The 115343-nt window shown below is 71.5% G+C and carries 95 protein-coding genes, 1 pseudogene and 3 riboswitches (1 of these 99 running past the window's edge); of the genes and pseudogenes, 55 read left to right on the top strand and 41 right to left on the bottom strand.

The features are described 5' to 3' along the window. Window positions 1–1458, bottom strand: the start of a protein-coding gene (locus tag ABH925_RS26200) for a CHAT domain-containing protein (protein WP_370151391.1). It extends 1896 nt beyond the left edge of the window; the window shows 1458 of its 3354 coding nt (coding positions 1–1458); its start codon is at window positions 1456–1458; its stop codon lies off the left edge, out of view. Between the two features lie 101 nt (window positions 1459–1559). On the opposite strand from ABH925_RS26200, the gene ABH925_RS26195 reads away from it, so the two are divergent. Together ABH925_RS26195 and ABH925_RS26190 are read left to right on the top strand one after the other, a co-directional pair. After that, entirely contained in the window at window positions 1560–2294 is a 735-nt protein-coding gene (locus ABH925_RS26195) for a hypothetical protein (protein WP_370151389.1), read from the top strand. A gap of 54 nt (window positions 2295–2348) precedes the next feature. Beyond that, a complete protein-coding gene (locus ABH925_RS26190) occupies window positions 2349–3104 on the top strand; it encodes a Crp/Fnr family transcriptional regulator (RefSeq protein WP_370151387.1) in 756 nt (251 codons plus the stop codon). Between the two features lie 6 nt (window positions 3105–3110). Here the strand turns inward: ABH925_RS26190 and ABH925_RS26185 are convergent, their stop codons facing one another. Further along, window positions 3111–3929, bottom strand: a complete 819-nt coding sequence (locus tag ABH925_RS26185; protein WP_370151386.1) for a hypothetical protein — start codon at window positions 3927–3929, stop codon at window positions 3111–3113. Window positions 3930–4041: 112 nt separating this feature from the next. After that, window positions 4042–4578, bottom strand: coding sequence for a hypothetical protein (locus ABH925_RS26180; protein WP_370151384.1), 537 nt, complete (start codon window positions 4576–4578; stop codon window positions 4042–4044). Between the two features lie 173 nt (window positions 4579–4751). Between ABH925_RS26180 and ABH925_RS26175 the strand changes: the two genes are divergently transcribed. The 7 genes from ABH925_RS26175 to ABH925_RS26145 all read left to right on the top strand — a co-directional run bounded on the left by ABH925_RS26175 (window position 4752) and on the right by ABH925_RS26145 (window position 13437). Further along, a complete protein-coding gene (locus tag ABH925_RS26175; protein WP_370151382.1) occupies window positions 4752–5222 on the top strand; it encodes a hypothetical protein in 471 nt (156 codons plus the stop codon). A 51-nt stretch (window positions 5223–5273) separates the two neighbouring features. After that, a complete protein-coding gene (locus ABH925_RS26170; protein ID WP_370151380.1) occupies window positions 5274–5588 on the top strand; it encodes a hypothetical protein in 315 nt (104 codons plus the stop codon). A 5-nt stretch (window positions 5589–5593) separates the two neighbouring features. Beyond that, window positions 5594–5869 carry a hypothetical protein gene (locus tag ABH925_RS26165; protein ID WP_370151378.1) on the top strand — a complete coding sequence of 92 codons (276 nt, stop codon included), beginning with the start codon at window positions 5594–5596 and terminating at the stop codon, window positions 5867–5869. 13 nt (window positions 5870–5882) lie between these two features. Continuing rightward, window positions 5883–7115 (top strand): ATP-binding protein, encoded by a 1233-nt coding sequence (locus tag ABH925_RS26160; protein ID WP_370151377.1) that lies wholly within the window; start codon window positions 5883–5885, stop codon window positions 7113–7115. 253 nt (window positions 7116–7368) lie between these two features. Continuing rightward, window positions 7369–9867, top strand: coding sequence for an Hsp70 family protein (locus ABH925_RS26155; RefSeq protein ID WP_370151375.1), 2499 nt, complete (start codon window positions 7369–7371; stop codon window positions 9865–9867). Beyond that, entirely contained in the window at window positions 9860–11851 is a 1992-nt protein-coding gene (locus tag ABH925_RS26150; RefSeq protein ID WP_370151374.1) for a dynamin family protein, read from the top strand. The genes ABH925_RS26155 and ABH925_RS26150 overlap by 8 nt, the downstream gene beginning before the upstream one ends. 41 nt (window positions 11852–11892) lie before the next feature. After that, on the top strand, window positions 11893–13437 hold the full coding sequence (locus ABH925_RS26145) for a dynamin family protein (protein ID WP_370151372.1): 1545 nt from the start codon (window positions 11893–11895) through the stop codon (window positions 13435–13437). Window positions 13438–13483: 46 nt separating this feature from the next. On the opposite strand, the gene ABH925_RS26140 is transcribed toward ABH925_RS26145, so the two are convergent. Next, window positions 13484–14485 carry a sigma-70 family RNA polymerase sigma factor gene (locus ABH925_RS26140; RefSeq protein ID WP_370151371.1) on the bottom strand — a complete coding sequence of 334 codons (1002 nt, stop codon included), beginning with the start codon at window positions 14483–14485 and terminating at the stop codon, window positions 13484–13486. A gap of 153 nt (window positions 14486–14638) precedes the next feature. After that, window positions 14639–15400, bottom strand: a complete 762-nt coding sequence (locus ABH925_RS26135) for a hypothetical protein (protein ID WP_370151369.1) — start codon at window positions 15398–15400, stop codon at window positions 14639–14641. Between the two features lie 208 nt (window positions 15401–15608). Here ABH925_RS26135 and ABH925_RS26130 point away from each other — a divergent pair, with 208 nt between their 5' ends. From ABH925_RS26130 to ABH925_RS26120, 3 genes are all read left to right on the top strand, one after another. Next, window positions 15609–18440, top strand: coding sequence for a CocE/NonD family hydrolase (locus ABH925_RS26130; protein WP_370151368.1), 2832 nt, complete (start codon window positions 15609–15611; stop codon window positions 18438–18440). Then, window positions 18437–19336, top strand: a complete 900-nt coding sequence (locus ABH925_RS26125) for an ABC transporter permease (RefSeq protein ID WP_370151367.1) — start codon at window positions 18437–18439, stop codon at window positions 19334–19336. The genes ABH925_RS26130 and ABH925_RS26125 overlap by 4 nt, the downstream gene beginning before the upstream one ends. A 90-nt stretch (window positions 19337–19426) precedes the next feature. Next, the gene (locus ABH925_RS26120; protein WP_370151365.1) at window positions 19427–19909 is read left to right on the top strand and encodes a peroxiredoxin; all 483 of its coding nucleotides are present in this window, start codon (window positions 19427–19429) and stop codon (window positions 19907–19909) included. 117 nt (window positions 19910–20026) lie between these two features. Here the strand turns inward: ABH925_RS26120 and ABH925_RS26115 are convergent, their stop codons facing one another. Beyond that, window positions 20027–20281, bottom strand: coding sequence for a hypothetical protein (locus tag ABH925_RS26115; RefSeq protein ID WP_370151364.1), 255 nt, complete (start codon window positions 20279–20281; stop codon window positions 20027–20029). Between the two features lie 18 nt (window positions 20282–20299). Beyond that, a riboswitch (guanidine-III (ykkC-III) riboswitch) is annotated at window positions 20300–20365 on the bottom strand. A gap of 92 nt (window positions 20366–20457) precedes the next feature. Between ABH925_RS26115 and ABH925_RS26110 the strand changes: the two genes are divergently transcribed. The 4 genes from ABH925_RS26110 (at window position 20458) to ABH925_RS26095 (ending at window position 26341) form a co-directional block, all read left to right on the top strand. Then, window positions 20458–22188 (top strand): SpoIIE family protein phosphatase, encoded by a 1731-nt coding sequence (locus ABH925_RS26110; RefSeq protein WP_370151362.1) that lies wholly within the window; start codon window positions 20458–20460, stop codon window positions 22186–22188. Between the two features lie 18 nt (window positions 22189–22206). Continuing rightward, entirely contained in the window at window positions 22207–22860 is a 654-nt protein-coding gene (locus ABH925_RS26105; RefSeq protein ID WP_370151360.1) for a MarC family protein, read from the top strand. Window positions 22861–23058: 198 nt separating this feature from the next. Continuing rightward, a complete protein-coding gene (locus ABH925_RS26100; protein ID WP_370151359.1) occupies window positions 23059–25437 on the top strand; it encodes a germacradienol/geosmin synthase in 2379 nt (792 codons plus the stop codon). 121 nt (window positions 25438–25558) lie between these two features. After that, window positions 25559–26341 carry an MBL fold metallo-hydrolase gene (locus ABH925_RS26095; protein WP_370151357.1) on the top strand — a complete coding sequence of 261 codons (783 nt, stop codon included), beginning with the start codon at window positions 25559–25561 and terminating at the stop codon, window positions 26339–26341. Here the strand turns inward: ABH925_RS26095 and ABH925_RS26090 are convergent, their stop codons facing one another. From ABH925_RS26090 to ABH925_RS26075, 4 genes are all read right to left on the bottom strand, one after another. After that, a complete protein-coding gene (locus ABH925_RS26090) occupies window positions 26342–27154 on the bottom strand; it encodes an SAM-dependent methyltransferase (protein ID WP_370151356.1) in 813 nt (270 codons plus the stop codon). Window positions 27155–27420: 266 nt separating this feature from the next. Then, a complete protein-coding gene (locus ABH925_RS26085; protein WP_370151405.1) occupies window positions 27421–28089 on the bottom strand; it encodes a response regulator in 669 nt (222 codons plus the stop codon). Between the two features lie 145 nt (window positions 28090–28234). Next, on the bottom strand, window positions 28235–29542 hold the full coding sequence (locus tag ABH925_RS26080) for a sensor histidine kinase (RefSeq protein WP_370151355.1): 1308 nt from the start codon (window positions 29540–29542) through the stop codon (window positions 28235–28237). 26 nt (window positions 29543–29568) lie between these two features. Then, window positions 29569–30591 (bottom strand): hypothetical protein, encoded by a 1023-nt coding sequence (locus ABH925_RS26075; RefSeq protein ID WP_370151354.1) that lies wholly within the window; start codon window positions 30589–30591, stop codon window positions 29569–29571. A 168-nt stretch (window positions 30592–30759) separates the two neighbouring features. On the opposite strand from ABH925_RS26075, the gene ABH925_RS26070 reads away from it, so the two are divergent. From ABH925_RS26070 to ABH925_RS26055, 4 genes are all read left to right on the top strand, one after another. After that, entirely contained in the window at window positions 30760–31713 is a 954-nt protein-coding gene (locus tag ABH925_RS26070; RefSeq protein ID WP_370151353.1) for an ADP-ribosylglycohydrolase family protein, read from the top strand. Window positions 31714–31953: 240 nt separating this feature from the next. Beyond that, the gene (locus tag ABH925_RS26065; protein WP_370151352.1) at window positions 31954–32358 is read left to right on the top strand and encodes a GntR family transcriptional regulator; all 405 of its coding nucleotides are present in this window, start codon (window positions 31954–31956) and stop codon (window positions 32356–32358) included. After that, entirely contained in the window at window positions 32355–33254 is a 900-nt protein-coding gene (locus ABH925_RS26060; protein WP_370151351.1) for an ABC transporter ATP-binding protein, read from the top strand. The genes ABH925_RS26065 and ABH925_RS26060 overlap by 4 nt, the downstream gene beginning before the upstream one ends. Next, on the top strand, window positions 33251–34246 hold the full coding sequence (locus ABH925_RS26055) for an ABC transporter permease subunit (RefSeq protein WP_370151350.1): 996 nt from the start codon (window positions 33251–33253) through the stop codon (window positions 34244–34246). Before ABH925_RS26060 ends, ABH925_RS26055 begins: the two co-directional genes overlap by 4 nt. An 89-nt stretch (window positions 34247–34335) precedes the next feature. On the opposite strand, the gene ABH925_RS26050 is transcribed toward ABH925_RS26055, so the two are convergent. The 3 genes from ABH925_RS26050 to ABH925_RS26040 are packed head-to-tail and all read right to left on the bottom strand — an operon-like array spanning window position 34336 to window position 36546. After that, window positions 34336–35199, bottom strand: a complete 864-nt coding sequence (locus tag ABH925_RS26050) for an ABC transporter permease (protein ID WP_370151349.1) — start codon at window positions 35197–35199, stop codon at window positions 34336–34338. Then, window positions 35159–36043 (bottom strand): ATP-binding cassette domain-containing protein, encoded by an 885-nt coding sequence (locus tag ABH925_RS26045; RefSeq protein WP_370151404.1) that lies wholly within the window; start codon window positions 36041–36043, stop codon window positions 35159–35161. Before ABH925_RS26045 ends, ABH925_RS26050 begins: the two co-directional genes overlap by 41 nt. Window positions 36044–36090: 47 nt before the next feature. After that, on the bottom strand, window positions 36091–36546 hold the full coding sequence (locus tag ABH925_RS26040) for a MarR family winged helix-turn-helix transcriptional regulator (protein ID WP_370151348.1): 456 nt from the start codon (window positions 36544–36546) through the stop codon (window positions 36091–36093). A 187-nt stretch (window positions 36547–36733) separates the two neighbouring features. Between ABH925_RS26040 and ABH925_RS26035 the strand changes: the two genes are divergently transcribed. Together ABH925_RS26035 and ABH925_RS26030 are read left to right on the top strand one after the other, a co-directional pair. Next, window positions 36734–37801 carry a serine protease gene (locus ABH925_RS26035; protein ID WP_370151347.1) on the top strand — a complete coding sequence of 356 codons (1068 nt, stop codon included), beginning with the start codon at window positions 36734–36736 and terminating at the stop codon, window positions 37799–37801. A gap of 131 nt (window positions 37802–37932) precedes the next feature. Beyond that, entirely contained in the window at window positions 37933–39294 is a 1362-nt protein-coding gene (locus ABH925_RS26030) for an FAD-dependent oxidoreductase (protein WP_370151346.1), read from the top strand. A gap of 183 nt (window positions 39295–39477) precedes the next feature. Here ABH925_RS26030 and ppk2 read toward each other — a convergent pair whose 3' ends face one another. Further along, entirely contained in the window at window positions 39478–40353 is an 876-nt protein-coding gene (ppk2, locus tag ABH925_RS26025) for a polyphosphate kinase 2 (protein WP_370151345.1), read from the bottom strand. 118 nt (window positions 40354–40471) lie between these two features. Between ppk2 and ABH925_RS26020 the strand changes: the two genes are divergently transcribed. From ABH925_RS26020 to ABH925_RS26000, 5 genes are all read left to right on the top strand, one after another. Continuing rightward, complete coding sequence (locus tag ABH925_RS26020) at window positions 40472–41251, top strand: peptidyl-tRNA hydrolase (protein WP_370151344.1); 780 nt, start codon at window positions 40472–40474, stop codon at window positions 41249–41251. Window positions 41252–41322: 71 nt separating this feature from the next. Next, complete coding sequence (locus ABH925_RS26015) at window positions 41323–41898, top strand: transglycosylase family protein (protein WP_370151343.1); 576 nt, start codon at window positions 41323–41325, stop codon at window positions 41896–41898. A 701-nt stretch (window positions 41899–42599) separates the two neighbouring features. Further along, window positions 42600–43616, top strand: coding sequence for a hypothetical protein (locus tag ABH925_RS26010; RefSeq protein ID WP_370151342.1), 1017 nt, complete (start codon window positions 42600–42602; stop codon window positions 43614–43616). A 96-nt stretch (window positions 43617–43712) separates the two neighbouring features. Continuing rightward, complete coding sequence (locus tag ABH925_RS26005) at window positions 43713–44246, top strand: hypothetical protein (protein ID WP_370151341.1); 534 nt, start codon at window positions 43713–43715, stop codon at window positions 44244–44246. 72 nt (window positions 44247–44318) lie between these two features. Further along, the gene (locus ABH925_RS26000; protein WP_370151340.1) at window positions 44319–45170 is read left to right on the top strand and encodes a TIGR02452 family protein; all 852 of its coding nucleotides are present in this window, start codon (window positions 44319–44321) and stop codon (window positions 45168–45170) included. Window positions 45171–45197: 27 nt separating this feature from the next. Here ABH925_RS26000 and ABH925_RS25995 read toward each other — a convergent pair whose 3' ends face one another. After that, the gene (locus ABH925_RS25995; RefSeq protein ID WP_370151339.1) at window positions 45198–47015 is read right to left on the bottom strand and encodes an ABC transporter ATP-binding protein; all 1818 of its coding nucleotides are present in this window, start codon (window positions 47013–47015) and stop codon (window positions 45198–45200) included. Window positions 47016–47206: 191 nt separating this feature from the next. Here ABH925_RS25995 and ABH925_RS25990 point away from each other — a divergent pair, with 191 nt between their 5' ends. The 3 genes from ABH925_RS25990 (at window position 47207) to ABH925_RS25980 (ending at window position 51425) form a co-directional block, all read left to right on the top strand. After that, on the top strand, window positions 47207–48532 hold the full coding sequence (locus ABH925_RS25990) for a glutamine synthetase (RefSeq protein ID WP_370151337.1): 1326 nt from the start codon (window positions 47207–47209) through the stop codon (window positions 48530–48532). A 19-nt stretch (window positions 48533–48551) separates the two neighbouring features. Continuing rightward, window positions 48552–49661, top strand: a complete 1110-nt coding sequence (locus ABH925_RS25985; protein WP_370151336.1) for an amidohydrolase family protein — start codon at window positions 48552–48554, stop codon at window positions 49659–49661. Window positions 49662–49796: 135 nt separating this feature from the next. Further along, a complete protein-coding gene (locus ABH925_RS25980; RefSeq protein WP_370151335.1) occupies window positions 49797–51425 on the top strand; it encodes an APC family permease in 1629 nt (542 codons plus the stop codon). Window positions 51426–51468: 43 nt separating this feature from the next. Here ABH925_RS25980 and ABH925_RS25975 read toward each other — a convergent pair whose 3' ends face one another. The 3 genes from ABH925_RS25975 to ABH925_RS25965 form a co-directional block, all read right to left on the bottom strand. After that, entirely contained in the window at window positions 51469–52047 is a 579-nt protein-coding gene (locus tag ABH925_RS25975) for a TetR/AcrR family transcriptional regulator (protein WP_370151334.1), read from the bottom strand. Between the two features lie 212 nt (window positions 52048–52259). Further along, window positions 52260–52898: a VOC family protein gene (locus tag ABH925_RS25970; RefSeq protein WP_370151333.1), complete on the bottom strand. Its 639-nt coding sequence runs from the start codon at window positions 52896–52898 to the stop codon at window positions 52260–52262. A gap of 10 nt (window positions 52899–52908) precedes the next feature. Next, window positions 52909–53091: a hypothetical protein gene (locus ABH925_RS25965; protein ID WP_370151332.1), complete on the bottom strand. Its 183-nt coding sequence runs from the start codon at window positions 53089–53091 to the stop codon at window positions 52909–52911. Between the two features lie 177 nt (window positions 53092–53268). Between ABH925_RS25965 and ABH925_RS25960 the strand changes: the two genes are divergently transcribed. From ABH925_RS25960 to ABH925_RS25940, 5 genes are all read left to right on the top strand, one after another. Beyond that, the gene (locus ABH925_RS25960) at window positions 53269–54060 is read left to right on the top strand and encodes a VOC family protein (RefSeq protein WP_370151331.1); all 792 of its coding nucleotides are present in this window, start codon (window positions 53269–53271) and stop codon (window positions 54058–54060) included. Between the two features lie 283 nt (window positions 54061–54343). Continuing rightward, a complete protein-coding gene (locus tag ABH925_RS25955) occupies window positions 54344–55234 on the top strand; it encodes a helix-turn-helix domain-containing protein (protein ID WP_370151330.1) in 891 nt (296 codons plus the stop codon). A 74-nt stretch (window positions 55235–55308) separates the two neighbouring features. After that, window positions 55309–56775, top strand: coding sequence for an aldehyde dehydrogenase family protein (locus tag ABH925_RS25950; protein ID WP_370151329.1), 1467 nt, complete (start codon window positions 55309–55311; stop codon window positions 56773–56775). A 339-nt stretch (window positions 56776–57114) separates the two neighbouring features. Next, window positions 57115–58677, top strand: a complete 1563-nt coding sequence (locus ABH925_RS25945; RefSeq protein WP_370151328.1) for a Na+/H+ antiporter — start codon at window positions 57115–57117, stop codon at window positions 58675–58677. Between the two features lie 198 nt (window positions 58678–58875). Beyond that, window positions 58876–60114 (top strand): styrene monooxygenase/indole monooxygenase family protein, encoded by a 1239-nt coding sequence (locus ABH925_RS25940; protein WP_370151327.1) that lies wholly within the window; start codon window positions 58876–58878, stop codon window positions 60112–60114. Between the two features lie 124 nt (window positions 60115–60238). Here ABH925_RS25940 and ABH925_RS25935 read toward each other — a convergent pair whose 3' ends face one another. Beyond that, window positions 60239–61501 carry a toll/interleukin-1 receptor domain-containing protein gene (locus tag ABH925_RS25935; protein ID WP_370151325.1) on the bottom strand — a complete coding sequence of 421 codons (1263 nt, stop codon included), beginning with the start codon at window positions 61499–61501 and terminating at the stop codon, window positions 60239–60241. A gap of 271 nt (window positions 61502–61772) precedes the next feature. On the opposite strand from ABH925_RS25935, the gene ABH925_RS25930 reads away from it, so the two are divergent. From ABH925_RS25930 to ABH925_RS25920, 3 genes are read left to right on the top strand one after another with little or no spacing between them, the layout of a single operon-like run. Beyond that, on the top strand, window positions 61773–62090 hold the full coding sequence (locus tag ABH925_RS25930; protein ID WP_370151324.1) for a hypothetical protein: 318 nt from the start codon (window positions 61773–61775) through the stop codon (window positions 62088–62090). A gap of 34 nt (window positions 62091–62124) precedes the next feature. Further along, a complete protein-coding gene (locus ABH925_RS25925) occupies window positions 62125–63633 on the top strand; it encodes a WXG100 family type VII secretion target (protein WP_370151323.1) in 1509 nt (502 codons plus the stop codon). A 53-nt stretch (window positions 63634–63686) separates the two neighbouring features. Then, window positions 63687–64799 (top strand): S8 family serine peptidase, encoded by a 1113-nt coding sequence (locus tag ABH925_RS25920; protein WP_370151322.1) that lies wholly within the window; start codon window positions 63687–63689, stop codon window positions 64797–64799. A gap of 110 nt (window positions 64800–64909) precedes the next feature. Here the strand turns inward: ABH925_RS25920 and fusA are convergent, their stop codons facing one another. Next, entirely contained in the window at window positions 64910–67051 is a 2142-nt protein-coding gene (gene fusA, locus ABH925_RS25915; RefSeq protein ID WP_370151321.1) for an elongation factor G, read from the bottom strand. Window positions 67052–67244: 193 nt separating this feature from the next. Between fusA and ABH925_RS25910 the strand changes: the two genes are divergently transcribed. The 4 genes from ABH925_RS25910 to ABH925_RS25895 all read left to right on the top strand — a co-directional run bounded on the left by ABH925_RS25910 (window position 67245) and on the right by ABH925_RS25895 (window position 71312). Beyond that, entirely contained in the window at window positions 67245–67655 is a 411-nt protein-coding gene (locus ABH925_RS25910) for a hypothetical protein (protein ID WP_370151320.1), read from the top strand. Continuing rightward, complete coding sequence (locus ABH925_RS25905; RefSeq protein ID WP_370151319.1) at window positions 67652–69784, top strand: tetratricopeptide repeat protein; 2133 nt, start codon at window positions 67652–67654, stop codon at window positions 69782–69784. Before ABH925_RS25910 ends, ABH925_RS25905 begins: the two co-directional genes overlap by 4 nt. Before the next feature lie 260 nt (window positions 69785–70044). Further along, on the top strand, window positions 70045–70515 hold the full coding sequence (locus tag ABH925_RS25900; protein WP_370151317.1) for a hypothetical protein: 471 nt from the start codon (window positions 70045–70047) through the stop codon (window positions 70513–70515). Window positions 70516–70622: 107 nt separating this feature from the next. Next, window positions 70623–71312: a hypothetical protein gene (locus tag ABH925_RS25895; RefSeq protein ID WP_370151316.1), complete on the top strand. Its 690-nt coding sequence runs from the start codon at window positions 70623–70625 to the stop codon at window positions 71310–71312. Between the two features lie 12 nt (window positions 71313–71324). Here the strand turns inward: ABH925_RS25895 and ABH925_RS25890 are convergent, their stop codons facing one another. Further along, on the bottom strand, window positions 71325–74030 hold the full coding sequence (locus ABH925_RS25890; RefSeq protein WP_370151315.1) for a LuxR C-terminal-related transcriptional regulator: 2706 nt from the start codon (window positions 74028–74030) through the stop codon (window positions 71325–71327). Between the two features lie 357 nt (window positions 74031–74387). Then, the gene (locus tag ABH925_RS25885) at window positions 74388–75035 is read right to left on the bottom strand and encodes a helix-turn-helix domain-containing protein (protein WP_370151314.1); all 648 of its coding nucleotides are present in this window, start codon (window positions 75033–75035) and stop codon (window positions 74388–74390) included. Between the two features lie 118 nt (window positions 75036–75153). On the opposite strand from ABH925_RS25885, the gene ABH925_RS25880 reads away from it, so the two are divergent. Beyond that, the gene (locus ABH925_RS25880; protein WP_370151313.1) at window positions 75154–76623 is read left to right on the top strand and encodes an aminopeptidase P family protein; all 1470 of its coding nucleotides are present in this window, start codon (window positions 75154–75156) and stop codon (window positions 76621–76623) included. A gap of 343 nt (window positions 76624–76966) precedes the next feature. After that, window positions 76967–78538 (top strand): helix-turn-helix domain-containing protein, encoded by a 1572-nt coding sequence (locus tag ABH925_RS25875; protein ID WP_370151312.1) that lies wholly within the window; start codon window positions 76967–76969, stop codon window positions 78536–78538. Window positions 78539–78574: 36 nt separating this feature from the next. Here the strand turns inward: ABH925_RS25875 and ABH925_RS25870 are convergent, their stop codons facing one another. Then, complete coding sequence (locus ABH925_RS25870) at window positions 78575–79831, bottom strand: ROK family protein (protein WP_370151311.1); 1257 nt, start codon at window positions 79829–79831, stop codon at window positions 78575–78577. A 243-nt stretch (window positions 79832–80074) separates the two neighbouring features. On the opposite strand from ABH925_RS25870, the gene ABH925_RS25865 reads away from it, so the two are divergent. From ABH925_RS25865 to ABH925_RS25855, 3 genes are all read left to right on the top strand, one after another. Continuing rightward, complete coding sequence (locus ABH925_RS25865) at window positions 80075–81961, top strand: ricin-type beta-trefoil lectin domain protein (RefSeq protein WP_370151309.1); 1887 nt, start codon at window positions 80075–80077, stop codon at window positions 81959–81961. 81 nt (window positions 81962–82042) lie between these two features. Further along, complete coding sequence (locus ABH925_RS25860) at window positions 82043–83473, top strand: ricin-type beta-trefoil lectin domain protein (protein WP_370151308.1); 1431 nt, start codon at window positions 82043–82045, stop codon at window positions 83471–83473. Window positions 83474–83514: 41 nt separating this feature from the next. After that, entirely contained in the window at window positions 83515–85752 is a 2238-nt protein-coding gene (locus ABH925_RS25855) for an RICIN domain-containing protein (RefSeq protein WP_370151307.1), read from the top strand. A gap of 120 nt (window positions 85753–85872) precedes the next feature. Here ABH925_RS25855 and ABH925_RS25850 read toward each other — a convergent pair whose 3' ends face one another. The 4 genes from ABH925_RS25850 to ABH925_RS25835 form a co-directional block, all read right to left on the bottom strand. Further along, complete coding sequence (locus ABH925_RS25850; protein ID WP_370151306.1) at window positions 85873–86112, bottom strand: hypothetical protein; 240 nt, start codon at window positions 86110–86112, stop codon at window positions 85873–85875. Between the two features lie 101 nt (window positions 86113–86213). Then, window positions 86214–86654 (bottom strand): SRPBCC domain-containing protein, encoded by a 441-nt coding sequence (locus tag ABH925_RS25845; protein ID WP_370151305.1) that lies wholly within the window; start codon window positions 86652–86654, stop codon window positions 86214–86216. An 89-nt stretch (window positions 86655–86743) separates the two neighbouring features. After that, window positions 86744–87082, bottom strand: a complete 339-nt coding sequence (locus ABH925_RS25840) for an ArsR/SmtB family transcription factor (protein ID WP_370151304.1) — start codon at window positions 87080–87082, stop codon at window positions 86744–86746. Next, complete coding sequence (locus ABH925_RS25835; protein WP_370151303.1) at window positions 87079–87543, bottom strand: SRPBCC family protein; 465 nt, start codon at window positions 87541–87543, stop codon at window positions 87079–87081. The genes ABH925_RS25840 and ABH925_RS25835 overlap by 4 nt, the downstream gene beginning before the upstream one ends. A 92-nt stretch (window positions 87544–87635) precedes the next feature. Between ABH925_RS25835 and ABH925_RS25830 the strand changes: the two genes are divergently transcribed. Further along, on the top strand, window positions 87636–88487 hold the full coding sequence (locus ABH925_RS25830) for a DUF72 domain-containing protein (protein ID WP_370151302.1): 852 nt from the start codon (window positions 87636–87638) through the stop codon (window positions 88485–88487). Between the two features lie 67 nt (window positions 88488–88554). On the opposite strand, the gene ABH925_RS25825 is transcribed toward ABH925_RS25830, so the two are convergent. Beyond that, complete coding sequence (locus tag ABH925_RS25825; RefSeq protein WP_370151301.1) at window positions 88555–89334, bottom strand: (2Fe-2S)-binding protein; 780 nt, start codon at window positions 89332–89334, stop codon at window positions 88555–88557. A gap of 189 nt (window positions 89335–89523) precedes the next feature. Beyond that, a riboswitch (adenosylcobalamin (AdoCbl) riboswitch) is annotated at window positions 89524–89670 on the top strand. Between the two features lie 137 nt (window positions 89671–89807). Here ABH925_RS25825 and ABH925_RS25820 point away from each other — a divergent pair. Continuing rightward, window positions 89808–90866: a HoxN/HupN/NixA family nickel/cobalt transporter gene (locus tag ABH925_RS25820; RefSeq protein ID WP_370151300.1), complete on the top strand. Its 1059-nt coding sequence runs from the start codon at window positions 89808–89810 to the stop codon at window positions 90864–90866. A gap of 85 nt (window positions 90867–90951) precedes the next feature. Here the strand turns inward: ABH925_RS25820 and ABH925_RS25815 are convergent, their stop codons facing one another. The 6 genes from ABH925_RS25815 to ABH925_RS25790 all read right to left on the bottom strand — a co-directional run bounded on the left by ABH925_RS25815 (window position 90952) and on the right by ABH925_RS25790 (window position 99270). Next, on the bottom strand, window positions 90952–91749 hold the full coding sequence (locus tag ABH925_RS25815) for an ABC transporter ATP-binding protein (RefSeq protein WP_370151299.1): 798 nt from the start codon (window positions 91747–91749) through the stop codon (window positions 90952–90954). Continuing rightward, complete coding sequence (locus tag ABH925_RS25810) at window positions 91746–92768, bottom strand: FecCD family ABC transporter permease (RefSeq protein ID WP_370151298.1); 1023 nt, start codon at window positions 92766–92768, stop codon at window positions 91746–91748. Before ABH925_RS25810 ends, ABH925_RS25815 begins: the two co-directional genes overlap by 4 nt. Window positions 92769–92793: 25 nt before the next feature. Further along, a complete protein-coding gene (locus ABH925_RS25805; RefSeq protein ID WP_370151297.1) occupies window positions 92794–93621 on the bottom strand; it encodes an ABC transporter substrate-binding protein in 828 nt (275 codons plus the stop codon). 286 nt (window positions 93622–93907) lie between these two features. After that, window positions 93908–94064: riboswitch (cobalamin riboswitch) on the bottom strand. 98 nt (window positions 94065–94162) lie between these two features. Beyond that, the gene (gene meaB / locus ABH925_RS25800) at window positions 94163–95149 is read right to left on the bottom strand and encodes a methylmalonyl Co-A mutase-associated GTPase MeaB (RefSeq protein WP_370151296.1); all 987 of its coding nucleotides are present in this window, start codon (window positions 95147–95149) and stop codon (window positions 94163–94165) included. A gap of 6 nt (window positions 95150–95155) precedes the next feature. Beyond that, window positions 95156–97378 (bottom strand): methylmalonyl-CoA mutase, encoded by a 2223-nt coding sequence (scpA, locus tag ABH925_RS25795; protein ID WP_370151402.1) that lies wholly within the window; start codon window positions 97376–97378, stop codon window positions 95156–95158. Beyond that, window positions 97378–99270: a methylmalonyl-CoA mutase family protein gene (locus ABH925_RS25790; RefSeq protein WP_370151295.1), complete on the bottom strand. Its 1893-nt coding sequence runs from the start codon at window positions 99268–99270 to the stop codon at window positions 97378–97380. The genes scpA and ABH925_RS25790 overlap by 1 nt, the downstream gene beginning before the upstream one ends. A 170-nt stretch (window positions 99271–99440) precedes the next feature. Between ABH925_RS25790 and ABH925_RS25785 the strand changes: the two genes are divergently transcribed. Further along, window positions 99441–100553 carry an NADH:flavin oxidoreductase gene (locus tag ABH925_RS25785; protein WP_370151294.1) on the top strand — a complete coding sequence of 371 codons (1113 nt, stop codon included), beginning with the start codon at window positions 99441–99443 and terminating at the stop codon, window positions 100551–100553. 56 nt (window positions 100554–100609) lie between these two features. On the opposite strand, the gene ABH925_RS25780 is transcribed toward ABH925_RS25785, so the two are convergent. From ABH925_RS25780 to ABH925_RS25755, 6 genes are all read right to left on the bottom strand, one after another. After that, window positions 100610–102403, bottom strand: coding sequence for an Ig-like domain-containing protein (locus ABH925_RS25780; RefSeq protein ID WP_370151293.1), 1794 nt, complete (start codon window positions 102401–102403; stop codon window positions 100610–100612). Between the two features lie 149 nt (window positions 102404–102552). Then, a complete protein-coding gene (locus tag ABH925_RS25775) occupies window positions 102553–103629 on the bottom strand; it encodes a hypothetical protein (protein ID WP_370151292.1) in 1077 nt (358 codons plus the stop codon). Window positions 103630–104143: 514 nt separating this feature from the next. Beyond that, complete coding sequence (locus tag ABH925_RS25770) at window positions 104144–105202, bottom strand: VWA domain-containing protein (RefSeq protein WP_370151291.1); 1059 nt, start codon at window positions 105200–105202, stop codon at window positions 104144–104146. Between the two features lie 571 nt (window positions 105203–105773). Beyond that, a complete protein-coding gene (locus ABH925_RS25765) occupies window positions 105774–107174 on the bottom strand; it encodes a glycosyltransferase family 39 protein (protein ID WP_370151290.1) in 1401 nt (466 codons plus the stop codon). Window positions 107175–107417: 243 nt separating this feature from the next. Continuing rightward, window positions 107418–108644, bottom strand: a complete 1227-nt coding sequence (locus ABH925_RS25760; protein WP_370151289.1) for a glycoside hydrolase family 26 protein — start codon at window positions 108642–108644, stop codon at window positions 107418–107420. Then, window positions 108637–109956: a glycosyltransferase family 2 protein gene (locus ABH925_RS25755; protein WP_370151288.1), complete on the bottom strand. Its 1320-nt coding sequence runs from the start codon at window positions 109954–109956 to the stop codon at window positions 108637–108639. Before ABH925_RS25755 ends, ABH925_RS25760 begins: the two co-directional genes overlap by 8 nt. 551 nt (window positions 109957–110507) lie before the next feature. On the opposite strand from ABH925_RS25755, the gene ABH925_RS25750 reads away from it, so the two are divergent. Then, window positions 110508–111827, top strand: a complete 1320-nt coding sequence (locus tag ABH925_RS25750) for a UDP-glucose/GDP-mannose dehydrogenase family protein (RefSeq protein ID WP_370151287.1) — start codon at window positions 110508–110510, stop codon at window positions 111825–111827. Window positions 111828–112312: 485 nt separating this feature from the next. Here ABH925_RS25750 and ABH925_RS25745 read toward each other — a convergent pair whose 3' ends face one another. After that, entirely contained in the window at window positions 112313–112642 is a 330-nt protein-coding gene (locus ABH925_RS25745) for a DUF4190 domain-containing protein (RefSeq protein ID WP_370151286.1), read from the bottom strand. 379 nt (window positions 112643–113021) lie between these two features. On the opposite strand from ABH925_RS25745, the pseudogene ABH925_RS25740 reads away from it, so the two are divergent. The 4 genes and pseudogenes from ABH925_RS25740 to ABH925_RS25725 all read left to right on the top strand — a co-directional run. Beyond that, window positions 113022–113831, top strand: a pseudogene (locus tag ABH925_RS25740) (integrase core domain-containing protein); the annotation flags it as partial. Further along, window positions 113828–114493, top strand: coding sequence for a hypothetical protein (locus ABH925_RS25735; protein WP_370151285.1), 666 nt, complete (start codon window positions 113828–113830; stop codon window positions 114491–114493). The pseudogene ABH925_RS25740 and the gene ABH925_RS25735, both read left to right, overlap by 4 nt. Beyond that, window positions 114406–114987, top strand: a complete 582-nt coding sequence (locus ABH925_RS25730; protein ID WP_370151284.1) for a transposase — start codon at window positions 114406–114408, stop codon at window positions 114985–114987. Before ABH925_RS25735 ends, ABH925_RS25730 begins: the two co-directional genes overlap by 88 nt. 108 nt (window positions 114988–115095) lie before the next feature. Further along, the coding region (locus ABH925_RS25725) for a transposase domain-containing protein (RefSeq protein ID WP_370151283.1) at window positions 115096–115343 on the top strand (248 nt) is incomplete at its 3' end.

The following is a 115343-nucleotide window of genomic DNA, read 5'->3' as shown; positions in this document are numbered from 1 at the left end:
CTCCGGATCGCCGGTGCGCTCCGCGACGTCGATCAGGATCGCGGCCAGGTTGCTGCGGTGACCGGCCGTCAGGGGGTCGTCGACCTGGCCCAGCGACACCGCGTCGCGGGCCTGCGCGAGCGCCCCCCGCAGGATCGCCACGCCCTCCGGGCCGTCCGTCCGCCCGGCGAGGTCCTTGCGTACCGTGGCCAGATTGCCCAGGTAGCGTGCGCGTTCCGGATGCCCGGGGGGCGTCGCGTCGACGGCCCGCGAAGCGTGCGAGACCGCCTCTGTCAGCAGCTCCACGGCGCCGGTGTGCTCCGCCTGGGCGCGCAACGCGCAGGCGAGGTTGTCCAGCCGCACCGCCAGGCCGACGTGGTCCGGCGGAGTCGCGTCCACCGCGCGTCGCCCTGCCTCGACCGCCATGGCCAGCGGTTCCGGGCGGCCGGAGCGCGCGGCGAGATCTCCCAGCAGCAGGCAGAAATTGGACAGATAGCCCCCGTACCGGAAGTCCTTCGGCCCGACCGCGGTCGCCGCCTCCCCCATCACCGCGCAGGCGTCCTGCAGCAGCACCAGCTCCCCGGAGCGCAGCCATGCCTCCCGCAGTGCCAGGGCCAGGTTCGACAGTGCCGGGGGCCGGTTCGCATGCGGCGGCGGCAGCAGGGCGACGGCCTCGCGCAGCCGGTCGACCGCCTCGCCGAGCAGCGCGCCGTCACCGGTGCGCGCGCTCAGCAGCCGGAGCAGCGCCGCACTGTTGAGCAGGGCTTCGGCCCGCTGCCAGCTCTTCGGCGGGGTGGCGTCCACGGCGGCACGGCCCAGGTCGACCGCCTCCCAGAGCTGGGCGAGGTTGCCGGTGCGGCCGTACTGCCCGCGCAGCGCGGTGGCGAGGACAGACATCGCTCCGCCGCGTTCCCCCGGCGGCAGCGCGGCCACCGCCTCGCGGGCCCGGAGCACCGCCTCGTCCAGCAGCGTCGGCGCATCGCGCAGCTCCGAGGCCACCCGGAGCGCCGTGGCCAGGTTGGACAGCATGCCCCCTCGGCGCGGGTCGTCGCGTCCGGCGATCCCGACCGCCCCGCGCAGCAGCGCCGTCTCCTCGTCGAGCAGCGCGGGATCCGCTTCGCGCTCGTAGAGCATGTGCAGGGCGACCGCCAGATTGGACATCGCGACAGCCGGCTCCGGGTGGCCCGGGAGTCCGCTGGCCACCAACTCCCGGCCGGTGCCGACGGCTTCGCGCAGCGGCTCGATCGCCCGGGTCACCGCGTGCAGGGTCATCAGTGCGCCGACCAGATTGGTGAGCGGGACGGCCCGGTCGGGGTCGTCCTCGGGGAGGGCCCGGGCAGCGGCCTGGAACAGGTCGACGGCCCGCCGTAGCGCCTTCTGGTCCCGGGTCCCGGCGAACCGTCCCATCAGATCGACGCCCTCGTCGATCCACGCGGCGACCGCGTCCCCGTGGTTCTCGTGTCCGTTCCCGTCAGACATTGCAATTCCCCCAGTGCTCCAGGAATATGACTGTGCATCTGTGACATCTCGGACAGTCGGTAGGTTGTCCGACATGCAGCGCGCGAAGGGATACGGCGACCGTGGCAGACCCTTTGGCGGAGCCCGACGAGGACGACGACCTCCCGGACGGACTGATCCGGCTGGACCTGATGGACGAGGTGGAGGCGGAGGACCGGTCCGACGGCGACTCGCGCTTCGTCCGCGCCGCGGGGATCGGCTACCTGACGCCGGTGCTGTCGACGGTCCCGCCGGACGACTTCCCGCCGCTCACCCGACGGCGTCCCGGATTCGACCGGCTGCGGCACGTCATCGTGCGGTTCGCGTTCATGGTCGAGGACCTGGCGCCCCGCTACGGCTACGACTGGGCCCGCCTGGTGGTGCTGCTGGACACCCCGGACGCGGTCGTCAGGGCGCAGCGTCCGATGTGGACCACGGTCGACTCCGAGTCCGAGCAGACCAGGACGACGGAGTTCTCCTCCACCCTGGACGGCCTGCTCGCGGTCCGTGCCGCACAGACCCGGTCGGTCAGCACGAAGCGGCCGGAGCAGCGCCCGATCGTCACCGCGGAGAACCGGGGTGCCGACGGCTTCGGCTGGAAGTACCTGGCACAGCCGGGCGCGCCGCTCCGGCCGCGCCTGGAGCACACCGACGCGCTGATCGAACTCCCGTGCAGTGCCAGCGAGTTGCTGCTGCGGCTGGACTCGGAGGCGCAGCTCAGGGTGCGCCGCTACGGGGTGTTCGAGACCACACGGGCGGCTGCGCAGCAGCCCCAGCGGCGGTTCGTGCTGCCGCTCGGGTCGCCGCCCGCCCCCTAGGCCGGTCGACCTGAGAGCCGCCTGGCCGCACCCGTTCGGCGAAGGGCCACACACGTGAAGAGCGACGACGGAACGCCACAGCACCACGGCTCCTCCCAGCCGTGGGGCGCGCACCGCTGGAACCACCAGCAGTGGCCGCGTGCCACCCTGCTGGGCGGACTCGGTGACAGCGGACGCCGGACCCTGCTGTCGCTGGGGACCCTGGTGCAGTACGCCGACGCCGGCGAGGTGCTGGTGCGCGAGGGCGAGCAGGCCGCCGTCGTCTACCTGCTCATCGACGGGGTGGTGAAGGCCACCGGGCTCACCGAGTCCGGACGTGAGGCGCTGCTGGCGATCCGGATGGGCGGGGACCTGGTGGGCGAGCTGGCCGCGATCGACGGCGGGACCCGCTCGGCGACCGTCACCACCTGCGGCGCCGTGGTCGCCCGGTCGATCAGGATCGCCGACTTCCTGGACTGCCTGCGGCGCGGTCCCGACATCGCGCACGCGGTGAACCGCGCGGTCGTGGGGAAGCTGCGGCACGCCAACACCCGCCGGGTCGACTTCTACGGCTACGACGTGGCCACCAGGGTCGCCCGGGTGCTCTTCCACGTCGCCGCGACCTACGGGGACCGGGACGGCAACCGGGCACTGATCCGCTGGTCGCTGACCCAGCCCGAACTCGCCAGCCTGGCCGGGGCGGCGGAGCCCTCGGTGCAGAAGGTGCTGCGCCAGCTGCGCTCGCTGGACGTGGTGTCGACCGGCTACCGCTCGCTGACCGTGCTGGACCTGGACCACCTGGAGGCCATCGCCTTCTCCCAGGAGCGGTGACCGCGCCTAGAGTTCGTATCCGCCGGCGCCGAAGAGCTCCTCAAGGACGGACCCGGGCTGCGGCCCCGACTGCGGCCCCCCTTCCGGCTCCGGCTGCGGCCCGGACGCCGACGGCGCGGGCACGCCCGGCGACCCGGCGGGGGTCGACGTCGGTGCGGGCGGGACCGCCCGGGACGCCTCCGGCTCCGGAGACGACGGCGCACCGGCGGACGCCGTGGCACCCGAGGCCGCCGGGGGCACCACGCGGCCGGGGACGTGGATCCAGCCGACCCCCGCGTAGTCCTTCACCCGGAGCTCATGGCGCTCGAACGCGTCGCCGGGCAGCGTGTGGTGACCATGCATCAGCACATCGCGGTACACGCCGTCGGCCGCGACCAGGACCAGATCGGCGCGCGGGTTGTCGATGAGCGCGGACCTGGTCGGCGCGGCGTCGCACATCCGGAACACGTCGACCACCGCACCGCCCACGTACCCGTGCGCCGCCGTGAAGACGACCCCCTCGTGGACGGCCACCCGAAGCCGGATCCGGGCCTCGGCGGACCGGAGCCGGTTGACCGTGGCCAGGCCGGTGATCAGGGACCGGACGAAGGCGTCGATCAGCCGCGGGTCGTCGACGCTTCCGCCGGTCGGCAGCAGGGCCAGGCCGCCGTCGCCCTGTTGCTGGAACCGGCAGTCCCCGACGGCGAGTCCGGCCGCCGCGCAGGCGGAGTCCAGCAGTTCGGTCAGCCGGCTCTGCGCGTCGAACTGCGAGAACTGGTCCCGCCGACTGTAGCTCTCGATGTCGTAGGCGACGCACAGTCGGCGGTTCCCCGCGGGTACGGACATCGTCAGGCACCTTCCCTGGTTCCCGCATTTCGGCACAAAGGTGCTGCTGCGTACGAGGGTTCTGCTGCGTGCGAGGGGTGCTGCGGCCACCGTAGCGGGACGGTGGCCGCACTCACCACCATCGCTGCAAGCCACTGCCGCCACCCACCCCAGGGGCGGCGACGGTGCGCAGCCAGCCGGCCGCCGAGGCGACCGGCCGCCACCCGTCCCCCGGCAGGCCCTCGGCGCGCAGGTCCGCGAACAGGCTGTCCGAGACCACCACCGAGACCGTCGCCTCCCGTTCGGCCTGGCAGACCATCGCCGTGACGGCCGGGGCCAGGACCAGTTCCCTGGTCCTGGCCACGCCCGTACCCCCGAACCCGTCCCCGACCACCCGGATGATGCCCACGTGCACGGCCATCAGCACGGGTCCCCCCGGTCCGGACGGCCGGGCCCTGATCCGGCCGTGGAGCTCCTCCAACAGGTCCCGGATGAGCGCGATCTCGTCGACCCCCGGCGGCGCGACCGCGACCTCGATCCCCCGGCCCGGTTCCCCCAGCAACTGCAACCGGTCGAAGCCGCCCATCCGGCAGGCGGAGGCCAGCAGGTCCGAGGCTCCGGACGACACGGCCAGGCACAGCCGCCGCACCCCGGCATGACGCTCGATCATGGTGCCCCCTCTCCTCCGGCCCCCTGACTCCACCGTGGCCCGCTCCAGCCGACCGCATCCCGTCGCAGTACGGGGTCGCGAAAGAAGAATCTCTCCCGGATCCCGTACGGAGACGAGGTCTCAGGACGGCGACGGGACCAGGGTGGAGTGGAGATCAGGAAGCGAGGTGCCTCATGACCGAGTACGACAGGACTGCGCACAACAGGAACGAGCCCGACAGGGACGTGCCCGAGCAGCGGCCAACTCCGGGACATGCCATAGCCGTCGGCGTCGGCGCCGCGGTGCTGCGGGGTCTGGCGCAGGGCGTGAGCCGGCTGCGCGAGAAGAACCAGGAGCTGACCGACGTCTGGTCCGCACTGCGCGAACGGCGGCCCCCGACCATCGACACGCTCACCTACGAGCAGGTCGTCGCCTTCTTCGTCAGCGAGCGGCCGCCGACGCCCGACGTCCGGGCCGGTGCGGCGGTGCGCCGGGTCGAGGACGGGCAGCAGGTGGTGCACCTGGTGTTCCTGGACACCAGGGGCCGGCCGATGCTGGGCGGGCTGCACGGCCCCGCCGCGCCGTCCCGGTCCTACCAGGTGATCCGGATGGACGACGAGCTGGCCGACGCGTTCGGCGACAAGGACGTCCTGCTGTTCGGCTGAGCGCAGCCCGCAGCCCCGGAGAAGCTCAAGCCCGCAGAGAGGAGTACCACCGTGTTCGACCCCATCTCCATCGCCATCATGATCGCCATCGGGGCGCTGGCCACCGGCGCGGTCTATGTCGCGCTGCTCACCCTGGACTACCTGATCGACTGGTTCCGCGACCGCGCCGCCTCGGTCCAGTCCAACCCCGAGGCGCTGGCGGTGACCGTCGCCCAGGAGCTCAGCAGCGGCCGCGTCAACTACGTGCAGGGCATCTTCGACCAGGAGAACGGCTCCTTCATCGAGGCCCGCCGGATCAGGACCGACGCGGTCGACGACCAGGTCCGCCAGGCCCACACCGGCAACCGCGTCACCGTCTGGAGCTGAGCGCCGTGGAACCCGTCACCCTCGCCCTGCTCCTGCTCGCCGGACTCGGCACGGTCAGCCTGCTGACCTGGACCGCCGTGCGCTCCTGGCTGACCCGCAAGCGGGCGGTCCAGGCCGACCTGATCCGTACCGCGCTGGAAGACGGCAGCGTCAACGTCGTGGTGATCGGGCTCCGCGACGACGGAGCCGAGGCCGCCCGCCGTACCTGGCACACCAAGCAGCTCGACCCGGACCTGGCGGCGACCTTCGGCTACCGCGACCAGGTCCGGGTGACCGTCTGAGGAGGATTTCCCCATGACCACGGACCGGCACCGCGCACTCGACACCCCGCCGCCCGAGCTGCTGCGCTCGCTGGGGCCCGGCTTCTCGGTGCAGGGCATACCCGCCGACGCCCCACCGGTGGACGCCGCCATGCTGCGCTCCCGGCTGATCTCGGCGGCGGACCACTTCAGCCGCCGCCATCCGACCGAGCGGCTGACGCTCACCGTCAGCGACCGGCCGCTGCCGCCGCAGACTCCGCCTCCGGCCGCGGCGCCGGGCTCGGCCACCGCGCCGGGCGGCAGGCCGCTGGACGCGGACGGAATGTCGGTCGAGGAGCGCGCGGCCTGCTTCACCGCCGTCGAGCCCCGCTACGGCTTCGACTTCCTGGTCCTGCCGGAGGAGGTGATGGACCGTCTGCTGCTCGCGGTGGAGACGGTGACGCTGCGTCCGCTGCTGTTCGACACCTGGAACCTGCGCAGCATCGAGCCCTGCCCCGGTTCCGCGGTGAACCTGCACGGCGACCCCGGCACGGGCAAGACCCTGGCCGCCCACGCGGTGGCGCAGCGGCTGGGACAGCGCATCATCCACACCAAGTTCTCTCAGTTGGAGAGCAAGTACTACGGCGAGGGCCCGAAGAACCTGGACGCGCTGTTCCACGCCGCCCGCGCCCAGAACGCGGTGCTGTTCGTGGACGAGGCCGACTCGCTGATGTCGCAGCGCTTCGAGACCACCAGCCAGGGTTCGGAGCACGCCGCCAACGCCATGCGCAGCGAGCTGGTCATGTCGCTGGACGCGCACGAGGGCCTGGTGATCTTCGCGACCAACCTGGTGCGCAGCTACGACCGGGCCTTCGACAGCCGGGTGCGGCACATCCGCTTCCCGCTCCCGGACCTCGCCGCGCGCACCGCCATCTGGCAGCGGCACCTGCCGCGCGAACTACCGCTGGCCGACGACGTCGTGGTGGCCGAGCTGGCCACGGTGGAGGGGCTCTGCGGCCGGGAGATCCGGCAGGCGGTGATCGACGCCGCGACCGCGACCGCCCGCGAGGGGCGGGACCGGGTCCGTCAGGCGGACCTGCTGACGGCGACCGAGTGGATCAGGAAATCCCGGATCCGCGGCGTCGCCTCCGAAGGCCCGAGCGCCGCGGAACCCGCCAGAGCGGAGCCCGCCGGGGACGGCGTCGTCGGCTCCCCCGCTCCGGCGGACAGTGCGACGGCGGCGCGGGTGGCCCTGGCCCTGGAGTCGCCCGGGCCCGACCGCGAGTGACCCGGCCGGTCGCCCGCCGGTCCCCAACTCCCGCTGCCACACTCTGGATTCATCGTGACGAACCACCCCACAACCGACCCGCCCGCCACTATCCTGTTGCCCCGGAAGCCCCCGGCCCGCCCACCGTTCCGGCACGGCAGCGTCCGTGTCCGGCCGTCGATCAGCGCAGTGGATCCAGCGCACCGGTCCGGCTGCGCCCGACCGGCCCCATACCAGCGCGCAAGCACCCCAACGGTGGAGCGGGAGCACACGCATGAGTGACGCGGTCCTGGCAATCGACTTCGGCACCTCGGCCTCGTCGGCCGCCGTCGTGGCGGACGGCACGGTCCAGCCGATCCTGGAGCCCACCGGCCGCACCTGGTCCTGGCCCTCGGCCGTCTACCTCGACGGCGAGACCCTGCTGGTGGGCACACCGGCCGAGCGCCACAAGCGGGTCCATCCGGGCAACTACCGCAGCGAGTTCAAGCGCGATCTGGGCCAGGAGACGCCGATCCGGCTCGGTGACCGCGCCTTCACCCCGACCGAGCTGGCGACCGGCGTGCTGCGGGCCCTGAAACTCGAAGCCGAGAAGGTGCACGGACGCGGACCGATCACCCGTACCGTGCTGACGGTGCCGACCAGTTACGGCGGTCCGCACGATCCCCGCTGGCAGCGGATGATCGAGGCCGGCGAGGCGGCCGGGTTCCGCTCGGTGGAGCTGATCTTCGAGCCGGTGGCGGCGGCGCTGGAGGCCCCGGCCGGCAACCCGTTCCAGCGCGGGGACCTGGTCCTGGTCTACGACTTCGGCGGCGGCACCTTCGATGCCGCGCTGGTGCGCATCGGCGCGCACGGTCAGTACGAGGAGGTGCTGGGGCACCGCACTCTGGACGACTGCGGCGGCACGGACATCGACGCCGCGGTACTCCAGTGGCTGATCCAGAACGGATCCGACGAGCTGTCGGCCCTGCTCGACGCCCGCGGCCCGGACGGCACCCAGGACAGGCTGGCGGCCCTACGCGCCCGCATCGAACTGTCCACCCTCGGAACCCAGTTGAAGCATCAGCTGAGCGAACGCCCCTCCGCCGTGGAGCTGTTCGACCGGATGCTCGAACTCACCCTGGACCGGGGCACCTTCAACAAGCTCGCCGAGCCCTTCGTGGCCCGCACGGTGCGCTGCTGCGCCGAGCTGCTCGCCGAGGCGGAGGTACCGAGCGAGAGTCTGGCCGCCGTGCTGCTGGTCGGCGGCAGCAGCCGGATGCCGCTGGTCGGATCCGCGCTGACGGCCGAGTTCGACCGGCCGGTCCGCAGCGCCGGCGAACGCGAGTACGCGGTGCTGCGCGGCGCCGCCCGCTTCGCCGGCACCGCGCCGGACCGCTACCTCACCCAGGATCCGGACGACCCCGGCGAGCAGGCGGTTCGCTGGACCGTCCCCGGCGGCACCGCCGACCTGCTGGTCTGGCACGTCCCGGTCGGCCGGGAGTACCCGGCCGGCGCGGACCTCGCCGAGGTCCGACTGACCTCCGGCGCGATCCTGGGGCTGCGGGCCAGGGTGTCCGGCACCGTGCGCGCCCAGCACGTCCGTCCGGGAGACCGGGTCCACAGCGGCGACTGGCTGCTCACCGCCGCCCGCGGTTTCCAGCCCTGGCGCACCGGGCTGAACCAGCTGCTCGGGCCCCCGGCCGTGCTGGACGAGGCCGGGAGCGGGACGGCCACCGGAAGCGTCTACGTGTGCGGCCGCTCCGGGCGGGTGGACGCGCGGGTGGCGGCAACGGGCGCCCCGCGCTGGCGCCGTGACCTCGGCGTCGAGCTCACCGTCGCCCCCGCCGCCGCCGACGGACGGGTGTACGCAGGCCGCCGGGACGGTCGGCTGTTCGCGCTGGACGCCGCGACCGGCGCACCCCGCTGGCGCCGCCCCTACCAGGCCGGAGACGAGGTCGCCACCACTCCCGTGCTCGCGGACGGCCTGCTCTGCTTCGGCTCCAAGGACCGGAACCTGCACGTCCTGGACTGCGCCACCGGCGAGCTGCGGAAGCGGCTCCCGCTGCACTCGCCGGTCCGGTCGGTCGCCTGGGCCGCCGGCACTGCCCTGGTCACGGTGACCACGGACGGCCGGCTGACCACGGTGGACGCCCTGTCGGGACGCGTGCTCTGGTCCACGCCGGTGACGGTGCTGGGCACCCCCCTGGTCGTCGACGGCATGGTGATCGGGTGCTTCACCGACGGCACGCTCCGGGCCCTGGACTGCGCCGCCGAAGGCCGTCAGCTGTGGTCGGTCGCCTTCGGCGGCGCCGAGCGGGCCAGGGAGCCGAGGTTCAGCGTCGGCGTCCTCGCCCGGGACATCGCAGCCCGAGCCTTCGGGACGCCGCCGCTGCTGGCCTGCGACAGCATCGCCACCGGCTCGGCCCTGGTCCATCTCGCGGCCACCGACGGCTCGTTGACCTCGTTCGACCTCCGCGACGGCGCCGAGAGCCGGCGGCTGAGGGTCGCCGGGTCCGCCGGGCGGGGCCTGGCGGCCAGGGGCGGCGTGGTCTATCTCGGGTCGACCGACCAGCACCTCTACGCCGTCGATCCCTGGAGCGAGAACGGCCCGGCCGAAGCGCCCACCGTCCGGTCGTACCGGACCGGGGGCGAGATCCACTCCGCTCCGGTGCCGGTCGGTCCGGCGGTCCACGTGATCTCCGCCGACGGCTTCCTCCACGCGCTCGACGCGTACACCCTGCAGGGTCCGGGACCGAGCCATCCCGGCGACAACGGCGGTGGCAGTGATGCCTAGACCGGGCTACGACGCGCTCCGGGACGAGGCACTCGCGCTCTTCACCGAGCTGGTCGCGACCGCCGACCGGGCCGGGGCCGACGAGGCCGAGCAGCGCCTGGTCGCGGCGCGGCGTCGGCTGAGCGAGGGCAGGCTGACGGCCGTGGTCTGCGGGGAGTTCAAGCGCGGCAAGTCCAGCCTGCTCAACGCGCTGCTGGAGGAGCCGGGGCTGTTCCCGGTGGACGACTACTACGCCACCAGCCTGGTCACCACGGTGGAGTACGGGCCGGAGGAGGAGATCACGGTCCTGCTCGCCCGCGTACCCACCGACGACGGCGGCAGCAACAAGGACGGCGACGCGGACGTCGGCGGCGACGACGACGTGGACGGCGGCTTCGAGCAGCGGACGGTCACCCGCGCCGAGCTCGCCGACTACGTCACCGAGGCCGGCAATCCCGGCAACGGCAAGGGCGTGCAGGGCGTCGCGATCAGGATCCCCAACCCCCGGCTCGCCTCCGGCCTGGTGCTGGTGGACACCCCGGGGGTGGGCGGCGTCCACGGCGCCCACACCACCGCCACCCACGCGGCACTGCCGGGGGCGCATGCGATCCTCTTTGTCGTCGACGTGGATCCGATGAGCGAGAGCGAGCTGCAGTTCCTGCGCCGCGCCGCCGACGCGGCCAAGGTGACCGAGGAGCGGGACGCGCTGTTCTTCGCGCTCACCAAGATCGACCTGGTCGACGACTACGACGAGCTGCTGGCCGACACCCGGCGCAAGCTCGCGGACAGCACGGGCAGGACCGAGCAGCAGGTGCGGCTGATCCCGGTCTCCAGCCACCTCAAACTCGACTCGGTGGCCAGTGGCGACCCGGACGAACTCGCCATGAGCAACTTCGGCGAGCTGGAGGCGGTGCTGTGGAGCGCACTGACCCGGCGTCAGGCCAAGGTGCTGCTCAGCGACGCGCTCACCACCCTGGACGACTCCGCGCTGGCTCTGCTCCGGCCGATCGACGCGGAGATCGACGCGCTGCACACCCGCCAGGCCGACGCCACCCAGACCCTGGACCAGGTGCTCGACGCCCTGGAGAGCCGGCTGGCCACCCTGGATGCCGGCGACGCGACCTGGTACGACGATCTGTCCGGCGAGGTGAAGGAGCTGGCCGGCACGGTCAAGTCCACGACGCTGAAGGGCGTCGACGCGATCTGGCGGCGGCTGGAGACCCGCTATCTGAGCGACGACGAACTGCTGGAGAACACCGACCGGTTGGTGGACCGGCTGGTCGACGACGTCTCGACCGAGATGGCCAACGCCAAGCTGCACCTGGACGAGGGCAGTGCGGCCCTGCTGCGCGCCTTCGCCCGGAAGAGCGAGCTGGACATCGGCCGCTCCGGAATCGACGCCCTGCCCGACCCGCCGGTCCCGGACCTGCCCGACGACTCCTGGCCGCAGTCCGCGCAAGGACACAGGCCACTGCTGCGGACCTACAACAGCAGCACCAAGAGGGCGACCCAGACCGGGATCGGCATCGGCATGGGCCTGGGGCGCGTCGTCTTCCCCTTCCTGATCCCCATCCCGGGCATCGGCGCGCTGGTCGGCACCGGCATCGGCCTCGCCGTCGGCGGCCTGGTCGGCAGCGCCATCGACCTGCGCAGCGCGCTGAGGGCGGAGCAGGCCAAGAACCAGGACGCCCGGCGGCGGATCCTGACGAAGGAGCTGACGCCCTGGTACGAGAAGCAGCGACGGCACATCGAGAGGTCCATCGACGCGGTCGCGGAGAGCTTCACCCACGCCATCGCGGCCGAACTGCGGAGCCGCATCGTCCAGGCCCGGCACAGCGCGGAGGACGCGGTGCGGCGGGCCCGCGAATCGAGCCGGAGCGACGTGACCCAGGCGCGGGCCAGGGAGCCGGTCCTCGCGGCCGAGCGCGCCCCGATCGCCGCGCTGCGCGACCGCGTCGCCGAGCTGAGGCAGGCCACCGTCGCACTCACCGGCGGCGCACCGTGACCGGCCGGCCGAACGGGGACGGGGGCAACCTGCGGCGCAGGGTGGATGCCGCCCTGGGACGGGCCGTCGGACTGCTCCCGGAGGACGTGGCCCTGGCCGAGGCCCGTGCCGCGCTGGCGGAGCAGCGGCGCCGCTTCTCCGAGCCGATCCGGGTCGCGCTGGTGGGCAGGGTCAGCGCGGGCAAGTCGACGCTGGCCAACGCGCTGCTCGGCGGCCGCTACGCCGCCACCGGTGCGACCGAGCTCACCTACAACGTCAACTGGTTCCGCAACGCTCCCGGGGCGGGGCTGACCATCCATCACCTCGGCGGCCCGGTCGAGCGCGTGGACCCGCCGACCGTCGCGGCCCTGGTGGCGCTCACCGCCCGCCGCCGCGAGGCGGACCAGGGCTTCCTGGCCGGTATCGACTACCTGGAGTTCGCCCACCCCAATCCCAACCTGGCGATGTTCGACCTGATCGACACCCCTGGACTTGACTCGGTCTTCGCCACCGACTCGGCCACCACCCTCCGCGTCCTGGGCCTGTCCGAGGACGGGGTGCGCGCCACCAGCCTCAGGCACGCCGCCGAGGCCAACGCCCTGGTGCATGTGCTCTCCTCGCGCGGTCAGGCGGCCCGCGAGGAGGAGCTGCTGGGCGACTTCCACCGGGCCGGGCCCGCGCTGACCAGCCCGGTCACCGCCATCGGCGCGCTGACCAAGGTCGAGCGCTTCTGGAGTCCGGACCGGGAGGACGTGCTGGCCGTGGGGCGCCGGGTCGCCGGACGGCTGATGCGTGAGGGCCGCGCGGACCGGTCGCTGTACGAACTGCACCCGCTGGCGAGCCTCGTCGGTGCGGCGGCGGCCACCCTCGGCCCCGAGGACTTCGACGACCTCGGCGCCCTCGCCCACCGGCTGAGCCGGGAGACGCTGGTGCGGCGGGTGAAGTTCGGGCCCGGCTTCGCCGGCGGCGGCCACCAGGACCTGCCGGTCCCCCCGGAGCGACGCAGGTCGCTGTTCCAGCGGCTCAACGCCTACGGCATCGTCCTCGCCTGCGACCTGATCCGCGACGACGTCCCCGATCTGGACGCGCTGCGCCGGGAGCTGTACCACAGCAGCGGCCTCTCCGCCTTCCGTACGCTCCTGGTCGACCACTTCGGCCGCCGGGCGGACCTGATCAAACTCGATCGCCTGATCGCCGAGATCAACGCCCAGGTGGCCGCCGCGAAACGCGGAGCGCGGGCTCCCGGCACCGACTGGGTACGCTCCGTCCTCGACCGCGCGGCCGTCGAGGTCACCCGGATGGCGTTCCAGGAGCGCGCCTTCGACGAACTCACCGTGGTCCACGACTACTACGCGGACGCCCTGACCTTCAGCGACCAGGACGCCCTGGAGGCGCTGCGGATCGTCGGCGAGCGGGGCACCTCCGCTGCGGAGCGCCTCGGCCTGCCCGTCACCGCGTCCCGGGCCGAGCTCGCCGCCCACGCGCACGCCTCGCACCAGCGCTGGGCCGCCCTCGCCAACGACCCCGGCTACGGCGGGGCGACCCGGCGCGCCTGCCGGGTGGTCCAGCGCAGCGTCGACGCCCTGATCGAGGAGCTCGACCGCTGACGGCCGGCGACCGCTGCCGGCCGGGACCGCTCGGCCGCCCCTGGCCCTAGAGCCGGGGCGGCAGCCCGAACCGGGGGAAGAGCCGGTCGGTGTCGAGGAAGGCGTGCACGCCGGTGATCCGGCCCTCGGCTATCTCCAGCACCGTCAGTGACCACGGGGTGTGGCCGTCGCCGTCCTCCGCCCTGCGGTACTGGCCGAAGGCCGGCATGCCGTTGGCGACCACCGGCAGCAGCCGCGAACCCCGGCAGCCGCTGCCGGTGCCCAGCATCCAGCCGCGGATCTCGTCGTGCCCCTGGAACCACATCGGGTACGGCGGCATCGTCAGCATGGCGTCCTCGCGCAGCAGCGAGGTGAGCGAGTCCAGGTCGTAGCTCTCGAAGGCGGCCAGGTAACGGGCCAGCAGCTGCCGCTGGGACTCGTCCATGGGCCGCACCGGGTCGGCCGCGCTGACGTCGCGGTCGGCCAGCGTCGAGCGGGCCCGCTGCAGCGCACTGTTCACCGAGGCGACGCTGGTGTCCAGCAGCTCGGCGACCTCTGCGGCCTGCCAGGCCAGCACCTCGCGCAGGATCAGCACCGAACGCTGGCGCGGGGCGAGGTGCTGCAGCGCGGCGACGAAGGCCAGCCGCACGGTGTCGCGCAGCGCGGCGACCTCCGCCGGGTCGCCGGTCTCCGGCACGACCCGCTCGTCCGGGGCCGGGCCGAGCCAGGCCGTCTCCGCCAGCGGCTCGGCCAGCGGCGCGGAGGCGGAGTGCGGCGAGCTGAGGTCCATCGGCCGGGCCCGGCGCTCGCGGCCGCGCAGCTGGTCCAGGCAGGCGTTGGTGGCGATCCGGTACAGCCAGGTACGCAGCGAGGCGCGGTTCTCGAACCGGTCGTACGCCCCCCAGGCCCGGACCATGGTGTCCTGGACCGCGTCCTCGGCCTCGAAGAGCGAGCCCATCATCCGGTAGCAGTAGCCGGTGAGCTCCACCCGGTACCGCTCCAGCTGCGTGTCCACCGGCTCGGCTCCGGCCGGTGTGGCGGCCTTGGTCCTGACTGTGCCCTCGCCCATGTCCGGGCCCCCTCTCGACCTCGCTGTGCCTGCCACGCCAGCCTAGGACGAGGCACTGACAGTGGCACGGCAGCGACGACGGCGCGGCGCGCCTTGGATGGCGCGATCCGGCGCGGTTGGCGCGGTCGGGGGAGGGGCCCGGGGTGCGGACGGTCAGGCCTCGGCGGCCGCCACGTCCCCGGTTGCGGCGCTGGTCACGTCCTTGCGGGTGACCGCCAGGAAGCCGACGCAGCCGATGATCAGGACCAGCAGCACCAGGCTGACCGGCCCGGTGCCCCAGTTCAGACCGCCACGGGCGTGCGAGACCCCCATCCAGTCGGCGAACGACGCGCCGAACGGGCGGGTGATGATGTAGGCACACCAGAAGGCGAAGATCGCGTTCAGGCCCAGCTTCCAGTGCGCCAGTCCCGGCAGCGCGAAGAGCACCGCGAACACCACGCCCGAGGTGAAGTAGCCCAGGTGGAGGGTGGTCGCCGTCATGTCACCGGTGGCCGTGCCGAGGGCGAAGGTGGCGATGATCGTGGCCCAGTAGAAGGCCTCCCGGCGCGGGGTGTGGATGCTGTGGATCGACAGCGTCCCCTCCGAGCGGTACCAGAGCAGGAAGATCACTGCCAGGACCACCGCGAAGCCACCGCTGGACACCACGTACGGCACGCCGAACTGGACGTGCAGCACGTCCGCGCACATCGTGCCGAACACGCTGACCATCACCACGGCCGCCCAGTACACCCAGGGCTGGTAGCGGCTGACGAAGAACTGCAGCCCCAGCACCCCGGCCAGCACCAGGCCGGCCAGCGCGACCACGATCACCGGGTCGTAGGTCTTGACCAGGAAGTCCGAGGTGGTCTCGCCCATGCCGGTGGTCAGCACCTTGGCGATCCAGAAGTAGACCGTCACCTCCGGCACCTTGCTCATGGCGTGCCGGGCATGCCGTCCAGGAACCGCCGGCCGGTCCTGACGGAGTTGATCTGTCGTCATGGCGGCTAAGAATGGCACATCATCCTTAACCGTCCCCTCTTACCTTCGCGCCGCCGTCCGGGCTCCGGCGCCCGGCGTACGGGCGGCGCGGGGCGATCAGACATACTGCGCATGATCTCCATCCTCAGCGACGAAGGGACCGCGCATGCCTCTGCGACCGCTGCGCCTGCTGCGCGCCGCACGGCCACGCGGGAGGCGCGCGCTGGTGCTCGCCGTGGTGCTGGCGCTGCTGGTGGGGATCGGCGCCTGGACGGCGGTGGCCTCCGGCGGACCGGTGGCGGTGCACCAGGAGAACCGGTTCCTCTCCTTCCCCGAGGCGCCCGGCAGCAGCGCCACGGTGCAGATCGACACCTCCTTCTTCACCACCGGCAACCCCACGGTGCGGCGTCCCGCCGTCCTGCTGGCGCACGGCTTCGGCGGCAGCAAGGACGACATGCGGTCCGAGGCGCAGGACCTGGCCCGGGACGGCTACGCGGTGCTCACCTGGTCCGCCCGTGGATTCGGCCGATCCACCGGCCGGATCGGGCTGAACGACCCCACGGCGGAGGTGGCCGACGTCAGCGGCCTGATCGACTGGCTGGCCACCCGCCCGGAGGTGCGGCTGGACGCGCCGGGCGACCCGCGCGTCGGCATCGCCGGCGCCTCCTACGGCGGCGCGGTCGCACTGCTGGCGGCGGCGTACGACAAGCGCGTGGACGCCATCGCGCCGGAGATCACGTACTGGGACCTGGCCGACGCGCTGTTCCCGAACGGCGTCTTCAAGAAGCTCTGGTCCGGGATCTTCTTCAGCACCGGCTCGACCAGCGGCACCACCGGCCCGGCCGGCACCACCACCGGCAGCACGGCAGCGGGTACGGGTACGGCGGCCACGGACGGCACCGGCGCGGCCGGGGGCTGCGGCCGGTTCACCCCCGAGCTGTGCGCGATGTACCAGCGGGTCGCCGTCGCCGGGAAGCCGGACCCGGCGGCACGCGCCTTGCTGGAGGCCCGCAGCCCGTCGGCCGTGGGCAACCGGATCAGGATCCCCACCCTGCTGCTGCAGGGCCAGACCGACTCGCTCTTCCCGCTCGACCAGGCCGACCGGGCGGCGCAGACCGTCAGGGCCAACGGCGCCCCGGTCTCGGTCGACTGGATCGCCGGCGGCCACGACGGCGGCAACCCGGAGACCGCACGGGTCGAGGCGCGTACCGAGGCCTGGTTCGGGCACTACCTCAAGGGCGACAGCGGCGTGGACACCGGACCGGCCTTCCGGGTGTCCCGTACCGGCGGGATCGACACCACCACCGCCACGGTCACCCTCACCGGGGCCACCAGCTCCCGCTATCCGGGCCTGGACGGGACGGCGTCCCGGGAGGTCCCACTCACCGGCGCGGCGCAGACCTTCGCCAACCCGGCCGGCGCCGGGCCGCCCGCGATCTCCGCGCTGCCCGGCCTGGGCGCGCTCGGGCAGTTGTCCGGCCTCGGCGGCGGCCTGTCACCGGCGCTGGACTTCCCCGGCCAGAACGCCCGCTTCGACTCCGCGCCGCTCAGCTCCGATCTGCGCGTCACCGGGTCCGCGAGCGTCCGGATCCGGGTGAGCGCGGACACCGACGAGGCGGTGCTGTTCGCCAAGCTCTACGACGTCAGCCCCAACGGACAGCAGACGCTGCCCGCGCAGCTGGTCACCCCGTTCCGGGTGACCGGCGCCCGGGCCGGCGCCGAGGTCGAGGTACGGCTGCCCGCGATCGACGCGGACATCCAGGCGGGGCACCGGCTGCGGCTGGTACTGGCCTCCACCGACCTCGGCTACGCCTCGCCGACCGCGCCCGCCGAGTACACCGTGGCGCTGGCCGGTCCCCCGCTGAGCGTGCCGGTCGACCCGCAACTGAGCACCGTCCCGGCCCCGTTGCCGTGGTGGGTGTGGGGACTGCCGCTGCTGGCGGCGCTGCTGGCCGCCGCCCTGCTGCTGACCGGCCGCCGCCGCGTCCCCACCCTCCCCACCGGCCCGGCCGCCCGCACCGACCAGGCCGACCGGCAGCCGACTCCGGACCCGATCGGCCCGATGAGCCCGCAGGACCAGCTGATCCCGCTGCGGATCAGTGGGCTGACGAAGCGTTACCACGGTGCGGCCGACCGGTACGCGGTCCGCGACCTCTCGTTCCGCGTCGAGGCAGGTCAGGTGCTGGGGCTGCTCGGCCCCAACGGCGCCGGCAAGACCACGACGCTGCGGATGCTGATGGGCCTGATCCGGCCGGACAGCGGCGAGATCCAGGTCTTCGGACAGGTCGTCCGGCCCGGATCCGACGTGCTGGCGCGGGTCGGCGCCTTCGTGGAGGGCCCGGGTTTCCTGCCGCACCTGTCCGGCCGGGCCAACCTCGACCTGTACTGGCGGGCCACCGGGCGTCGCGCCGAGCAGGCACACACCGCCGAGGCGCTGGCCATCGCCGATCTGGGTGAGGCGGTGGAACGCCCGGTCCGCACGTACTCGCAGGGCATGCGGCAACGTCTGGCCATCGCTCAGGCGATGCTGGGCCTGCCCGATCTGCTGATCCTGGACGAGCCGCTGAACGGCCTGGACCCGCCGCAGATCCGGGAGATGCGCGAGGTCATCGTCGGCTACGCGGCTACCGGGCGCACCGTCATCGTCTCCAGCCACCTGCTGGCCGAGGTCGAGCAGACCTGTACGCACCTGGTGGTCATGGACCACGGCCGGCTGGCTCAGGCCGGTCCGGTGGCCGAGATCACCGGCTCCGGCGACACGCTCGTGGTCGGTACGGCGGATCCGGTGTCGGACACCCTGCTCGACAAGGTCGCGGCCCTGCCCGGCGTCGAGGCCGCCGAGCGCACCGACTCCGGGCTGCTGATCCGGCTTGACGGGACGTCAGCCGACCGGCTGCTGGTCGAGCTGGTCCGGCTCGACATCCCGGTGACCAGCCTCGGACCGCACCGCCGCCTGGAGGACGCCTTCCTCACCCTGATCGGAGGAACCGCCCGATGAGCGCCGAGCAGCCCGTCACCACCGAACCCGCCGCCGCCCAGCCCGCGCCCGCCCAACCGGGGCCCACGCGGACCGCCGCCTGCCGCGCGCTGCCGCTGCGGGTCGAGGCGGTACGGCAGTTGCGCCGGCGGCGCACCATGGCGATGGCCGCGCTCGTGGTCGCGCTGCCGCTGATCATCCTGCTGGCCTTCCAGGTCGGCGGCAGCCCGGGCGGCGAGCGCAACCAGGTGACCTTCCTCAGTGTGACCACCGGCTCGGGCCTCAACTTCGCCGCCACCTGCCTGTTCCTGTCCGCCGGGTTCTTCCTGCTGGTGCCGGTGGCGCTGTTCTTCGGTGACACGGTCGCCTCCGAGGCGAGCTGGTCCTCGCTGCGCTACCTGCTCGCCGCCCCGGTGCCCAGGAGCCGGCTGCTGGTCAGCAAGCTGGGGGTGGCGGCGCTGTTCAGCACCGTGGCGACGGTGGTGGTCCCGGTGGTGGCGCTGGCCGCCGGCACCGCCGTCTACGGGTGGGGCCCGCTGCAGCTGCCCACCGGCGGCTCGATCCCGGCCGGGACCGCGGTGCAGCGGCTGCTGATCGCCGTCGGCTTCGTGCTGGTGTCGCAACTGGTCACCGCCGCGCTGGCGTTCTGGCTCTCCACGGTCACCGACGCGCCGCTGGGAGCCGTCGGCGGGGCGCTGGGGCTCACCATTCTGGGCAACATCCTGGGGCAGATCAGCGCCCTCGGCAGCATCCGGGACTTCCTGCCCAGCTACTGGGCCTACTCCTGGGTGGACGCGCTGCAGCCGCAGCCACAGTGGGATGGCATGCTCAAGGGGACCTCGCTGTCCCTCAGCGGCGCGCTGGTGCTGACCGCGCTGGCGTTCCGTCACTTCCGCGCGAAGGACGTGGTGTCCTGACGCCACCGTGGTCCGGTGACGACAGCGTGTCCTGCTCTGCCCGCACCCCCCGCTCCAGCCCCGCCGCAGACCCCCACCTGGAGGCACCAGATGTCGAAAGCGCCCGAAATCGGCAGCGCCGCGCCCGATTTCACCCTGCCGTCGCTGCAACTCGTCGACGGTGAGCCGGTCCGCCGGGAGCGGACCCTGTCCGAGGAGCGGGGCCACCCCGTGGTCCTCGCCTTCTACCCGGGCGACGACACCGCCGTCTGCACCAAGCAGCTGTGCTCCTACTCCTCCGGCCTGGAGGCCTTCACCGACCTGGGCGCGACGGTCTGGGGCATCAGCACCCAGGACCTGGACAGCCACGAGGCCTTCGCCCGCAAGTACCAGCTGCGGATGCCGCTGCTCGCCGACACCGCCAAGGAGACCGTCGCCGCGTACGGGATCGGCCTGGGCAGCATGACCCGACGGGCGGTGTTCATCGTGGACGCCGAGGGCGTGCTGCGCTGGCGCCATGTCGCCGCCCTCGGCCTGACCTACCGCGACATCCCGACCCTCACCGAACAGCTGGCCAAGCTCGGCGCCCGCTGACCTCCCGCGCCACCGGCACCACCAAAGGAACACCCCTGGTCGGCATCGTCCTGGCCGGCCTGACTTTCACCTTCTGCCGCTGAGCCCCGGCGCCGCGCGTCGGCGCCGGGGCGCGCTTCAGAGCTGCTCGGGGGCGCGGCGGGCGCGGAGCACCCCCAGCAGGCCGACCAGGGTCACGATCGCCCAGGTGCCCTCCAGCAGCAGGAAGCCCCACTGCAGGGTCAGCGCCGCGTCGGCGGCCAGGACCGAGGAACCCGCCAGGTTGAGGGCCAGGTAACTGAGCGACTTGGCGTCGACCCGTCCGGCCTGCGCGAGCGCGAAGGGGATCAGGACCAGGACCGAACCGATGATCTGAACGAGCTGCTCACCCATGACGACAACGCCTCCGTTCGCGCGTCGTCTTGTCGGACCGGGTACGGCGCATCTCGTCCGGAAGCGGGCGTTCGCGCCCGTCAATGCTTCATATGATCGCACAATACGATCAGACTCGCCGTGATTCCCGCGGCAGGCAGCCCACCCGGGGTGCACCGAGCGAGGAAGCGCGGATCATGGAACTCGACCCATGGCACGGCATCGACGAGGAGGGACCGGTGTTCGGTGACGCCTTCCCGCCGAGAGCCGGGGAGATCCTTCGCCAGGTGCTGGACGGAACCAGCGCGGGGGTCGGCGTGCTCGATCCGCAGCTGCGCTACGCCTACGTCAACCCCACCCTCGCCCGGATGAACGGTGTCCCCGCCGAGGAGCACGTCGGCCGTACCATCGCCGAGCTGCTGCCCGGCATCGACGCCCGCGAGGACGTGCTGTGGCAGGTGCTCGCCGACGGGATCCCGCGCGAGGTCACCTCCAGCGGCCACACCCGGGCCGGCTCGGACCGCGAACGACGCTACTGGCACGGCGCCTACCACCGGCTGGAGGACAACGGGAAGACCATCGGCCTGGTCGGCATCGTGCTGGAGGTCACCGACTCCCGCGAGCAGCAGCGCGACCTGGAGCGGGCCCGGGCCCGGCTGGCGATGATGGACCGCGCCGCCACCATGATCGGCACCACCCTGGACATGGCCACCACCTGCGAGGAGCTGGTGCAGTTCCTGGTGCCCGACCTGGCCGACATCGCCACCGTGGAGATCATCCCCAGCGACCTGGACACCGACGTCCGCCCCGCCCCGCGCGGGGTGCTGCGGATGCGCCGCGCCGCGATGGCCGCGCCGGACGGGCTGATGGACCGGGTACGCGCCTTCGGCGCCCCCGGCGAGCACGTGGACTACCAGCCCGGTTCGGCCATCCCCCGCTGCCTGGCCAGCGGCCGGCCGATCCGGGAGAACCTGGCCACCGACGCCGCGATCAGCCGCTCCGCGCCCAACCCGGAGCGCATCGACGCCTACCGGGCGCTGGGCTACCACTCCGCCCTGGTGGTGCCGCTCTCGGCGCGCGGCGAGCCGGTCGGCACGGTCAGCATGATCCGCACCGGTGACTCCCCCGCCTTCTCCGACGAGGACGTCGTCGCCGCCCAGGACCTGGCCGGCCGCGCGGCCATCAGCCTGGACAACGCCCGCCGCTACACCCGCGAGCACCACATCGCGCTGGAGCTGCAGCGCGCCCTGCTGTCCGGGCCCAGCCTGCCGCACTCCGGCATGGAGATCGCCTCGCGGTACCGCCCTTCCGGCAGCAGCGCCCTGGTCGGCGGCGACTGGTTCGACAGCATGCGGCTGCCGGGCGGACGCACCCTGCTGGTGATCGGCGACGTGATGGGCCACGGGGTGGCGGCGGCGGTCGACATGAGCCACTACAGCGCGATGCTGCGGGTGGTCGCCGCCGAGGGGCTGCCGCCGCACCTGATCCTGGAGCGGATGGATCTGCTGATGGCCCGGGTGGCCAGCGAGCGCCCGGCCTCCTGCCTGCTCGCACTGGCCGACCCGGACCAGGGCGTGTGCACCTACTCCAGCGCCGGCCACCTGCCGCCGGCGGTCCTCGGCGCGGACGGCGCGATCCGGCTGCTGCAGGTCCCGGCGGGCCCGCCGCTGGGCACCGGCTTCGGCGGCTACACCTCGGTCACCGGCCCGTGCGGCCCCGGCCGCACCCTGCTGCTCTACACCGACGGCCTGGTGGAGCGGCGCGGCGAGGACATCGACGACTCACTGACCCGCTTCTCCGGCCTCCGCCTGCCCGGCGGCGCACCCCTCGACGACGTGCTCGACCTGCTGCTGGCCCAGCTGGTCGACGAGGACGTGGAGGACGACGTCGCCGTCCTGGCCGCGCGCTTCCTGCCCCGCAGGCCCTGATGGACCATGATGCGACGTATGTACGCCTTGAACCTCAACGGTGCATTCATCACCTTCTTCGCCGTCGTCGGACCGCCGAAGGTCCTGCTGTCCTTCGCCCACCTGAGCCGGACCAGCACCCCGCGCGAATACACGAGGATCGCTCTCACCGGGTCGGGAATCGCGGCCATTGTGGGCATTTTTGTCGCCTATTCGGCCAAACTGCTGACCAAGTTCTTCCATATCAGCTACCAGTCGCTGCAACTGGCGGGCGGCACGGTCTTCTTCATCTACGCGGTGGCACTGGTGATGGGCATTCACCTCGGCGGCGGCGAGGCCGAGGTGGAGGCCGAGGGGGACGAGCCCCTCCGCCCGGTGACGGAGGGGATCCGCGAACTGATGCTGCCGTTCGTGGTCAGCCCGCTGGCGATGACCGCGGTTCTGGTGGAGTCACTGAACAAGGACAGCTGGACCTGGTGGACCACCGTGGCCGGGGCCTACCTGGCCGTCATCGCCATCGACTGCGTGTGCGTGCTGGTGCTGGCCCGGCTGATGAAGCACACCCACGCCACCACGCTGGAGGTGCTGTCCCGGCTGCTGGGGCTGCTGCTGGCGGCCGTCGGGGTCGAACTGGTGCTGCAGGGACTGGGCGATCTGGGCCTGCTCCCGCTCCAGGCCCTGAACCGGGAATGAGCGTCCCAACCCTCTCCGGGCGGTAGTTCACCGGAACGGGCGATGCGGGCTGATCGTCGTTGTGCGGCCGAATCGGGCGACCCTATGGTGAGGCACGAAGCCATGGCCCGACGTTCCGTCACTCTTCTTGTTTCGCAACAGGATTTGTGTCGCAGCCCAGATCCCGCAACAGGACGCACGGAAAGGCCCGGTGCCGTAATGCCACAGCCCTTTGAACTCCCCACCTTCTACACGCCCTATCCGGCGCGCCTGAATCCCCACCTGGAGAGCGCCCGGGAGCACACCAAGGCCTGGGCCCGGGAGATGGTGATGATCGAGGGATCGGGGATCTGGGACGAGGCGACCTTCGACGCCCACGACTACGCCCTGCTCTGCTCCTACACCCATCCCGACGCCTCCGCCGAGCAGCTGGCGCTGGTGACGGACTGGTACGTGTGGGTCTTCTTCTTCGACGACCACTTCCTCGACATCTTCAAACGCACCCAGGACACCGCCGGGGCCAAGGCCTACCTGGACCGGCTGCGCGCGTTCATGCCGGTGGACCCGGGCGCGGCGATGCCGGAGCCGACCAACCAGGTCGAGGCGGGACTGGCCGACCTCTGGAGCCGTACCGTGCCGGCCATGTCGGCGGAATGGCGGGCCCGGTTCGCCGAGAGCACCCGGGCACTGCTGGAGGAGTCACTCTGGGAGCTCTCCAACATCAGTGAGAGCCGGATCTCCAACCCGGTCGAGTACATCGAGATGCGCCGCAAGGTCGGCGGCGCCCCCTGGTCGGCCAACCTGGTCGAGTACGCGGTGGGCGCCGAGGTCCCGGCCGCCATCGCGGACAGCCGACCGATGCGGGTGCTGCGCGACACCTTCGCGGACGGGGTGCACCTGCGCAACGACCTCTTCTCCTACCAGCGCGAGGTGGAGATCGAGGGCGAACTCGCCAACGGCGTCCTGGTGCTGGAGGAGTTCCTGGGCTGCGGCACGCAGGAGGCCGCCGAGGCGGTGAACGACCTGCTGACCTCACGGCTCCAGCAGTTCGAGCACACCGCGCTGACGGAGGTGCCGCCGCTGCTCGTGGAGCACGGCCTGGACCCGGCCGCGGCCCTGGAGGTCTTCGCGTATGTGAAGGGCCTGCAGGACTGGCAGGCCGGCGGCCACGAGTGGCACATGCGGTCCAGCCGCTACATGAACGAGCACGCGAACGCGGACGGTCCGCCGGTTCCGGGCGGCCTGGCCGCCCTCGGCGGCCCGAAGGGCCTCGGCACCTCGGCCGCGCTGATGCCCCAGTCACTGGTGGTGGCCTCGCTGCTGGCCTCGATCCCGACGCGGCTGCAGCGGCACGGCCACATCCCCTTCCAGGCCGTCGGCCCGACCGAGCTGCCCGAGTTCACCATGCCCTACCCGCTGCGGATGAGCCCCTACCTGGACGGCGCCCGCGAGCACGTGATCACCTGGGCGCGCCGGCACGGCCTGCTGGACCCGCTGCCCGCGCATGTCGTCGTCCCCGGGCTGCCCGCACCGCCGGGGCCGACCGGCACGGACCCGCTGCCGCCGGTCCGGATCTGGGACGAGGGGATGCTGCGCGGCTTCGACTTCGCGCTGTGCGCCTCGGCGCTGCACCCGGACGGCACCGAGCAGCAGGTCGACCTCGGCAGCCAGTGGCTGACCTGGGGCACCTACGCCGACGACTACTACCCCAAGGTCTACGGCCGGGCCAAGGATCTGGCCGGCGCGACGGCCATGAACGCGCGGCTGTCCCGGTTCATGCCACTGGACCTGGCCGCCATGCCCGCCCCCGAGCACCCGATGGAGCGTGCCCTGGCGGACCTCTGGATGCGCACGGCGGGTCCGATGGCCGAGGAGCCCCGGCGACGGTTCCGGCACACGGTCGACGACATGATGGAGAGCTGGCTGTGGGAGCTCACCAACCAGATCCAGAACCGCATCCCCGACCCGGTCGACTACATCGAGATGCGCCGCCGCACCTTCGGCTCCGACCTGACCATGAGCCTGGCCCGGATCGGCCGGGGCGACGCGGTACCCGACGAGGTCTACCGCTCGCGCCCGGTACAGGCGATGGAGAAGGCGGCGGCGGACTACGCCTGCCTGCTCAACGACGTCTACTCGTACCAGAAGGAGCTGGAGTACGAGGGCGAGCTGCACAACGCGGTGCTGGTCGTGCAGAACTTCTTCAACTGCGACAAGGACCAGGCGCTGCGAATCGTCAACGACCTGATGACGGCCCGGATCCAGGAGTTCGACCACACCGTGACCGTGGAACTCCCGGCGCTCTACCAGGACTTCGACCTGCCGCAGGAGACCCGCGAGGCCCTGGACGGCTATGCCGAGGAGCTGAAGAACTGGATGTCCGGCATCCTCAACTGGCACCGCGGCGTCCACCGTTACGACGAGGAGGTGCTGCGCTCCCAGGCAGCGGACGAGCCCCCCGCCGCGGCGAAGGCCGCGCCGCCCAAGGCCGCCGTGCCCGAGCCCGCCGTGCCCGAGCCCGCTGCTGTGGCGCCGTACGCCCCCACCGGCCTGGGCACTTCGGCCGCCAGGATCGCCGCGCTGCTCCCGCGGCGGTGAGGTCGGCACCGGACGTCGACCAGGACCCGCACCGCCCGGCTTCGGCGCCCTCGGTGGGAACACCGGTGATCAACCGCGAGTTCGGGTAGTCGACGGGCATCGCACTGAGGGAGCAGAGACCATGCCGTACGACACACAGCTGCACTACATCGGCGGGCCGACGTCCGTGATCGAGATCGGCGGGCTGCGGTTGCTGACCGACCCGACCTTCGACCCGCCCGGCGACTATCCGATCGGCAGCCGGGTGCTGACCAAGACCGCCGGACCCGCCGTCACCGCAGCGTCCGTGGGGGCGGTGGACGCGGTGCTGCTCTCGCACGACCAGCACCCGGACAACCTCGACACCTCCGGGCGGGCCATCCTGGAGGGCGTCCCCCTGGTGTTCTCCACGTCGGCGGCCGGGCAGCGCCTGGGCGGCACCGTGCGGGCGCTGGCGGACGGCGAGCACGTCGAACTGCCGCGCCCGGACGGCGGCGTGCTGCGGATCACCGGGGTCCCCGCCCAGCACGGCCCGGACGGCTCGCTCGACCTGGTGGGCGAGGTCACCGGGTTCGTGCTGTCCGGGGAGGGACTTCCGACGGTCTACGTCAGCGGCGACAACGCGTCGCTGCGGGTGGTGGCGGACATCGCCGAGCGCTTCGGCCCGTTCGACCTCGCGGTCCTGTTCGCCGGAGCGGCCCGCACGCCGCTGATCCCCGACGCTCCGCTGACGCTCACCAGTGAGGACGCCGCGCGCGCCGCCGCCGTCCTCGGGGCCCGCCAGGTCGTGCCGCTGCACTTCGAACACTGGGGGCACTTCACCGAGGACGGCGACTCGCTCGTCACCGCGTTCGACCGGGCCGGTCTCGCCGACCGGCTGCATCTGCTGAAGCCGGGTCAGAGCTTCCGGGCGACGCCCGCGTAGTCAGAGCTTCCGGGCGACGCCCGCGTAGTCGGGGGACCAGCCGACGCTGCCGGGCTCCTGGTCACGCCACTCCGGCGGGATCACGAGCCCGGGGCGCAGCAGCTCCAGTCCGTCGAAGAACCGCAGCACCTCCGCCTGGGTGCGCGGGGTGAGCGAGCTGCCGGTTCTCCCGTACACCGTTCTGCCGCGCCGCGCCCGGGCCGGCGGGTCGAAGTCGTCGGTGGCGTGCGACAGCACCAGATAGCTGCCCGGCGCCAGCGCGTCCAGCAGGGTGCGGACTATGCCGTACGGGTCCTGGTCGTCGTCCACGAACTGCAGCACACCGGCGAGCAGCACCGCGACCGGCCGGTCGAAGTCCAGCGCCTGGCGTATCAGGGGATCCGTCAGCAGTTGCTTGGGGTCGCGCAGGTCCCCCCGCACCGCGTAGGTGGCCCCGTGGCCTGCCCCGGACCGCAGGGCGCGGACATGCGCCATCACGATCGGGTCGCTGTCGACGTAGACGACCCGCGCGCCGGTGTCGACCTGCTGGGCGATCTCGTGGGTGGCCGCGCCCGTGGGGATGCCCGGGCCGATGTCCAGGAACCGGGTGACCCCCTCCGCCGCGACGTACCGTACCGCCCGTTCCAGGAACGCCCGGTGCGCCTGCGCGGCGGCGGGAGTGCCCGGGTGGATCGCGATGAGACGTTCGGCGGCCTCCCGGTCGGCCGGAAAGTGGTCCTTGCCTCCGAGCAGGTAGTTGTCGATCCGGGCCGAGTGCGGGATCTCCGGGTGCAGATCCGTGGGCGGCGGAAACTCCTGCGTCGATGGCCTCATCCAGTCGGTGTCCTCCTGCACGGCAACCTCCCCCGTTGCGATCCCCCCGACGAGGATCAGCCGATGCGTACGTCCACGGTACCTATGGAACGTCAGTTCTCGCCCGGTTGCAGCGAATCCCCGTCAGAGCAGTAAATCCCGTGATTACCGACTACGGACGCACACGGCCGACCGCGCAGTTCCGTCCCCGGCTCCCGCGCGGCCTGGACCGCCGCCCTGGTACGGACCTGGATCCGGCCACCACCCCCGATCCTGACGCGTCCCGGTCAGTGTGGCCGGACAAAGCCGGACTCGTAGGCGATGACCACCGCCTGGGTGCGGTCACGGGCTCCGAGCTTGGCGAGGACCTTCCCCACGTGCGTCTTCACCGTCTCCGCACCGAGGTGGAGCCGGGCAGCCATCTCGGCGTTGGAGAGTCCTGCCGCCATCAACCGCAGCACCTCCGCCTCACGCTCGGTGAGCGCGGCCACCGGCGAGGGCGCCGCGGGTGACCGGTGACGGTTCGCCAGTTCCCGGATGGCGGCCGGGAAGAGCAGCGAGTCGCCGCGTGCGAGCAGCCGCACGGTCTGCACCATCTCCTCCGCCCGGGCGCGCTTGAGCAGGAACCCGGAGGCACCCGCCCGGAGCGCCTCGTAGACGTACTCGTCGTTCTCGAAGGTGGTGACCACGACGATGCGCGGCGCCGGATCCATCGTCTCCAGGATCCGGCGGGTGGCCGCGATGCCGTCCAGGGCCGGCATCCGGACGTCCATCAGCACCAGGTCCGGCCGGCAGCTGCGGGCCAGCGACACCGCCTCCGCGCCGCTGGCGGCCTCCCCGACCACGGCGAAGTCCGGCTCGGCGTCGAGGATGGCCCGCAGACCGCTGCGCACCAGCGCCTCGTCGTCGGCGAGCAGAATCCGCACGACGTTCTCGTCCACACCGTCCCCGGTCATCCGCTCCCCGTCCACGCTCTCCGGCACCACGTTCTTCCGCACCATGCTCTCCCGGGCCACACTCTCGCCGTTCGCAGGTTCCCCTCGCTACCTTCCGCCGCGCGGCGCGCACCGTGCACCGCCGTCCCGGGTACGGGTCTCCGGTTCACGGCGCCCGCCCCGTTCCCGGCGGGAGCGGCAGACGGACGGCGAGCAGCCAGCGGCCCTCGCCGTCCGGGCCGGCGCCGGCGGTGCCACCCAGCGCGGCGGCGCGCTCGCTCATCCCGGGCAGACCGTTCCCGCCGGAGCTTCGCCCCGGCCTGCGCACCGCAGCCAGGGTGTTGCTCATCCACAGCTCCAACCCGCCTTCCCCGTCCGCGAGTCGCAGCCGCAGTTCGACCGGGCCCGGCCCGCCGTGGCGCAGCGCGTTGGTGAGCCCCTCCTGCAGGATCCGGTAGGCCGCGCGCGATACGGCGCCCGGCAGGGCGGCCACCCGGTCGGCGTCCGGCAACGGTTCCGCCCGGACGTCGGTGCCGGCGGCCCGTGCGGCGGCCAGCAGTTCCGGCAGCCTGGTCAGATCGGGCAGCGGGGCCCGCGAGGCGCCGCCGATCCCCTCCCGCAGCACGCCGAGGACCTGGTCCAGCTCCTCCAGGGCGCCGCGCGCGGACTGCTCCATGGCCTCAAGGGCGCGTCGGACGAACTCCGGATCCCGGTCCAGCACCCGGGCGGCCGCCCCGGCCTGGAGCGTGACCACGCTCAACGCGTGCCCGACCGAGTCGTGCAGCTCGCGGGCGATCCGGTTGCGTTCGCCGAGCCGCGCGGCCTCGTCCTCGGCCGCCGCGAGTCGTTCGGCGAGCTCGTCCGCCTGCGTCTCGGCCGGGCTGGGACCGAGCAGTCGGGGCGCGCAGCGGGCGAGCAGGCCTCCGGACCCGGCGCCGCCCAGCAGCACCGCGGCGACCAGGGCCAGGGCGGTCACCGGCCCGAGTCCGGCCGGGATGTCCCGTACGAAGTCCAGCGTGGAGCGGCTCGCCGGGGTGAGCAGCGGCGCCGCCAGCTCCACCGCCGCGAAGGGGATTCCGGCCAGGGTCAGTCCGGAGAGCAGGCCGCCGATTCCCAGGTGCAGGGCGAACCAGGCGGCGGAGCGGGCCCGGGCGCCGGGCGCGGTGGCGCGTCCGGTACGGAGCCGGGCGAACGGGCCGCCGAGCAGCACCCGGGCCGCGTTGCCCTCGATCACCCGTACGGCGGGGACCGCGGCGGCCACGGCAGCGGCGATCGGCAGGGCGGCCAGGAACGACAGCAGTGCCACGGGCAGCGTGGCGGTGGCCCGGCCACGCGTGGCGATCCCGGCGACGACCAGGGTCAGCATCAGGAACGGCATCGCCAGCGCACCGCCGAGGATCAGGTGGACCCAGCGCAGGCGGACCTGCCGCCCCCAGAGGGAGGCGGCAAGGCGGCGGAGTGCGGTGGCGGCCATTGCTTGATCCTCTCAGCCCGGCGCGGCTACGCCGAGGTCCTCGCCCGGTTCGCAGCGAGTCCTTCGAGCAGCACCACCAGGGTGAGCAGGGCGAGCAGTGCCCCGTCCAGGGTCTGGAAGACGACGGTCAGCGAGACCAGCGGGGTGGGCCGGTTGGACTGGGACGGGTGCTGGAAGGGCGACAGGGCCAGCGCCAGGCTGCCCCACAGCCCCCAGGCGAAGAGCGAGCCGCTGCCCAGCCAGGCGGCGGCCAGCGGCACCCACAGCCGGACCCTGCCGCGGCGGCGGACCAGTACCAGCGTGCCGGCCGCGGCGGTGAGCGCCAGCAGCCCGAAGACGAGTTCCTCGGTCTGCCCGGTGACGGTGCGCCCGGCGACGGCGTCGGCGTTCAGTCCCGCCGTGCCGCCCCCGGCCCAGTACAGGTCCACGGCACCGATCAGCACCGCGATCGCGGCCAGGCCGTTGCCGAGCACCCGCTGCACCGGTGCCAGCGCGCCGGCCCCGAGGCCGCGAACCCGCTCGCTGAACAGCCGCGGCCACCGCGCCCGCAGATGCAGCACGAACGCGGTGACCAGGCCCAGCCCCTGCCCGGTGAACCCGGCGTAGACCACGCCGTACACCCACGGCTGCAGGAAGCTGTCGGAACTCGCGCTGACCGGGGAGCCGCTGACCGCGGTGGCCAGGAAGCCGAGCGGCGCGGCGAGGGCGATGGTGCCGAGGAGTCCGGTGGCCACCCACATCGGGAACACCAGCAGCCAGACCGGGGTGCGCAGGCCCCAGCGGTAGGTGAGGGTGAGCGCGACGGCCATCGCGAGTGCGTCCATGCCGACGGTGAGCAGGTTGAGTGCGTAGAGGGTGCTGCTCCCGGCGATGCTCGCGTCCGTGATGCCGATGCCGCTGCCGCAGAGCCAGGCGGCCTTGAGACCGAGGTACGGCAGCATGCAGGCGACGGTCGCCCAGCAGACCATCACCCGGGCCCGTCGATTCTCTCCTGCGGGAATCGCCGCCGTGGGAATCTCCGCCGTGGGAATTTCTGTCCGTTGCGTCATGCCTTCCACCATCGCGACCGTGCTGCCCCGGCACCTCCCCCACAGCGGGCCCGTCCCTCCCCCGCACGGGGGATCCGCAGGCTGCCGCGCGAGTGTCCGGGATTCCGGTTTGACGCGTCGCGGCCGCTGTGGAGAGGCTGAGCGCGGTCTACGACGGAGGAATTGAGAGTGACTCAGGCACAGCAGCGGGAAACGCGGGCGGCGGGCGCCCTGGTCGGTTCGGCGGTCGGCGACGCCCTGGGCGCGCCGTTCGAGTTCGGCCCGGCCGGCGACTTCAGCCAGCGGTTCCCGCGCGGGGGCGGCGCGCAGGAGATGTGCGGGGGCCGGGGCTGGGCCCCCGGCGAGGGCACTGACGACACCCAGATGGCACTGATGGTGGCCGACTCCCTGCTGGCGCAGGGCGGCCTGGACGAGTCGGACGTCTTCGAGCGCTTCAAGCGCTGGGCGCATGCCGGCCCCAAGGACATCGGCCTGCAGACCCGGGCCGTGCTCGATTCCGGCCTGCCCTGGGACAGGTCGGCCACCGATTTCAGCGCGCGCAACCGGCACTCGGCCGGCAACGGTTCGCTGATGCGCTGCGCCACCAGTGCCGTCTACTTCGCCCCGCTCGGACGCGCCGCCACCATGGACGCGGCTCGCCGCCTCTCCGCGCTGACCCACGGCGACCACGCCGCCGGCGAGGGCTGCGCGGTGCTGCACGAGCTGGTGCGGGTCGCGCTGGACGGCCGGGATCCGCTGGCCGCGCTGGACGACACGCTGGCCCTGGTCCACGCCGAGCACCGGGACCGCTGGGCCGTCGTGCTGGCCCCGGACTGGCATCCCGGCCTCGCCACCGAGCCCAACGGCGCGGTGTGGCCGACCCTCGGCAGCGCGGTGTGGGCGCTGCGCACCACCGGCTCGTTCGAGGACGGGCTGCGCGCCGCCGTCGACCAGGGCTGGGACACCGACACCGTGGCCTGCGTGACCGGCATCCTGCTGGGCGCGGTGCACGGCCTGGACGCGGTGCCGGCCCGCTGGCGCGAGCCGTTGCACGTGCCGCTCCCCGGCTGGCCCGACGCCCCGCGCCGTGACGCCGACCTGGTCGCCCTCGCCGCCACCCTCCTCACCTCCGCCACCCCGTAGTCCATGGCGTAGCCGAGGACGGACAGGCCAGGCCGCACCGCAGTCCAACTGCGGTGCGGCCTGGCCTGTTTTGCGCTGTCCGCCCGCTTTCCGTGCCAGTGCCAGCAGTTGCCGCACTTCTCCGGTCACACCGGTGCCGACCTGTGGGTTCTTCCGGAGTTGTCGGTCCGTCAACCAGGCTTTTGCTGCTGCTGGTTGACAGCATCGCAGTGCCAGAGTTCTATAGTGCTAGGAAGCTAGATGAATGAGGTCACGGTGATCGAGTTTCACGTCGAGGCCAGATCCGGCGTCTCGCCCTACCTGCAGTTGGTCCACCAGGTACGGCAGGCCCTGCGACTCGGCCTGCTGTCCGAGGGGGACCGCCTGCCGACGGTCAAGGACGTCGCGGCCAAGGTCGCGATCAACCCCAACACCGTGCTCAAGGCCTACCGGCAGTTGGAGAACGAGGGCCTGGTCTCGCCCAAGCCCGGGGTCGGCACGTTCGTGACCGGCACGCTCGGTGACACCGCCGTGTCGGAGCACGAGCCACTGCGCCAGGAGCTTCGGCAGTGGCTGGCCAGGGCCCGGGGCGTCGGCCTGGACGAGGAGAGCATCGAGGCCCTGTTCCTGACGACCTTTCGCAGCGCCACCGAAGAGGAGAGATGACCGCGATTCTGGAAGCCCGAGGTCTGGGCAAACGCTACGGCCGCCGACAGGCGCTGTCCGACTGCACCGTGAGCGTGCCGACCGGCCGGGTCGTCGGGCTGGTCGGTCCCAACGGGGCCGGCAAGTCGACCCTGTTGCAACTCGCCTGCGGCATGCTCACCCCCACCTCCGGGACCATCGAAGTCCTCGGCGAACGTCCCGGATCCAGCCCGGCCCTGATGGCCAGGGTCGGATTCGTCGCCCAGGACACCCCCACCTACGCCGCGCTGACGATCGCCGACCACCTGCGGCTGGGGGCCAGGCTCAACCCCAGCTGGGACCGGCAGTTCGCCGAGCGCCGGATCAACGATCTGGGCCTCGAGCCCGCCCAGCGCGCCGGCAAGCTCTCCGGCGGGCAGCGCGCCCAGCTGGCGCTGACCCTCGCCGTGGCCAAGCGGCCCAACCTGCTGATCCTCGACGAGCCGGTCGCCGCCCTGGACCCGCTGGCCCGGCGCGGCTTCCTGCAGAGCCTGATGGAGTTCGTGGCCGAGGACGGCGCCACCGTCGTCCTCTCCTCGCACCTGGTCACCGACCTGGAACGGGTCTGCGACCACCTGATCGTGCTCGTCGGCTCCCGGGTGCAGGCCGTCGGTGACATCGACGACCTGCTGGCCACCCACTTCCGGCTGACCTCGGCCCGCCGCTCCGCCGAGTCCCTGCCCGAGGGGATGGAGGTCATCCAGGCCGACCACACCGACCGCCAGAGCACCTTCGTCGTCCGTTCCGCCACCGCGATCCACGATCCCTCCTGGACCCTGGAGCCGCTCAACCTGGAGGACCTGGTCCTCACCTACATGACCCAGGCAGCTGCCGGCTCCCGGACCGACACCCGCCCCGCACTGGAGACACAGCGATGATCTGGCTGACCTGGCGTCAATCCCGCGCCCAGATAACGGCGGTACTCGCCGCCCTGGCCGTGGTCGCGATCTACCTCGCGACCACCGGCACGCAGTTGCACAACGCCTACCACAACGCCCTCACCGCCTGCGGGAACGGCGGCTGCGGCTCCTCCATCTCGCAGCTGACCGACCAGTACAAGCTCCCCTACTACCTCGCCGGCGGCCTGCTGCTGCTCCTGCCCGGCGTGATCGGGGCCTTCTGGGGCGCACCGCTGATCGCCCGCGAACTGGAGACCGGCACCCACCGGCTGGTCTGGAACCAGAGCATCACCCGCGCCCGCTGGCTCACCGTCAAGCTGCTGTTCGTCGGCCTGGCCACGGTCGCCGCCAACGGTCTGCTCAGCCTGCTGGTGTCCTGGTGGTCCGTCCCGCTCGACCAGATCAACCAGAACCGGTTCACCCCCCTGCTGTTCGACGTCCGGGGTGTCGTCCCGCTCGGCTACGCCGCGTTCGCGTTCACCCTCGGCGCCTGCGCGGGGCTGTTCATCCGCCGCAGCCTGCCCGCGGTGGCCGCCACGCTGCTGGTGTTCGCCGCCGTCCAGTTCCTCATGCCGCTGGCCGTCCGGCCGCACCTGGAGGCACCGGTCCGCACCGACATCGCGCTCAACGCCGAGGCCGTCAACTCCGCCAACCTCCTGGGAACCACCGGCAAGGGACCCGACGCCCCGCTGGTGGCGAACCTGACCGTGCCCAACGCCTGGGTCGTGTCCGGCACCACCCCCGTGCTCAACTCCGCCGGACACCAGGTCAACAACAAGGACATCTGCGCGTCGGGATCCCAGTCCAGGTGGTCCAGTTGCGTCGCGTCGGCCGGTCTGAAGGTACCGGTGTCCTACCAGCCCGGCGACCGCTACTGGACCTTCCAGTGGTACGAGACGGCGATCTACCTCGCCCTGTCCGCGGGCCTGGCCTGGCTCTGCTCCTGGCGCCTGCTCCGCCGCCTGGCCTGACCGGCGAGCATCGTCCCGACGAGGGGTGTGGCCGAAGCCAACGCAACTGGCTTCGGCCACACCCCGACTCTACGGCCACCCGCCGGGCGTTACTTCGCCAGCCGGCCCAGCAGGGAGGAGGCGGCGGCGATGCCCAGCGCGGCCGCCACGACCAGGACGGTCATGTCGGTCAGCAGATGCGCCGGGCTGCCGAGCAGCAGTCCGCGCAGTGCGTCGACCTGGTAGCTCAGCGGGTTGGCCTTGCTGACGGCCTGCAGCCAGCCGGGCATGATCGAGACCGGGTAGAGCGCACTGGAGCTGAAGAACAACGGCATGGTGATGGCCTGGCCGATGCCCATCAGCCGGTCGCGGGTCAGCACGATCCCGGCGATGGTCATCGACAGGCAGGAGAAGAACGCCCCGCCGAGCACCACCACCGCGGCCACGGCGATCAGCTTCAGCGGGTTCCAGGTCATGCCCACGCCGAGGACCGCGGCGAAGACCACCACCACCAGGGCCTGGATCACCGCCTTCACCCCGGCCGCGAAGGCCTTGCCGGTGACCAGGGCGGCCCGCGGCGTCGGGGTGACCAGCAGTTTGGTGAGGACGCCGGAGTCCCGCTCCCAGATGATCATGATGCCGTAGAAGATGGCGATGAACATCGCGGACTGGGCGATGATGCCGGGCGCCAGGAAGTCCAGGTACGGGGTTCCGCCGGTGGGGATGGCGTGGATCCGGTTGAAGGTCTCGCCGAAGATCAGCAGCCACAGCGCCGGCTGCACCGCGCGGGTGTAGAGCTCGGTGCGGTCGTGGCGCAGCTTCTGCAGCTCCACCGCGCACATCGCGCCGACCCGGGCCGGCAGCACCCGCCACCGGCTGCGCGGCTGCGGCGGGACCAGCAGCAGCTTCAGCACCGGCGGTGGACCGGCGGCCTCAGCCGACGCGACTGGCGGTGTTGCGGGTACGACGGACATCGCGGAAGCTCTCCCCTTCATCCTGGCCGTTGGCGGCAGTGCCCTGCAGGCCACTGCCGGCGTGGTGGCGGAACACGTCCTCCAGCGTCGGGGCGGCCGGCTCGCCGGCGCCCTGCGGCTGCTGCGCCCTGAGCTGTTCCATCAGGTCGGCCTTCAGGCGCTCGGGGGTACCGACGGCGCGGATCCGGCCTCGGTGCATCAGCGCGACCCGGTCGCAGTAGTGCTCCGCCTCGTCCATGTAGTGGGTGGTGACCAGCACGGTCATCCCGGTGGCCCGGCGGATCTCGCCGATCCGGTCCCAGACGCTGGTGCGCGCGATCGGGTCCAGGCCGATCGTCGGCTCGTCCAGGATCAGCAGCCGGGGCGCGCTGACCAGTGCCTGGGCCAGCTCCAGCCGGCGGATCATGCCGCCGGAGAAGGTCCCGGCGAGCCGGTCCGCGGCCTCGGTGAGCGACACCGCCGCCAGCGCCTCGGCGACCCGCTCGGCCCGCTCCCGGCGCGGGACGTCGAAGACCCGCGCGAACAGGGCGACGTTCTCCCGTCCGGTCAGCCCGGCGTCGGCGGACAGCTGCTGCGGCACGTAGCCCAGCAGCCGGCGCACGGCCATCTTCTCGACGGCGGTGTCATGGCCGAAGACGTGGATCATCCCGGCCGGCACCGGCAGCAGCGTGGTGACGGCGCGGATCGCCGTGGTCTTGCCCGCCCCGTTCGGTCCGAGCAGGCCGAAGACCTCCCCGGCCCGGACGGTCAGGTCCATGCCGTCCACAGCCCTGGTCGCGCCGAAGGAGTAGCTGAGTCCGGTGCACCGGACCGCCGCCGTCCCGTCCTGATCGCCGCTGCTCATACCGTCCCCAATCACGACGTCGACCCCGCTCACGACGTGGTCCCCGCTCATGGCGCCTCCAGGTCCGCGTGCAGGCCGGCGGCGAGCCTGCGCAACGAGGGCAGCGCGGCGGCGATGGCCGCCTGGTCCTCCGGGGCGAGTCCGGCGACCTGCTCACGGACCAGGGCGCTGCGCCGGGCGTCCCAGTCGCCGAGCCGGGTGACCGCCTCCCGGGTGACGGTGAGCCGGACCGCCCGACGGTCCTGCGGATCCGGCTCGCGGGTCAGCAGGCCGACCGAGACCAGCTGGTTGACCAGTGTGGAGACGGAGTTCCCGGCGAGGTGCAGTTCCCTGGCCGCGCCGGAGACCCCGATCCCGGGCTGCGCCAGGACCAGCCGCAACAGCTCCACCTGCGCCCCACGCAGGCGGGGCCCGGCCAGATCCCGGCGCAGTCGGCGGCGGATCAACCGTTGCACGCCGACCAGGACTTCGGCCACATCCTCGACCGGCTCCTGATTACCCATACGGTCATTTTAGCTCTCAGTAAGAGGTATCTGTCGAGGGTGCACAGAACACATTCCCGGGACTCATGAAGCTCTCAGGAACCTCCCACAGCTCCTTCACGGCCCGCTCGCATCATCGCTAGCAGGCAATCGGCACCGCTCATCCCTCGGAGCGTGCCTTTTCTGCCTTTGGGGTAAGGAGCGCTACATGCCAGACGCCGAATCAGGGACGGAAGTTGAGCCAGGGGCCCGTACGGCCCGCCTCGCCACGCGGCGTCGGATCGCGGCCGGCGTGTCCCTGGCGGTGCTGCTGGGCACCGGCAGCTTCGTCGCGGCGACCACCGCGGGCGGGGTGAGCGCGAGCCGGCTGCTGCGGGCGGTGGACGCCTCCTCCAGCGAGCCGATCCCCTCCGCGACCGCGAAGCCGACCGCCTCGGCGCGGAGCAGCAGGAGCCCGTCCGCCGCGAAGGGCTCCAGCGGCACCGGCGCCATGGTCAGGCCGTCCGCGACGGCCCCGGCGGCGGTGCCCTCCGGCCCGGTCGCCGGCACCGGCACCGGCCCGGCCCCCGCCTCGGCCGCACCGGCCGCGAAGGTCGACGCGCCGCCGACCACCCCCGACGGGCAGACCCTCACCCTGGCGCAGGACCAGCAGCCCAGCCAGGTCGGCGCGGTGTTCCAGGGCAGTCTCGCGTCCGGCCACAACTGCACCGCCAGCGTGGTGGACAGCCCGGCCGGCGACATGATCGTGACCGCCGCGCACTGCCTGGCCGGCGGCTCGGGCAGCGCCACGTTCGTCCCCGCCTACCGGGACGGCAGCGCCCCGTACGGCGAGTGGCAGATCTCACAAGTGCTGGAGGACTCCGCCTGGACCGGCAGCCAGAACCCGGACGACGACGTGGCCTTCGCCCTGGTGAAGCCGCTGAACGGACGGACTCTGGAGTCCGTCGTCGGCGCGTACAGCCTGGACACCGCGGGGACCAGCAGCGCCCAGGTCCAGATCACCGGCTACCCGGGCACCACGAACGAGCCGATCAGCTGCACCGGGGCGAGCTCGGCGTTCAGCGCCACCCAGCTCACCGTCTACTGCACCGGCTACACCGACGGCACCAGCGGCAGCGGCTGGATATCGGACTACAACCCGACCACCGGGTCCGGGGCCGTGATGGGCGTGATCGGCGGCTACCAGACCGGCGGCGACACCCCGGACGTCTCCTACACCGCGCTCTTCGGCTCCGGCGTCCAGGCCCTCTACGACCAGGCCGTGGCCGTGGGCTGAGCGGCTCCGCAGCCGCATTCTGTGATGATCGCCACACTCTCCGCCGCAGCTCAGGCGGGCAACGGCGGCAGGCCGCCGACCTGCGTCGGTTACTGTCGATCATTCCAGGTGTTGCTGAAAGGAAGCCCTTCATGCCTCGACAGCTGCGGGTCGCGATCGTGGGAGCCGGCCCCGCCGGGATCTACGCCGCCGACGCTCTGATGAAGTCCGACGCCGCCCAGGACCCCGGCGTCTCCATCGACCTGTTCGAGCGCATGCCGGCCCCCTTCGGTCTGATCCGCTACGGCGTGGCCCCGGACCACCCCCGGATCAAGGGCATCGTCACCGCCCTGCACCAGGTCCTGGACAAGCCGCAGATCCGCCTGTTCGGCAACGTCGACTACCCGGGCGACATCAGCCTGGACGACCTGCACCAGTTCTACGACGCCGTAATCTTCTCCACCGGCGCCAGCGCCGACCGCGCGCTCGACATACCCGGGATCGAGTTCGACGGCTCCTACGGCGCCGCCGACTTCGTCTCCTGGTTCGACGGCCACCCCGACGTGCCGCGCGAGTGGCCGCTGGACGCGGAGAAGGTCGCCGTCCTGGGCGTCGGCAACGTCGCCCTCGACGTGGCCCGGATCCTCGCCAAGACCGCGGACGAGCTGCTGCCCACCGAGATCCCGCCGAACGTCTACGACGGGCTGGCCGCGAACAAGGTCGTCGAGGTGCACGTCTTCGGACGGCGCGGCCCGGCCCAGGCGAAGTTCAGCCCGATGGAGCTGCGCGAGCTGGACCACTCGCCCACCATCGAGGTCATCGTCAACCCCGAGGACATCGACTACGACGACGGCAGCATCGCCACCCGGCGCGCCAGCAAGCAGGCCGACATGGTCGCCTCGACCCTGGAGAACTGGGCGATCCGCGATGTCGGCGACCGCCCGCACAAGCTGTTCCTGCACTTCTTCGAGTCCCCCACCGAGGTCCTCGGCGAGGACGGCCGAGTGGTCGGCCTGCGCACCGAGCGCACCCGGCTGGACGGGACCGGCAATGTCGTCGGCACCGGCGAGTTCCACGACTGGGACGTGCAGTCGGTCTACCGCGCGGTCGGCTACCTGTCCGAGGAACTGCCGAAGCTGCCGTTCGACACCCTGGCCGGAACCGTCCCGCACCAGGCCGGGCGGGTCGTCGAGGGCGACGAGCAGCTGCCCTCGACCTACGTCACCGGCTGGATCAAGCGCGGTCCGGTGGGCCTGATCGGACACACCAAGGGCGACGCCAACGAGACGGTCGCCAACCTGCTCGCCGACCACCGGGCCGGCCTGCTGCGCACCCCGTCCGCGCCCGAGGAGGACGCGGTGACCGCGTTCCTCGCGGAGCACGGCGTCCGCTACACCACCTGGGACGGCTGGTACGCGCTGGACGCGGCCGAGCGCGCGCGGGGCGAGGCCGAGGGCCGCGAGCGGGTGAAGATCGTGCCGCGCGAGGAGATGCTTCGCGCGAGCGGCGTCTGAGCGGCACACGCCAACAGCGCGGGGCCCGGCCGCATCGGCCGGGCCCCGTGACGTGCGACGGGTGCGCCGCCCGTCAGAACAGCGAGTGCTGCTCCTCCCGCGCCGGACGGCGACGACCCGCGAGCCGGCACTGGCAGCGGGCCGCGCCGCCGACGGAACGCCCCGTCCGCGCGGACGCCGCAGCTACCCGTCGATGATCTGTGCGGCGTGATCGGGGACGTAGAGCTGCTCGTCGCGCGGGGGCCGCTGGTAGCCGCGTGGGGCCGGACGCTTCGGGAAGGACAGCGGCTCGCTCGGGACCGCGTGGTAGGGGACGGCGGAGAGCAGGTGCGCGATCATGTTGATCCGGGCCCGCCGCTTGTCCTCGCTCTCGACCACGTGCCAGCGTGCCTCCGGGATGTCGGTGTGCACGAACATCTCGTCCTTGGCCCGGGAGTAGTCCTCCCAACGGGTGATGGACTCCAGGTCCATGGTGGAGAGCTTCCAGCGGCGCATCGGATCGTCGCGCCGGGCCCGGAACCGCCGCTCCTGCTCGGTGTCGCTCACCGAGAACCAGTACTTGAGCAGATGCACGCCGTCCTCGACCAGCATCCGCTCGAAGATGGGGCACTGGTGCAGGAAACGGTGGTACTCGTCCTGGGTGCAGAAGCCCATGACCCGCTCGACTCCGGCCCGGTTGTACCAGCTGCGGTCGAACAGCACGATCTCACCTGCGGCGGGCAACTGCTCCACGTAGCGCTGGAAGTACCACTGACCGCGCTGCCGTTCGGTCGGCGCGGGCAGGGCGGCGATCCGGGCGACGCGCGGGCTGAGGTACTCGGAGACCCGCTTGATCGCACCGCCCTTGCCCGCCGCGTCCCGGCCCTCGAAGACCACCACGACCCGGGCGCCGGTGCTGCGGACCCACTCCTGCAGCACCACCAACTCCCCCTGCAGCCGTTCGAGTTCCTGCTCGTAGGGCTTGCGTGGAAGCTTGGCGGGGGCCTGCTCGGCCGCGTCGCCGGCGGGCTTCTTCGACGTACCACCGTGTTGCTTGCCGGTTTTGTGCTTGTCCGTCACCTGTCGCGACCCCTCGTTCTCCCGACGCTGTCCCGTCACGGTACGGCCTGGCGGCCCGCGACGCCTCCGGGCCCCGACTCCGGGCCCCGCCGACCGTGTCCGAGGGGGCTGGCAGACTGTGACGGTGACCAGCAGCAATCCTTTCGTCGACCGCGCGGACGACCGCGACGCCGCGCCCCAGTTCGTGCTCCCGCTCCTGGTGCGGATCGAACGCAACGACCCGCCCGCCCACACCGACGCCCTGGAGACGGCGGCCCGCGCGGTGCTGGCGCTGCTCTCCGACGAACGCTCCGGCTCGCGCCCCGCCACCGGCACGGACGGCGCGGACGCGGACGGCGGGGAGGTCGACGGCGGTGAGGTCGACGGCGAGTGGGCCCAGGCCGTCCGGGACTGGCAGGACGCCCGGATCCGAAAGGTCGTCCGGCGTGCGCGCGGCTCGGAGTGGCTGCGGGCCGCCGAACTCCCGGGGATCACCCTCACCGGCAAGTCCGCCGAAGTACGGGTGTTCCCGCCGGTGCCGCTGGACGGCTGGCCGCGCGAGCTGGTGAAGCTGCAGGTGTCCGGCACCGAGCTGACCGATCCTGAGCCGCCCGCCGAGCCCGACCCCGGCGTCCCGGTGCTATGGCTGAATCCCGACCCCGCCGTCGCGATGTCGACCGGCAAGGCCATGGCGCAGGCCGGGCACGGCGCGCAGCTGGCCTGGTGGGCGCTGTCCGACGCGGACCGCGCGGCCTGGCGCGACGCCGGCTTCCCGCTCGCGGTACGGACCGCGCCTGTCGAGCGCTGGGCCGAACTCACCGCCTCGGGGCTGCCGCTGGTCCGCGACGCGGGCTTCACCGAGATCGCGCCGGGCTCGTGCACGGTCGTCGCCGAACACCCCGCCCTGCGCGGCCGGTGACCGCTGCGGAAACCTCGCGGAGGACCTCACCGGCCGCCGGGCGCAGACCTCGGCGGGACTTTGGCAGGACTTTGGCAGGGCCCCGGTGGGGACCTTGGTCCCCACCGGGGCTCAGACCACCGCAGAGCGGCGGCGACTGGGCGGCGAACACCGGCAACGGCTTCTCCGGCGGCCTGCAGTTCACCCCGTCCACCTGGGCGGCCTTCGGCGGCACCCAGTACGCCGCCAGCGCGGACCAGGCCAGCCAGGGCCGGCAGATCGCCGTCACCGAGAACGTCCTGGCCGCCCAGGGCCCCGGCGCCCGGCCGACCTGCGGCGCCACGGCCGGCCTGACCGCCGGCGGCAGCCCCGCCACCGTCGACACCACCAGCACAGCCGGCACCACCCCGAGCAGCAACACCACCAGCGGCGGCGCCGCCGACGCCCCGGCCGCGCCTGCCACCACCTCCCCGGTCACCACCGCGGCGGCTGCCGCCCCCGCCACCGCGAAGGCCTCCGCCGGCAGCTACACCGTCCGGGCCGGCGACACCCTCAGTGCCATCGCCGCGGCCCACGGCACCAGCGTGGACGCCCTGTTCACGGCCAACCACGCCACCATCGGCGGCAACCCGAACCTGATCCTGCCCGGCCAGACCCTCAGCATCTGACCGGTACCACCGCCCGGCCGGACCACCGTCCGACCAGCACCGGCACCTGACGCTCAGTCAGTATTTCGCCCCACCCGACCGGCCGGCTCCTCAGGAGCCGGCCGGTCGTCGTGCGTGTGGCGACACCGGTCCATGGCGGACCGCGGCAGGTCGAACGCGAAACAATCCCCAGCGGAATCCCACCGTTCGCACGGCGCCCACCCGCCCGCCTTTCGGTGTACATGCCGATGTTTCCCGGCGCGCCACCCCCGCGACCTCGGGGTCTACCCCTCCTCGGCCCGCAGGAATTCCGGAAATCTCCCGGGGAAATAGCACGAGCTACGCGCGTAGGAATGCCCGGGCAAATGCCGGCAGATGCGGAACGGAGCCATCCAGTCCTGTCGAGGGAATTCCAGTAATAATCGGGAATTATTGGAGCCCGGACTGCCACAGCAGCCCCCAGCAGGGAACACGATGGCCGAGAACCACCCTCTTGACCCCGATCTGAGCCCTGGCTACGTTCTCATCCAGCAGAAACCACTTGGTGTGGTGGCACATAGTGCCGCCAATGCCGTGAAGGTCCTGTGAACCATTCCCGCTCAGGTTCAGCGCTATCCGGAAATACCGGGCACGGCACCCCCACCCGCCCAGCACACCCCGCCGGGCTCCGCCGGGCCCCACCGCACCGCCCCGTCGACAGACCCCACTCGAAGGGCACTACGTTGCTGCGTTCCGTCACCGCCGGCCGTTCCTCCCGCTACCGCAAGGCGGCTCTCGTCGCCGCCTCCGCCGCCGCGCTCGCCACGTCCGGCCTGCTGGCCGCCGCCCCGGCCAACGCGACCACCCCGCTCAGCCACCACATGCGCACCCACGGTGCGCACGCCAACGCCGCGGCCGCCGCGTCCGGCAACAACCTGGCGTACGGCGGCGGGAACGTCGTCACCCACCCGACGGTCTACATCGTCTACTGGGGCAACCAGTGGGGCACCGGCTCCACGGTGACGAACGACGCCTCCGGCGAGGCGAAGCTGCAACTGTCCTTCTTCCAGCACGCCTACGGCAGTGGCGACAGCTTCACCAACTCGCAGACGCAGTACTGCGAGGGCGTCGCGGTCGGCACCACGCAGTGCAACGGCGCCGGCACGGCGGTCGGCCACCCGGCCGCGAACCCCGTCGGCGGCACCTGGCTCGACAGCTCCGCCAAGACCTCGCGCACCCCCTCCGACGCCGCCATCGCGGCCGAAGCCGTCAAGGCCGCCGCGCACTTCGGCGTCTCCGGCGACAACGTCCAGATCATCGTCGACGTCCCGCACGGCTCCGTGCCCAGCGGCTTCAAGACCCAGTACTGCGCCTGGCACGACCACACCACCACCGCGTCCGGCGCCGACCTGCCCTACACCAACTTCCCCTACATCACCGACGCCGGGTCCGGCTGCGGCGCCAACTTCGTCGCCACCGGCAGCAGCGGCGTGAGCGGCGCGACCGAGGGCGTCACCATCGTCGGCGGTCACGAGTACGCCGAGACCCTGACCGACCCGGCGCCCAGCAGCGGCTGGGTCGACTCGACCGGTGCCGAGACCGGCGACAAGTGCGCCTGGATCTCCAGCGGCCAGGGTGCCTCCTCGATCACCTCGCTGAACGGCACCAACTACGCCGTCCAGTCGCTGTGGAGCAACAACTTCAGCGGTGGCGCCGGAGGGTGCGTCACCTCCTACACCAGTGCGAGCAACCAGCACTGACCGAAAGTCCGGTCACACCGAACCGCTGCCGCGGTCCCCGGGTCGTCCCCAGGGGTCGCGGCAGCACCCGCTCCAGCCCCGCGCGAAGGGTCCCCCGTGACGCCGTCCACCCCCGCCGCAGCCGCCGCCCGCCGCCCGCGTCCCTTCTTGGGACATCGCAGCCCGACACCTCGCAGCCGGACGCATCGCAGCCGGTCCCGCCGCTCGGCGTCGGTCCTGGTCCTGCTCGCGGTCGCGGCCCTGACCGCGGGCTGTTCGGGCGGTGGGTCCGACGTCACCGCGGCGGCCGCCACGACGCCGCCACCGGCCTGCAAGCCGCCGGCGCCGGCCGTACTCCCGCACTCCGCCGGGACCCTGGACCAGACCTCCACCGGAGCGTTCTGCCTGCCCGTGGGCCAGAGCATCGACGTCTTCCTCACCGCGCCGAACACCACCGCCCCGCAGAGCGACCGGTGGGCCGAGGTCGCCAGTTCGGACTCCGCCGTGCTCAGCCCCGGCAACACCGGCGTGCTGACCGCGCCGCTCGGGGTCACCCCGGGCGTCTTCGTCGGCGCCGTGCCCGGCACCTCGGTCCTCAGTAGCCACTCCCCGGACGGCAGGGCCTGGCAGGTGACCGTGGTGGTGCGCTGAGCACGGAACTCGCCCGCCCGGCGCCGGAATTGCGCTCGACCGAGCCGCCGCGACGTTCTAGCCTGCGGGCCTATGAGTACCAGGATGCGTGATATCGCGACCCTCAACGAGCAGATCGCCGCCGAGGGGCACTACCGGACCGAGGACGGCACCGAGGTCTCGATCCGGACCGCGCTGGACGCCGCGGCGGCCGGGACCCGCTGCCACCAGCCGGACGACCGGCTCGACCCGCCCGCGGCGGCGATCACGACGGGCACGACCGGCGCGGCGGACGGGGCGGCGACAAGCTTCGAGGTGACGGCGGAGTCCAGTCTGCAGGCGGCGCGGCGGATGTGCGGGGGCGGTCCCGGCGAGGTCGCGGTGCTGAACTTCGCCTCCGCGCGCAACCCCGGCGGCGGCTACCTGGGCGGCGCGAAGGCCCAGGAGGAGGACCTGTGCCGGCAGGCGCTGCTGTACTCCTGCCTGATCCAGGCGCCCGAGTACTACGAGGCGCACCGGGCCAGCACCAACCTCCTCTACAGCGACCGGGTGATCTGGTCTCCTCGGGTGCCGGTGCACCGGGGCGACGACGGACGGCTGCTGGCGGAGCCCTGCCCGGTCTCCTTCCTGACCTCGCCCGCCCCCAACGCCGGCCAGGTGCTCCGCCGCGACCCGGATGCGGGCGACCGGATCCGCGCGGCGCTGCGCCGCAGGGCCGGCCGGGTGCTGGCCGTCGCGGCGCACCACGGCGTCCGGCGGCTGGTGCTCGGCGCCTGGGGATGCGGGGTGTTCCGCAACGATCCGACGGAGGTGGCGGCGGCCTTCCGGCAGCAGTTGCGGCCCGGCGGCCGGTACGGCACCGCCTTCGACGAGGTGGTCTTCGCCGTCTGGGACCGCGCCACCCCGTCCGCGAACCGGGCCGCCTTCGCCGACGCTTTCGGCTGACCGGTGCGCCCGCCGCGGCCCGGGCGGTCAGGGCGCGGCGGTGACCAGCGTGCCGTCGCGGGAGACCAGTGCGGCGTAGTGGCCGCCGAGGGCCAGCAGCTCGTCGTGCGTGCCGCGTTCGGCGACCCGGCCCCGCTCCAGGACGACGATCTGGTCGGCGTCGCGGACGGTGGAGAGCCGGTGCGCGATGGTGATCGTGGTACGTCCGGCGGAGAGGTGGTCCAGGGCCTGCTGGACGGCCTGTTCGGTCTGGGTGTCCAGGGCGCTGGTCGCCTCGTCCAGGACCAGTACCGGCGGGTCGCGCAGGATGGTGCGGGCGATGGCCAGGCGCTGCTTCTCGCCGCCGGAGAACCGGTAGCCGCGCTCGCCGACCATGGTGTCGTAGCCGTCCGGGAGGGCGGCGATGTGATCGTGGATCTGCGCCGCCCGCGCGGCGGCGTACAACTCCTCGTCGGTCGCGTCCGGCTTGGCGAAGCGCAGGTTGTCGGCGACGGAGGCGTGGAACAGGTAGGTCTCCTGGGAGACCACGCCGACCGCGTCGGCCAGCGCCTCGAAGGCGAGGTCGCGCACGTCGACCCCGTCGATGCTGACCTGACCGTGCGTCACGTCGTAGAGCCGGGGCACCAGGTAGCTGAGGGTGGTCTTGCCGGAGCCGGTCTCGCCGACCACGGCCAGGCTGCTGCCGGCCGGCACGGTCAGGTCGATGCCCTCCAGCGTGGGGCGGGCCTGGGCCGGGTCGTAGCGGAAGCCGACGTCGTGGAAGCGGACCTCGCCGCGCCGCTCCCGTACCGGCAGTGCCCGGGCGTCGGGGCGTTCGGTGATGTCCGGGACCAGGTCGAGGTACTCGAAGATGCGCTGGAACAGCGCCAGCGAGACCTGGACCGACACGCCCACCTGGAGCAGTTGCACGGTGGGCCGGAACAGGTTCTGCTGCAGCGTGGTGAAGGCCACCAGAGTGCCGATGGACACCGTGGCGCCGCCGCTGCCGGCCAGTCCGGCGGCCCAGTAGATCACCGCGGGCATGGCCGCCATCACGATCTGGATGGTCGACTGGCGCCAGCGGCCGGCCATGTCCGCCCGGACCTCCAGCTCCGCCAGCGCGTCGGACTCGCCCGCGAAGTCGGCGCTGAGCGCGCGCGAGCGGCCCATGGTGCGGCCGAGCAGGATGCCGCTGACCGAGAGCGACTCCTGCATGATCGAGGAGATGGCCGCCAGCTGCTTCTGCCGTTCCGTGGCGATCTTGCGGCGCTCGTTGCCGACCCGGCGGCTGATCCAGACGAACAGCGGGAGCAGCAGCAGCGAGACCACGGTCAGCCGCCAGTCCAGCGCGACCATGGCGATCACGGTGGCGATGACGGTGGTGAGGTTGGAGACCAGCGAGGTGGCGGTGCTGGTGACGGTGGACTGCATGCCGCCGATGTCGTTGGCGATCCGGGACTGCACCTCGCCGGTGCGGGTGCGGGTGAAGAAGGCCAGCGGCATCCGCTGCAGATGGGCGTACACGCCGGTGCGCAGGTCGTGCATGACCCGCTGCCCGACGCTGGTGCTCAGGTAGGTCTGCAGGACGTTGAACACCGAGTTGGCGACGGCGATCGCGATCATGCCGAGCGCGAGCAGGCTGAGCAGCCCGGTACGGCGCTGCGGGATCGCGTCGTCCAGGATCGCCCGCAGCAGGAACGGCGAGGCGACCGAGACCAGCGAGGACAGGCCGACGAACACCCCGACGGCGAGCAGCTTGCCGCGGTACGGGTGGAACAGGCGCAGGATGCGGCGCCACTGGGCGGGCCGGCGGGGTGTGCCGGCGTCGCGGGTGGGGGGTGTCCAGTCAGGTCCTGGCGCTCTCATGGGCGACTCCGGAAGGCAGGCGACGGATGGTCGGTGGCAGGCCGACACGAGCAGAACACTCGCACGGCGCACCTTTATTCCAGCTAATAATGAGCTTAGCTCCCTAATCAACGCAAGTCCTTTCCCGCGCACTCGGAACCACCCGCGCGGGGTCTTACGCCCCACGCGCCCGCCGGGAGACGATGGCGGGCATGGATGACGAGGAGGCCGCGCAGGCCCGGCTGACGGCCGCGCGGCTGAGCGCCGAGGGCGTCGTCGGACTGGCGCTGAGCTGGGTGGACAACGCCGGCATCGCCCGGATGAAGGCGGTGCCGCTGCGGCGGCTGACCGAGGCGGTACGGCTCGGCGTGGGCATGTCGCCGGTCTTCGACGTCTTCCTGGTCGACGACTCCGTCACCACCAGCAGGCTGCTCGGCGGACCGGGCGGTGATCTTCGGCTCTTCCCCGACCTCGACCGCGCCGTGCCCCTGGCCGCCCAGCCCGGCTGGGCCTGGGCCCCGGCCGACCGCTACCGGCAGGACGGCACCCCACACCCGGCCTGCCAGCGCCGGTTCGCCAAGCGGATGGCCGACCGGGCCCTGTCGCGCGGGCTGACCTTCCAGGCCGCCTACGAGGTGGAGTGGGTGGTGCAGACGCCGGACGGCAGCAGCCCCACCGACGGCCCCGCCTACGGGCTGCACCGGTTCACCGACCTGTCCGACTACCTGCGCGACGTCCTGCAGGCCCTGGAGGAGCAGCAGTTGGACGTCCAGCAGATCCATCCGGAGTATGCCGCAGGGCAGTTCGAGGTGTCCATCGCGGCCGAGGACCCGGTCGGCGCGGCGGACAGCACGGTCCTGGTCCGGCAGACGATCCGCGCGGTCTCGGCGCGGCACGGCCTGCGGGCCTCGTTCGCCCCCTCGGTCCAGGCCGGAAGCGTGGGCAACGGCGCCCATCTGCACCTCAGCGCCTGGCGCGACGACGTCAACCTGATGTCCGGCGGCGACGGCCGGCACGGGCTCGGCAAGGAGGGCGAGGCCTTCCTCGGCGGTGTGCTGGCGGCCCTGCCCGCGCTGCTCGCACTGGGCGCGCCGGGCGTGGCCAGCTACCTGCGGCTGGTGCCCTCGCACTGGGCCGGGGCGTACCAGTGCTGGGGCCTGGAGAACCGGGAGGCGGCACTGCGGCTGATCGCCGGATCACGGCCGGCCGCCAACGCCGAGGTGAAGTGCTTCGACGGCGCGGCCAACCCCTACCTGGCCGTCGGCGGAGTGATCGCGGCCGGACTCGCGGGCGTCGACTCCGGTGCGACGCTGCCGCCGGAGGTCGAGGGCGACCCCGCACTGCTGGACTCCCCGCCACCGCGCCTGCCGCAGTCGCTGGCTGACGCACTGTCAGCCTATGAGCGGTCCGAGCTGCTGGCCGACGCGCTCGGCGAGACGCTCTTCGAGGCGGTGCGCGCGGTCCGGCAGGCCGAGGTCGAACTGTTCGCGGGCCAGAGCGCGGAGCAGATCAGCGCCGCCACCCGCTGGCGCTACTGAGCAGCGGAGGCCAGGACCCATGCGGCTGATCGACCAGCACTGCCACAGTGTCGTCCACGACGACCTCCCGGACCCGGCCTTCGCCTCGCTGCTCACCGAGTCGGACCGGCCCCCCGCGGACGGCACCAGCCCCTGGGACAGCTCCCTCGGCCTCGCCGTCCGCCGCTGGTGCCCACCGCTGCTGGACCTGGACCCCTACCCCTCCCCGGGCGACTACCTGGACCGGCGACGGGAGTTGGGGCCGGCCGAGAGCACCCGCCGGCTGCTGCGCGGCGCGGGTCTGGAGACCTGCTGCATCGACACCGGCCTCGACACGGCGGCCGGTGCGGCCCTGCTGTCGCTGGACGGCTTCGCGACCGCCTCCGGATCGGCGGTGCGCGAGGTGGTCCGGCTGGAGCAGATCGCCGAGCAGGCCTCGCCCGGAAGCAGCGCCGCGACCTGGGCCGGCCAGGTCGACGCCGCGCTCGCGGCGGCGGTTCGGGACCGCCGGGCCGTCGCGGTCAAGTCCGTCCTCGCCTACCGGCACGGCCTGGACATCACCGCCACCCGCCCGGCCCCGGCCGAGGTCGCCAATGCCGCGAGCGAGTACCTGAGCGCAGCGGAACGGCACGGTTCGCTGCGCCTCGACCATCCGGTACTGCTGCGCCACCTGCTCTGGACGGCGGTCGACCTCGGCCTGCCGATCCAGCTGCACACCGGCTTCGGCGACCCTGACCTCACCCTGCACCGGGCCGACCCCTCGCTGCTGACCGACTTCGTCCGCGCGGTCGAACCCCACGGTGTCCCGCTGGTGCTGCTGCACTGCTACCCCTACCACCGCCAGGCGGCGTGGCTGGCGCAGTCCTTTCCGCACGTGTACTGCGACCTCGGGCTGACCCTCGGTCATACCGGGCTCGGAGCCAGGCCGGTGCTGGCCGAGACCCTCGAACTGGCCCCCTACGGCAAGGTGCTGTTCTCCACGGACGCCTTCGGCCTGCCCGAGCTGTACGTGGTCGGCGTGGCCGCCTTCCGTGACGCCGTCGCCGCCTGGACCGCCGCCCTGCACGCGACCGGCTGCCCGGCCCCCGACAGCGACCGCCTGGCCGCACTCATCGGCGCCGACAACTCCAGGCGACTGTACGGACTCTGAGATCACGTCATCAGCAGCCGTCAGCCACGGCGCCCGTGCCGTACGGATGTTCGGGCACCGCGGTCGCGCCCCTTACGCCGGTGCGCCACCGCGGGGACACTCGAAACGCGTGCACCGACGGAAGGGACCCCTGGCATGGCCGACTCCACCCTGACCGCACCCACCGACCGCTCACCGGAGACCGGCCTGCGCCGGACCCTCAACGTCTGGCAGGCGGTGGGCCTGTCGATGGCCCTGATGGCGCCCAGCATGGCGGTCAACATCAACCCGCAGGCGGCGGCGCCGAGCGTGGGCAGAGCAGTCCCGCTGGCGTTCCTGATCGCCGCCGTCGGCGTGCTGCTGGTGGCGTACGTCTTCGTCCGGCTGTGCCAGTACTACCACCATGCGGGCTCCGTGTACGCGTTCGTCGGCGCGACCCTCGGGCCGCGTACCGGCGTGGTGGCCGGCTGGGGGCTGGTCGGCACGTACCTCTTCTACGGCGTCACCACCTCCTCCGTGGTGGGCATCTTCGGCATGTCCTTCCTGCAGCGCACCGGCCTGTGGTCGAACCCGCCCACGGACGCGCCCTTCATCCTCACCGGCGTGGTGCTGGTGCTCGCCTGCTGGCTGACCGTGGCATCAGTCAGGCGCGGCACCAACGTGCTGCTGACGGTGGAGGGCGCGACCGTCGCACTGATCCTGACCGTCAGCGCGGTGGTACTGGTACGGCTGCTGCTGGGCAACGCACCGGCCGGGCACCGGTTCACCCTGTCGGTGTTCTCGGTGCCGCCGGGCACCGCGCCCTCCGCGCTGTTCCTGGGGGTGGTCTTCGGCTTCCTGTCCTTCGCCGGCTTCGAGGCCGCCTCGACCCTCGGCGAGGAGTCGCTGAACCCGGGCCGGGACATCCCCCGGGCGATTCTCGGCACCACCCTGTTCGGCGGGGCCTTCTTCGTCGTGGTGACCGCCGTCGAGATGATGGGCTTCGGGCCCGACAAATCCGGCGTGGCCGCGTTCGGCACCTCGTCTTCGCTGATCGGCGACCTCGGCACCGGCTACCTCAGCTCCTGGGTCGGCGATCTGGTCACCCTGGGCGCCACCGTGAGCGCCTTCGGCTGCTGCCTGGCCTGTACGGTCGGCTCGGCACGGCTGCTGTTCGCGATGAGCAGGGACGGCTTCGGCGACCGCGGCCTGGGCCGGGTCTCCGGCCTGGGCACCCCGGCCCGCTCGGCGGTACTGGTCAGCGTGTCGATGGCGGCGGTGGTGGGGCTGTGCGTGGGCGCGTTCTCGGCCGTCCCCGAGGACACCTTCGTCTGGGGCGGCACCATCGGGACGCTCATCCTGCTGGTCGCCTACGGGCTGACGACCGTCGGGGCGATCCGGCTGATCTTCGTCCAGCGTCGGATGCCGGTGCCGATGTGGCAGGTCGTCATCCCGCTCGCGGCCCTGGCACTGCTGGGCTACACCCTCTACCGCAATGTGGTGCCCTATCCGGCGTCCGGCCCGGGGCACTGGTTCCCGGTCGTATCGGGCGGCTGGCTGCTGGCCGCCGTGGTCGCGGTGCTGGCGGCACCGGGCACGGCCCGGCGGCTTGGGCGCAGGCTCACCGAGACGGAGAGCCTGCACACCGACCAGCCGCACCGGCACGGCGCGGGCACCGAGGCTGCGGGCACCGACACCGCGGGCACCACCGCCGTGGGCATCGACGCGGCGAGCGCCGACGTCGCCGGCCCCGACCGGACGGACGCCGACGACGCGGACACCGGGCCCGCACCGAGCGGGGCCTGACCAGCCGTCATCCCGCCCGGCCAGCCGTCAGCCCGGCCGGGCGTCAGCCGCCGAGCCGGGCCACCTCCAGCTCGATGGCCTCCTCCAGCAGCCCCCGGGCATGCTCCAGCGGGATGGAGCCGCTGAGCCAGCGCACGCTCAGTCCCTCCAGCAACGCCGTCAGTCGCTCGGCCGCCGCGGCGTGGGCGGGCGCCGGAGCGGTGGGCCGGACCCGTCCCATCAGCTCGGCGATCTCCTGCACCCACTCCAGCGTGGCCTTGGCCAGGTCGTCCCGCAGGTCCGGCTCGAAGACCGCGCTGGCGCGCAGCTCTCCCCAGGCCGTGCTGTTCTCGCGCACGTTCGGGATGTCCTGGAGTTCCAGCAGCAGGGTCTGCTCCAGCTCCGCCCGGGCGTCCAGCGGCGGCGCACCGGGGGCCCGCTCGGTGGTGTAGCGCTCGGCGCGTTCGCTGATGAACTCCAGCGTCCGGCGCAGGATCCCCGCACGGTCGGTGAAGTGGTAGTAGATCAGCGAGGTCGACACCCCCGCTTCGGCTGCGAGTTCCTCCACGCGGAGGCCACGGACGCCACGGCGCGCGATGACCCGCGTGGCGGCTTGCAGGATTGCTGTTCGACGGTCTGCCACAGCGGCACCCTACCGTGCCCGAGCAGCTCGGAAAGACACCTTCCTGTCTGAATTTTCAGCCACTCGACCCGGTCCCCATCGACCCCCGTTCACCGCGGGAGGGCAGCTTCGGGTCGCCGACGACCGAAATCATCGACTGAAAGTTCAGTAAACGCGGACCCGGACCGCCCACGCCCGGTCCCGGACCGGGGCCGGGCGGGTTCCCGTACCTGCTACTCGACGGTGACCGGGCCCCTGGCGGTCTCGAAGGCCACCGCGACCAGCCCGGGTTCCTCGTCGTCCGCCCAGGTCACGTCGGTCTGGTCGAGCGGATGATCGGCCGGCTCGCCCAGGAAGTCGGAGATCACCTTGGAGTCGCCGGCGATGGTCAGCCCGGTGATCCTGGTGGTGGTACGGGGCTGGGCCGAGGGGATCTCCGCCGGCTCGACCAACCACTGCAGGAAGTACGGCAGTTGCGGATCCTCCATCAGCTCCAGCAGGCCCAGCTGCTTCCAGCGCAGGTCGAACCCGTCCGGCCGGACCCGGTGCCCCTCGGCCGCCGGGCGGCCCAGCCGGGTCTCGACCGGGCCGATGTCGTCGACCGAGACCACCCAGCCCAGCCAGCCTCCGCCCTCCTCGGCCCGCTTCGCCACGGCCCGTCCGAACGGGGCCCGGTCGGCAGCGGGGTGGTCGAGAGTGGTCACCACCTCGACGTAGGTGCCGCCGGCCAGCGGGAGCACGAAGTTCCTGGTGCCGAAGCGTGGGTGCACGCCGCCGTCCATGAAGGCCGCGCCCAACGCGGAGCCGAGGCGCTGGACGGTGTCGACGAAGCTGTTCCGTCCTACCGCGTAGGAGACGTGGTCGAGTCGCATACGACCATCATCACCCGTGCTCCCGCTCGTCCCCCGCAGCGACACCGCCGCAGCGCTCGGCGAGGTCGTGCAGCGCGTCGTAGAGATCCGGATGCTGGATCTCGTCGATCAGGTGGTCCTGCTCCGGATCGCCGCTCGTGGGGATCCCCTGCACCGCGGGGCTGTGGGCGTCCGCGTACTGCTGTGCGTTCATGAGGCACTTCTCCTGGACCGTCGTCTACCCGTATAGACCGTCTACCCGTTTAGACGTATGGACGCGCTGGTTGGTTCGCTGTCGCCGCCCCGTAGAAGGGGGTGGCTCCGAGTGGCGATTGCGTCGCTCCGGGTGAAGAGTGGTCCCCGTGGGGGACTTCCGCCTGGAGGCGATCACATGCCCGACATCAACGCACCCTACGCTCCCGGCACCCCGTGCTGGGTCGATCTCATGGCCAAGGACCAGCGTGCGGCCATGGACTTCTACAAGGACCTCTTCGGCTGGCAGGGCGAGATGGGCCCGGCCGAGTTCGGCGGCTACGCCGTGATGGAGCACCGGGGCCGCGCGGTCTGCGGCATCGGCCCGGCGATGGCGCCCGAGGGCGCCCCCGAGCCGCCGCACGTGTGGACCACCTACCTGGCCAGCGACGACGCGGACGCCACCGCCAAACGGGTCACCGACGCGCACGGCACGGTGCTGTTCCCGCCGATGGACGTCGGCCCGCTGGGCCGGATGTTCGTCGCCAGCGACCCGACCGGCGCGGTCTTCGGCGTGTGGGGGCACAAGGAGTTCTTCGGCGCGACCGTGGTCAACGAGCCGGGCACGCTGACCTGGAACGAGTGCAACACCCGCGACGTCCCGGCCGCGTCCGCCTTCTACAAGGCCGCGCTGGACATCACCGCGGAACCGCTGCCGGACATGCCCAGCTACCTCGGGCTGAACGTGGGGGGCAAGACCGTGGGCGGGATGCAGGACATGGCCGCCCAGTTCCCGGCCGACGTGCCCGCGCACTGGATGGCCTGGTTCGCCGTGGACGACACCGACAGCACGGTCAACGCGCACGTCAAGGCCGGCGGCACCGTCATGGTCCCGCCGATGGACATCCCGCCCGGGCGGATGGCCGTGCTGGCGGATCCGTGGGGCGGGGCGTTCTGCATCCTGAAGCACGCGACGGAGCCGCCCAGCTGAGCCGCCCGCACCACCCGGCATCCGCCGCACAGCCGGCGAGCTGACCTGTGTCGGGCCCGGTCCGGAATCTTCCGGACCGGGCCCGATTCCGTGCCGGTCCGACCCGGGTTCGCTCCGGGATCCGCCCGGGGATCCATCCGGAGATCCACCCGGGATGCGGCCCGACCTGATCCTGTCCGAAGTTGGCATGCTCAAGTCTTGGACGACTATGACAGGATGACCCCCCAGAAGCGGAGCCCGGCAGAGGCACACCGCACCTGTTCCAGGGGTATGGGTCTCACGAATGACGACGGTTCAGCCGGGCAGCGGCTCCCTGGTGCGCCGCCTGCTGTTAGGCGCGCAGCTGCGCAGACTCCGTGAAGCGCACGGAGTCACCAGAGAGCAGGCCGGATACCACATCCGGGCATCCGAGTCGAAGATCAGCCGGCTGGAGCTCGGCCGGGTCGGGTTCAAGGAACGCGACGTCGCGGACCTGCTCACCCTCTACGGCGTCCTCGACGAGAGCGAGCGGTCCGCTCTGCTCGACATGGCCCGCGAGGCCAACGTGGCCGGCTGGTGGCACAGTTACAGTGACGTGCTGCCGCCCTGGTTCCAGACCTATGTGGGCCTGGAGGAGGCCGCCGAGCTGATCCGCAGCTATGACTGCCAGTTCGTCCACCCGCTGCTGCAGACCGAGGACTACGCCCGCGCGGTGATCTCGCAGTCCCGCGACCCCGGCGCGGAGGAGGACGTGGAACGCCGGGTCGGCTTCCGGATGGAGCGTCAGAAACGCCTGGTCTCCGAGCGCGCCCCGCAGGTCCACGCGGTGCTCGACGAGGCGGTGCTGCGTCGGCCCTTCGGCGGGGTGGAGGTCCTGCGGGCCCAGCTGGAACGGCTGCTGGAGCTCAACGAGCGGTCCAGGGTGGTGCTGCGGGTGCTCCCGGCGACCCGGGCCGCCCGGATCCCCGACGGCGGCTCGTTCACCATGCTGCACTTCAGCGAGGCCGAGCTGGGCGAGGTCGTCTATCTGGAACAGCTCGCCGGCGCGCTCTACCTGGACAAGCCGGAGGAAGTGGTCCAGTACGCCGGCGCGTTCCTCCGACTGGGCAGCGACTGCCTGTCCCGCGCCGAGACCGCTGACTTCATCCGCGCGCTGCTCCGCGACCCCATCCTGGCTGACAGCACGGCACCATGAGCTACCGTCAGGATCTTGAACGGCTCCACCCCACACCCGGATCCAGCGCACCCACATCCCACGAGAGGCACCGCATGTCGCAGTTGGTCGAACTCAAGCAGCTGGCCCAGCAGTTCATCGACGGTGAGTGGCGCCCCGGACAGGGCACCTGGGAGATCATCGACGTCAACCCCTACAACGGCGAACCGATAGCGTCCATAGCCGTGGCCACCGTCGACGAGGTGGACCAGGCCTACCGGGCCGCCGAACGGGCGCAGCGCGAGTGGAGCGAGGTCAACCCCTACACCCGGCGGCTGGTCTTCGAGCGCGCGCTGCGGGTGCTGGAGGAGCACGAGGAGGAGATCACCGAGATCATCATCGATGAACTCGGCGGCACCCGGCTCAAGGCGGGCTTTGAGATCGCACTCTCCAAGGACATGCTGCGCGAGGCGATGCAGCTGCCGCTGCGCGCCGAGGGGCGGATCCTGCCCTCGCCGGTGGACGGCAAGGAGAACCGGCTCTACCGGCTCCCGGTCGGCGTGGTCGGGGTGATCAGCCCGTTCAACTTCCCGCTGTTCCTGTCACTGAAGGCGGTCGCCCCGGCGCTGGCGCTGGGCAACGGCGTGGTGCTCAAGCCGCACCAGAACACCCCGATCGTCGGCGGAACCCTGATCGCCCGGCTGTTCGAGGAGGCCGGGCTCCCGGCCGGACTGCTCAACGTGGTGGTCACCGACATCGCCGAGATCGGCGACGCGCTGATCGAGCACCCGGTGCCCAAGGTCATCTCCTTCACCGGCTCCGACCAGGTCGGCCGTCATGTCGCCCAGGTCGCGGCGGGCCACTTCAAGCGCACCGTGCTGGAGCTGGGCGGCAACAGCGCGCTGATCGTGCTGGACGACGCGGACCTCGACTACGCCGTGGACGCGGCCGTGTTCAGCCGCTTCGCGCACCAGGGACAGGTCTGCATGGCCGCCAACCGGGTGCTGGTCGACCGCAGCGTGGAGAAGGAGTTCACCGAGCGGTTCGTCCGCAAGATCGAGACCCTGACCGTGGGCGACCCGCGCGACCCGGGCACCCAGATCGGCCCGCTGATCAACCTCAACCAGGCCGACGCGATCACCGCCCAGGTGGACCAGGCGATCGCCGCCGGGGCCACCGCGCTGCTGAGGGGCGCCACCACCGGCACCCTGATGGCGCCGACCGTGCTCACCGGCCTGCAGCCGGACGCCCCGATCCTCAGCCGCGAGCTGTTCGGACCGGTGGTGCTGGTGGTCCCCTTCGACGGCGAGGACGAGGCCGTGGAGATCGCCAACGACACCCCGTTCGGCCTGAGCGGGGCCGTCCACACCGGGGACGTCGAACGCGGCGTACGGCTGGCCCGGCGGATCGAGACCGGCATGATCCACATCAACGACGGCACCATCGCCGACGAGCCCATCGTCGCCTTCGGCGGCGAGAAGCACTCGGGGCTTGGCCGCCTCAACGGCGAGTCCACCATCGAGGCCTTCACCACCCTCAAGTGGATCTCCATCCAGCACCAACGCAGCCGCTTCCCGTTCTGAGCGGGCCACTCCCCTTCTGAGCAAGCCGCAGTCTGAGTAGGCCGCTGTCCGCTCCGGTCCCGGCCACCCATCCCGAAGGGTGTTCGGGACCGGCCCCGCTCCGCCCCCAACGGCCCCGGCACCCCCGACCGCACGCCGTCGTCAGGGGTCCGGGCGGTCGACCGCTCCCGTCGGATCCGGGTCGGGGCCGCGCGCGAACCTGCAGGCCATGTGCTGTCCTGCGGGGCGTAAGGCCGCGATAGGGTCTGGGGCAGGTGTGCCGGGAAGTCTGGTCGGCGCGGGGGACGGTCGGTCGCGGTTGGCGCCGGCGCCCCCGGGAGTGGATGCAGGGGCCGGCAGATGCGCGCGGTTGGAACCGTACTCGTTCTCGTGGTGCTGGCGACGGTCGTGGCGACCGGCGCCCGGCGCTGGCGCGTACCCGCGCCGTCGCTGCTGGTGCTGGCGGGGCTCGCGGTCGCGCTGATACCCGGCACCCCGGCCCTGCACATCGCTCCGCAGACGATCGGCCTGGTCGTGCTGCCGCCGCTGCTCTACGCCTCCGCCGAGGAGCTGTCGCTGCGCGACCTGCGCGCCGTGTGGCGCCCGGTCACGGTGCTGGCGTTGGGGCTGGTGCTGGCGTCCGCAGCGGTCGTCGGGGTGCTGGTGGCCGCGCTCACCCCGCTGAGCGCGTCGATGGCGTTCGTGCTGGGGGCCGTCCTGGCCAGCACCGATCCGGTCGCGGTGACCGCGTTGGGACGGCGGCTGGCGCTCCCGGGGCGGGTGCAGGTACTGGTGCAGGCCGAGAGCCTGTTCAACGACGCCACCTCGCTGGTCCTCTTCAAGGTCGCGCTCGGCATCGCGGTGGCCTCCGGAGCGGTCAGCTGGCAGGCGGCGGGCGGCGAGTTCGTGCTGCTGGCCGGCGGCGGCAGCGCGATCGGCGCGGCGGTCGCCGGAGCCGTGGTGCTGATCCGCCGCCGCACCTCGGACCCGGTGCTGGAGACCGTGATCGCCCTGGTCACCCCGTACGGGGCGTATGTGCTGGCCGAGTCCGCGCACACCTCGGGTGTCACCGCGGTGGTGGTGGCCGGGGTCCTGCTCGGCCGCTCCGGGCACCGCCTCACCGACGCCCGGATCCGGCTGCAGCTGGGCGCGGTCTACGCGGTGGTGGTGTTCCTGCTGGAGAGCGTGGTGTTCAGCATCGTCGGCCTGGAGCTGCCCGCGCTGGTCCGCGCGCTGCCCGGCGGCACCGGCTGGTGGCCGGTGCAGGCCGCGGCCGTCGCCGGCGCGCTGATCGCCCTGCGGGTGGTGTGGATGCTGCCGCTGTCCACGGCGGTACGGCCGGGGCGCGGCCGCCCCTCCTGGCGGGTGGCCGCCGTCGTCAGCTGGGCCGGGACCAGAGGCGTGATGCCGCTGGCCGCCGCGCTGTCCATCCCGCTGGTCACCGACGACGGCCGCCCGCTGCCGGACCGTCCGCTCGTCCTGGTGCTGACCACGGCGGTGGTGGTGTTCACGCTGGTGGTGCAGGGACTGAGCCTGGCCGGAGTGGTCAACCGCTCCGGCCTCGCGATCGAGCCGGAGCACACCGCACGCGAGGAGGCCGCCGCCCGCGGCACCCTGGCCCGGGCCGGCCTGTCGCACCTGGACACCCTGGCCGACCTGCAGAGCGTCCCGGACGCCGCGCTGGAGCGGTTGCGCCGCAACCTCGACGCGCGGCTGGACCAGGCCGAGGAGCAGGTCGCCGACCCGGCCGCCGACAGCAACGCGCCCATGCTGACTGCGTACCGGGGGCTGCGCCGCGAGATCATAGCCGTCCAGGGCAACGAGCTGCGGCGCCTGTACGACGGGCACCAGGTGAGCGAAGCGACCCGGCGCCGCCTGCAGCACGACCTGGACCTGGAGGAAGCCGCCCTCGGCGGCAGTTGACCGGACCTCGGCGCCCTCAGGCCGGCCCGGCGGGAGCACCGGGCCGGGCAGCGGGCCGTGCCGTCCCGTCGGTTCACCACCCGTGGCGCCGGCCTCCGCACCGGCCGACGAACCGTCATGTTCCTCTGCCTGACGAGACGGCAGGGCACCTGGCACCATGCGGTGAGCAGCCTTCCGATCTCTCTCAAGGAGTCCACCTTGGCGAAGGTACTCATCGTCGGCGCCGGCCAGGCCGGCCTGCAGCTCGCCCTGGGCCTGCAGGCCGACGGTCACGACGTCACCGTGTTGACGGACCGCACGCCCGACGAGGTCCGCGACGGGCGGGTCCTCTCCACCCAGTGCATGTTCGGAACGGCGCTCGGCCACGAACGCGCGCTCGGCCTCGCCCTGTGGGACGCGCAGGCACCGGCGGTCGCCGGCCTCGGCGTGTCCGTCACCGGCCCGGAGGCGGCGCGGGTCGTCGACTGGGTCGGCCGGCTCGACGCGCCCGCGCAGTCCGTGGACCAGCGGCTCAAGATGCCGGCCTGGCTGGAGCTGTTCGCCTCGCGGGGCGGAAAGGCCGTCATCGAGGCCGCCACCGTCGCCGGCCTGGATGCGCTCGCAGGCGACCACGACCTCACCCTGATCGCCTCCGGCAAGGGCGAGTTGGCCTCGCTATTCCCCAGCGACGCCGAGCGCTCCCCGTACGCCACCCCGCAGCGCGCCCTGGCCGTCAGCTACGTCCACGGCCTGGCACCGCGCCCCGAGCACGACTTCCCGGCGGTGCGCTGCAACATCGTTCCCGGCATCGGCGAGCTCTTCGTGATCCCCGCGCTGACCGCCTCCGGTCCCTGCGACATCCTCTTCTGGGAGGGCATACCCGGCGGTCCGCTCGACGCCTTCGAGCCGGCCCTGGCCCCCGAGGAGCAGCTGCGCCGCACTCTCGACCTGATGCGCGAATACACCCCCTGGGAGTTCGAGCGCGCGTCCCGCGGGGTGCAGCTCACCGACGCCGGTGCCACCCTGGCGGGCCGGTTCACCCCGACCGTACGCCGACCGGTCGCCGAACTGCCCGGTGGGGGCCTGGTCCTGGGTGTCGCCGACGTGGTGGTGAGCAACGATCCGATCACCGGCCAGGGCTCCAACACCGCCGCCAAGTGCGCCGCCGCGTACCTCGCGGCCATCCGCGCCCACGGCGACGCGCCGTTCGACCGCGCGTTCGCGCAGGGCGCGTTCGACGCCTTCTGGGACAGCACGGCCGGGGTCGCCACCGCCTGGACCAACGCCATGCTGGCGCCGCCGCCGGAGCACGTACTGCAGCTCATCGGTGCGGCGGGCGAGATCCCGGCCGTGGCCGACCGCTTCGCCAACGGCTTCGACAACCCGTCCGACTTTCCCGACTGGTTCTTCACCCCGGAGGCCGCCGACGCCTACCTCGCCTCGCTCGCGCGGGACTGACGGAGGGTCACAGCTGGGCGTGCCACTGCTGGAGTCACATCATGACTGTCGAGACGGCGAGGCATCGATGTGTCGATGTACCGACCTGTCGACGTGGCGACTCCGGTGGTGGCACGCCACCCGCTCAGCGCAGCTCGTCGTTGAGGATCCTGCGTCGGTACGGATACGTGAGCCGGTAGATCAGGCCCAGGAGTTCGGTCTCGCTGGTGTAGTAGTTGGTCTCCAGGTCCCGGAACATGAACCGGTTCGGCTGCGGCCTGCCCTCGGACAGCAGTATCAGCGGCCGTCCGGCACCCCGGGCGATCCCGGCCTCGATCAGCGTGTTGCGGTTGTCCTCGCTGACGTCGGCCATGACGAACCGGGCCCGGGCGATCCGGTCGATGATCGCCTGCTGGGCGTGCTGGCTGTAGAGGTCCTGGCCCATGATGCAGTCCAGTCCGGTCACGGCCTGGATCAGGCTGCAGGCCCGGTCGTTCCCGGCGTTGGACAGTGACCCGGCGTAGAAGACGAAGTCGGGGCGGCGCGTCTGGTGGAAGCACTCGCGCACCGACTCGATCGCCTCGGAGACCAGGGAATCGTCGTCCAGCAGGTCCGCGGTGACGTGCACCCGCCCGTCGATCGCGGAGTTCACGAGCTCGTCCGGGATCGCCACCGCAGCGTCCGCGACGAGCAGGTACGGCACCCCGAGCCGGCGCGCGATGCCCACCTCCTCCAGGACGTAGGGGGAGGTGCCCTTGTCCGCTCCCCGCAGCGGCAGGATCGCCACCATCGCCTCGCACCCGGAGATGATGGACTCCAGACGTTCGCTCCGGTCCATCGAGGTCCGGTCGAGGGAGTCGCCGACCAGCCGGAAGCCGGAGTCGGCGAACTTGCCGCAGATCTCGTCGGCGGGCACCGACTCGCTGGCCCGCCAGGTGCGGCTGACGTAGAGGTCCTTGGCGTCACGCGGCGAGACCGTGGTGGCGTCGGTGTGCAGTGCACAGAGGATCCGGTACGCGGTGTCGGCGGTCAGCCGGCGGTCCGGCACCGTGACGTACACCGTGGTCTCCAGGGCCTGCGGCACCTCGGCGTTGTCGAGCCGCAGCGCGAGCACCCGGTACCCGGGGTTCGACGCCCGCTGGCCTATCGCCGCGGCGAACTCCTCACGTACCCAGCCGGAACGGGCCGACGCCCGAGAGATCACGAACAGCGCCGCACGAGCCTGAGCCACCGCCGCCGACAGGCTGTGGCTCACCGAGGAGGCGATCGGCAGCCGCTCGTCGTCGCGCCAGACCCGGACCCCGGCCACTTTGGTCAGCCACTCGGACACCTCGGAGACGAACTCCACGTCCTCGTGCGCATAGGAGATGAAGAGTTGGTACGGCCGATCCCTGAACTGGAGTGACATTGAGCACCACCACGAAGCGGAGCGGGTGTCCGGGGGCACGCGCCGACCCGGATGAGCGAGTGTAACTCCAACCCAGACGAGTATTGACGGACCGCCAGGTGTGATCCGACTCTCACGCGTCAACTATGCCCATGGCACCCAGTCGTACCTGCGCCCTCGCTGCACCGCAATACTGTGCGTGACAACCAAACTACTTTGGGTTACTCTCTCCGCAATGCAGCGCTGGAGATCGTCGGCCCCCGGCCGACGCACCACCCCGGGGGGCGATCCCATGAGCACCGGATACCAGGTCGACGTGGACGAACTGAGCGGCACGGTGGCGAAACTGCACGCCGTCGCCGCCAGCCTGGACTGCTCGCAGACCAGCGCCGCGTACGACACCAGCCTCGCCGCCGGAACCCTCGGCGCGGGCTTCGGAGGCGCGGACGTCCTGCAGGGGACGCACACCGCGATGCAGGAATGGATCGCCGAGATGATCTCCACCATCCAGTCCCTCATCCACACCTACGGCAGCCAGACCAAGGCAGCGAACGACGCGTACCGCGACCACGAACAGCAGACCGCCCGGGACTTCTACAGCGCCGCCTGAGTGACCGTCAACGTGGGAGGAGGAGGCCGGGAAGATGGTCGACGGCACACCAACGGACTTCGGCGCGGCGGGCGGCCTCGCCGCCCTGCGCGGCATGATCGAGCACGCGGACCCCGGTGACGTGGACCGGGTCGCCGACAAGTGGACCGCCATCCACGAAGCCCTGCGGACCGCCCAGGCCGACCTGGCCTCGCACACGACCGCTGCGCTGGGCCACTGGCACGGCTCCGCCGCCGACGCCTTCGCCACCCGCGCCAACGAGCTGCACCGGTCCCTGGGCAACGGCGCCGCCTACGCGCTCAACGCCAACACCGGTATGACCACGGCTGCGAACGCCCTCCGCAAGGCCAAGCAGACCATGCCGGAGGCCCCCGGCGCGTGGGACAGCTTCACCCGCAGCATCACCAGCCAGTCCGCCGGCAACCAGTTCAACCTGGACCTCGCCACCGGCATGACCCGCGACCAGGCCCTCGCCGCCGAAGGCAGCCATCTCTCCCTCCAGGAGGAACGCCACCAACAGGCCATCGTCGTCATGCAGGAACTGGAATCCCAGTACCACGCAGCAGCCGCACAGATCGGCGAGCGGCCTTCGGGCGACTTCAGCGCCAACAGCAGTGTCTTTCCTCCAGCGCCCGAGTCTCACAATGCAGTTGGGGCTGCCGACGCCACTACTGTCAGATCGCCCATTGAATCTCCAGATGGCTTCCACTCCGCTGGACGCGAAGCGGAAGCGCAGGGTCACGCACCCCGCGCTTCGGTGCGCCCCCTAGCCGATCACGGATTCACTCCAGCAGGCGTACCTGAACAGCACATCAGTTCCGGACGCGTGACCCTGAATACCGGTACGCCGGATAGCTCGCTCGATGGCATGGCCGGCGCCCGCCGAGGAGGGGCGTCCAACTCCGCAGCATTTCCAGACACAGAACGGACCAGCATCGTCGGGACCGTGCCCATGAGTGCATCGCAGGGAGGGCTGACCATTCACCCCGCTGCATCTCCGGGGGACATCAGCGGAGAGACACTGCGGGTGAGGGAGACATCAGTTGGCCAAAATTCCAGGCTCAGCAACCAGTCAGAAGACGACCCGAGATCCGAATCCGAAGCGCGCCAAGCGGCCTCCGGAGCACTCGCCCTGCCCAGCCAGGCCATGGGCACGGAATTGCACTCATCGAACGAGAGAGTTCCCTTCTCCCGGGTAGGTAGCGGCAGCGCAGCGTGGGAAGCTCGCGGCTCCGTTAATATGCCAGGAGTCAGCAGAGAGCGTGCTCCGGACATTGTTGGACCAGAACCGGATCACTATCCCGAGGAACGCGGCGATGCGCTCAACCGAGCGGCCTTGAATACTGCTACGCGCAGTAGCGATCCCAGCCTCGGGGATCCAGGCAAAGAGTTCGAATCGGGTGCACCGCCAGGTGCATTCTTCGAGGGCGGCCGAGGAGGCCAATACCGCGGGCGTCGGCGCTCTCGCCCTGGCTATCTGATCGCGGACGAAGAGGCTTGGACACGCAACTGCCAGACGAACCCTTCGGCGGTAGTGGAGTGAGCAAGTCGAGAGTGCCATATCGGGCTGCGGCCGGAGCCCTTGTCACGACAGCCATGTTCGTTGTACTCACGATGCAGGCGGCGTGTGCAGACCAGGTACGGGATGCGCAATGGCCGCTCACAGCATTCCGAACGCAGGCGCAAGTATGGCCGCAGTCCACCGGCAAGGGGGTGATCGTCGCCGTCATCGATGGCGGAGTCAGGGCCACGCACCAAGATCTCATCGGCCAAGTTCAGGGAGGCAAGGACTTCGTGCACGGCGGCAACGGCTGGCATGACTACGATGCGACAGGACACGGTACGGCGATGGCCAGTCTGATCGCTGGCCACGGTCATGGCGCCCAAGGAGTGGAGGGCATCAAGGGACTCGCACCCGGCGCAACGATCCTCCCTCTGACGGTCGCAATCGGCTCTTCTAGCGCTCTCGATTCTCAGACTGCCGATGCCATCCACTACGCCGTAGAGCAGGGCGCCGCCGTCATCAACATGTCCTATGGGAGTGCGTATCCCGATACGACCGAACGGGCGGCGATCGCGTACGCCGAGAGTCACAATGTCGTGCTCGTCGCCGGGGCTGGTAACGACGGCCTGCAAGTGGACAACTATCCTGCCGCGTACCCCGGGGTGGTGAGTGTGGGGGCGGCGGATGAGAACGGGGCGGTGTGGTCGAAGTCCGACTACGGGCACTCGTTGGTGCTGACCGCTCCCGGCGTGCGGATTGTCGCGGCGGGTGCCAACAGTGACAGCGAGTACCGGCTGTCGGACGGGACCAGCGATGCCACCGCCTATGTCTCCGCCGCAGCCGCGTTGCTGAGGTCGAAGTATCCGAACCTGACGGCCGGGCAGATCGTCAACCGGCTCGTGAAGACGGCCATCGACCCGAATGCCGCCGCCGGTCAGACCGCCCCGGATCCGCACTTCGGGTACGGGATCATTCGGCCCGACGCCGCGCTGTCCAGCACGATCCCACCCGGTCCGAGCGCGGGCCCGCTGCCACAGGCCGACGCGTCCGCCGCTGCCGTGGCCACCGCTGCGAGCCAGCACGGCAGTTCGGGCAGTGGGTCGATCGGCCTGATCGCGGGTCTCGCCGGAGCGGTGGTCGTCCTCCTGGGCGGCGCAACCGTCTTGCGCAGGCGCCGCCGTCGCACCCCACCTGCGCGGCCCTGACTCAGCGGTCGTGCAGCGCTCCGCGCAGCGGCCGTACGGTGGCGAAGACGACGGTTCCGTGTCCGCCACCCCCTGCTTGGTGGGGGTGGCAGACACGGCCGCGGCTACGGCTACTCGACCGTTCCGCCCGCTGCGGCGACGATCTCCGCAGCGAGGCTGCGCGGGACCTCGGCGTAGGAGTCGAAGCGCATCGAGTAACCCGCCCGCCCCGACGTCCTGCTGCGCAGGTCACCGACGTAGCCGAACATCTCCGACAGCGGTACCAGGGCCTTCACCAGCCGGGCCCCGTTCCGTTCGGCCATCGCCTGGACCTGCCCTCGCCGCGCGTTGAGGTCGCCGATGACCTCGCCCAGATAGTCCTCGGGCGTGGTGACCTCGACCGCCATCAGCGGTTCGAGCAGCACGGGATCCGCCCTGCGCGCGGCCTCCTTGAACGCCAGCGAACCGGCGACGGTGAACGCGAGTTCGGACGAGTCGGTGGCGTGGAAGTCGCCGTCGAGCAGCGTGATCCGGACCCCGGTCATCTCGAATCCGGCCAGGATGCCGAACTTCATGGCCTCCTGCGCGCCCGCGTCCACCGAGGGGATGAACTCCTTGGGGATGCGGCCGCCGACGACCCTGTTCACGAACTCGTACGGCACGTCGCCACCCACGAGCGGCTCGATCGCGATCTGGACCTTGGCGTACTGGCCCTTGCCTCCGTTCTGCTTGCGATGGGTGATGTCGACCCGATCGACCGCGCGGCGGATCGTCTCGCGGTACGCGACCTGGGGCCGTCCGACGTTCGCCTCCACCTCGAACTCGCGGCGCATCCGGTCGACCAGGACCTCCAGGTGGAGCTCGCCCATCCCGCCGATGACGGTCTGTCCGGTCTCCCGGTCCGTCTCGACGTGGAAGGACGGGTCCTCCTCGGCGAGCCGGGCGATGGCGGTGCCCAGCTTCTCCCGGTCGCCCTTGGTCCTGGGCTCGATGGCGACCCGGATCACCGGCGCCGGGAAGTCCATGGACTCCAGCACCAGCGGTGCCCGCTCGTCGCACAGCGTCTCGCCGGTGCCGGTCTGCTTCAGGCCCAGTACGGCGACGATGTCGCCGGCGCCCGCCGCCGCGATCTCCTCACGCTTGTTGGCATGCATGCGGAAGATCTTGGCGACGCGCTCCCTGCGTCCCTTCACCGAGTTCAGCACCGTGGAGCCCGCCTCCAGCCGGCCCGAGTAGACCCGGACGAAGGTGAGCCTGCCGATGTGCGGTTCGTTGGCGATCTTGAACGCCAACGCGGCGAACGGCTCCGCCTCGGACGGACGGCGCGCCACCTCCACCTCCGGGTCGTTGACCGCGTGACCGGTGACGGCCTCGACGTCGAGCGGGGAGGGCAGGTACCGCACCACCGCGTCCAGCAGCGGCTGCACGCCCTTGTTCTTGAAGGCCGTACCGCAGACGACCGGTGTCACCGTCACGCCGCCGGTGGTGGCGGACCTCCTTCCGGAGGCGAGGGTGAGGCGGCGTATCGCGGCATGCAGCTGCTCCTCGGCCGGCTCCTGTCCGGCGAGATACATCCCCATCACCTCCTCGTCCTGCTCGGCCAGTGTCTCGACCAGGGTCGCGCGCCAGCGCTGTGCCGCCTCGGCGTGCGTGGCCGGGATGTCGACGACGTCGTACATCTCGCCCTTCGCCGCCTCGGCGGACCAGACCAGGGCCTTCATCCGGACCAGGTCCACCACACCCGCGAAGTCGCCCTCGGCGCCGATCGGCAGTTGCAGCACCAGCGGGACCGCACCGAGGCGGTCCGCCATCATCTCGACGCAGCGGTAGAAGTCCGCACCGGGGCGGTCCAGCTTGTTGACGAAGCAGATGCGCGGCACGCCGTAGCGGTCCGCCTGCCGCCATACCGTCTCGGACTGCGGCTCGACTCCGGCCACGCCGTCGAACACCGTCACCGCGCCGTCGAGGACGCGCAGGCAGCGCTCCACCTCGACGGTGAAGTCGACGTGCCCGGGCGTGTCGATGATGGTGACCGCGTGGTCGACTCCGTCCAACTGCCAGTGGCAGCTGGTCGCGGCGGAGGTGATGGTGATCCCGCGCTCGCGCTCCTGCGGCATCCAGTCCATGGCGGCGGTGCCTTCGTGGACCTCGCCGATCTTGTAGGAGACACCGGTGTAGTAGAGGATCCGCTCCGTGGTGGTGGTCTTGCCTGCGTCGATGTGCGCCATGATCCCGATGTTGCGGACATGGGCAAGGGTGAGGGCAAGTGCCATGGCAGCCATGGAAGTTCGTCTTTCTGCGGGTTGCGGAGCGAATCTCTGACCCCGCGATCATCCGCCATCGGAGCACCCGCGCACGACTGGTTTTCGGCAGCCCAACTCGTATGCCGACAGCCGAAATCCACCTCGTGACCCAGCACGGCGACGAGGTACGGTACGGTCGCTTTCGACTGCGAGGGGGCGGGGCATGGACCCGGAGGTTGCTGCGCTGGTGGCCGGCGCGGGCACGACCATGGTGGGCCTGGTGGCGACGGACGCCTGGCAGGGATTCCGGAACGGGATGGTGGCGCTCTGGCGCCGCGCGCACCCTGATCGCGCGGACGCGGTGGCGGGCGAACTGGACGCGGCGCGCGAGGAGTTGCTGGCCGCGGACCCCGACGAGCGGCCCGAGCTGGGCGCGGAACTCGCGTCGGAATGGCAGGGCCGAACCCGCCGGCTGCTGGCCGCCCACCCGGAGGCCGCCGAGGACCTGCGCGCGCTGCTGGATCGGTTCGCCGCCGAGATCCCCAGCGCCACCACGGTGGTCCAGCGGGCCATCGCCTCCGGACACGCGCGGGTCTACCAGGCCGGACGCGACATGACGCTGAGGCAGGATTGAGCGGCAACGACGCCCGGGCGTCCGGGCACAGTCGCGTCTACCAGGCTTCCGGTGACCAGCACATCACCGAGCACCACCACCACGGTCCGTCCTGGTCCGGGCCCGACTCGGTGCGCAGGCCCTCGATCGGGCGCGGTCCGCTGATCCTGCGCGACCGGGTGGAGGTCATGGCGCAGTTGCGCGAGGCGCTCGCCTCCGGCGGCGGGACCACGTTCGTCCTGCACGGGCTGGGCGGCTGCGGCAAGACCGCCGTGGCCTTCGCGCTGTTCCGCCACGCGGTCGAGGTCGCCGGGCGGGTCGCGTTGTGGGTCAACGCATCTGACACAGCATCACTGCGTGCAGGGATGCTCGCGGTCGCTGCCGACCGGGGGGCGAACGAGGGCGAGCTGGGCGCCGCGCGAAGCGGGCTGCGCGCCGCCGCCGACCTGGTGTGGGCCTACCTGGACGCCTCGGACCAGCCCTGGCTGCTGGTCCTGGACAACGCCGACGATCCCGACGTGCTCCGGGACGGCGGCTGGCTGCGGTCCAGCGCCCGGGGGACGGTGCTGGTGACGTCGCGTCAGGCTGCAGCGCGCTGGTGGCCCGGCGCCGAGTTGCTCCATGTCGGGGTACTGCCGTTGCCGGAGGCCGCACGCGTCCTGTGCGATCTCGCACCCGAGGCCGGGACCGTGGAGGACGCCGAGGAGATCGCCGAACGGCTGGGCCGGCTCCCGCTGGCGCTGACCCTGGCAGGCGGATTCCTGGCCCAGCAGGTGATCAGCCCCTGGACGATGGGCGAGTACGGCGAACACCTCACCGAGGAACGCGGCCTGGACCGGATCGCCCTGATCGACCAGGGCGCCGACACCACCCAGGGCGATCAGTCGCGCCAACTGTTGAGCCGGACCTGGCAGCTCTCCCTGGACGCGCTCGCCGGCCGCGGCCTGCCGGAGGCGGTGGACCTGCTGCGACTGCTGGCCTACTGGGCCGGGGATCCCCTGCCCCTCGCGGTGCTCCGCGACGCGGGAACAGCCCTCGCCATCCCCCAACCGCGTGTCGAACTGGCGCTTCGGGGTCTGCTCGACCAGTCGCTCACCCAGCTGACCGACGACGGCAGTCGCTGCCTTCGTACCCACGGCGTGCTGCTGGACAGCGTGGCCTCCGGAACACCCGAGGCCGAGCGGGACCGGTTCGCCGCCGCAGCCGCCCGGTTGCTGGTGTCGCGGGTTCCCGAGATTCCACAGCGCGGACAGGCCGACCCGGAGACCACCCTGCTCGTCCCGCACGCCCGGGCTCTGCTGCGACGTGCTGCCGGCCGGCCGGGCGTGACCGGCGCCACGGTGCAGGCGGCGGCCGAGAGCTGCCTGCGGCTGGTCATCGCCCTGCATCGCGGCAGCGATCGGACGTCAGCCCTGGCGCTGGCCGGCTACGCCCTGGAGCTGACCCATCCGGCGCTGGGCGCGGACCATCCGGTCGTCCTGCGGCTGCGGCGCCGCATCGGCCGGAGCCTGCACCGCCTCGGCCGCTTCGACGAGGCCGTCGTCTGTCTGCGCGCGGCACTGGCGGACGCCGAGCGCGCACTCGGGCCCGACTCACCTGAGGCGTTGGACACGGCCCTGGCCCTGGCCATCACCCTGAACCAACAGGAACGCACGGCGGAAGAGGCGGCGGAGCTGTTCGGTCGAGTCGTCGGGGGCCGCACCACAGCACTGGGCAGCGGGCATCCGCTGACGCTCCTCGCCCGGGCCCACGGCTTTGAGTCACCCCTGGCGATCCACCTGGAGGCCGCCCTGCCCGGGGCAGCCCAGCTCAAGGCGGACTGCCTGCGTGAACTCGGTCCGGACCACCAGATCACGCTCGCGGTCGAGCTCGACATCGCGTACGCGCTCCACACCACCGGCCGCTCCCAGCAGGCCCTGCCGGAAGTGCGCCGTGTCATCGAGGCCCATGAGCGGCACTACGGTGCCGACCATCCGATGACCCTGTCCGCACGCTACTTGTTCGCCGAGGTGCTCGCCGCCACCGGCCACCCTGACGAGGCGCTGCAGCAGGCCGAAGCCTTGTGCCGGGGACGGGAGACGGTGCTGGGTCCGGACCATCCCTGGACGGCCCTCGCACACGAATTCGTCGCCGCGCTGCGGACCACATAGGCACAACAGGCAGAGCACATCTCCGCCGGTCGGCGTGAGCCGTCATCCGTGGGGCACTGCCCTCTCGCTCAGGCGGGAGTGGCTCAGCCGGGCCCGGGGCACACGGGTGGGCCGCCGACTCCGCCGAGTCGGCGCCTCCGCAGATGTCCCGTCGTGGATCGCGTAGGCAGTTGGCGTAGTTCTACCCATGTGTGCGGCATCCATATCGGACAGAGTCAGGCTCTCAGCAAGAACAGGCAGCAGAGAGGTGACTGAAGGCGATGAGTACGGAGACCGTTCTGGGCCCACAGGTGGCACGGCATCAGGGGACCTTCAGGGTCGTCTCGTATCTGCAGTACATCGGCGCCTTCCTGCTGGTCCTGGGAGTGCTCGGGGTGACCGGGCTGGGGCAGAACATTGACCCGAACCACTCCGGCACACCCCTCGAAGGACTGGGTGCGCTGGCGTTGGGCGCTCTCGCCTACGCCCCGTTCGTCTACTGGTGGCGGCAGGAGGTCGTGGTCTACGAGCAGGGCTTCGTCTGGCGGCGACTGACGGGTACGCGGACCGTGCAGCGGACGGAGATCCGGAGCGTGCGGCCGATCAAGGTCAGCCACTTCCTGCTCGGCCAGTACGAGGAGGTGGAGGTGACCCTGCGGGATGGCCGGCGGCTCTCCATGGTCCGGGTGCAGGAGGCGGGACGGCTCTCCCGCCTGCTCGCCGCCAACTCCCCGATCCCTGCGGAGCGCTGAGCACCGACCGTTCGCCGTGAACCGACCGACAGACCCACCGCCCGACAGACCCACCAACCAGGCCGGCCCACCGATGAGGCCGGCCCGGCACAAAGGAACAACACACTGTGATCTTCTCCGCGATCGGCGGCCTGATAGGCATCAGCGTCTGCGTATGGGGCATCCTTCACATGCGAGGGAGTACGCGCAAGTACGCGCAGTACCAGGCAGGCCGGCTGGCCCAGCAACTCGGACTGAACGTCGTCGAGGGCGATCCCGCCACGAACCTGGGCGTCCGGCTCGCCAACCCCGAGATGCGGCGCGGCCACTCGCCGTCCGACCCGCTGCACGTCCGGGTCGTCCTCACCGGCCGGCCCCAGGGGCTTCCGGTCGAACTGCGGTACGAGTACCGGGAACAGACGGAAGGCGTGCTGACCATCACCCGGGAGGAGAGGTTCGCCTGCCGGATGACGGTGCTGGCCGGCCGGTCGTTCCCTCCTTTCGAGGTGACCTCACGTCAGCTCCGGTACGGCACGGTCGTACCGCTCCAGGATCTTCCCGAACTGAGCACCGGGCGTCCCGACATCGACGCGACCTACGTCGTCTCCAGCGCCGCGCCGGACATGGCGGAGCTGCTCGGCGAGATGCTCGACGGCTTCGCGCCGCTCGCCGGAACGGGTGTGCACCTGCTCGGTGACGGGCGGGGCGTAGCCTTTGTGATGCAGAACAAGGGCTTCCCCTTCCTGACGAGTTCGCTCAACCATGCGGTGCTGATGCGGGATCAACTGACGGCCCTGGCACGGCGCTTGGACGGCTGATGACCACTGCGCTCAGCGCGCGCCGCGCGGGCTTCCCAGCATCACCCGGGTGAGGCTCGCGCGGTTGGCGACATCGAGCTTCCGGTAGATCCGGCTCAGGTGGCCCTCGACCGTGCGCACGCTGAGAACCAGCTTGTCGGCGATCTCACCGCTGGTCATGCCGGTGCTGGTGAGGTGAGCGATCTCCCGTTCCCGCGCTGTGAGTCCGTCCGACGCCACGGGGGCGCCGGACGGGCTCAGGGGCGCGGTGCGGCGGCTGCGGAGGTGCGCGGCCTCGTCGGCCAGCCGTGCCGAACCACACTGGTGGGCGAGCAATGCGGCCCGGTCCAGCCAGCCGTCCACCCCGCAGGTCCGGCCCGCGTCCAGGGACAGTTCGGCCGCTGCGAGCAGGGTGCGGCACATCTCGATGCGCTCGCCGCCGACGGAGAAGTCCGCGATCGCGCCCTGCGCGCTGAGCAGGGCGCGATCGGTCTCCCCACGCATCGCATGGACCCGCATCCGCGCGCGCCCGGCGAATCCGCGCCGGCCCTCGGAGGGAAGCTCCTCGACACTGGTCTCAGCCAGGAGCGTCCACCGCTCGGCCGACTCCTGGTCGCCTTCGGCCAGTGCCGCCTGCACCAGGGCGTCGCAGCAGCGAGGTCTGCGCCAGATGGCGAGCCGGGGCAGGGCGTCTCCGCCCGCGGCGTCCAGCAGCAGCCATCGGGCCCGGGCCGGTTCACCGGTGAGCAGCACCAGTTCAGCGTGGAAGCAGCGGACCGAGACCGCCCACGCCGTCATCTGACCATCGGCGATCGCCTCAACGCGGTCGGCCAGCGCGTGCACCTCGCCCAGATCACCGGCGCCGTTCAGCCACACCAGGATCTCGGCCCGCAGCATCGCCATGACCGCCCGGCTCGCGGGAACACCGGCGCGTTCGTCGTTGGGGGCGGCCTCGTCCAGGGTCGCCAGCGCCCGGCGCAGGTTCCCGCGGCGCAGTTGGGCGTTGGTCAGCGCCATCAGGATCGTGGGTTCGATGTACACCTGGCCGGTGCGGCGGGACTGGGCCGCGCCTCGTTCCAGATGACGCTCGGAGTCAGCCAGAAGTCCCAGCATCCCCTCGGCCATGCCCAGTTGGTAGACCGCATCCAGGTTGGCCGGCAGGGTGGCGTCGGAGGTCGCGTCGATGAGCTCGGCCGCCCGGCCGGCCGTCGACCGAGCGGTGACGTGGTGCCCGGTGAACAGGTGGCCCACGGACGCCAGGCCCAGTGCGTTGGCCTCGCCGAGGGTGTCATGGTGTCGGCGCGCGATCGCGGCGGCCGTCTCGGCGTGCTGCCGGGAGGCCTCGTAGTCCCGCAGATCGTAGGTGTATTCGGACAACTCCATGTGGAGGGCCGCTGCTGTCGCGCTGTCGTGGTCTGCCAGTGCCGCAAGCGCGGCGCGTGCGATGGCCCCGGCTTCGGTGTACCGGCCGAGGCGTCGTTCGGCCCGGCTCGCATCGGCGAGCGTGGTCAGGTCCTCGGGCTGGGGCGGTCGCCCCTGCGCGACCGCTCGTAGGGCGTCGAGCATCGCCCGGCTCTCGGACGCGTCTCCGGTCAGCAGCCGGGTACGAGCGAGCAGCACCTGCGCCTCGTGCCAGTGCGGCTCGCCCTCGCGCAGCAGCGACAGCGCGGCCTGCAATTGGCCGGCCGCGACGGCGGGCTCACTGTGCAACGATCCGCGTGCGGCGGCGATCAGGGTCGTGACGTGTTCCGGCTGGCGCGGGCCGGCGGCCCGGGCGATGTGGTGGGCACGCCGTGCGATCGGGGCCGCGCGCCTGGCCAGCGCAGCCTCCGCGCGCTGGTGCAGGGTGATCCGGCGGCTGGGTTCCAGCCACCGGTAGACGACGTCGCCCACCACCCGGTGGCGCAGCGCCAGTTGTGCCGGCAGGCCGGTCGGGCGTACCAGGTCGAGGCGGGTGAGCGCGTCCAGGGCCGCCATGGTCGCGGCCGCCTCCAGGTCGGCGACCTCGGCGAGCAGTTGCGGGTGGAACTGCTCGCCGAGGACCGCCGCGGCCTGGACCACCGTCAGTGCGGCCGGGTCCAGGCCGGCCAGTTCGCCGAGGATCGCCGTCGCGGCATCGGCACAGGAGACGCCGTCGGCAGCGAGGATCTTGAGGTACTGCGGATTACCGAGGCCCTCGCGGTGGATCTCCTCGGCGTCCGGGTGGTCGCCGAGCAGCTCGCGGGCCTGTTCGCGGGAGAGCGGTCCCAGGTTCCACACCTCCAGCAGGCCCGCCGAGGCCGCGCGGGAGAGCACCGCGGCGAGCGCGGGCGACAACTGGCGCTGCCGGTAGGCCAGCAGGCACAGCGTCGCGTGTGCGGTGGCCGCGTGGATCAACCCCTCCACCTCCGGAGTCCGGTCGGCCGCGAGGTGGTGCAGGTCGTCCACGGCGACCAGCACCGCACCTCCGCCGGCCACCCCGGTCGCCTGCGCTGCTCCGGCGGCCAGCCGGTGCAGCTCGCCGTCGCCCGCGGGCGGCCCGGCGCCGGGGTCCCGGGGCGCGGCCGGCTGCCGGACGTGTGTCGTGAGCACCTGGACTCCGCGGGCACGCGCGTGTGCGACCGCAGTGGACATCAGCGCGCTCTTGCCGATGCCGGGCTCCCCCACCAGTGCGATCGCCCGTCCGCTGCCCGACAACAGGTCGTCCAGGAACGCCTGCAGGGCCTCCACCTCAGCATCCCGGCCGAACAGCCTCCGCATTCCCACGCCTGCTGACAGCGGTGCCGCCTCAGCGAGTGCCGAGCGTCCCGACCGCACCGGTGGAGCCTCCAGGAGCGGGCCGCGATCCCGCATATCGTCAGACATGAGGGCACACTAGCCGCAGCCGCCGACAAACCGCCCAACTGCCCCTCTGTCCACCGCTGGTCGGTTCACCGCGGAGCGGACCCGCCTGTCCCGGGGCCGTCGGGGGCCGAGCGACGGGCAGCGAGCTGCGGCGACCTCCCGCGGGAGCCCCCCACGAGCCGGTCGTCCGGCGCCACTACGGGGTGGACACTCCATAGAGTTCGCTAAACCGAACGACGGGACGCGCCGGCCTCGTCTCGGGCACCGCAACGGTCAGGACGGCGTGGCGTCCTGCGCCGGGGCGGCGGCCGGATGGCCGGGGAGGCGGGCGTCCGGGCCGGGGTCGGTGAGGTGCAGCCGGTGTTCCGCGCGGTGGTGGAGCAGCAGCACCGAGCGCACCGGGCCGTCGAGGGCGGTGTACGAGTGCGGCAGCGCCGCGTCGAAGCCCACGTAGTCGCCGGGCCCGAGCTCCACCTCGCGCCCGTTCACCCGCACGCCGAGCCATCCGGCCTGGACCACGGTGTGCTCGCTGCCGACGTGGCCGAGCGACTCCTGCGTACAACCGGCCCGCACCTGCTGGTCGTAGACCTCGAAGACGGAGTCGCCGGACTCGATCCGGCGCAGCGGACGCAGGTCGACACCCTCACCACTGATCACCTCGACGTCGTCGCCGCGGACCACGGTCACCCCGCCGGACGGCCTGCGGTCCACCAGGTCGGAGATCGGCACCTCCAGGACCCGCGAGAGGCTGAAGACCGTCTCGATGGTGGGATTGCCGGTGCCCGACTCCAACTGGGACAACGTCGCCTTGCCGATCTTCGACCGCCGGGACAGCTCCGAGATCGACAGCCCCCGCTCGGTCCTCACCCGCTTCAGATTGGCGGCCAGCACGTCCCGGACCGATCCCTCGGAGGCGCTCACGCTTTCCCCTTTCCTCCCGCCAGTGTTCGGTATACCGTACGGATTATGCCAGCGGTTGAGCTCATTGTGCAGATCGCTCCCCTCGGCAGCCCTGACCGATTCGAAGCAGGAGGCGGTTGTGTCCGAGCGGACATCCGAGAGCCAGACCACCGGAAGCACGCCCAAGGCGGCGCCGAAGGGGCGGAAGAACGGCCTGGACCGGGGGGTGAGCGCCGAACTCGCCGAGAACATGAAGCAGGGCTGGGGCGACACCGAGCGGCACGGGCTCGAACCCATCCCGCAGGCCGCGCACACCGCCCGGCGCCGGGGCGAGCTCTCCGCCCGCTTCCCCGGTGAGCTGCTGATCGTCCCGGCCGGCAATCCCAAGGTCCGCGCCAACGACACGGACTACCCCTTCCGGCCCTCCTCGGACTACGCCTACCTGACCGGCGACCAGTCCGAGGACGGCGTGCTGGTCCTGACGCCCGGAGCGGACGGCGGACACACGGCCACCGCGTACCTGCGCCCCCGCTCGGACCGCGAGAACGGCGAGTTCTGGCTCGACTTCCACGGCGAGCTGTGGGACGGCCGCCGCAACAGCCTCACCGAGAACGAGAAGCTGCTGGGCCTGCCCTGCAGGGATGTCCGCATGCTGGCCGACGCACTCCGGGAGGGCGCCGGCCCGATCCGGCTGCTGCGCGGCTACGACGCCGGCGTCGCGGCCGCCCTGCAGGACAAGGTGACCGCCGAGCGCGACGAGGAGTTCCGCGTCGCACTCTCCGAACTGCGCCTGGTCAAGGACGAGTTCGAGATCGCCGAGCTGCGCTTCGCCTGCGAGGCCACCGCCCGCGGCTTCGAGGACGTGGTCCGCGTCCTCGGCACGTCCGAGGCCACCCCCGAGCGCACCATCGAGGGCACGTTCTTCCTGCGTGCGCGGGTCGAGGGCAACGCCGTCGGCTACAGCACCATCTGTGCGGCGGGGCCGCACGCCACGATCATGCACTGGGTCCGCAACGACGGCGAGGCCCGCCCCGGTCAGCTGCTGCTGCTCGACGCCGGAGTGGAGACCCGCACCCTCTACACCGCGGACCTCACCCGCACCGTGCCCGTCGACGGCCGCTTCACCCCGCTCCAGCGCCGGATCTACGACGCGGTGTACGCCGCGCAGGAGGCCGGCATCGCCGCCGTCAAACCCGGCGCCGCGTACCGGGACTTCCACGACGCCGCCCAGCGCGTGCTCGCCGAGCACCTGGTCGCCTGGGGCCTGCTCGGTGACCGGTCGGTGGACACCGTCTTCGAGCTCGGCCTGCACCGCCGCTGGACCATGGCCGGCACCGGCCACATGCTCGGCATGGACGTCCACGACTGCGCCGTGGCCCGTACCGAGACGTATGTCGGCGGCACGCTCGAACCCGGCATGGTGCTCACCGTCGAGCCGGGCCTGTACTTCCAGGCCGAGGATCTGACGGTGCCCGAGGAGTACCGCGGCATCGGGGTGCGGATCGAGGACGACATCCTGGTCACCGAGAGCGGCACCGAGAACCTCTCGGCCGGCCTGCCCCGGCAGGCGGACGAGATCGAAGCCTGGATGGCCCGCCTGCGGGCCTGACACCGCTCCGGCACCCGCGTCGTCGCAGTCCACCCGGGGTGGCGCACGGTGGACGGCGACGAGCGCCGCCGCGCCCGTCGCCGTCCACCGGGACCCCTGAGGGTCTTCGCGCTCCCGCCCTCCCCCGTGGGGCGGGCACCAAAGAACCTACGCCTGCCGCAGGCGGCGTGAAGGAACACCTTGCACGGTGAAGCGCCTGCGCCGGTGCCGGACTGCACAGCGACCGTTGTGCGCATGCCAGGGCCCGGATAGTCTCCGCTCGAATCGATCCCGGCTGCTTCTCGGGAGTGCTGTACCTCGGGGAGGGCTGCGTCTCGGGGAGTGCTGCGTTTCGGGGAGGGACATGCGCGGTGATGACGCGCAGACGGACGCCGTGGCGGCGGACGGGCGGGCTCGGCGGGCCGAGGACGTGCTGGACATGCAGCGTGCCGCCCGCAGGGGCGGCACCACGCTGCTCCTACGCTGGCTGGGTGTCCGCACCGGGGCCCGGGTTCTGCTGGTGGACCCCTCGGGCACCGTGGCCTCCCCGCCCCGGCCCCCGCTGGGCGACACCGAACGTGGTCTCGTTCTGGGCGCCGTGCGTGAGATGACGGTGCGTCGGCTGCGGTCCGTGGCCATCGACCAGGAGGGGCTGAGCTGTCTCGTCCTTCCGCTCGACGGCCCGCAGGGCGTCCGCGCGCCCCTTCTCGCCGCCGTGGTGCCGCAGCCGGCGCCACCCGAGCTGCCGCTCCTCCTCGCGGATGCCACCTCCGTCCTGAGCCTGAGCTGGCAGGCGGAACACGCCCGACGTCTGGAGCGTCGGCTGCGGATCGCCGACGCCCGGGCCCGGGAGGCCGTGATGCACCTGCTGATGAACGGTCAGGCGACCGTCGCGCGCCAGGTCGCGGGGGCACTGCGCCCCCCGCTGCCGGAGGTGGTGCGGGTGTACGTCATCGAGGGGCCGCCCGCGGCACGCCGCACGGTGGCGGACGAGGTGGCGGAGGTGGCCGAGGGCGCGTGGATCGTGCCGTGTCCGGTCTACGCCGAGCACATGCTCGTCCTCGCGCCCGCCGACCACCCGGTGCACGAGGACAGCCCTCCGGTCTGGCCCTGGCCGCCCACTGTGGCGGACACCTGCTGGGTCGGCGCGAGCGACACCGTGCCGCTGCGGGACATCGCCACCGGCTACGCCCAGGCCTTCCACGCCCTCGCCGCCGCTCGCCACCGCATCGAACGGCAGTCCTCGTTCGCCGGCAACCCCGATCTGGCGCTCACCATCGGGCCGCCCGCGACGCTCTGGGCCCGGGCGTTCCTCGCGCCGCTGCGCGCCCACACCGCCAGGCGTGCGCAGGACCCGGACAGTACGGACCTCCTGGCCACCGCCGCGTCATGGCTCAGCTTCTCCTCCCGCGCGACGGCCCATCTCAAGATCCACCGCAACACCCTCGCCGCGCGGCTCACGTACATCCGGGAGTTGCTGGGTCTGGACCTGGACCGGCTCGCCGACCAGGCCGCGCTGGCTCTCGCGCTGCGCACGATCGCCACCGGCCTCGCGCCCCGTCCGGAGGACGGCCTCGCAGGGACCGGCGGGACCGTGCCCTCCCTCGACGAACTCCTGCTGCCGCCCCGGGTCGTCGCATGGGCAGAACGACAGTTCCGCGCGGTGCGTACACCCGACGTCCCGGCCTCCGTGCCGCAGACGCTCACCACCTGGCTGAGCCTGGACGCACAGATCAGCCCGACGGCCGCCGCACTGTCCCTCTCGACATCCGCCGTGCGCAAGCGTCTGACACGGAGCGAAGCCCTGCTCGAACGGTCCCTGCTGCGCTCCCCCAGCGCCGTCCACGACCTGTGGCTCGCACAACGGGCCCTCGAACTGGCTGAACGGAGCGCGGTGCCGGGTTCCCACTCCGGCGGACCGCCCACGGGCGCGTGATGTCCGCGCCGGAGCGAGGCGGGCCGGCAGCCCTGCCTACGGCGAGGGCGTGGTGCGGCCACCGTCGGCGAGCAGCCGGGCCACGGGGAGCGTCGCCGCGCCCAGGGCCACTGCCTCGGAGCCGAGTTCGCCCTGCTCGATCCGGGTCCGGCCGTGCAGGTACGGGAGAGTGTGCCGCCTGACGGTCTCGCGCACGGCGGGCAGCAGCACCGGGCCCAGGGTCGCGCCCGCCCAGCCCGACAGCACCACCCGGTCCGGGCCGAGCAGGTTGACCAGGTTGGCGATGCCGATGCCGAGATGACTCACCAGGCTGTCGAGGGCCTGCTCGACCGGTTGCGCCACAGCCTCCGTCCCGGGCGAGGAGTCGGGAGTGTGGCGCCGTCCCACCAGTTCGGCCAGCTGGTCCTCGGTCCCCTGCCCGGTGAAGGGTTCGCTGCCGGGGAGGTCCCGATAGCGGCGGAGGATCGCCTCGGCCCCGATGAAGGTCTCCAGGCAGCCGCGCGATCCGCACCGGCACGGGTGCCCGCCCACCTCGATGACGGTGTGGCCCCACTCGATGGTGATGCTCCTGGCCCGTCCGCCGGGCTGGGCGGGCATGGTGAGTGCGGCGCCCGCCCCGACGCCGAGCAGGACGGTCACCGCCCGTTCCGCGCCGCGCGCCGCACCACGCCAGGTCTCGGCCTGCCCCAGTGCCATCGCGCCGTTGTCGATGTGCAGCGGCGCGGCGATCCCCCGGCGCAGCATGTCGGCCAGCGGCACCGACGACCAGTCCAGCGTCGGCGCGTGCACCAGCGTCCGCTCCGGTGTGGCGGCGTCGGCCTGGACGGCGCCGGGGACGGCGACTCCGACGCCGAGGAGCTGGTCGGCGGCCGGCCCCGCCACTGCGGTGACCCGGGCGATCCCGGCGAGTACCGTCCGCGCCACCCGCCGCGGGTCCAGCCGGGTGGCGGTGACCGGATACACCTCCTCGGCGACCAGCCGCAGCGTCCAGTCGAAGAGCCCCACCCGGATCCGGGTCTCGGCGATGTCGACGCCGACCACATGCCCGAAGTCCGGCCGCACCCGCAGCAGGGCACGCGGACGGCCACCGGCCGAACTGACCGAGCCGGCCTCGGCGACCAGGCCGTCGCCGATCAGATCGGACACGACGTTGCTGACCGTCGCCGGGCTCAGTCCCGACGCGCGGGCCAGGTCGTTGCGGCCGGTGGACTCCCCGAGGTACAGGCGCGTGAGCAGGTCGGAGCGGTTGCGCCAGCGCAGGTCACGCGTCGTTTGTTGCGCCAGAGGAGTCACAGGCCGGATTCTGCCAGACCGTCACCCCCGATACGGGGGCCTCGTGCGCGGTCCTTCCGCCCCCTACCAGAATTGGTCCAGACCTTGACGCGGGCATGTGGCGCGAGTTCAATCTAGTTCAATCAAGTCTTGAACTAAGAAGTGAAAGAAGTGACTTCGGCGTTCAAGATCTGAACGCGCCCCCTGTGCAGCCCCGCGCCACTTCCCGCCCCCCCCCCCCCGGGATCCGAAAGCGGTACCCCCATGCCTGCTTCCCCCGTTCGCACCCGCCGGCTCGCCCGCCTGGCGTTCGGCACCGCCGCCGCAGTCCTCACCGCCACCGGCCTGCTCGCGACCACACCCGTCCCCGCGCACGCCAGTGGCGAACCGGTCTCCATCTGGCTCACCAGTACCAGCGACTCGGGCGGACGCACCGTCACCAGAGGTCTGCAGCAACAGACTCCGATTGCCTTCAGCGCCGGAACCGGCAGCGCCGGACAGGTCGTGAACGTCGACGAGAACACCCGCTACCAGCAGTTCACCGGAGCCGGCGCCTCCTTCACCGACACCGCCGCCTGGCTGATCAACAGCAGCGGCGCGCTCACCGCCGCCGCCCGCACCACCCTGATGAACAACCTCTTCAGCCCCACCACCGGCATCGGCCTGGACTTCCTGCGCAACCCCATGGGCGCCTCGGACCTGGCCCGCTCCAACTACACCTTCGACGACATGCCGGCCGGCCAGACCGACCCCACCCTGGCGAACTTCTCCATCGGCCACGACCTGGCCGACGTCCTGCCGTTGACCAGACAGGCGCAGCAGCTCAACCCGGCCCTCAAGGTGATGGCCACCCCGTGGACCGCGCCGCCGTGGATGAAGGACAGCGGGGCGTACAGCCAGGGCTGGCTGCAGTCGCAGTACTACGGCGCCTACGCGCAGTACTTCGTGAAGTACCTCCAGGCCTACCAGGCCCAGGGCGTGCCCATCGACTACGTGTCCGTCCAGAACGAGCCCACCTGCTGCTCCGGCTACCCCTCCATGCAGTGGAACGGTTCAGGACTCGACTACTTCACCGGCACCGACCTGCTGCCGGCCCTCCACGCCGCCGGGCTGAACACCAAGGTCCTGGCGCTGGACTGGAACCCGGACTCCTACGCCTCCTACGGCGCGCCGACCGTGGACGACGCCGCGGTCCGCAACGACCCGCTGTTCGGCGGCGTCGCCTGGCACGGCTACGAGGGCAGCGTCACCGAGCAGACCACCGTCCACGACCAGTACCCCACCGTGGACGCCTTCGACACCGAGCACTCCGGTGGCACCTGGATCGCGAACCAGCAGCAGGAGGACATGAACAACATCATCGACTACACCCGCAACTGGGGTAAGTCGGTGGTCAAGTGGTCCCTGGCGGTCGACCAGAACATGGGCCCGCACAACGGCGGTTGCGGCACCTGCACCGGACTGGTCACCGTGCACAACGGCGACAGCCGCAGCGGCCAGGTCGACTACACCGTCGAGTACTACGACATGGGCCAGCTCACCAAGTTCGTGAAGCCCGGCGCGTACCGGATCGACTCCACGGCCAACAGCAGCGTCCCCAACGTCGCCTGGCTGAACCCGGACGGCTCGAAGGCACTGGTCGCCTACAACGAGTCGGGCGCCACCCAGTCGTTGACCGTCAACTGGGGCGGCGAGCACTTCACGTACTCCCTCCCGGCGCAGACCAGCGCGACCTTCACCTGGAACACCGGCCAGGGCACCGGATCGCCGACCGGCCAGATCACCGGCTACGGCGGCAAGTGCGTGGACGTCGCCGGAGCCAACAGCGCCAACGGCACCGCCGTCCAGCTCTACGACTGCAACGGCACCGCCGCGCAGACCTGGACGGTCGCCTCCGACGGCACCCTGCAGGCCCTCGGCAAGTGCATGGACGTCACCGCCGCCGGCACCGCCAACGGCACCCAGGTCCAGCTCTACGACTGCAACGGCACCGGCGCACAACAGTGGCAGCACCAGAGCAACGGCACCCTGCTCAACCCCAACTCGGGGCGCTGCCTCGACGCCACCGGACCCAGCTCCGCCAACGGCACCCGGCTGCAGCTCTGGGACTGCACCGCAGCCGCCAACCAGCAGTGGAACCTGCCCAGTTGACCCACCCGGCCGCGCCCGCCGCTCCCCCACCCCTGCGCAACGATTCGTCCGACCCCCCACAGCTCCTCCTGGAGGACAGTCATGCCCCGACTCGGTTCCCGCACCCGGGCGTCGCTGACGGCAGCCGCCGTCCCGCTCGCCTCGACGGCCCTGCTGCTGGGCGGCAGTGCCACCGCCCACGCCGCCGCCAACCCCGGTCCCGGCTTCCCGGCCCACTACGCCGCGCCCTACGTCGAGACCTGGAACTCCCCCTCGGCGATGTCGGCCGCGCAGTCCGCCACCGGCCTGAAGTACTTCTCGCTGGCCTTCGTCATCAGCGACGGCAGCTGCAACGCCACCTTCAACGGCAACACCGACATCGCCGACGCCGGCTGGACCGGCGCCATCAACAGCCTGCGCGCCTCCGGCGGCGACGTGATCGCCTCCTTCGGCGGAGCCTCCGGCACCGAGCTGGCCCAGGCCTGTACCTCCGTCTCCTCGCTGCAGGCGCAGTACCAGCGGGTCATCGACACCCTCAACCTGACCAGGATCGACCTGGACGTCGAGGGCGCCCCGCTGGACGACACCGCCGCCAACGACCGCCGCAACCAGGCCCTGGCCAACCTCCAGCAGCAGTACGCCGCGAGCGGCAGGACCCTCGCCGTGGACTACACCCTGCCGGTCAACCCCACCGGCCTGGACCCCAACGCGCTGAGCCTGCTGAACAACGCCAAGAGCCACGGTCTGAACGTCAATCTGGTCAACATCATGACCATGGACTACGGCGCGTCCATGGACATGGGTCAGGCGGCCGTCAACGCCGCCAACGCCCTGCACACCCAGCTCGGCCAGATCTGGACCGGCGCGAGCTCCGCGCAGCTGTGGTCGATGGAGGGCAACACCCCGATGATCGGGGTCAACGACTCCACCAACGAGGTCTTCAGCACCGGCAACGCCGCCACGCTGGAGAACTTCGCAGCCGCCAACGGCATCCAGGAGCTGTCGTTCTGGGCCCTCGGCCGGGACCAGGCCTGCTCCAGCAACGGCACCCTGTCCGACAGTTGCAGCGGCACCTCGCAGAGCCCGTACCAGTTCTCCAGCACCTTCAACGCTCTGACCGGCGGAGGTACGGGCGGCGGCGGAGGCGCGCCGACCGGCCGGATCACCGGCTACGGCGGCAAGTGCGTGGACGTCGCCGGAGCCAACAGCGCCAACGGCACCGCCGTCCAGCTCTACGACTGCAACGGCACCAACGCGCAGAACTGGACCGTGGCCACCGACGGCAGCCTGCAGGCCCTGGGCAAGTGCATGGACGTCACCGCCGCGGGCACCGCCAACGGCACCCAGGTGCAGCTCTACGACTGCAACGGCACCGGTGCGCAGAAGTGGCAGCACCAGAGCAACGGCTCCCTGCTCAACCCCGAGTCGGGGCGCTGCCTCGACGCCACCGGACCCAGCTCCGCCAACGGCACCCGGCTGCAGCTCTGGGACTGCGCCGGTAGCGCCAACCAGCAGTGGAACCTGCCCACATGAGCACCGGCCAGGCCAGACGCACTGCGACGACGGAGGAACAGATGCACCCAGCACGACGCCTGCGGTGGCGGTACGCCACCCTCGCGGGAACAGCGGTAACAGCCCTGCTGGCGGGCGGGCTCACATTCGGCGTGTCCCCCTCGGCGACAGCAGCGGCCGTTCCGGCGGCGGCTGCGGCGGTCACCTCGGGCACCAGCTACACGGTGACCAACGCGAACAGCGGCAAGTGCGTCGACGCCAGGGCGGCCGGCACCGCCAACGGCACCGCCGTCCAGCAGTACAGCTGCAACGGCACCGGCGCGCAGCAGTGGACGTTCACGGCGACCAGCGGCGGATACTTCCAGGTCGGCAGCGCCCTCAGCGCCGCCCAGGTGTGGGACGTGACCAATGTGTCACCCGCCGACAGCGCCCCGATCCAGTTGTGGACCTACGGCGGCGGCAACAACCAGCAGTGGCAGCCGGTCGCCGAGTCCGGCGGCGGCTACCACTTCGTCAACCGCAATAGTGGCAAGTGTCTTGACACACCGTCGGCATCGACGGCGGACAGCGTGCAGCTGCAGCAGTACACCTGCAACGGCACCGCGGCACAGTCCTTCACCCTCACGCCCACCAGTGGGGGAGGCGGAGGCGGAGGGGGCACCCCCGATCTCGGCCCCAATGTGCTGACCTTCGATCCCTCGATGTCCTCCGCCTCGATCCAGAGCCAGATCGACAGCGTCTACAGCCAGCAGCAGAGCAACCAGTTCGGCGGGCAACGCTACGCCCTGCTGTTCAAGCCCGGCTCCTACAACGTCAACGTCCCGGTGGGTTACTACACCCAGGTGCTCGGCCTGGGCCAGAACCCGAACGACGTCACCATCAACGGCGGCGGGGTCAACGCCGACGCGCAGTGGAACGGCGGCAACGCCACCGAGAACTTCTGGCGCTCGGTCGAGAACCTCACCGACAACCCGTCCTCGGGTACCGTCAAGTGGGCGGTCTCGCAGGCCTCACCGATGCGCAGGGTGCACATCCCCGGTTCGATGGTGCTGGACGACAACGGCGGCTGGTCCAGCGGCGGGTTCCTCGCCGACTCCCAGGTCGACGGACAGGTCAACTCCGGCAGCCAGCAGCAGTGGCTGTCGCGCAACGACCAGTGGGGCAGCTGGACCGGGTCCAACTGGAACATGGTCTTCGTGGGCGACACCAACGCCCCCACGACCAGCTTCCCCAGCCCGCCGTACACCACCGTCGCGCAGACGCCGACGATCGCCGAGAAGCCCTACCTGTACGTCGACGCCTCCGGCAACTACCAGGTGTTCGTCCCGGCCGACCAGACCAACAGCCAGGGCACCACCTGGGCGAACGGCCAGACCCCCGGCACCTCGTTGCCGATCAGCCGGTTCTACGTCGCCAAGCCCGGCGACACCGCGGCGACCATCGACGCGGCACTGGCCTCCGGCCAGAACCTGCTGTTCACCCCCGGTGTCTACCACCTGACCGACACCGTCAGGATCACCCGCGCGGACACCGTGGTGCTGGGCCTGGGCCTGGCCACGTTGGAGGCCGACAACGGGGTGACCGCGATGTCCACCGCCGACGTGGGCGGCGTGCGCATCGGCGGGCTGCTCTTCGACGCCGGGACGACCAACTCCCCCGTCCTGCTCCAGGTCGGGCCGAGCGGCTCGGGCGCGGACCACTCCGCCGACCCGACCGTGCTGTCCGACGTCTTCGCCCGCATCGGCGGGGCCGCCGTCGGCAAGGCCACCGTCAGCGTCCAGGTGAACAGCAACAACGTGGTCGGCGACGACTTCTGGCTGTGGCGCGCGGACCACGGCAGCGGCGTCGGCTGGACCTCCAACACCGCCGCGAACGGCCTGGTGGTGAACGGCGCGAACGTCACCATGTACGGACTGGCGGCGGAGCACTACCAGAACAACGCGGTGCTCTGGAACGGCAACGGCGGACGCACCTACTTCCTCCAGAACGAACTCCCCTACGACCCGCCGGACCAGGCGAGCTGGATGGACGGCGGCACCAACGGCTACGCCGCCTACAAGGTCGCGCCCGGCGTGACCAGCCACGAGGCGTGGGGGCTGGGCGTCTACTGCTACTTCAACGTCAACAACTCGATCGTGGCCGACCACGCCATCGAGGTGCCCGACACCCCAGGGGTGAAGCTGCACGACATGGTCACGGTCTCGCTGGGCGGCGTGGGCACGATCAGCCACATCGTCAACGGCACCGGTGGGCCCTCCAACTCCGGCAACAGCGTCGCCGACCTGGTCAACTACCCGTAGCCGCCGGCCCTTGCGCAGCCGTCAGCACCGGGCAGGACCACACGCGGCCTCGGCGACACCACCACGGTGCCGCCGGGGCCGCGTGTCGTGGTGGCCGCCTGCCACGACGCGCGGGTCGGGTCAGCCCGGGGAGCCCTCGCTGTTCGCTTCGATGATCCGCTCCGCGTCGCCCTCGTAGGAGATGTGGTCCGGGCGCACCCGGTAGCGGTCGGCGAGGGCCGCCACGTCCTTGAGGATCGCCACGGACACGTCCGGGGCAACCGCGTGACCGGGATGATCACACACCTCCGCGGCAAGGCGACAGGGCGCGTCCGGCCCGGCCTCCCGCACCGTGATCGTGTTGCTGGAGTACTCGTTCATACCCCCAGCATCCGCCCGCCCGGTCCACCCGGCCATCCGTGCCGGCCGCGGCCCCACCGAGGCCGAACCGCGGCCGAACCGCTCGGTGACGATCAGAACCGTCAGTGCCAGTTGCTGATCTTGACGTCGTCCGGCGCGGGCTCGCCCCTGCCGGTTTCCAGCAGCCTCTTGAGGCTCATCAGGAAGGTCGCCCACTTGGTGCTGCAGTGGTACATGAACTCCACCGGCTCCTTCCAGCCCTCGTGCCGGAACAGCACGATCGTGAAGCCGTCCTCCTGCTTGAGCTCGAAGCGGACCTGCGTGCCGATCCACTCCTCGGGGCCGTCGACGACCTCCCAGAGCACGAGTTCGGCGGGCCGGGTCTCCAGGACCTTCATGTCGAAGCCGCCGGCCACGAAGCGGAACCGGAGCACTCCCCCGACAGCGCCGTCGCCGTCGGTGTCCTCGGTCCACCAGCTCGCCAGGCCCCCGACCGTGGTCAGGGCCCCGTAGACCTCGTCCGGAGACGACGTGACGCCGATCCTGTGCAGGATGTCCACCATTGCGACTACCTCCCTCTCGTGCACCCGCCCGCGTGCGGGCAGGGATCAACTGCGGCCGCCACGGATGTGGCGACGTTCGTTCGTGCGGGTCAGCCCTCCTGGCTGCGCTGGATTGCCTCGGCGATCCGCTGGATGCGACGCAGCCGGGCGTCCCAGGTGGCGCCGACCGACGACAGCTGCGCGACCGCGCGGGCGAGCTGGGCCTCGTCCACCTCGTAGCGGCGCTCGCGTCCGGACGGCGTGACGTGGACCAGTCCGACCCGGTCGAGTACGCCGAGGTGTTTGGCGACCCCCTGCCGCGTGACCGGCAGCTGCTCACTCAGCGTGGTGGCCGTGCCGCCGCCGTCGCTCAGCAACAGGTCGAGCATCCGCCGCCGGATGGGGTCCCCCACCGCCGACCAGAGCTCGTCGTCAATGGCGACGCTCATGGCGTCGACACCAGCCGCGCCACGTAGGTGACGAGGCGGGGCAGGAAGTAGTCCCAACCGTTGACGTGGTCGCGGTACTGCTCCTCAAGCACGGCCGCCTCCCAGCCCTGCTCCCGGAACCCCGTCTCGGTGAAACGCAGCAGCGTGCCCACCCCAGACGGGACCAGCTCGAAGGTCACCAGGAACGAGTTGTCCGGCGTCGCGGCCACATGCTCGTCGTACACCCACCGGAACGAGAACCGCCGGGGCGGATCGGCCTCCACCACCGTGATGGGTGAGACCTGCGCCTCCGGCGTGGACCTGTCGCCGAACGCGATGACTCCCGTGCCGCCGGGCACCGACGCGAACTCCGCCTCGTCCGGCCACCACTCCCGCAGATGTTCGGGTGTACTGATGACCTCGTAGACCACCTCGGGCGTGGCTGCGACCTGCATCTCCCGCTCGATGCTGCCGTACTCCATCTCACTCCTCCGCCATCTCGCAACCTTTGGTTGCACATAACTGTAGACCCCTCTCGCACCACACGCAACCATTGGTTGCTACGCTCGGGGACATGAAGCTGCACGTCGGATGTGCGATGTGGACGCACGCGTCCTGGCAAGGCCGCCTGCTGCCCCACCCGCTCGCGCCCCGGGAACGCCTGCGGGCCTACGCAAGCTGGTGCAACGCGGTCGAGGGCAACACGACCTTCTACGCGACGCCGTCCGCCGCCACCGTCAGCTCCTGGGCCGAGCAGACCGCACCGGACTTCCGGCTGCTCCTCAAGCTTCCCAAGCAGATCACCCACGAGCGGCGCCTGGCCGACGGCGACGGCCTGCTGCGCGCCTTCCTCGACGTGATCGAGCCGCTCGGCCCGCGCGTGCACGCCCTGTGGGTCCAGCTGCCCGCGTCCTTCGGCCCCTCGGACCTCGGCACGCTGGCCGCGTTCCTGCACCGGGCGCCGCGCGGGCTCCGCTGCACCGTCGAGGTCCGTCACCCCGCATTCTTCGAGGACCCGCGCTGGGAGCAGCGGTTGGAACGGGTTCTGGACGACGTCGGCGCCGAGTGGACGACCTTCGACACGACCGATCTGTTCGCCGCCCCGCCGACCAGCGCGGCGGGACGGGAGGCGTGGGAGAAGAAGCCCCGCCTGCCGCGCAGGTCCAGGGCGCTCACCGCGCATCCGGTCGTCCGCTACATCGGCCGGGACGACGCGCAGCCCACTGCGGAGGGCTGGCGCCACTGGACGCGCACGGTCGCCGACTGGCTGCACGAGGGCCGCTCCCCCACCGTGTTCATCCACACCCCAGACAACGAGGAGGCCCTCACTCTCGCCCGGCGCTTCCACGACGATGTCAGACAGCTCGTCCCCGCTCTCGAACCGCTGCCCGAGCCGCTGCCCACCGGCCCACCGACGCTCTTCTGACCGGCGGCGTCGTCGCGCGCGATGTCAGCCGAGCGGGCCGGGATCCGGGACGATCCGTGCGGTGCCGCTACCGCTGCAGGACGCAGTCGCCGCAGAGCTGTCCCTTGCGGTCGGGCGCGGCGCGGTAGATCAGGCAGCAACTGCGGCGGCGGAAGCCACCGTCGTCGAGGTGGTGACCGCTCCCGTCGAGGGTGGGGCAGGTCAGCAGCGCGTCGACCAGTTCCCGTGCGCGAGCCCCACGGTCCCGGCGAGCGGTGCCGAGCACCCGGGCCGCGCCCGCGAGGGCCGAGGCGGTGTTGCCGCGAGCGATGCGGCGGGAGACGCCAAAGCGCGCGACGGCTCCTTCGAGAGCGGCTGTCATGCCGTCGATGAGGACCGCTCCGAGTGCGTCCGCCACGTCCGTGTCCCTGGCCCGCGCCCCCGGGGCGGAGTGCGGCAGCGACAACGGCAACGGCAGGGACAACGGGAAGGCGCCGCCGAGCCGCGGCTGCCAGAACAGCTCCCGCAGCGTCAGGGCGGGCACGCGGTGGTCGAGCACAGCCGCGGCCAGCAGGGGCGAGGCCAACCTGGCCGCGAGTCCCAGCTGGGTCACCGATGCGGCAACCCTCAGTTCCACAGCCTCCGGCGCAAGCCCGCCCCCTGCGGCGAGGGAGGCCCGCACCCCGGCCACGCGGTCGTCCAGCACCCGCGGGTCGTCCAGAATCTCCTGCATGCTCCGCCAGGGATCGGTCGGCGGGTGCGCGGGATCGTACCGCTCCGTGCTGAAGAACGGCCCAAGGTCGGCCTTCTGTTCGACGCCCTGCGTGCCCCCGGGGCGCGGGGCGTCGAAGTGGGAGGGAGCGGCCATGACCGCGACGCTACCCCGCCGCACCCCGGCTCTCGTTCACGTGGCGAGGTACCCGTGGTTCGAGGGCTGGTGGGCCCGCCCATGAGGCGCAAGAGGCGTGTGATCACCGTCGCACGCTACTTCGACACCTTGTCAGATGCGCAGGCTTGTAGGCACCGTGCGGGTCCCCCTAGCCTGGGACGGCCCCGCCGATGGTCGGGGTGGTGCAGCCACAGCGAAGCCCGGTGAGAATCCGGCACTGTCCCGCAACGGTGAAGCCCCCTCAGGGGGACGAGTCCGGTCGCCTGTCGCCGCATCCACGGAAGCCCAGCCTCGCAGGAAGGCGGATCCTCCCATCCCGGCCCCCCGTGGTCCGGCCGGGCCCGCGGCACCTGCGAGCGTCCCGAGGAGGATGCTCAGTGTCAGCCCTGACCACCAGATTCCGTTCGATCGCCAATGCGCTGCATCCGGCCGAGTGGGGAAGACTGGGCCTGATGACCCTGGTCATCCTGGCCCTGAACGGCTTCGGCTGGGGCATCTTCATCTTCACCGTCATGCCCCACCACTTCCACTACAACGGGCTGGGCGTCGGGCTCGGCGTGGCGGTCACCGCCTGGACCCTGGGCGCGCGGCACGCCTTCGACGCGGACCACATCTCCGCCATCGACAACTCCACCCGCAAGCTGATGGCGGACGGCAAGCGCCCGCTGGCCAGCGGCTTCTTCTTCGCGCTGGGCCACTCCGCGGTGGTGGTCGCGGTCGGGGTGGGCATCACCTTCGCCGCCAAGGCCGTCTTCGGCGCTATGGTCGACCCCAACTCCACCTACGAGACCGTGGGCGGCATGCTCGGCACGCTCACCTCGGCCGGGTTCCTCTACCTGATCGCCGCCCTGAACCTGGTCGTGCTGATCGGCATCTTCAAGGTCTTCCGCAGCATGCGCCGCGGCACCTTCGACGAGGAGGAGCTGGAGCGCCAGCTCCAGGCCCGCGGGCTGATGTGGCGCTTCTTCGGCCGCTTCATGCGCTCCATCAACCACACCTGGCAGCTGTTCTTCGTCGGCATGGTCTTCGGCATCGGCTTCGACACCGCCACCGAGGTCGTCCTGCTGGCCGCCACCGCCTACGCCGCCACCTCCGGACTGCCCTTCTACGCCGTCCTCGCGCTGCCGCTGCTCTTCTCCGGCGGCATGATCCTGTTCGACACCCTCGACGGCTGCTTCATGAACTTCGCCTACGGCTGGGCCTTCGCCCGCCCCGTGCGCAAGGTCTACTACAACCTCGTGATCACCGGCCTGTCCATCGCCGCCGCCTTCCTCATCGGCACCGTCGAAGCCCTGGGCGTGATGACCAGCGAACTGCACCTGAGCGGACCCTTCTGGGACTTCATGGCCAACTTCAACATCAACCAGGCCGGCTTCGCCATCGCCATCCTCTTCGCCGCGACCTGGATCATCGCCTACGCCTTCTGGCGCTTCGGCAACGTCGAGGACCGCTGGCAGAAGGACCTCAGCAACGGCGCCGCACCCGCCCCCGCACCCGCTGTCACCGAGTAGCCCCTGATGGCATGCTGACGGACAGTCACGGATGACGGCCCGTGCCGCGGCCGGGCCCACCGCGCGGTACGGGCCCCGTCCCGCTCTAGCTCGCTCCGGCGTTGTGCTCCGGCCCGCGCAGCGGGGTGACCACGGGCCGGCCGCGATCGTCGGAAGTGACCTGCACGCGTGCGGAGTAGACCTGGGAGATCAGCGCTGCAGTGAGCACCTCCGGCGCCGCGCCGCTCGCGCCGACCCGCCCGGCGTCGAGCAGGACCAGCCGGTCGGCGTACTGGCCGGCGGTGGTCAGGTCGTGGAGTGTGGTGACGACGGTCAGGCCCTGGGCGTGCCGCAGTTCGTCGACCAGGTCCAGGACCTGCTGCTGGTGGCCGATGTCCAGGGCGGAGGTCGGCTCGTCGAGCAGCAGCAGCCGGGGTTCCTGTGCCAGCGCGCGGGCGAGCACGGCCCGCTGGCGCTCCCCGCCGGAGAGGGTGGCCAGCCTTCTGCCGCCGAAGCGCGCGACGTCCAGCCGGTCCGCGGCGCGGTCGGCGACGAGGCGGTCGTGGCGGCCGGGTCCGCCGAGGTAGCCGAGGTAGGGAGTGCGGCCGAGCAGCACGTACTCCGCGACGGTCATGTCGGCGGGCAGCACCGGGTTCTGCGGTACGAAGGCGACGAGTCGGGCGAGCTCACGGGCGCGCAGCGACCGCGTGTCGACACCCTCGAGGGCGACCGTGCCCCGGTGCGGCAGCAGGCCGGCGACGGCGCGCAGCAGCGTGGACTTCCCGGCGCCGTTGGGTCCGATCACCGCGAGCCAGCCGCCCGACTCCACGGCGCAGGAGACGTCGAGCACCACGGGTGTGCCGTCCAGGTCCACTCCGACCCGGTCGAGGGCCAGGGCGCTCATGTGCGCACCGACCGGGTGGTGCGCAGGATCAGGACGAACACCGGGCAGCCGATCAGGGCGGTGACCACGCCGATCGGCAGCTCGCCGGGGGCCAGCACGGTGCGTGCCAGGGTGTCGGCCAGGACCAGGAATCCGGCTCCGAAGAGCATGGCCAGCGGCAGCACCACGCGGTAGGAGGATCCGGCCAGCCGCCGTACCGCGTGCGGCACGATGATGCCAACAAAGCCGATCAGGCCGCTGACGGCGACGGCGGTGGCCGCGGCCAGCGCGCAGGCGGCCACGACCAGGAGCCGGACCCGGCCGGGGCTCATGCCGAGGGTGCGGGCCTCCTCGTCGCCGACCGAGAGCACGTCCAGGTGTCGGCCGTGGACCAGCACGATCAGCGTGCTGACCCCCGCGTAGGGGAGGATCTCGACGACCTGGTGCCAGTCCGCGGTGGCCAGTGACCCGAGCAGCCAGGAGTAGACCTGCTGGATGTCCTGGGTTGAGCGCTGGAGCACCAGGGTCTGAATCGCGGTCAGGAACATTCCGGTGGCCAGGCCGGCCAGCAGCAGCGTCGCCGTGCCGGGCCCGCCGGCCGCGCCCGCCGCGTAGGCGACCGCCACTCCGGCGAGGGAGCCGACGAAGGCTGCAACCGGCACCGCCTCCGGCCCGATGCCGCCCAGGTAGACGATCGCGACCGTCGCGCCCAGGCCCGCGCCGGCCGAGGCGCCGAGCAGTCCGGAGTCCACCAGGGGGTTGCGGAACACCCCCTGGTAGCCCGCGCCCGCGAGCGAGAGCAGGCCGCCCACCAGCGCGCCGAGCACGATGCGGGGCATGCGGATCTGGAACAGCACCGCGCGGTCCAACGGCCCCAGGCCCGCATGCAGGTCGATGAAGGGAAGCCGGTCCAGCAGTGCGGCGACCGTGGCCCAGGGATTGAGGTCCGCCGCCCCGACCAGCGCGCTGACCAGCACCGCGGCGGCCAGGAAGGCCACCGCGGTGCCGTAGGCGCGGACGGTGCGGCGGGACGCGCTCATGCGGCCGGGTCCGCCTGGCCGGGCCTCACGAGGTGGGTGCCTTCTGCAGTGCCTGCGCGATCTGTGCGACCAGCTGCGGCAGACGCGGTCCCCAGCGGGAGGCGATGTCGTCGTTCAGGCCCACGATCTGACCGGTCTTCACCGCCGGGATGCCGGACCAGCCGGGACGCGCGGCCACGACGGACGGGGACTGCCCGCCGTCCGCGGCGCTGTTGTCCGCGAGGAGGAGCAACTGCGGCTTCGCGGTGACGATGTACTCCTGGGACAGCTCGGGGTACCCGCCGTCCGAGGCCTTGTCCGCGGCGTCGGCGATGTTCTTGAGACCGAAGAGGGAGACGACCTGCCCGATGAAGGTCGTGGAGGTGGCCGAGTAGTACGGGTTCGCACTCACCTCCCAGAAGTAGCTCAGGCCCTTGTGCCCGGTGCCGGCCAGCTTCACGTCGGCGGCGATCTCGGACTTCATGGTCGCCACGGTCGACTGGGCCTGCGAGCTGTGGCCGGTTGCCGTGCCCAGCTGCTCGATCTGCTGGTAGGCGTCGTTCAGCTGCGCGGCGGCGGGCTCGATCAGCACCGGCACGCCCACCTTGGTGAGCCCCGCCACCAGGCCGCCGGAGTCGGCCGAGGCGACGACCAGGTCGGGCGAGTACTTGATGATCGCCTCGAGGTTCGGCGTCAGGCCGCTGAGGCTGGTGACCGGGACGCCGGAGGGGTAGTTCGAGGAGGAGTCGACCGCGACGACCTGCTTGCCCGCGCCCACCGCGTAGAGGTCCTCGGTGGCGGTCGGGGAGAGCGAGACGATGCGCTTGGGCTCGGTCTTCACGGTGACCTGGCCGTTGGCCGCGGCGACCGTCACCGGGAACGACGCCGTGGCGGGGGAGGAAGCGGAGGCCGAGGAGCTGCCGGCGGTCGAGCCGCTGGAACCACTGGAGCCGTTGGAACCACAGCCTGCGAGGACGGCTGCGACCGCCAGGGCCGTGGTTACCGCTGTCAGGCTCCGGACCGCTGGTCCTCGCCGGTCGTGCCGTTGCCGAGCGCGCATGGTGGCCGCTTTCTCCGTCAGGGAGGAAGGCAGGTGATCGCGCCGGCCTGTGGGCATGCGGGTGCACGCGCGGACCGGGACGGATCAGCCTTCCCACGAGGTTGATGTCGTCTGCGCGGGGAGTCGACCTGGCTGGGATCCCCGTGGGGACCGTCACAGTTGCGGGACAGCGTCGGAATGACCCGCCGTGCGGGCGTCACCGACTTCGCTCCTGACGCGCTGCCGGTATCCGCACGCCCCATGGCGCTCGAATCCGGCCGTCGCAGGCTAGCACGCCCTGACCAGCGCACCCGGCCCGCCCTGCCGCCCGCCCCCGCCGCCCGCCGCCCGCCGCCCGCCGCCCGCCGGAACGGTGTCAGGGCCCGGTGCGGTCGAAAGCCTCCAGAATGCGTTCCGCCGCAAGGGAAGCCATCATTTCCCCGCTGCGGACCCGGTCTTCGACTTCGGCGGCGAGTCCGCGCACGGCGGCGTGGGTGTGCAGCCGGTTCAGGAGTTCGTCGCGGACCATGGCCCAGGCCCAGTCGACCTGCTGGTCGCGGCGCTTGGCGGCGAGTCGGCCGCCGGCGTCCAGCAGGGCGCGATGCTGTTCGAGCCGGTCCCAGACGGTGTCGAGTCCGGCGGAGTCGCGGGCGCTGCAGCTGAGGACGGGCGGGGTCCAGGCCGCGTCGACGGGGTGCATCAGCCGCAGGGCGCCCGCGAGTTCGCGGGCCGCGCTGCGGGCGTCGCGCTCGTGCGGGCCGTCCGCCTTGTTGACGGCGATGACGTCGGCCAGTTCCAGGACGCCCTTCTTGATGCCCTGGAGCTGGTCGCCGGTGCGGGCGAGGGTGAGCAGCAGGAAGGAGTCGACCATGTCGGCGACGGCGGTCTCCGACTGGCCGACACCGACGGTCTCCACCAGCACCACGTCGTAGCCCGCGGCCTCCATCACCACCATGGACTCGCGGGTGGCCCTGGTGACCCCGCCCAGCGTCCCGGCACTGGGCGAGGGCCGGATGAAGGCGGCGGGGTCGACGGACAGGCGTTCCATCCGGGTCTTGTCGCCGAGGATGGAGCCGCCGGTGCGGGTGGACGAGGGGTCGACGGCGAGCACCGCGACCCGGTGGCCCAGGCCGGTGAGCATGGTGCCGAAGGCGTCGATGAAGGTGGACTTCCCCACACCCGGCACCCCGCTGATGCCGATCCGCCGAGCCCGGCCGGAGTGCGGCAGCAACCCGGTCAGCAGCCGCTGGGCCAGGGCCCGGTGGTCGGCGCGGGTGGACTCGACCAGCGTGATGGCCCGGGCCACGTACGCCCGCTTCCCGTCCAGCACGCCCTTGGCGTAGGCGTCGAGATCGATGCGCATCCGCGGCTACAGCTCGGCGTGGCCCAGTGCGGCACCGAGCCGGCGGACCAGGTCGTGGGCCGCGTCCGGGATCACCGTGCCGGGCGGGAAGACCGCCGCCGCACCGGCCTCGTGCAGCGCCGGGATGTCCTGCGGCGGGATGACCCCGCCGACGACGATCATGATGTCCTCCCGGCCCTCGGCGGCCAGTTCCTCGCGCAGCGCGGGCACCAGGGTGAGGTGTCCGGCAGCCAGCGAGGAGACGCCGACGATGTGCACATCCGCCTCGACCGCCTGCCGGGCCACCTCGGCCGGGGTCTGGAACAGCGGGCCGACGTCCACGTCGAAGCCGAGGTCAGCGAAGGCGGTGGCGATCACCTTCTGGCCGCGGTCGTGCCCGTCCTGGCCCATCTTGGCGACCAGGATGCGCGGGCGGCGTCCCTCCGCCTCCTCGAACGCGTCGACCAGGGCGCGGGTCCGGGTCACGGAGCCGGACTCCCCTGCCTCGTTGCGGTACACGCCGGAGATGGTACGGATCTGGCCCGCGTGCCGCCCGTAGACCTTCTCCAGGGCGTCGGAGATCTCGCCGACGGTCGCCTTGGCGCGGGCCGCGTTGACCGCCAGCGCCAGCAGGTTGCCGTCCAGGCCGGAGCCGGAGTTGGAGTTGGAGTTGGAGCCGCGTTCGGCGGCGGCGGTCAGCGCCCGCAGCGAGTCCTGGCAGGCCGCCTCGTCGCGCTCCTCGCGCAGCCGCCGCAGCTTGGCGATCTGCTGGGCGCGGACCGAGGAGTTGTCGACCTGGCGCACGTCGATCTGCTCGTCGGTCTCGACCCGGTACTTGTTGACGCCGATCACCGGCTGCCGGCCCGAGTCGATCCGGGCCTGGGTACGGGCCGCGGCCTCCTCCACCCGCAGCTTGGGGATACCGGCGTCGATGGCCTGCGCCATGCCGCCGGCCGCCTCCACCTCCTGGATGTGCTGCCAGGCGCGCCGGGCCAGGTCGTAGGTGAGCCGCTCGACGTAGGCGCTGCCGCCCCAGGGGTCGATCACCCGGCAGGTCCCCGACTCCTGCTGGAGCAGCAGCTGGGTGTTGCGGGCGATCCGCGCGGAGAAGTCGGTGGGCAGCGCCAGCGCCTCGTCCAGGGCGTTGGTGTGCAGTGACTGGGTGTGGCCCTGGGTGGCGGCCATGGCCTCGACGCAGGTGCGGGTGACGTTGTTGAAGACGTCCTGTGCGGTCAGCGACCAGCCGGAGGTCTGCGAATGGGTGCGCAGCGACAGCGACTTGGCGTTCTTCGGCTCGAACTCCCGGACCAGCTTGGCCCACAGCAGCCGGGCCGCCCGCATCTTGGCGATCTCCATGAAGAAGTTCATCCCGATCGCCCAGAAGAACGAGAGGCGGGGCGCGAACGTGTCCACGTCCAGGCCCACGGCCTGCCCGGCCCGCAGGTACTCCACGCCGTCGGCGAGGGTGTACGCCAGCTCCAGGTCGGCGGTGGCTCCGGCCTCCTGGATGTGGTAGCCGGAGATGGAGATGGAGTTGTAGCGCGGCATCTTCTGCGAGGTGTACGCGAAGATGTCGGAGATGATCCGCATCGAGGGCTTCGGCGGATAGATGTAGGTGTTGCGGACCATGAACTCCTTGAGGATGTCGTTCTGGATGGTCCCGGCCAGCTTCTCGGGCGGCACCCCCTGCTCCTCGGCCGCCACGATGTAGAGGGCGAGGACGGGCAGCACGGCGCCGTTCATGGTCATCGACACCGTCATCCGGTCCAGCGGGATGCCGTCGAACAGCTGGCGCATGTCGTAGATGGAGTCGATGGCGACGCCGGCCATCCCGACGTCACCGGTGACCCGCGGGTGGTCGCTGTCGTAGCCGCGGTGGGTGGGCAGGTCGAAGGCGACCGACAGGCCCTTCTGCCCGGCCGCGAGGTTGCGGCGGTAGAAGGCGTTGGACTCCTCGGCGGTGGAGAACCCGGCGTACTGGCGGATCGTCCACGGCTGGTTGACGTACATCGTCGGGTAGGGCCCGCGCAGGTACGGCGCGACACCCGGGTAGGTGCCGAGGAAGTCCAGCTCGCCCAGGTCCTGGCCGGTGTAGAGCGGCTTGACGGAGATGCCCTCGGGGGTCTCCCAGAGCAGGTCGCCGCCGCTGCTCCCGGTCGCCTCCTTCACCGCCGCGCTCCACTGCTCCGCGGCGGTCCCGGCCGGGGCACCCGTGCCCAGGTCGACCTGCGAGAAGTCGGGAATCTGCATCACGCCGGGGCTCCGATGAGGTCGAGGACGGAGGAGAGGACTGCGGGTGCGTCGCAGCCGGCGAAGACATGGGCGTCGACGCCTTCGTGCCGGCCGGGCCGTCCCGCGAGGAACACCCGTGCCGCGCCTGCGGACTTCAGCGCCGCGGCGACGGACTCGGCCTGTTCCTCGTACAGCGCGTCGCTGGAGCAGAGGCAGGCGATCTCGGCACCGCTGCGGGCGAACGCCTCGGCCACGGCGTCCGCGTCCACCGACACCGGGTCGTACTGCTGGTCGTCCACGGGTTCGACGCCTCCGGCCTGGAACAGGTTCGCTGCGAACGCCGCCCGCGCGGTGTGCGCCGCCGCCGGGCCCAGCACGGCGAGGAAGACCCTGGGCCGGGTGCCGGTGGCCGCCAGCCGGGCGTCGGAACGGGCGCGCAGCGCCTCGTACGCCTCGTCGCGACGCACCTGCGGCAGGCCCTGGGCGTTGCCCGAAGTCCGGCGCAACGGCCGGCCGGGGTGCTCCGGGACCGGCTCCCGCACGACCGGCTTCTCGGCGAGGTTCGGGAACTCGCTGACGCCGGTGATCGGCTCGCTGCGGCGGGCGAGTTTCGTTCCGCGCTCCGCCCAGGTGGCCGCGATCCGGTCACCGACCAGCCCGGAGCGCAGGGCCGCCCGCTGGCCGCCCGCGCGCTCCAGCTCCTGGAAGAACGACCATGCGGCGTGCGCGAGTTCGTCGGTCAGCCGCTCCACGTACCAGGAGCCGCCGGCCGGGTCCGCGACCCGGCCCAGATGCGACTCCTCCAGCAGGATGGACGAGGTGTTCCGCGCGATCCGACGGGCGAACGCGTCCGGCAGCCCCAGCTCGTGATCGAAGGGCAGCACGGTCACCGCGTCGGCCCCGCCCACCCCGGCGGCCAGGCAGGCGATCGTGGTGCGCAGCATGTTCACGTACGGGTCGCGGCGCGTCATCATCACCGGCGAGGTCACCGCGTGCTGCACCTGCGCCCCCGCACCCGTGGCACCGGCTCCGCACACGTCGACCACCCGGGACCAGAGGCGCCGCGCCGCCCGCAGCTTCGCCACGGTCAGGAACTGGTCCGCGGTGGCCGCGTAGCGGAACTCCAGCTGCCGGCAGGCCGCGTCCACCGGCAGCCCGGCCTCCGTCAGCAGGCGCAGATAGGCGACGCCGGTGGCCAGCGAGCAACCGAGTTCCTCGGCCGCCGACGCACCGGCCTCGTGGTAGGGCAGCGCGTCCACGGTCAGCGCGCGCACCCCCGGATAGTCCCGCGCACAGCGCCGGGCCAGTTCCACGGCCTCCTCCGGTGCCACCGGGTCGCCGGTCCTGGCCTCGTACCCCAGCGGGTCGGCGCCGAGGTTCCCGCGAGCGGCGTCGCGCGGGACGCCTCGCTCCTCGTAGAGCCGCAGCAGTTCCCGCGCGGCCGCGCCGGTCTCGGCGCCCGCGTCCAGGACGACCGGCGCCAGATCGAGGTAGACCCCGTCCAGGGCCCGGGCCAGCCCGGCGACCGGCAACCCCGGTCCGCCCACCGCCAGCCACAGGGACGTGACGCCGTTCTCCAGATCGGAGAGCACCGCCGCGTTGGCGTGTTCGGGATCGGGCCGCTCATGCCGCTGACGAACATCCCAGCCGGCGGCGGCAGGCCTGCCGCCCCGGACATACGGCGGGAATCCGGGGTACCCGGCGGCGGGTGCGGTGTCCCGGGCGGTGTACAGCGGAGCGACGACGAGGCCGTCCTCCAGCGCCGTCGCCAACACCTGCTCTGCGGCTGCGCCGGACACGTCCTTGCCCGACTTGCGCAGCACCCCCTCCACAAGGCTCTGCCATTGCGTGTGGGTGGCATCCGGGAATTCGGCAGCGAGCGAGAGCCCGTCGTCAGGCAGGACCGTCATAGCTGGATGCTAGAGCAGTCCCCTCGCAGTTCAGGAGTGCCGACGGCTGTGACCTTTCCCTCTCCGGCCACCGGCGGAATGAGATCCGCCGGTCGGATGGTTACCCAGGGCGGACGTACTGTTCCGGGCTCGGTCCGCGCCCATCGCTCAGCTGACTCAGGAGATCTTCCGTGACAACCCGCGCGGCCCAGACGCTGTCCCGTCCGTTCACCCTGGGCGGGCTCACCGTGCCGAACCGGATCGCGATGGCACCGATGACCCGTCAGTTCTCGCCCGGCGGAGTGCCCGGCGAGGACGTGGCCGCGTACTACGCCCGTCGTGCGGCGGGTGGAGTGGGCCTGATCATCACCGAGGGCACCTATGTCGGCCATCCCTCGGCGGGACAGAGCGACCGGGTGCCGCACTTCCACGGAGAGGACGCGCTCACCGGGTGGGCCCGGGTCGCCGAGGCGGTCCACCAGGCGGGCGGCACGATCGTGCCGCAGCTCTGGCACGTGGGTATGACCCGCACCGCCGACGCCACGTCCTTCCCGGAGGCGTCGGCCGTCGGTCCGTCAGGTCTCGCCCTGGACGGCACCGCGCCCACCAGCGGCCGCGCCATGACCCAGGCCGACCTGGACGACGTCATCCGCGCCTTCGCGGCGGCCGCCGCCGACGCCGAACGTCTCGGCTTCGACGGAGTCGAGCTGCACGGCGCCCACGGCTACCTCATCGACCAGTTCCTCTGGTCGGGCACCAACCGCCGCACCGACGCCTACGGCGGCAGCCTCGCCTCCCGTGCCCGCTTCGCCGCCGAGATCGTCGCCGCCGTACGCGAGGCGGTCTCCCCCGAGTTCCCGGTGATCTTCCGGCTGTCCCAGTGGAAGACGAACAACTACGACGCCCGGATCGCCGAGACGCCCGAGGAACTCGAAGCCCTGCTCGCCCAGCTCTCCGACGCCGGCGCGGACGCCTTCCACGCCTCCACCCGCCGCTACTGGCTGCCCGAGTTCGACGGCTCCGACCTCAACCTCGCGGGCTGGGCCAAGAAGCTCTCCGGCAAGCCGGCCATCACGGTCGGCTCGGTGGGCCTGGACAACGAGTTCATCAGCTCCTTCCAGGGCCAGTCGGCCGCCGTATCCGGCATCGACGACCTCCTGGACCGCCTTGAGCGGGACGAGTTCGACCTCGTCGCGGTCGGACGCGCGCTGCTCGCCGACCCCTCCTGGGCCGCCAAGGTCGTCAACGGCCGCACCACCGAGCTGACCCCGTTCTCACCGCAGGCGCTGCGCACCCTGCACTGACCCCCGCCGCCCAGCCCGGATGTGGGTTCCGTCGGCGCCGGGGATCAGCCCGGTCGTCATACCCCGCATTGTCCGGACGTCGGCCCGTCCGCCGTGGTGCCCGTCTGCGACAGCGTCGGTGCGTTGCCTTCGCAGCTCAGGGGTCCGCCGACCTGGTTGTCCTGGAACTCCGGGACGGTCTGGTCGGGCAGCAGGCCGCTGCCGCTGTTGTCGGTGACGGCCACCGGCGCATTCAGCGTGTTGCCGGAGACCTCCATGCCGCCGGTGTTGCCGTTCAGGCTCACCGGGGCCTCGACGGTGTTGCCGGCGCAACCCGTCGTGTCGTCCTGGTCGGATCCGATCTGGACGAAGCCGGTGGTCCCGTTGACGCCGAGCGGGCCGGACAGGGTCGACCGGCAGATGGTGAGCGCGGCCGCGCCGTTGGCGGAGGCCGGGCCGTTGATCCGGGCGCCGGAGACGGCCAGGGCACCGCCCGGCTTCACCGTGACCGGCCCGTCCTGCTCACCGCCGGGGGCTATGCACAGCGACTGGCCGGAGGCCACCGTCAGCCTGCCGTGGTGCTCCGTGACGCACGGTGCGCTGAATCCGACGGTCACATCGGTGGGCTGCGCCACACTGCTCGCGGCAAAGCTCGGGTCACCGCTGTAGGTGGCGGTGATGGCGTGCTCCCCCGGCTGGAACTTGCTGGTGGTGAAGCTCGCCCGGCCGCCGATCAGCGGCACGGTCGCCGGCGTCGTCGTCCCGTCCGCGAAGGTGACCGACCCCGTCGGGGTGCCCTCGGCCGGGTTGGCCGGGGCCACGGTCGCGGTCACGGTGACGGAGTGTCCGAACAGCGGGGTGCTGGTGTCCGCGGTGAGGGAGACCGAAGTGCCGTACTGGAACGACACAACGGCCTTGCCGTTGCCGTGGTTGACGCCCTGCAGCAGCGAGACGGCGGTCGCCGAGGGCTCGGCGTAGCTGCTGCCGCCGCCACCGCCCGCGCCCGGGAAGTAGCCCGGGTTGCCGCCGCCGGAGCCGCCGCCACCGCCGTGCCAGCCGCCACCGCCACCCCCGCCACCGGGTCCGCCCGCACCGCCGTTGCCGCCCGTGCCGCCACTGCCGGGATCGGGCTCGCCGGTGATGGGGTCGAGGTCGATGCCGGGGGTGCCGGGTCCGCCGTACAGGGTGTTGGGGCTGCCGTGACCGGCCACGGTCTGGCCGGCACCGCCGCCGGCCACGCCGGACCCCGGCGGGCCGTCGCTCTGGCCGCCGTCCTGGCCCACCTCTCCGCCACCGGCGCCGCCCTGGAGCTCGGAGCCGCCGTTGCCGGCGCCGCCACCGCCGCCGGCCACCAGGACGCGGTCGGAGCCGTCGAATGCGCCGACCCGCACGTCTGAGCCGCCTCCGCCCGAACCGCCGCCGCCGTGCGCGCCACCACCGCCCCGCCCGTGGCCGGTGCCGCCGGGACGGGCGAACTCACCGTGCCGGGACGAGCCGGGGATGCCGGCCGCGCCCAGGGTGAGCTGGAGGGTCTGGCCCGGGGTCACCGGCAGGGTCGCGCGGGTCTCACCGCCGAGGCCGCCGGGCGCTCCGCTGATCGCCGGATGGGGATCGATGTAGCCCGCCGCGCTGCCACCCTCGGCGCCGAACAGGTCGACGGTCACCTCGGTCACACCGTCCGGGACCGTGAAGGTGTCCGTACCAACGGAGTTGTAGCTGCAGGTGGGCTGCGGCGAGGTGGTGAGGACACCGCCCGCGCCGCAGGGCGCGGTAGCCGCACTGGCCGTGGCGGCGGCCGCGGTGAGGGGCACGATCGCGGCGGCGACCAGGCCGGTGGTGGCGGCCAGCGACATCATCGTGGATCTGAACATGGTCCGACCGGAGGTCGGGGTGCTGTCGTTCATGGGAATGGGCACTTTTCTCCGGTCCTGCTGGAAACCGGGGTGGGGGACGGGTGATCCGCAGGCGGGCCGGGCCCGCCTGCGGATCGGCATTGACCGATGGATCAGAGGCCGGTCGGTCAGACGCCGTCGTCGGCGCAGAGCGCCCAGACGTCCGCGTAGGTGTTGCTGGAGCCGGCGCCGCCCGCGTGGGCGTCGGCGGTCCAGTACGAGGCCGTGGTGGTGCCGTCGCTGACCGGGTTGCCGCCGGAGTCGCTGGGGAAGCTGCCGTTGAGGTGGTCGCCGCCCGAGCCCGGGCCGGTGAAGTCCGTGGTCGTCACACTGCCGCCGCTGGTCGCCGCGCCGCCACTGACCAGGTTGCCGTCCGTGCCGCAACCGACCGTCACGACCGTGTTGGCGCCCGCCGAGGACGAGGTGCTCACCTCGGTGTAGTGGACCTTCATCGTCACGCCGCTGACGTTGATGCCGCTGCCGCTGCAGATCGCGTAGGCGTAGGTCTCGTTGCTGGTGCCGCCGCCTCCGCCGTTCCAGCCGACCGCCGTCCAGGAGTCGGGGTTGGTCTCACCGTCGGCCGCGGCCTTCAGGCCGTAGTCGTGCGCGGAGTTGTTGAAGGTGGGGAAACTCGCGATCGGCTTGAGGCTGCCGACGCTGGCCGGGGTGGTGCGGGCGCCGCCGCCGAGCAGGACGGTGTTGGCCGGACAGGTTGCCGTGACCGCGACCGGCGTGGCCGCGGCGGTCGGTCCGGCGGCCTTGTTCATGACGGTCTGGGTGTGGTCGATCAGGTTGCTGGTGAAGCACACCGCGTACGGGGTCGACGAGAACGAGCTGTTCACCGCGCCGCCGCTGCCGCCGATGCCGAGCCAGTGGGTATTGTCGGTGCCCACGACGCCGGTCGAGCCGGTGTACTCGGTGGAGCCGTCCGAGCTGGGCTCGGTGCCCATCACATGGTTGCCGGGGGACGCCGAACCGGTGCCGATGGCCTGCTCGATGCCACCACCGGAGATGAGCCCGCTGCCGCAGTCCGCGTGGGTCGATATCTCGGAGAAGGTGGTGGTGGGGCCGAGGGTGGCGCCGGGGCTCTTCACGGTCACGCCCACGGTGTTGGCGTACGCGACGCCGGGCACCGCCAGGGCCAGGACGGCGCCCATGACCAGCGCCCTACCCATGGCGAAGCGCCGCAGAGTTCTCTCTTCCATCGACTTCTCCCTTGTTGATTCCGAGGCGACGAACGCGGCCCGGCAGCGCTCCTGGGATGCGGCGTCCGGGGATCGTCTTCCGTCACTGCGTGGTGGAGAGCCGGCCGACGCCGTCCGGGTGGTGGCCGGGCTGCCCGCCGCGTCACCGGGTCGGCTGCCCTGCGGATGTACGCCGCCGTCAGCACGCATGCGGGGGTGAGGGGAACGTGGATGCCGTCACCCTGCAGCGTGACGGACCAGGATTGTGGACCGGCCACCTCGCCGTCCTCATCATGGGTCGCAGATGCTGCCCATAACAGCGTCATTGCCTGGTATCTATGAACCGTTCAGCCGCTCTGGTCTAGCAGATAAGACACTTGACAGGCCTTCGATCCATGCAGGTGCCGGGTCGGCCCTCACGGTCGGCCCTCACGGTCGGGCCATCACGGTCGCGCCAGTCGGCCCGGACAACGAGGGCATGTGCGAGGAGTGGGATGCGCAGGCAGGCGGCACCGACAGGACGGCGCGGCCGATTTCAGAGCATGATGAGCAGACGCGTGTTCGGCTTGAGCTTCCTGTTCACCGAACGGCTCTGCACGTATACCTCCAACGTGGGATGACGACCCGCTTTCACGGAAACGGTCCCCTGGATACCGGTGCCGAACAGAAGACTGCGTGCCGCGTCGCCCGTGTATGCGCGGTCAGTGTCCTTCTCGACCACGATGACTTCCTTGTCGGGTTGAACCTGAACCCGGGTGCCCAACTGGTAGTAGCACGAGCCGCGTTCGTACGTCACGCCCGGATGCGAATCAACGAAGGATCGAATCTCGACCTCCGCGTCGACCTTCAGGAGTCGGTACTTGTCGACCGGAACCGGTTCGAGGTTCGCCCGCACCTCGTCGACCGATATGTCCTGGCCGACCGCGAACAGGTTCTTGGTGCCGCGCACGCCCTTCTCGCGGCCACGGAGGAAGCTGGTGGCGGCAGCGCGCACGGTGCCGATCGCCTCCTCGACACCCTCCTGGGAATCCGCATCCCAGATGGCGATGTTTCCGGCGGGGAAACCGTAGTTCTGGGCGGTTCGCTTCGCCAGGGAGTTCGGAACAAGGATCGCGGACGTCCAGTGGCCCGGAAGCGCGCCCATCTTCGCCGCGATCCTGTCGAGCCAGGGGCCGAGAATGGCCATGTCGCCGTCGTGCCGCCGGTCACCGCCGGAGGCGTTCTCCTCGCCGTCCGTCACCACGATCTGGAGGAAACTGTGCTCGCCGTACGCCTCCCAGATGTGACCCAGGTCGTCCAGGGACTTCAGAGAGGCTTCGATGAGGGCCGTAGCGCCATTGTTGACCTTGTACAGACCCCGCATGGACGGCAGATGCTTCACGTCCATATCCCAGACCAGGTTCTCCACCTTGTGGTCGAAGGAGTAGAGACTGATCCGGGTCTCGTGACCGAGGCTGTCCGACTCGGCCTTCAAGCCCGCCACGAACTCGTCTACGACGCGGATGAGTTGACTCTGGTGCTGATGCATGGAACCCGAACAGTCCACTACCAGCGCGACGTGATTCACCTTGTGCTGGATCTTGTTGGCGGACATGTCTCTGCTCCTTCTCCGCGACTCCCCGAGTGATGTCTCCACACTATGGGGAGGCACTGACAACGGAGCTTGACGGACGATCACCCCCGCCTGCCCCGCCCCAACCCTCGGTACGGCCGTCATCCCTCGGTCGTGGCGCCCTGGCGCTCCTCGCCGGTGTCGAAGTACTGGTCCAGATCGTCGAGGGCCTGCTCGCGCCCGGCGGCGGGGCCGGTCAAGGTGGCGTGTGCGGGGATGCTGGCGAGGCAGGCGCGCAGGGCGAGCTCGCGACGAAAGCTTCCAGGCCCGGCAGGCGTTCGAGCTGAAGCTGACGGAAAAACCTGCCGAACGGAGAAGCGGGTACCCGGAGATCCGTGCTGCGTCCAGACGGTCAAGTGCTCGCCTTCCAGGCCGGTGGCCGGCATCGAGCCGCCGCTGGTCGCCGAGGACCTCGTCCCAGCGGCGCCACCAACCTGGGCCAGTCGGCGCAGGTGTAGTCGTGCAACGCCACCTGATGGCGGGAAGTCGCGTGGCCGTAGGCAGTGGCTGGCGGCGGACTCCAACCCAGTGATGGCGCCGGAACGGAGGCAGCTCAGCCCGCCGTTGTGGGAACGAGAAGGAGGACGCGCACCGAGGAGAAGTTCGTCGTCTGGACCACCCGGTAGCGTGTGGCGAACAGGGCTCCGATCGAGGTCGGCATCTGGTCGAAGCTGTGGCCCTTGGGCGCGGTGGAGAGCAGCCAGATGCGGTTGACACGTGCGGCAGCGGCCGCTGGGTCGGCGGAGTTCTGCGGGTCGAACAGCCCCAGGGACTGAGCGCTCCGGCCGAGGAAGACGTCCTGCGGAGCGTTTTGCACCCGGCGCAGCTGGTACGACAGGGCGAGGCGGCCTTCGCGGTACCCGTTGAAGGCCATTCCGTCACCGGGCTGGTCGTGTTGCAGCATCCAGGCGGTGGCAGCTCGCCAGTCGGGCTCACCCGGCAGCGGGTCGGCGCGCAGACTCGTGATGTCCGCGGTCGTGCCGAGCAGCAGGGCGGAAGCAGCCAGGGCGGCGGCCACCGGCTGATGCCAGGCCTTGCCGCCTCCGGGCAGGAGTCGTACGACCGCGCAAAGGGCCGCTGCGGCGAGCAGGGCCCAGGCAGGAAGAGTGAAGATGAGATAGCGGTTGAGGAAGAGGTCGAGCACGTTCTTGGTGGCGAAGAGCAGCACCGGGGGCAGCAAGGCCCAGCACAGCAGCATGGCCGCCCAGCGCCGGGTGAGCAGCAGGCCGAGGACCGAAGCGCCGATCATCACTCCGGCCGCGGTCCCGGAGTGGAAGACCTGTCCTGGCAGTTGGACCAGGGAGGCGCTCTGCTGCTGGAGCCACGCGATCTGCTGCGACTGGGTGTGTCCCAGGTAGGCGAGAGGCAGCACCGGCAGCAGGGCGACCACCACCGTGAGCAGCCAGGCCGGCAGGCTCCTGCCGCGAGCCGGCCGGGCGGTCGAGAGGACTGCGACCAGGTGGGCCGCGAGTACGGTCAGGGTGACCAGGTGCGCGAGTCCCATGCAGGTGACAAGAGTGCCGTAGGAGGCCCAGCGCCCTACGCTCGACCGGTCGAGCACGCGCAGCAGGAGCAGCGTCGCGGACGCTGCCGCCAGGACGGCGAAGGCGTACGGCCGGGCTTCCTGCGCGTAGCGCGTCGTCATGGGGATCACGGCGAAGAGCAGACCGCCCGCGAGCCCGACCGACCTGTCGAACAGGCGCCGCCCGAGCAGGGCGACGACTCCCGCGGCGGCGGACATGGCTAGGACGGAGGGGATGCGCATCGCCGCCGCGGAGTCCCCGAACACGCCGATCCACAGGTGCATCAGCGTGTAGTAGGGAGCGAGGACGATGTCGACGTGGCTCAGCAGCCGACCGAAGTCGCTCCACGAGAGTGTCGCCGCCCACCAGGTCGCGTACTCGTCCTGCCAGGGCTGGCGATCTCCGACGCCGACCAGGCCCAGGACCAGCATGAGCAGTGCCGGCGGCAGCCAGTACCCTGCGCTGATCCCAGCGCCGGTGGTTCGGTGCGACCGGCGGCCCCCGTGGGAGTTCGGCGGTGGGGGCGGCGATGTCGGGGGGGTGCCTGCCGCATGCGGAGCCGCCGGCCGTGTGCCTGCCCGACCGTGTTCGGACGGCTGCAGTCCGGTCATGGCAGCCGCTCCTTTCTCAGGGTGATGGTGGTGGCTCTGGGCGCGCCCGGTGGTGACGGCGGGTCAGGGCGAAGCGGTGGGCCGGACGGTGGGGCTCGGCGCGGGGAGCGCGGTTGTCGTACCGCCCGGCTTGGCGGCAACGGCGTTGGTCGGAGCGACCAGGCCTGTGCTGTCGGCGTGTATCCCGGCGGCGAACGCCTTGAGGCTCTGCGGGTCCGCATCGAACCGCCAGTCGGCGGTGCCTCCGGACGACTGGTCCTTCTCGAACCAGATGAAGCCGATGATGTCCGGGTTCTTGGGCAGCCAGGCGAAGAAGCTCGTGGTCCAGCGGGCCTTCACGGCGGGCTGGGCCCCCGTCTCCGTGATGAGTATCGGCTTGTGTGCGATCCGGCGCAGGTCCTGCAGAGTCGGGTCGAAAGTGCTCGCCGCCGTCGTCTCGTCGCCGTAGCCGACCACGCCTATCCAGTCGACATAGGCGTCGCCCGGGTAGAGCGGCGTCAACTTGACGTGGGGCAGGTTGCGGATGATGTTGGGGCTCCAGAGCCAGATCACATTGGTCGCGCCGGCCTTGGCGAACAGGTCGTGCACATGCCGCCACGCCTTGACGTAGTCGCCCGCCCGATTGCCGTTGACCTGCTCGGACCAGGGGTACCAGGTGCCGTTCATCTCGTGCGCGAAGCGCAGAACCACAGGCGACTTGGCCGCCGCCACGGCCTTGGCGAAGCCGGTGATGTAGGTGTCGAACGATCCGCCGGCAATCTTGGACAACTGGTACTTCGGCTGGTTGACGTCGAAGGAGGGCGTTCCCTTGGCGCCGGGGGCGACACTCTGCCAGGGTTCCCAGGTGAGCACCGGAACGGTGCCCTGCTGGTAGGCCACAGCGATCGCGCGCGGGTTGAATCCCTGGTTCCACTTGACGAAGTATTCGGTCATCGACGGCCGCGCTGCGGCCTGTCGGGCCACCTGGTCCAGCTCCGCCGTCGACCAGGGGGAGTTGGGCGTGGCCACACCGAAGTAGATCCCGTGGGGGTGCAGCAGTTCAGCCTTGGTCGGGATGACCGGCACCGGGGCGCGGGTGCTCTTCCCCACCTTCTGTGTGCGCAGGTTCTGGTGGGCGGCGGCGCTGACGCTGACCCGGTTGTCGTTCTGGTGCATGACGGCCTCGGAGACCAGGTAGCACAACAGGCTGAGTGCGGTGACGTTGACCACCATCCACAGCCGCAGCCGGACTCCGGTACCGCGGTTCCATATGTAGAGGCGCTTCCGGTGTCCCGTTCCCTTGTCAGACACTCATCATCACCGAGCCGAAGAGCATGAGGCCGCCTAGAAGGTAGGGGACGATGACCAGGGGACTGTGCGCCCGTTCCCCCGCGAAGCTGTCGGCCCGGGTTCCCCAGCCGGCGTTGTGCGCGCAGCGGAAGAAGCCCAGGAGCCGTACGGGCAGCAGCAGCAGGGTGTTGATGACCATGAATACCGGCAGGAAGACCATGTCCTGTGGTCGGTAAGCGAAATGGCGGCCGAAGCGGATGGCGATCGAGATGAGCGACATCACCGCGGCGAGCCCGATGATGACGGCTGCGGCCATCCAGGGTGTGTGCGGCAGCGGCAGTTCGGTGTAGAGGCCGGGCCGCGAGCGCCGGAAGAAGGCGGCGACCCAGGAGGCGAAGGTACCGAGCAACACGAACGGGACCGCGATATCGGCGAGGTAGAACAGGCACAGCATCTTGGCCCGGAGCAGCATCCAGGGCAGCATGCGCAGCGTGTTGTACTGCGAACCGCGCGCCCACCGGTACTGCTGCTTGGCGAGCTTCTTCAGCTCCAGCGGCGCATCGGTATAGACCAGCGACGTGGACTGGTAGACGGTCTTGTAACCGGCCTTGAGCGTGTAGTTGGTGAGGGTCCGGTCATCGCTGACCTCCAGGAAGACGCCCAGGAACTTCTCGCTCAGGAAGCGCTCCATGCAGTCGGCGAGGATGCTGCTGCGGAAGGCTATGGTGCGGCCCGGGAGGCAGCCCACCGTGCCGAGCACGCTCATGGCCGGCATGGAGTACTGGCAGCGCACGCTCTCCAGCCAGTCGGCCCACCGAGTGAGGACCGAACGCCCCGGATCCAGAATCCGCTGACGCGTGGTCACGCCGCCGACCTTGTGGTCACGGAACGGCTTGACCAGCTCGGAGAGCGTGTTCGGGGTCCACACGGTGTCGGAGTCGACAAGGACCGCGATCTCTCCGCTGGCCACTTCCAGGCCCACCTTCAGCGCATTGCGCTTACCGGGGATCTCCGTCCAGTACCACCACGCGCCCAGCTCTTCGCAGATCAGCTCCAGAACTGGGTTCCGCCGTCCGTTGATGACGACGATGGTCTCTGTGGGCTGCTGCGCCAGGATGCGGCCCAGCACGTCCCGGAACAGGTCCTCGGGTTCGTCCACCACCGGGATGATCACCGATGTGGTCACCTGGTACGGCCTCTGCCACGGCCGGTACATCCGTGCCAGCACGACCCGGACGATCCAGAGGATCCAGATCACCGACATGAAGACGGCGAACGGGTAGACGGTCCCCTTCGTCCACCACTGTCGGCACTCCAGCAAGAAAGCCAGCATGTATATCTACCCGATCGCCCGTGCGCCGAGGCGCAGCACGTTGCCAGCCCCCGAAGCGATGGCGCCGGGGCCGCGCTGAGGACGGGGCTCCCGGCCGGCAGCCACCCCCAATGCGGCGTCGCAGTGCGGACCTTAGCCGGGCGAGATGTGCGACTTCTCAGTAAATATCCGTTATATCGGATACAAGGTTGAAGACGTTACGAGCATGTGATGATTTTGAACTCAACTTCACAGGATTTCCCCATATTGAGTCACTTAAGGCAAGGAACGGTAAGCGGAGGGTGACTTTCCTCTTCCGGTTCGGCGAGGCGATGGGTCGATCCGACAGATCCGAAGGCAACTCACCGCTCCCTGCGGTCCGAATCACGGTCAAGGTCACGCGGCTCCCAGCGCCGTCCATGGGCGGGAAGTGGACGTGCTGATTCCAGGCTGTACGCTCGCGCTCTCACCGGAGCCGATCACCAGAGTGCGGAGCGCTGGCAACTGCTGAGGCCCCTGGGCACAGCAATGGGCGGCAACGGAACAGCGGACCCCGAGGAGAACCTGCGGCCATGAGACTCACCGTGATAGGCACCGGCTACCTGGGCGCGACCCATGCCGCGTGCATGGCGGAAATCGGCCACGAGGTCCTCGGGTTGGACGTGCAAACCGAAAGAATCGCCGCGCTCCAGTCGGGCCGGGTCCCGTTCTACGAGCCCGGCCTCGAGGACCTGCTGGCCAAGCACGTCGCCTCGGGGCGACTCCGCTTCACCACTTCCTACGCCGAGGCCGCCGAGTTCGGAGAAGTCCACTTCTCCTGCGTCGGCACCCCGCAGAAGTCCGGCGAGCCGGGCGCCGACCTCAGGCACGTCGATGCCGTGGTCGACTCCCTCGCTCCACACCTGCACCACCCGACCCTGCTGGTGGGGAAGTCGACGGTCCCCGTCGGCACCGCCGAGCGCCTCGCCGAGCGCCTCGCACGGCTCGCCCCGGCCGGCGCCGATGCCCAGCTCGCCTGGAACCCGGAGTTCCTCCGGGAGGGCTTCGCCATCGACGACACGCTCCGCCCGGACCGCCTGGTCTTCGGGCTGGGCACCCCGGACAGTGCCGCCGAGACGCTGCTGCGCCAGGTCTACGCCCCACTGCTGGACCGGGGCACGCCGCTGGTGACCACGGACTTCGCCACGGCCGAACTCGTCAAGGCGGCTGCCAACGCCTTTCTCGCCACCAAGATCTCGTTCATCAACGCCATGGCGGAGGTGTGCGAGGCATCCGGAGCCGATGTGACGCAGCTCTCCCGGGCACTCTCCTACGACCCGCGCATCGGCGGACGCTTCCTCAACGCCGGCCTCGGCTTCGGTGGCGGCTGCCTGCCGAAGGACATCAGGGCGTTCATGGCTCGGGCCGCCGAACTCGGTGTCGACCAGGCGCTGACCTTCCTCCACGAGGTCGACGCGATCAACATGCGGCGCCGAGATCGCATGGTCGAGCTCGCCCGGGAGCAGTGCGGAGGCGATCTGCTGGGCCGTCGGATCGCCGTCTGGGGTGCCGCCTTCAAGCCCGACTCTGACGACGTCCGTGACTCGCCCGCGCTGAACGTGGCCGCCCGTCTGCAGCTCCATGGCGCTGATGTCGCGGTGTACGACCCCAAGGCAATGGACAACGCCCGCAAGATGTACCCCAGTCTCGGCTATGCCGCGTCGCCCACCGAGGCCGCTCAGGGTGCCGACTTGGTGCTGCACCTGACGGAGTGGCAGGAATTCGCCGACCTGGACCCGGTCCTGCTCGCCGACGAGGTGGCCCATCCCCGGATGCTCGACGGCCGGAACGCCCTGGACCCGCAGCGCTGGAGGGGTGCGGGCTGGACCTATCGCGCCCTCGGGCGTCCCTGACACCCTCGCGCTTCGTACTTACGCCCTTCCCACAACGTCGATGACTGCGCATCACACCCGGGAGCCGAGGCCAGGGTCCAGGGCGATGTCTGCCTGGTCCGGGGGGACAAGCACGCCGAGGCACCGCCCGCCTGGCCGCTTCGCCACCAGATCACACTTCCGGAAGACCGCCGACAGATTTACAGGCCGCTAGCCGATACGGGGGTACACCCCCGCTGACCTGCAGCGCAGGGACGCGCACGGGGCTTCCAGGAGGTTTTGGTCCGTCGGTGGTCCGCACGCAACGGGACACCCCCGTGTCAGACTGGGACACCGCACCAGTCCCCGCCCACCGCCAGCCCGAGGGCAGTGGACCCCAACATTGCTACAGCCGTGTGCTCCCGTGCGGGTCAGGGTCGCCCGGAGGGCCCCCGCCGGCGCGACTTGGCCACCACTACCGTGACGGCATACCGAAGAGTTCTGCCACGGCTTCGGTCAGCTTCTCGTCAACTACCCGTCGCGCTCAAGTACACCCCGAGGATCTCAAACGGCAGCCACAGGACCGAGAGTACGAGTGCCGCGATCGCGAGGCCTCGCCCGCTCTGGCCCGTGTCGCGGATCTGCCCGAGTGCGATCACTGCGAGGACTATGGAGATGAGGCCGCCCCCCGCCAAGCTCAGGATGAACGCCGTCAGGGCCTTTCCATTGGGCCCATACTGCCTCGCTCCGTAGTAGCCGAGTTCCGTCTGTCGCGGATACGAGGGCAGTCCGCTGGTGGCAGGAACGGGCGGCTGCGTCGTGCTAGCCGGGGGTATTGGAGCATTCTGCGGGGGCATGCCACCATTTCGTTCATGATCATTTGAACTGTTACTAGACCCGCGATCCTAGAGGCAGGGATGGGCCCATGCATAGGCATGGCGTCGAAGCCATATCGCTTGGCTCTCCGTCGACTTGAGTGGCCCATCGACAGACCGCAGCCCTGAAACAACAACCGTATGCGCGTTCGATTTGAGAGACTGTCAAGTCCAGTGGAGTCCGCCCCTACCCGTGATCATTCCGGCGAAACAACACGTCGCATAGTGGCCCGACTGCCTGCCGGACCCGCGACCGCTATGGGCGTACCTCGATCACAGTGGACAGTTCACCAACACCTTCGACGCCGTCTTCGCCGACTCGGGTCTGCAGACCCTCAAGAACCCGCCCCAAGCGCCGAAGGCGAACGCCTCGCGACCCAAACGCCCCGGCCGGCCACGCACCGCGCACTCCATCCGCGTCCTGGTCCTGCGCCTGGTCCGCGAGAACCCGTCGTGGGGCTACCGACGCATCCACGGCGAACTCGCCATCCTCGGCATCAGGACCGCCGCCTCCACCATCTGGGAAATCCCCAAAACCGAAGGCATCGACCCAGCCCCGGAACGAGGGGCAACCACCTGGGCCGACTTCCTGCGCTCCCAAGCCGACGCACTGCTCGCCTGCGACTTCATCGAGACCGTCACCCTGGCCGGACAGCGCCAGTACATCCTCGTCATCATCGAACACGCCACCCGACGCGTACGCGTGCTCGGCACAACCGCTCACCCGACCGCGGCCTGGATGACCCAGGCCGCGAAGAATCTAGTAATGGACCTCGATGACGCGGGTTCGAAGGTCAAGTACCTGATCCGCGACCGCGACGCGAAGTTCCCCGCCCTGTTCGACCAGACCCTCGCCGACGCCGGCATCCAGATCGTTCTCAGCGGCGTCCGGGTCCCACGCGTGAACTCGATCATGGAACGGTGGATACAGACCTGCCGCCACGAACTCCTGGACCGCACCCTCATCTGGAACGAGAGCCACCTACGCCACGCCCTGCGCGAGTTCGAGACCCATCACAACGAGCACCGACCACACCAGGCCATGGAACAGTCCGCTCCGCTCCGGGCAGTTCCCGAACCGATCACCGATCCGAGCCGAATCGCCCACCTCGACATACGCCGACACGACCGCCTCCGCGGCGTGATCCACGAGTACCAACACGCAGCTTGACCAGCCCGGACGGGGTTTTCGGCAGGCGCACCGTCCGCGCGGCCCTGAACTCCCTGTGCTCCGCTGCGCCGGGCTGGGTCGACCAGGCCCTGGACGTCTCGGACTGGATCCGGCGCTATGCAGACCGAATCGACACATGGCGCCTGCCCACGTCCAAGACCAAGCAGGACAAACTCGCTCTCAACTACGGCAAGGACGGCTTCACCCTGCTGGCCGCCCTGCACTCACCCGCCACCCCGCCCTGGCTGCGGACCCTGCCCGCGGTCCAGGTCCTGCGACAGGTCCTGGTCCAGAACTACACCCGCGCCACCGCCGGAAACGGACACGTTCGCGTCAAGCGCCGCGAACGCACCGAGGACGGTGGCGACGGACTGGCCCCCGCCCCGATACGCCTGGCCTCCCCCTACGACACCGACACCCGCTGGTCCGCAAAGCGCGACATGTTCTGGAACGGGTGCAAACTCCACGTTTCCGAGACCTGCCACCCCCAGGACCACGGCCCCCGCCCCGCATGTCCGAACATCATCACCAACGTGACCACCATCCTCGCCACCAGGCCCTGGCACGCCGTGAGTTGCTCCCCGAACGGCACCACCTGGACTCCGGCTACCCCAGCGCCGACCTGGTCATCTCCTCCACCAGAAGCTACGGCGTCGCGCTGATCACACCGGTCCTGCTCGACACCTCCCACCAGGCCAGGGCCGGGCAAGGCTTCGCCGCCCACGACTTCACCATCGACTGGGACAACCACCAGGCCATCTGCCCCGCCGGGAAAACCAGCAGCACCTGGAACCCCGCCGTCCAAGACGGCGTGCCCAAGACCGTCGTCGCCTTCGCCGCCCTGGACTGCATCCCCTGTCCCTCCAAGGAGCAGTGCACCGGCTCACGAAAAGGACGCCGGCTCAGCCCCTACCCCCGCGAGCTCACCGAGGCCATCCACGCCGCCCGCACACAACAGCAAGACGGCACCTGGCAGCGCGACTACGCCCTGCGTGCCGGCGTCGAGGGCACCATCCGCAAGGCCACCGACACCACCGGCCTGCGCCGAGCCCGCTACCGCGGACTGCCCAAGACCCAATGCCGGGAAGTTTGGCGAATTGACGGTGTGTCAACCCCTCCGTCGGATGGGCTGGGCGCGGCAACGGAGCTCCGATAGAACGGGGGTCGACCAGGACCTGATCTCGTTCGAGGAGCTCCGTTGCCATGCCAGTCTTCCATGTCGCGTTCTGGGGATGTTCGGGATGGCGTTTTCACGCCCGGGCAGTTGGGCGAGCTGACGCAGGTCATCCCGATCGTGCTGGTCGATGAGGTGCTTCGGGCGACACGTTGCGTGGAGCGTCGGGTGCGGAAACTACCGTCTCGGGTGGTGGTGTACTTCGTGCTGGCGATGGCGCTGTTCGGCGAGCACGGATACCGGGGTGTGTGGGCGTCACTGGTAGCAGGACCGGACATAGCCGATGTCGACCCGTCCGCTGCTGCGTTGCGCCATGCACGTCGCCGGGTCGGTTCAGC

Source organism: Streptacidiphilus sp. EB129 (assembly GCF_041262645.1).
Classification (GTDB): Bacteria; Actinomycetota; Actinomycetes; order Streptomycetales; family Streptomycetaceae; genus Streptacidiphilus.
Note: the sequence above shows the minus strand (reverse complement) of the source record. Positions and strands in the feature narration are given on the sequence as shown.

Excerpts from the sequence above, each read along its gene's own strand:
- ABH925_RS25965 (WP_370151332.1), bottom strand. The coding sequence starts at position 53,091 with ATGAACGCACAGCAGTACGCGGACGCCCACAGCCCCGCGGTGCAGGGG.
- ABH925_RS25900 (WP_370151317.1), top strand. The coding sequence starts at position 70,045 with ATGAGTACGGAGACCGTTCTGGGCCCACAGGTGGCACGGCATCAGGGG.
- ABH925_RS26180 (WP_370151384.1), bottom strand. The coding sequence starts at position 4,578 with ATGATCGAGCGTCATGCCGGGGTGCGGCGGCTGTGCCTGGCCGTGTCG.
- meaB (WP_370151296.1), bottom strand. The coding sequence starts at position 95,149 with ATGCGCATCGATCTCGACGCCTACGCCAAGGGCGTGCTGGACGGGAAG.
- ABH925_RS25850 (WP_370151306.1), bottom strand. The coding sequence starts at position 86,112 with ATGAACGAGTACTCCAGCAACACGATCACGGTGCGGGAGGCCGGGCCG.
- ABH925_RS26040 (WP_370151348.1), bottom strand. The coding sequence starts at position 36,546 with ATGGGTAATCAGGAGCCGGTCGAGGATGTGGCCGAAGTCCTGGTCGGC.
- ABH925_RS26030 (WP_370151346.1), top strand. The coding sequence starts at position 37,933 with ATGCCTCGACAGCTGCGGGTCGCGATCGTGGGAGCCGGCCCCGCCGGG.
- ABH925_RS25835 (WP_370151303.1), bottom strand. The coding sequence starts at position 87,543 with ATGGAGTACGGCAGCATCGAGCGGGAGATGCAGGTCGCAGCCACGCCC.
- ABH925_RS26050 (WP_370151349.1), bottom strand. The coding sequence starts at position 35,199 with ATGTCCGTCGTACCCGCAACACCGCCAGTCGCGTCGGCTGAGGCCGCC.
- ABH925_RS25815 (WP_370151299.1), bottom strand. The coding sequence starts at position 91,749 with ATGAGCGCCCTGGCCCTCGACCGGGTCGGAGTGGACCTGGACGGCACA.
- ABH925_RS26125 (WP_370151367.1), top strand. The coding sequence starts at position 18,437 with ATGAGCGCCGAGCAGCCCGTCACCACCGAACCCGCCGCCGCCCAGCCC.
- ABH925_RS25890 (WP_370151315.1), bottom strand. The coding sequence starts at position 74,030 with ATGCGGAGGCTGTTCGGCCGGGATGCTGAGGTGGAGGCCCTGCAGGCG.
- ABH925_RS26100 (WP_370151359.1), top strand. The coding sequence starts at position 23,059 with ATGCCACAGCCCTTTGAACTCCCCACCTTCTACACGCCCTATCCGGCG.
- ABH925_RS26075 (WP_370151354.1), bottom strand. The coding sequence starts at position 30,591 with ATGACGCAACGGACAGAAATTCCCACGGCGGAGATTCCCACGGCGGCG.
- ABH925_RS25990 (WP_370151337.1), top strand. The coding sequence starts at position 47,207 with ATGGATGACGAGGAGGCCGCGCAGGCCCGGCTGACGGCCGCGCGGCTG.
- ABH925_RS26135 (WP_370151369.1), bottom strand. The coding sequence starts at position 15,400 with ATGAGCAAGGTGCCGGAGGTGACGGTCTACTTCTGGATCGCCAAGGTG.
- ABH925_RS26140 (WP_370151371.1), bottom strand. The coding sequence starts at position 14,485 with ATGGGCGAGGGCACAGTCAGGACCAAGGCCGCCACACCGGCCGGAGCC.
- ABH925_RS26120 (WP_370151365.1), top strand. The coding sequence starts at position 19,427 with ATGTCGAAAGCGCCCGAAATCGGCAGCGCCGCGCCCGATTTCACCCTG.
- ABH925_RS25845 (WP_370151305.1), bottom strand. The coding sequence starts at position 86,654 with ATGGTGGACATCCTGCACAGGATCGGCGTCACGTCGTCTCCGGACGAG.
- ABH925_RS26105 (WP_370151360.1), top strand. The coding sequence starts at position 22,207 with ATGTACGCCTTGAACCTCAACGGTGCATTCATCACCTTCTTCGCCGTC.
- ABH925_RS25825 (WP_370151301.1), bottom strand. The coding sequence starts at position 89,334 with ATGGCCGCTCCCTCCCACTTCGACGCCCCGCGCCCCGGGGGCACGCAG.
- ABH925_RS26060 (WP_370151351.1), top strand. The coding sequence starts at position 32,355 with ATGACCGCGATTCTGGAAGCCCGAGGTCTGGGCAAACGCTACGGCCGC.
- ABH925_RS25780 (WP_370151293.1), bottom strand. The coding sequence starts at position 102,403 with ATGTTCAGATCCACGATGATGTCGCTGGCCGCCACCACCGGCCTGGTC.
- ABH925_RS25810 (WP_370151298.1), bottom strand. The coding sequence starts at position 92,768 with ATGAGCGCGTCCCGCCGCACCGTCCGCGCCTACGGCACCGCGGTGGCC.
- ABH925_RS25840 (WP_370151304.1), bottom strand. The coding sequence starts at position 87,082 with ATGAGCGTCGCCATTGACGACGAGCTCTGGTCGGCGGTGGGGGACCCC.
- ABH925_RS25755 (WP_370151288.1), bottom strand. The coding sequence starts at position 109,956 with ATGCTGGCTTTCTTGCTGGAGTGCCGACAGTGGTGGACGAAGGGGACC.
- ABH925_RS25960 (WP_370151331.1), top strand. The coding sequence starts at position 53,269 with ATGCCCGACATCAACGCACCCTACGCTCCCGGCACCCCGTGCTGGGTC.
- ABH925_RS26035 (WP_370151347.1), top strand. The coding sequence starts at position 36,734 with ATGCCAGACGCCGAATCAGGGACGGAAGTTGAGCCAGGGGCCCGTACG.
- ABH925_RS26160 (WP_370151377.1), top strand. The coding sequence starts at position 5,883 with ATGACCACGGACCGGCACCGCGCACTCGACACCCCGCCGCCCGAGCTG.
- ABH925_RS26175 (WP_370151382.1), top strand. The coding sequence starts at position 4,752 with ATGACCGAGTACGACAGGACTGCGCACAACAGGAACGAGCCCGACAGG.
- ABH925_RS26095 (WP_370151357.1), top strand. The coding sequence starts at position 25,559 with ATGCCGTACGACACACAGCTGCACTACATCGGCGGGCCGACGTCCGTG.
- ABH925_RS25775 (WP_370151292.1), bottom strand. The coding sequence starts at position 103,629 with ATGGAAGAGAGAACTCTGCGGCGCTTCGCCATGGGTAGGGCGCTGGTC.
- ABH925_RS26185 (WP_370151386.1), bottom strand. The coding sequence starts at position 3,929 with ATGTCCGTACCCGCGGGGAACCGCCGACTGTGCGTCGCCTACGACATC.
- ABH925_RS25820 (WP_370151300.1), top strand. The coding sequence starts at position 89,808 with ATGACCCTGGTCATCCTGGCCCTGAACGGCTTCGGCTGGGGCATCTTC.
- ABH925_RS25970 (WP_370151333.1), bottom strand. The coding sequence starts at position 52,898 with ATGCGACTCGACCACGTCTCCTACGCGGTAGGACGGAACAGCTTCGTC.
- ABH925_RS25865 (WP_370151309.1), top strand. The coding sequence starts at position 80,075 with ATGCCTGCTTCCCCCGTTCGCACCCGCCGGCTCGCCCGCCTGGCGTTC.
- ABH925_RS25945 (WP_370151328.1), top strand. The coding sequence starts at position 57,115 with ATGCGCGCGGTTGGAACCGTACTCGTTCTCGTGGTGCTGGCGACGGTC.
- ABH925_RS25765 (WP_370151290.1), bottom strand. The coding sequence starts at position 107,174 with ATGCTGGTCCTGGGCCTGGTCGGCGTCGGAGATCGCCAGCCCTGGCAG.
- ABH925_RS26045 (WP_370151404.1), bottom strand. The coding sequence starts at position 36,043 with ATGAGCAGCGGCGATCAGGACGGGACGGCGGCGGTCCGGTGCACCGGA.
- ABH925_RS25750 (WP_370151287.1), top strand. The coding sequence starts at position 110,508 with ATGAGACTCACCGTGATAGGCACCGGCTACCTGGGCGCGACCCATGCC.
- scpA (WP_370151402.1), bottom strand. The coding sequence starts at position 97,378 with ATGCAGATTCCCGACTTCTCGCAGGTCGACCTGGGCACGGGTGCCCCG.
- ABH925_RS25855 (WP_370151307.1), top strand. The coding sequence starts at position 83,515 with ATGCACCCAGCACGACGCCTGCGGTGGCGGTACGCCACCCTCGCGGGA.
- ABH925_RS25995 (WP_370151339.1), bottom strand. The coding sequence starts at position 47,015 with ATGAGAGCGCCAGGACCTGACTGGACACCCCCCACCCGCGACGCCGGC.
- ABH925_RS26090 (WP_370151356.1), bottom strand. The coding sequence starts at position 27,154 with ATGAGGCCATCGACGCAGGAGTTTCCGCCGCCCACGGATCTGCACCCG.
- ABH925_RS25955 (WP_370151330.1), top strand. The coding sequence starts at position 54,344 with ATGACGACGGTTCAGCCGGGCAGCGGCTCCCTGGTGCGCCGCCTGCTG.
- ABH925_RS26150 (WP_370151374.1), top strand. The coding sequence starts at position 9,860 with ATGCCTAGACCGGGCTACGACGCGCTCCGGGACGAGGCACTCGCGCTC.
- ABH925_RS25830 (WP_370151302.1), top strand. The coding sequence starts at position 87,636 with ATGAAGCTGCACGTCGGATGTGCGATGTGGACGCACGCGTCCTGGCAA.
- ABH925_RS25860 (WP_370151308.1), top strand. The coding sequence starts at position 82,043 with ATGCCCCGACTCGGTTCCCGCACCCGGGCGTCGCTGACGGCAGCCGCC.
- ABH925_RS26000 (WP_370151340.1), top strand. The coding sequence starts at position 44,319 with ATGAGTACCAGGATGCGTGATATCGCGACCCTCAACGAGCAGATCGCC.
- ABH925_RS26110 (WP_370151362.1), top strand. The coding sequence starts at position 20,458 with ATGGAACTCGACCCATGGCACGGCATCGACGAGGAGGGACCGGTGTTC.
- ABH925_RS26085 (WP_370151405.1), bottom strand. The coding sequence starts at position 28,089 with ATGACCGGGGACGGTGTGGACGAGAACGTCGTGCGGATTCTGCTCGCC.
- ABH925_RS25745 (WP_370151286.1), bottom strand. The coding sequence starts at position 112,642 with ATGCCCCCGCAGAATGCTCCAATACCCCCGGCTAGCACGACGCAGCCG.
- ABH925_RS25925 (WP_370151323.1), top strand. The coding sequence starts at position 62,125 with ATGGTCGACGGCACACCAACGGACTTCGGCGCGGCGGGCGGCCTCGCC.
- ABH925_RS26080 (WP_370151355.1), bottom strand. The coding sequence starts at position 29,542 with ATGGCCGCCACCGCACTCCGCCGCCTTGCCGCCTCCCTCTGGGGGCGG.
- ABH925_RS26155 (WP_370151375.1), top strand. The coding sequence starts at position 7,369 with ATGAGTGACGCGGTCCTGGCAATCGACTTCGGCACCTCGGCCTCGTCG.
- ABH925_RS25910 (WP_370151320.1), top strand. The coding sequence starts at position 67,245 with ATGGACCCGGAGGTTGCTGCGCTGGTGGCCGGCGCGGGCACGACCATG.
- ABH925_RS25875 (WP_370151312.1), top strand. The coding sequence starts at position 76,967 with ATGCGCGGTGATGACGCGCAGACGGACGCCGTGGCGGCGGACGGGCGG.
- ABH925_RS26065 (WP_370151352.1), top strand. The coding sequence starts at position 31,954 with ATGAATGAGGTCACGGTGATCGAGTTTCACGTCGAGGCCAGATCCGGC.
- ABH925_RS26115 (WP_370151364.1), bottom strand. The coding sequence starts at position 20,281 with ATGGGTGAGCAGCTCGTTCAGATCATCGGTTCGGTCCTGGTCCTGATC.
- ABH925_RS25935 (WP_370151325.1), bottom strand. The coding sequence starts at position 61,501 with ATGTCACTCCAGTTCAGGGATCGGCCGTACCAACTCTTCATCTCCTAT.
- ABH925_RS26055 (WP_370151350.1), top strand. The coding sequence starts at position 33,251 with ATGATCTGGCTGACCTGGCGTCAATCCCGCGCCCAGATAACGGCGGTA.
- ABH925_RS25930 (WP_370151324.1), top strand. The coding sequence starts at position 61,773 with ATGAGCACCGGATACCAGGTCGACGTGGACGAACTGAGCGGCACGGTG.
- ABH925_RS25770 (WP_370151291.1), bottom strand. The coding sequence starts at position 105,202 with ATGTCCGCCAACAAGATCCAGCACAAGGTGAATCACGTCGCGCTGGTA.
- ABH925_RS25985 (WP_370151336.1), top strand. The coding sequence starts at position 48,552 with ATGCGGCTGATCGACCAGCACTGCCACAGTGTCGTCCACGACGACCTC.
- fusA (WP_370151321.1), bottom strand. The coding sequence starts at position 67,051 with ATGGCACTTGCCCTCACCCTTGCCCATGTCCGCAACATCGGGATCATG.
- ABH925_RS25950 (WP_370151329.1), top strand. The coding sequence starts at position 55,309 with ATGTCGCAGTTGGTCGAACTCAAGCAGCTGGCCCAGCAGTTCATCGAC.
- ABH925_RS25790 (WP_370151295.1), bottom strand. The coding sequence starts at position 99,270 with ATGACGGTCCTGCCTGACGACGGGCTCTCGCTCGCTGCCGAATTCCCG.
- ABH925_RS25980 (WP_370151335.1), top strand. The coding sequence starts at position 49,797 with ATGGCCGACTCCACCCTGACCGCACCCACCGACCGCTCACCGGAGACC.
- ABH925_RS26130 (WP_370151368.1), top strand. The coding sequence starts at position 15,609 with ATGCCTCTGCGACCGCTGCGCCTGCTGCGCGCCGCACGGCCACGCGGG.
- ABH925_RS25920 (WP_370151322.1), top strand. The coding sequence starts at position 63,687 with ATGTTCGTTGTACTCACGATGCAGGCGGCGTGTGCAGACCAGGTACGG.